The sequence below is a fragment of the Cytobacillus dafuensis genome (assembly GCF_007995155.1).
Taxonomy (GTDB): domain Bacteria; phylum Bacillota; class Bacilli; order Bacillales; family Cytobacillaceae; genus Cytobacillus; species Cytobacillus dafuensis.
In genome coordinates this window covers 1,208,462-1,323,804 of record NZ_CP042593.1, presented here as the reverse complement: position 1 = coordinate 1,323,804, position 115,343 = coordinate 1,208,462, and the positions used below count along the sequence as shown (strand labels likewise).

Sequence of the window (115,343 nt, the reverse complement as noted above, 5' to 3'; positions counted from 1 at the left end):
CCGAGCACCTCATCATTGTAAAAAACCGGCTTCATTGATTCCTGCAATATCATTTCCAATTCATCATCTCTATATGCTGTTTCCAGAACCTTAACAAGCATCATTGATTTTTCTGCCCTACGCACCTGTAATTTAACAACTGTATTCATTTTCAAAATGTCTCTTGATTGTTCCCATTCTTTATCATCAACCAACCATTCAAGTCGCAATTCTTCTTTCATAACAGGTTCATTGCTATGTAAACTTTTCCACGCAATCAAATTAATTGACGCATTCCACATAATGTCTCGGCCTCCTTTTCCCGCACCAGCCCCTGATGCCCCTGTGACAGCCGCTACTTCAATAACATTTTCAGTGAATCTGTTTTCAAATCTACTTCTTTCAGTCGTTTTACTCATTTTTACAGACATCCCTTTCGCCTCGATCAGGCACAATTCGAATTGAAAGTGCTTTGCGAGTATTATTAATAAAATTGAATTCTCTATTTCCTCAATTGCATGCTATTTCTACTATGAAAATATATTCCTATAAAAAATTCGAACTATGCACTTATATAAAATTTACTTATAATGAATATTATACTAAATATTGTAAACAGGAGTATAGATATGATAGTAAGAACGAAGGCCTTGAAGGTCAAACTTAAAGAAACACAAAATCCTCTCGAAGATTTTATGCTCATAAATAAAAATGATCATTATTCTGTTGCGAAAGAAGTCCTTTTTGTCAGATATATTGGTATTCCTAATACAATCGAACTTTACACTGAAAATATTCTTAAAATAGACCAGTATTTTTCTTCAAATACGACTGCTTATTTACGATTGAATGGTCTTGAGAAATTATCAAATATAGATGAGATTAATAGGCTATCAAAGGTTTGGGAGAATTGGGAACCGATCGTTAATAATTCCATAACTGATCCTAAATCACTTAATCAAACTCATCTGTGCACGGGGTTAAATAACGATACCCTTGAATGGACGAAAAAACTCACCTTTCTGCAGATACTATCCATGTATAAAAAAATCAATCCTCATTCCAGTGCAACTTTACTTAAAAATTTTGTTATAAAATTTTTGAATTGGATGGAAATCTATTTGCCAAGACTTTTTAATACCGAAACTACTCCTAAAGTCGTTTTTATCGGAGATATTAAACAGCATGAATTATTATTTTTGTATTTCTTATCAAGACTTGGCTGTGACATATGCTATATGAATCCGAAAGAGGATATTGTCCATTTGGATCCTGAAATCGATACTTACTCAACATCATATAAGTGCAGCACCCTGTATTCAGAATACGTAAAAATACCAGATTTTTCACCTGCAAAAAGAATAGAACATGCATCCTTGCCCACAGCACCAATTACCAATTCTCGACCTAAGGTATCCATTACTGTAAAGCAGAACCAAAATCCTGCAAAAGGTGAAGAATTAAGTTATGAGCAGTTGGCTAGTCTGTCAAATTCTGTTGTCATGATTACAGTGTATGATAATGAAAATAATATTGTATGCGGCGGCTCTGGTGTTGTCATCCATAGTCAGGGATATATTGTAACGAATCTACACGTGGTTGCGGGTGGACACTATTATTCAGTGCTCTACGAAAATGAAACGGAAGAATATATGACAGATAATTTCATTAAATATCATCAGCTATATGACCTGGCTATTATTAAAGTGAATAAAAACTGCGCACCTCTCACTTTGAAAACAGATGGTCAATTAGTTCGAGGACAGAAGATTGTTGCCATCGGAAGTCCTTTAGGGTTATTTAATTCCGTTTCCGATGGTATTGTTTCCGGTTTCAGAGATATTGATAATATTCCGATGATCCAATTCACTGCTCCTATTTCCAATGGAAGCTCAGGTGGTGCACTGCTAGATATGTATGGGAGGCTTGTGGGTCTCATCACTGCAGGGTTTAACAAAGGGCAAAATCTAAATCTGGCAGTTCCTTCGCAAGAAATATATGATTTTGCACGGAATTTTATTGAACATACTTAAATAAAGTGTCTAACCCCAGCTAAGTGCAAAAACAAATAACAAAAGCATTCAGTTCCTTGAACTGAACGCTTTTGTTATTTTATAAATGGTAAAGTAACTTGAAATGTTGCTCCACCCTCATTTTGATTCTCAACCTGGATTTTCCCATTACTACGTTCAATAATAGCTCTTGAAATCGCTAAACCTAAACCATTTTCACCATTTTTACCTTTAATAAATCGGTGAAAGATCAATGGAAAAATGGCTTCATCAATCCCTTCTCCATCATCCTTTATTTTAATCATAATATTACTAGTCAATGTTTCCATCGTAATGGAAACCTTATTGTGTGCATGGCGAATACCATTGCTTACAATATTCAACAAAGCCTGCAAAAGTTTGTCTTCATCAACATACAAAAATGAATCGGTACCTTCTTGATGGACAATTTCAAGTTCCACTTGATGCTGATTAGCTAATAATTGGAGTTTTTCTATAACCTCTTTTAATAAAAAGTTTATATTAACCTTCTGAAGCTTAAAAACATTCTTATCACTTTCTAATTTGGCGAGGAGAAGCATTTCTGTAATCATTCTTTTCATTCGTGAACACTCACCAATCATAATCTCTAATCCCTTTGTCGCTTTTTCTCCTGTAAATACTTCGTCTCTAATTCCTTCAGCATATCCTTGAATATTCATAATAGGCGTTTTTAATTCATGGGAAGCATTTTGAAGAAACTCTTTCTGGGAATGATGATAAATATCTAATTCTTGTGCAAGTTCATATACACAATCGGCTATAGTTCCTACTTCTCCATTTGCTTTAATCAGGCAAACATCCGAAAACCTTCGTTCCTTTACCTTATTTAGTTCTGTTTGCAATAAGTGTAATGGCTTAATAATTTTTCTTGTAATGAAAAAGCTTAAACATAGCGCAAAAATCAAACCAATCACAAAAATAATGAACATTTTTGTCATAAAGTCATACTGAATCTTTTTTAAGGGGCTAATGGATGATGCAATAATAATTGGTTTAGCCGATGAATCATAATTTTCTATCGTTTCAATTAAATATTTATCGTCCTTTCCAATCCATGAAGACTGACCGCTTTCAACAATTTTTTCAGCATTTTCAGCCAATTCAACTTTCAATTGCTCTTGCTCGTGTTTATCTTTTACGGACGGAATTGACATACTCGAAGGAAAAAATACTACCTCACTGCTTTCAACTGGTTTTGTTTCCATTTCTGGTTGTAAGGTAAGCGCAGCTTCTGCTTGCTCTCTCATTTTCCCCCTTTGATTCTCCTCTAATATTGTTTCAAATAAATTATTCATTAATAAAAACATAATAATGAACAAAAAAATAATCAGAAAGGCAAAAGCAATATTAATTTGATTCAGCAGTTTCATGATTTTTCATCTCCCGGAGCCTATATCCATATCCCCAAACAGTCTCTAATGGTAAACCTGTCATCTTTTTCCTTAATCGCTTAACTAAATCATCTACAGCACGATCACTTCCAAAATAATCCTCGCCCCAAACAAAATGTAATATTTCTTCTCTTGAAAATGGATGTCCATACCTTTTTATTAACAAGTAGAGTAAGTCATACTCTTTTATCGTGACCTCCACTTCCTCACTTCCCCAAAACACTTGTCTTTTTTCTATGATTAATTTTATATCTCCCGCTCTTAAAACCTGTTCTTCTTCATTTACACTTTTTTTCTGATAGTTTTGTAGCATCGTCCAGCGATGCAGCAGCCGCTTTACTCTAGCTATCAGCTCTTTAGGACTAAATGGCTTCGTTAAATAATCGTCACTGCCAATCTCTAATCCAAGAATTCTATCTACTTCTTCATCCTTAGCAGAAATCATAATAATAGGAATCTCTTCCTTTTCTCTTATCTTTCTGCAAAACTCATATCCGTCCATCCCTGGCAGCATAATATCTAGAATCCACAAATCAGGTGACATGACCATTTTTATTTCTAATGCCTCCTCAGCTGAGGCAACACTAATTGTTCGGTAACCTTCTTTTTGCAAATATGCTTCAATTATTTGCCTAATATGAAGCTCATCTTCGACAATTCCAATTAGCATTGACATCGAAAGATACATCCCTTCATCCGATAAAATTATGTTAATTTTAACAGATTTTGCTTAAATCTCAGTGTAATCTATTTCGATTACATACTTTTTCCACAATCAGTCCATTTTTTTGCCAGAGTGAGTTTCTATACTTTTTTATGTAAGTTAAATTATTTTATTGAGGAGTGTGTTCACATGAAAATGAAAAAAATCATTATGTCTGGAGCATTAACTTTAGGCTGTGTTTTACCAATTTCAGCATTGGCTGCAGATAATCAGGATGATTCTGTAAAAGATAAGGATGGAACTGAGTTCATTGAAGCTACTTTATCTATCCCTGCATTACAACTTGAAGAAGGTCAATTAGAGAATGCTAAAAATGATATGGAATCTGGTGAATTAGTTGAATCTACACCAGCTACTATAGTTGAAGAAGCTATTTCGACTGCTAAAGACAAAGAATGATAACGCAGCAATAATTGATTCATTCTGTAAAAAAGGTGCCTGATCCCTAGCGAAATTAAACGTGGGGTCAGGCACCTTAGTCAGATATATTCAATTATATTGTTACCTTATTTAGCATTAACATCAGGTTGATGTAACCCGAAAATATTTCCCTCTGTATCTAAATAATATCCCTGCCACGCCATTCCTGGCAAAGCATATTTTGGCATTGCGACTTTTCCGCCATTCTTAATGATTTTAGCTTCCGATGCATCATAATCTTCCACACCAATTGTGCAAACATAGCCATTTAAAGCTTGATTTGCTTCAGGTGCAGCACTTTGACGCTGCATTAAAGCACCATTGATTCCAGGTTCATTTTCTTCTCCTGTCACAACCCCAAAGTAAGGCATTCCAGCATATTCGCTCCAGTCTTGAAACGTCCAGCCAAATACCTCTCCGTAAAATGTTTTTGCCTGTTCCATATTAGTTACATGAATCTCAAAATGAACGACTCTTCCCATGATTAACCTCCTAATATATTCACATAGATATGTACTGCACACTTGAATGGATATTTTTTATGTTTATTTTTACCTGTGTTGATCGACAAGGATTAGATTACCATCAGGATCCTCAATCATAAAGCTCCCTGGGCCTTCAGTTGCCACATTTGCTTCGTTAATAAAGTTAATTCCTTTTTCTCTAAGTTCCTCCTGTAATACCCTAACATCCTTAAAAGGATTTACTTCTTCAGCATTACTGTCCCACCCAGGATTAAAAGTTAATATATTCTTTTCAAACATACCTTGAAACAGGCCAATTATACAGTCTTCATTTTTCATGATTAACCAGTTTTGATCGATATTTCCACCAAAAACGTTAAATCCAAGTTTCTCATAAAATGCTTTTGAAGCATGAATATCTTTTACCGTCAAACTAACAGAAAATGCTCCAATACTCATATTTTTTCTCCTTTCACTAGATCATGAGGATGCTTTCACCTTATATCTAAAAAATAACACTTGATTCATTTAAAAATCAATTTCTAGGGTATTTTTTTTCAAAATAGTTAACCGTTTTTTCAATTAACTGCTTTAATATTTCTAAATCTACGTCATCTAGTTTATTTATATAAATACAAGCTTTACCTGATGTATGCTTCCCGAAACTCTCTAGTAATTGTTCTCGTTCTTTTTCTTCCATTGTAAAATATAGACTGATTTTTGCTTTGCGAGGTGAAAAGCCAACAAGTGGTGCATCTCCTTCGTGCCCAGTTTCGTATACATAGTGGTAAGAACCGAACCCAATAATGCTAGGCCCCCACATCTTAGCCTGAAAACCGGTTACTTCAGTAAAGATATCCAACAAATCATATGCATCTTTCCTCTTTTTGACGTTATCAACTTTTTCGATAAATTCAATGACGCTACTATCAGTTTCTTTCGTCTTAGGTTCATACATTATGGCTTTCCTCCTTTCATACTGATTTTTTAAAATTTATTATTACCGCTTACTAATCACTTCTCCACTAGATTTTCATTATTCAAATAAACTATACCGAGTATTAAATAAACTAGCAAGAAAAGGGATTATAGTACTTTCAACTGATATAATCTTCATCATAAAAAATCTCCTTCTCAAGATAATCTTCTTAACACTAGCAAAAAGATTTCATATTTATGCTATACACTCTCTTATTTTTGTTATAATAAAGTGCCTGAAAAAATAAATAGCATTAGAATTGTAGGGGAACCGGTGTTAACGGTTGAGATTGGATCTGTGAGGTCCTGACCCTTTGAACCTGATCTGGTTAAGACCAGCGGAGGAAACATATTCGAGTAAAGAATAGATATGTTTGTTCATGGACGCGCGGGTTCTCATCCGGGTGTTTTTTATTTTTTCTGGAGTTACCACGAATACACTTTGGAGGAAAATGTCATGAAAAGGTTAATTGCAACTATGCTTACTACATCCTTGCTTCTCGCAGGATGTGCCGGAGGAAAGGAATCCGCAGATCCCGCGAAGGAAAAGAAAGAAAAAAATGAGAAGGTAACGGTTGTTCTTGATTGGACACCGAATACAAATCATACCGGTTTATATGTTGCACAGGATAAAGGATACTTTAAAGAAGAAGGCTTGGACGTTGAGATTATTATGCCTGGTGAAGCAGGAGCTGATCAGCTAGTTGCTTCAGGAAAAGCCGATTTTGGCGTAAGCTATCAGGAAAGTGTTACACAAGCACGTGTTCAAGGGGTACCTTTAGTTTCAATTGCAGCAGTTATCCAGCATAATACGTCAGGATTTGCCTCTCCAGTGGAGAAAAATATTACTTCACCAAAGGATTTTGCTGGAAAAACATATGGAGGCTGGGGAGCTCCAGTTGAAAAATCCGTTATTACTTCCTTGATGCAACAGGAAAATGCCAATGTAGAAGATGTTTCCTTTGTGAATATGGGGGATACAGACTTTTTTACAGCGGTAAAACGAGACATTGATTTTGCTTGGATTTATTATGGCTGGACAGGCATTGAAGCAGAACTTCGCGGCGAAAAGATCAATATGGTTTATTTAACCGATTATAGTAAAAAGCTTGATTACTATACACCAGTACTTGTAACAAATGAAAAGAAGCTTCAATCGAATCCGGAACAAGTGAAGAAATTTTTAAAGGCTGTTTCGAAAGGCTATGAATTTGCGATCGACCATCCATTTGAAGCAGCAGATAGTTTATTGAAAGCAGCTCCTGATCTTGATAAAGATCTTGTTAAGAAAAGTCAAGAGTGGTTAGCAACACGTTATCAAGATGATGCTCCAAGATGGGGTGAACAAAAGCTAGAGGTTTGGGAAAACTATGCAAACTGGATGTATGAAAATAAATTATTAGATAGTGAGCTAGATGCTAAAAAAGCCTATACAAACGACTATTTGCCAAAGTAAGGAGACTAGTAAGATGAATAATTCCCTAGTTAGCATTCAAATTATCCCGAAAACAAAAAATGGAGAAGATGTCATTCCATATGTGGATGAAGCGATTAAAATTATTGAAGAATCAGGTGTCAATTATGAAGTTCATCCATTAGAAACAACAATGGAAGGGGAGCTTTCAGAGCTATTTGACATTATAAAAAAAATGAATGAACGTATGATTGAAATCGGCAGCAAAAACGTGATTTCTCAAGTGAAAGTTTTATATCAGCCATCAGGCATAGCCATGAATCAGTTAACGGAGAAGTATCGCTAATGAAGAAGAATCGATTTAAGGGATGGAGATCGGTTTTCGTTCTCCTTCTCTTCTTTTTTATTTGGGAGCTTGCCGTTAAAATAGCCGATATTCCAGAATGGCTGCTTCCTGCTCCTTCAACCATTATGACCGAAGCAATTACAGGCTTTCCAAGCTTTTCAGAACATTTGCTTTCAACGATAAAACTTGGGGTTACTGGGTTTACGATCGGTGTTGGGATTGGGCTTTTCGTTGCTATTCTGCTCTATCTCCTTCCGTTTGTACGTGAAGTTGTATATCCGCTTCTTATTCTTTCACAAAATATTCCCGTCATCGTTCTAGCCCCATTATTAGTCATCTGGTTTGGTTTTGGGATGTTGCCAAAAATCATTGTCATTACACTTGTTTGTTTTTTCCCCGTTACGGTTGCAGCACTTGATGGGTTTAAACAAACATCTCCTGACTTAAAGCATTACATGAAAATGGCTGGAGCGACGAAGAGCCAATTGTTTTGGAAGCTGGAACTTCCACATGCTCTCCCATCCATTTTTTCAGGAATAAAAATCTCTGCCACTTACAGTATTATGGGTGCTGTAATTTCCGAATGGCTTGGGGCTAAATCAGGCATCGGTGTGTACATGACTTTAGCTTCGTCCTCATTCCGAACAGATCGTGTCTTTGTTGCCATCTTTGCAATCATGGCGTTAAGCCTATTATTCTTTGCGGCAATTGTTTTGATTGAACGACTTCTTATCCGCTGGCAGTCAAAAGGAGTAGACTAAAATGAGTGTCTTAACGATACAAGATATTTCGAAAAAATTTGCAGATGTAGATGTCATTAAGCATCTAAATTTACAAGTGAATGAAGGTGAATTTGTTTCCATTCTTGGTCCTTCAGGCAGTGGAAAAAGTACGCTCTTTTCACTAATTGGCGGCATTCTTGCTCCTGATGAAGGGACGATTATACTGCAAGGTGAAAAAATTAATAGCAAAACAGGTGCAGTCAGCTACATGCCACAGTCCCCTAGTTTATTTCCGTGGAGAACAGTCTTACAAAACGTTCTTCTTGGTCAAGAATTAAAAGGAACAAAGGATACAAGTAAAGCATTAGAAATGATTGAGAAAGCCGGGTTAGCTGAATATACCCATTCTTATCCTAATGAGCTCTCTGGCGGCATGAAACAGCGGGTATCCTTTATTCGCGCTTTACTTAGCCCGCAGCCCATCATCTTACTTGATGAGCCGTTTTCAGCGTTAGATGAACTCACAAAACTGGACATGCAAAAATGGCTATTGTCTATCTGGGAAAACAATCGTCGAACGGTTTTATTTGTCACCCATAATCTTGAGGAAGCTTTGTTTTTATCCGATCGGATTGTGATTCTCTCCAACAAGCCTGCAACAATTGCAGCTGAATTTGTCATTCCTTTTCCTAGACCGCGTAAAGAAGAGCTCTTATTAGAGGACGACTTTTTACAATGGAAACGTAAAATCTATTACGAACTAAAATCATTCATGGAGCAATCATCATGAAAAAAATCATTGATGCCCATATTCATCTTGATAAATACGAAAAACAAGATTTAAGCAATATTATTGAAGGTGACCCATCTATAGAAGCACTTATTGCCGTATCTTTTGACTTGAAATCATGTCAAGCTACGCAGGAAATTGCTTCATGCTATCAACAGGTATATCCTGCTTATGGCTATCACCCAGAGCAGCAGCTTCCTCATGAAAAAGAACTTGTCGAGCTTATCAATTGGATGGACCGTCATCAAGACGAAATGATTGCAGTAGGTGAAGTGGGACTCCCCTATTATTTACGTCAAGAACAGGATCTGGAACGAGCTCCTTATCTTGAATTGTTAGAAGAAATGACCGTCAAGTCGAAAATATGGCAAAAACCGCTTGTACTTCACGCTGTTTACGAAGACGCGAAAATGGTTTGTGACCTTCTTGAAAAGCACTCTATTTCAAAAGCACATTTCCATTGGTTTAAGGGAGATGAGCATACGATTGACCGGATGATTCAGAATGGTTACTTCATATCCATCACTCCTGATGTACTCTATGAAAATGAAATTAAGGAGCTTGTCAAAAAGTATCCACTCGAGCAAATCATGGTTGAAACAGACGGCCCTTGGCCATTCGAAGGTCCTTTTACAGGTAGTCAAACCCACCCATATATGATGCATAAATCACTTGTGGAAATTGCTAGATTAAAGCGTGTACCGATTACAGACATTTATCCTCTTGTCCGAAAAAATACAATTGATTTTTATAATCTAAAAGAAAAAGACAAAAAGTGAAAGAGCGAACTGTGAATAGTCACCGTTCGCTCTTTAAAAAGGTATCTGACCTCTAGCGCATTTAGGAACACCTTCTCCTAAACTGTCATTTTCCAACTTGATAATGCCAGCCATTTTTCCTGCTCCTTGTAATCAGGCATTATTTTTCCAACGAGGCGCCAGAAGGATCGATCGTGATTTAGATGCACCATATGGCACATTTCATGTACGACTACGTAGTCTATTACTTTTTGTGGTGCCATTGCCAGCTTCCAATTGAAGGTTAGCTGCAGTTTTGAGTCACAGGTTCCCCACGTTGTTTTACTATCAGAAATACGGATAGAACGAGGTTTCACAGTAAAATTTTTTTGATAGGAGGAGATACTCTTCGTAACTATAGCTTTACACTGCTGATAATAAAATCTTTTTAAAGCTTGTTGTATCTTTTCATCCTCATGCTGCTTCACATAAATATGTAACTGATCTCCTTCAAACAAAACCGTGATATTAAGATCATGATAGATCTGTATAGGATATGCATTTCCTAAATAAAGAAAGCTCTCACTATGATCATAAACCCTCTCCTTTGGGCCAAGCAGTCTATCCTTCATTTCTTTAGTCTTTTGCAGAATCAAATCCCATTTTTCTTCTATTATTTGAACCACTTTTTCATCGGGTGTCCCTTTCGGTGCCTGAACTTCAATATTTCCATAGTGATCGATATTAATGCCTATGGATGTCCGATTTTTGTATTTTATTTCAAAACGAATTGTCTCACCTAAGTAGGTATGTATCATATCATCACCTGTAGTTAAGAATTTCTTGGCATATTTCTCAGTGATCTTTATTAAAGCCACCTTTTCTGTAGTAACTTCTGATGAAACTAGAGTATATTATACTCTAATTTTCTCAAACTTCCATTTAAAAAAGGCACCTAACCCCCAATGTGTTTCCGAATTAGGGGACAGGTGCCTTAGCCAAAAAGATTACTTTTCTCCATTAAGAATGAGATCCATTCTTTGAAGCTTCTCCTGAATGTCTGGGTGAATTTGATTCTCTTCTTCTATAATCAAATCGTCACTATCATTTTCTTTAAACACATCATTGATATTCCTTAACTGATTCATTTGCCCTTCTGTTGGCGTATTTTTAAACATTTGGTTTAGCCATTCAATAGTGCTTCCTAAAGAAACACTAAGCTGCGGATTCAATTCTCTAGTAGTTTCAAACAATCTCTGGGCGTTCCAAAGGTTAAAAAGGATTGGGTCAAAGATCGCAGCACGATCCTGAATGTCCTGTAGATCGTTCTCACTAGCTTCCAAGGCTTTCACAGCTTTCTCTGTAAAAGCCTGTTCCATTAATTCATAAGCATCCTTGAAAAAAGCATAGGAAGCAGGCGGATTATAATGATCATTTATATTTTCTTTTTTATACAAGGTTTCTTTAACAAATCCCTTTGCATTTTGATCGTATACAAATTTGTAAATGGATTTGTCAGAATGCTGCATCTTAAGCATCACAATTCCGGGCTTTTCATCAAAGGTTGTCGTACTAAAATCGATTGACCCCAATTGAACATACTCATCAAAAAGAGGATAGGTTTTCTCACCGTCTTTTACTACTAACAACCATGTCTGCCCATCGTCCCAAGCAAACACACCATTTTCCCCTTTACCAGCGTTCACATATAATTCAATTATTTCATCCTCTCCATCTTGATCGATATCAAGTTTTGTTTGCTTATATAGGGATTGCGGATATTTCTCAATATCTTTTGCGGGAATAACAGAGTTATCGTTGTTCGTCGTTTCCTCAAGGGTTTTCTTTTGTTCCTCCACTGTATTTTTTAGTGCATCATTTTCAGATGAAAGCTGCTCAATTTGCTTTTTTAATTCAGTTATTTCTTTCGTCGGGTCTGCATTTGTTTGATTGGTGCAGCTAGCAAGGATTCCGGCGGCTAATAAAAATACTACACCAGGTAAAAACCTTTTCACTTTCTGTTCCCCCTTTACATTAAAAATAATACCTTTCACCTTATTAATTGGACGAAAATAAAGGAAAGAAGTGTCAAGAATTTCAAATAATCGTCCATAATAGATTTCTGTATATTTTTAATGTTAACATAATTTGATCAAGAATCATGAATGACAGGTAAAAAAGTTTAGCTACTCATTACCAATCACTTTACTTACCTATTGCTCTTACACTAATCAATATGCATAAAAATTAGTGTCTATCTAAAGATATCACTATCAGCAACTCATTTTTTTAAATACCGTTATTCATAAAAAAACTGCATCCCAATTGGGATACAGTTCAATCACAAATTCTTTATGCAATTTTCTTAATATCGATTTTTTTTCCTTCTTTACGCCACTCTTTATATTCAGCTGCTGCTGTGAAAAGTACGTCTGTGGATGAGTTAAGTGCTGTTTCAAAAGAGTCTTGTAGAACACCAATGATAAAGCCTACTCCAACTACCTGCATAGCAACATCAGCTGGGATTCCAAATAAGCTGCACGCTAGAGGAATCAGTAATAAGGATCCACCAGCAACCCCAGAAGCACCACAAGCACATACAGCTGACAATACGCTAAGAATGATAGCTGTAGGAAGATCGACTTGAATCCCAAGAGTATTAACCGCAGCAAGGGTCAAGACAGAAATAGTAACCGCTGCACCACCCATGTTGATGGTTGCCCCTAAGGGAATAGATACGGAATAACTATCCTTATTCAAACCAAGTTCTTTACATAATCTCATATTTACAGGAATATTTGCAGCAGAGCTGCGTGTAAAGAACGCTGTAATACCGCTTTCCTTTATGCACTTAAACACAAGTGGGAATGGGTTTTGTCTAATATACATATACACAATGATTGGATTGACAACCAGCGCCACGAAGAGCATACAACCAATTAATACGATAAGTAATTTCCCATAGCTTAGTAAGGCATCCAATCCATTAGTCGTAATAGACTCAAATACTAGACCCATAATTCCTAATGGTGCAAGCTTAATTACCCATGTAACCATTTTGGAAATCGCATCAGAAAAATTAGAAATCATCGTTTTTGTCGAATCAGCAGCATTTCTTAAAGCCAAACCAAGGAGAATCGCCCAAGCTAAAATACCGATATAGTTCCCATTAAAAATGGCCTTCACTGGGTTATCTACAATATTCATCAGCAATGTTTTAAGAACCTCCACAACACCGCTAGGAGGCGTCACACCCTCAGCACCCTTTACAAGAGTTAAACTTACAGGGAAAATAAAGCTAACAATAACGGCAATCAATCCAGCTAAAAAAGTTCCTAAAAGATAAAGTATGATAACGGATTTCATATTCGTTTTTTGACCACTCTTGTGCTGAGCGATGGCCGACATTACCAAAAACAGTACGAGTACTGGTGCAATTGCTTTCAATGCACCTACAAATAAAGAGCCAAAAATGACAATCGGTTTTGCTGTTTCTGGGATCGCTAAAGCCAGGGCAATACCAATAATCAAACCTACGATTATCTGTTTTACTAGGCTTATTTGGTTCCACTTTTTCAGTAAGCTTTTCATAGATGTTCCTCCCTAGTTAAAATTGCGATATTGATCATATCGAGTTGTTTATTTCTAATAGAGTTAAGTAACTTTTAGAAATTAGTACATAGATGACTTTTAATTGATATACACTAGCTTGATTCCTAAGGGTCTATCCAAAAATTCATCTAATCGTGTTCGTTCAATTACTATAGTTTTCTTGATCATTCATATCTTCAATTGATGGACACTTCCTTAAAATTCCACCCTATAAAGACATTTGTCTTTCATGAATAGTATTATACTGACTATTTTTATATATTACAATATTATTATTTTAATTAAAATTATTCATAATTAATTTAATATTCAATTAAATAGTAAGTTTCCTCTAGTACCCTAGCAATTTCTTAGTTTGAAAAAACTATTAATATAATAGTTTTTAGTCTCAAAATTTCGTTGTTTTTCCTAATACAAAATATACCGATGATTATTAGAGAACTGATCTCAGATCATTTGTTTCCTGGTTTCTGTGACTAGAGAAAAGATAATGAACGATTTCACCTGCTGCAAGGTCTAATAAGTAGCAGGGTGAAGGAGGCAATGCTGTGGTTGAAATAGATATTGTAAAAAAGCAATGAAAAGGGATGAGCACGCTCTTTTACAAGTGCTAGAAGCATATGAAGATGCAATGTATCGGACCGCGTTTGCTTATTTAAAAAATGAGCATGATGCGATTGAAGCCATTCAAGAAACGACTTACAGATGCTATAAAAAAATTCATACGCTTAAAGAGCCACGTTATGTCGGAACATGGCTCGTTCGAATATTGCTCAATGTGTGCCACGATATGCATAAAAGAAAAAGGCGTATTGAGCTGCGGGAAACGTTGGAGGTTGAAGGACAGTACTATGATTCTCCCAAGCTAGAGATTGTTGAAGCGATTTCGCAATTGCCTCATGAACAGCAGCAATTAATTTATTTAAAATATTTTCAGGATATGAAAAATATTGAGATTGCGAGCGCGCAAAATATTCCTGAAGGAACCGTTAAATCTAGGCTGCACACAGCACTTCGGAAGCTGCGCCATTATTTTAGCGAGAGGAGGGAATTTTAAATGAATGAGAAAGAATACACCACTTTAAAAGATGAGCTTAATTCGATTCCTGTTCCGAAAGAAGCACTCTCCTATGCGAGGACAAACGGGCTAAAGAAAGGACAAAGTGAAAGACGTAATCGCAAAAGATGGACAGGAACGTTTGCAGTTACAGCCGCTCTTATCCTACTCTTTATTACAACAATCCGCGTATCCCCTGCTTTTGCTCAGGCAGTTGCGAAAATACCAGGCTTTGCTCCACTCGTTGAAATGATTGCTTATGATAAAGGGGTGGAGGATATTTTAAAAAATGATTATTATGAAGGGCTTATTATATCGGAAACAAAAAATAATTTAACGTTTACATTACTCGGCATTATTGCGGATGAATCAGGCATGATTATTAACTACGAGCTTGATGCCCCATTCGAGATTCATGACCTTGACACGAAAGGCGTTGAGATTAGACAAAATAATAAAGATCTAGAAGCTGGATTAACATATAGTTGGCCTGATAAAGAGCCGACAAATCATATAGAAGAGATCATAGAGGTAACCTCTAATGAAAATATCAACTACACAAATCCAAATTTCGAATTATCCATTTCCTTTAAAGACGAGCATGAGACAACCTTCAACATTCCTTTTACTTTGCAAAAGAAAATCGCAGAAAGTAAATATTACAAATTGGATCAAACGGTAGAAATCGATGAGCAAAAATTTACGGTAAAATCGCTAAGGATTTCTCCGCTTCGCGCAAAGCTTGATATCGCCATCGATCCTGCAAACACCATGCAAATTTTGCAAATGAAAAGCATGCGTTTATTGGATGAGAAAGGCGAAGTATGGGGTACGATTACAAACGGATTTACAGGCTTTGGAGGTATGCGAGATCCAGAAGCATCACTATTCTTTCAAAGCAACTATTTTAGAGAACCAAAAAGCTTGACGTTGCAAATCAATTATATTCAGGCATTGCCAAAAGGAAAGGATTATATCGAAGTTGATTTTCTAAAGAAGAAAGTTCTCTATATTCCCGACAATGTAGATGTAAATATTAACATTGATAGTTATGATACAATTCGTGCTAACTATAAGACGGAAGAAGAAAATCATTTCTATCAAATGTTTTTCCAAGCGGTCGATGCAAAAGGAGAGGCTGTTGATTCTAATGGTTTTAGCCATAGCAATAGAGATGGGATGGCAGAATCAACCTACACATTTGACATAAGCAATAAAACAAATCCAATTCGGATTTATTTCAATAGCTACGAAAATTATTTAAAGGGATCTGCGACTGTGAGTATTCCCCTAGAGTAGCTCAATATCGTATAAAGTGAAACCTCAATCAGTGGGGGTTTTCCTTCATCCTCCACTGATTGTTAATCACGCTGAGCCTGATTGAATTTTCTAAGGGCTGAAGCCCAAAGAAAATTCTTATTTCACCGATCACGCTCAAAACGCCACGTCCTGTGGCTTTCGCCTGACTAGGACATCCTGTCCGTCGTCGGGCTTTTACGGGCTGTTGATCCCCCACTTATAAATTTATTCTTAACTTCTTGAAGTGGGGGTTTTACAGCCCGTTAATCTGCGATAAAGCTTGCAAATCAATATAGTAAAAAGAGGATAGATGAAGCAATCGCTCTCCCTATCCTCTTTCTTTATGAAACGCTTCTCTGTTATTTGGATTCATTTAGACTGATGCCTCGTATCTGACAATGTCTTTCCGACGATAGACACTGAGAAAAATCCCGACAATAAGCGAATTTAGCATTGTTGGCATTAATCCATAGCTAATAAATGGCAGCGGCATTGCCGTCATTGGCAATAAACCGATTGTCATCGCAATATTGAAAATAAATTGAACTGAAAAAATGGCTGCCCCACCAACAATAAGCGTTTTTCCAAAGGGATCCTTGATTTTTTCTATACTAACAATCATACGGGCGAGTAATAATGCTAATATCAGTACAAGTATGCCCGCTAAAACCCAACCGTAATGATAAGTAAAATTAACAAACACAAAATCCGTATGTGACTCTGGTAAAAAATCAATCTTATTAGAGTTTCTGTTTCCAAACAACCCAGCATTCTGCATTAACTCTTTCACCTGCAAATACATATAGCCCATACCTTGAGGATCTTGATCTGGATTTACGAAAGCTGCAATCCTGCTTAGCCAGTACTCCTTAGTAGAAACGAACGGCACAACGCCTAGTAAGCAAACAAATGTAAATAAACCGATCACTGGTCCGGCTGCCTTTCTTAGCCTCCACACAACCATCGAAAAAACCATAATCACATAAATAAGCAAAAAAGTAGATGAACCTAAAAATTGTAGGAAGAAAAAAGTTACAGTAAATGCCAATCCAACTTTCCAGACATTCACTTTTTTATTATTTAATAAAATTGCCCAAAAAAGATAAAGAAACGGCAATGCCATTGAGCTTTCAATCGTAAGTGAACCGATATCAAGCTTAGGACCCCAATGCATATATGAAGTTGGTACAAAAACTAATAATAGAAAAATAAAGATTGCAAGTCCAAAGAAAACCCATTGAAAGTTTCGCAGCTTCCGATAATCTAAGAACATAATGCCTGTTACTATACTCATTCCTAATAGGATAATAATCACTTTATTGACAAGATAATAGCTGCCAGTATAAATACCACCATTCATTATCGATGGAATTGTTAGCATTGGGAGATAGCTCAAGCCAAATGTCACGATCAGAAGAGTGAGCATCATCCAATCAATTCGCGGACGGTGAAGCAGGTTTAGCTCGATTCCTAATTTCGTGGGATTTCCCATCTGGACAGTCGCTTTCTCGTCCGCTTCCTCTTCAGTTAATCCGTCTTTTATTAAGGTGCACTTCGTCTCTTGTAAATGATGCCTTAACTCGGCTTCGATATTCTCCTTTGCTTCCTTTGATTTAATTTGTTTCAGTACTTCTGTTATGTAGGATTGCTCCTTTTTCAGCATCATAAAATCACCAACCCTTCATCATGCTGTTTAGAGTTGCCCTTCATATTTCTTCCAACCTTCTAACAATACCTTGAATAGAGGCGGCAATTTCACATATTCATCCTCCATTGACTGCAGCAGCTTTCTCCCATTTTTATTTAACTTGTAAAGTTTAACACCAGACTCATCCCAGCGAGTATGTAAGTAGTTTTTTCGTTCTAATTGATGGATTAACGTGTACAAAAAGCCTTCATTATTTTCAAAGCTTTTTATTCCTCTCACTCGTAAAAGCTGAGCTAACTCATAACCCGATTTCTCATGAACGAATAACTGTAAAACAGCAGATAGGATTTCTTCATCCCTTTCTTCATTGTCGATTTTTTTCAGAACTTGTTTTTCATGTGCCTCAGTGAAGCTAAGACTGTGAAAAGTATTATTTTTCATTGCTTGACGTAATCGTTTTAAACGCTCTTCCATCGCTTTATTCCTCCAAACTTTCTTTCAGAAGTGCTTTCGCTTTCCGCAATCGAGTCTTAACCGTATTTTCCTTCACTTCTAAAATCGCAGAAATTTCCTTAATCACAAGTTCTTCGTAATAATAAAGAAGAATCACTTCACGATATTTTATTGGCAATTTCATCACAGCGAAAGCTAGCATCTCATCTTCGTCCTTCTGAATGACTGACTGCTCGACCGTTTCTTTTTTCACTGAGTCTGCCACAGAAAAATCATCAGTGGAAATCACACTTCGGTTGTACCAGCTTTTCAAAAAATCCTTGCAATGATTAATAGCAATTCTCCATAGCCATGTTTTCAACTGTGCTTGCCCTTTAAAAGTATGTAACGAACGATAGCATTTAATAAAAATCTCTTGTGTCAAATCTTCAGCAATCGCTTTATTTTCAACATATGAATAGACGAGCTGCAAGACTTCTTGACCATAACGATTCATAATTTCCTGAATCGTTTCTTCTGGCTTCTCGGCTGCAATCCATTCAACCGTTAATTCATCCACATCCGTTCCTCCCCTCTACTAATTTAGACGACGCTAATTAGAAAAGGTTTGCATTTATTGGGAATTTCCTACTTACACGATCAAAACGGGCAAAGGTTAGCAAGCTGGATTTGTTGCAGAAGTATTTTTGTTTTCGGTATGTTATGTAACGGGGACAATAGTAAGTTTTTGCTGTGACATATGAAAAGCACCTCCTAAATTGATACGTTGATAATACCAGGAGGTGCTGCTCTATTTATATGCGTTGTTTGAATACGGGCTAATTGTTCCACTTTGAACAGCCTTGTTTACTCATCAAAAAAAAAGAATATTAGTCTCTATACTAAAATGACAATTCACTTTTTATGATACACAAATTAGCTTCCTTATACCATTTTTTAACGTATTGTTCCTATGCTCTTAATTTCTGTGTTTACATGGATGTTTATTTTTGCTTTTTCTAAAGTTTCCCCCCATTGATCCTGAACTTTTTTCCATTCTGGATAGGTGTAGGCTCTGGCATACAGACCGAGCCCTAATGGGTCAATTTGAGCCTTTTGGATTTTACGGATCAACTGGCTGAATTCTTTCTTAAGCTCTTTAGAAATGCTTTTTTCAAGCTGGGCAGACTCTTTTTCTAAATCAATTGCGAAAAGTTGTTCTGTGATCGCAATTTTTATTTTTACATCTATATCATATATAAACCGCCCATTATAGACCACCTTTTTCTTCACCTTCATATTTGGTATTGTGAAACTCATATACGGTTTACTAGTTTGCATGGATTTTAAAGAAACAGGTACCAGAATGGAATAATCCTTTTTTTTCTTTCCTTCTAAAATGGTTAACAATTGATTTTCATCTAGTGATATCGATAATTTATTATTGCCTGATTGTGAAAGTAGTGCAGATCCGGTTATTTCAATTCTTTTATCCTTTTTTATTTCGGGGATCCAAGGAGTTCTCCCTTTATCCTTTATTTGTCTGCGGAAATCCTGAAGGTTCGTTCTTTTCACAAGATTCCTCTTGGCAGTAGTATCGATTAAATTCGTAAGATACAACGGAAGGCGGGGTTTATCGTTAGGTTTGGCAAAAATAACATCGGATACGGCCCCGTCTACGGCTACGATTCGGGCGCTTGCTGTATTTTTGGGATCTCTAAAAAAAGGATCGATATAGTTAAACCAATCTTTCGATTCAAGAAGGCGTTTTCCCAATAAAAAAATTTGCGTTTTACTTCCTACGGTTAAGCCCATTACTCTGGAATCAAATTTTTCTCGGGATTGCCGGAGAGAAAATGTTTTAACTTCATACACTTCCTCCTTTTCTTTTGCCTCCTTATTAAATACAGGGCTTGACATATACACTAACAATTGGTCATTTTCATCCAAATCGAGACCTAATATTAAGGAAACGCTCAAATCCTCGATTGGTGCTGCATCACACCCGGATATTACCATGATAAGAATGACAAGGCATAAAATTATTTTTCTGCTCATGAGAATTTCCTCCGTATGTATTTCTCATAAATCGAAGTGTAGATCCATAATAGTAGAGGAAAGATAAAAGCTACCCCTATTCCAGTATATGAAATCCATTTTTGCCACGTTTTAAATTGAAGCCATGTGGGATGGATAAAAAATGTGGCCCCAATAAATAACCCTAACAAAACCGGAACATGTCCACTGTGATCCTGTTTTTTCATTAATTGACTCGAACAATAGACCGCACAATACATGTACATAATCCAGGCTCTTGAGGCAATAAGCAGCAAAACATTCAATATGATCAGATCAATTCGCTCAAGAAAATGAAATTCAATCACTTTAAGCAAATTTAGGACAGGCTGATTAAAATCAGCAATATCATCGGGAGAAAAAAACACGAAACAGCATAAAGTGACGATAAGATAGAATAGCATCACAAAGGTGTTTGCAACCACAATCCCCCGAACAGCATATTGTTTTTTTTGTAAAAAGGGATAAAAGAAAAAGGTAAGCTCAAATCCAAAAAAAGAATAAATGGCCGGCAATTCAGCGGCAGCAATCGACTTCCAGCCAACTTTAAACAAAGGAAGTAAATGCAATAAACTGCCATCCTTTAGTGGCAGCAAAAAAAGAAGCGGAAACCACATCGTAAGATAAAAAACCAATTCCGCATATCGACCAATAATGCGAAGACCATTCCTGACAACTAATAATGTCGGGATTGAAAAGATAAGCACAATAATATAGTCAGGAGTATTGGGAAGAAACCACCCATTAATATAAAGCAACGTGTTGATCATAATCAGCCAACTAAAGCAGATGCAGTATAGCAAAAAAATAAGAATGATTGCTTTTCCTAGTATTTTGCCAAATAGTCGAATTAGAATATCATAAATCGTCTCATTCGGATACTTTTCGGCCGTTTTCACCAAAAAAATACTGGACACAATGCTAAAAAGCCAGCCAATGATGATTGCCATCCATCCATCTGATCCGGCCTTTTGTGCAAGAACACTGGGAAGGCTTAGAAAGCCTGCCCCTATTTGTGTCCCTATTATTAAACAAACATATTGAAAAGTAGTGATTTCATTATAGGTGTACTTTTTCATATTTTCCCCTTACCTTCAGTTTCCTCCCTGACGATTATCTTGTTTGGTCCTTATACTTTTAGGCCGTTTCACCATCTTCCATAGTGGATAACGAATAAATGAGTCCTTCATATCAGCAAATCGGAAGGGAGCTATTGGACTGAAATAGGGAGTACCTAAAGATTCAAGACAAATTAAATGGGCCATCAATGTCATAAAACTGATCATGATTCCGGTTAGTCCAAACAAAGAAGCCATCAGCATCATTGGAAATCGCAGCATTCGAATCGCTGTCCCCATGTCATAACTCGGAATTATGAAAGAAGCAATTGCCGTTATAGCAACGACTATCACCATAATATTACTTACAATTCCTGCCTGAACCGCTGCTTGCCCAATGACAATCCCTCCCACAATACCCACCGTCTGACCCATTGGGGCCGGAAGACGTATACCTGCTTCTCTCATCATTTCAATCGTGACCTCCATCATCAATGCTTCCATGACGGGTGGAAAAGGTACTTTTGCCCGTGTTTCTGCAATAGAAATAAATAGCTTTAAGGGAATGACTTCATAATTATAGGAGATGACTGCTACATAGGTTGCAGGCAGAAACAATGTAATAAAAAAAGCCAAAAAACGCATCAGCCGTATTAATGATGCAGCGATCCAGCGAGTACTGTAATCATCGACACTCTGAAGAAAAGAAGTTAATGTCCCAGGTGCAATTAAAACGGATGGTGAACGATCGACAATTACAGCAAATCGGCCTTGAAGAATTTGCGAAGCCGCAGCGTCCGGTCTTTCGGTTAAAATAAACTGGGGAAACGGGGAATAGGGATTATCTTCAATAAATTCAGAGAGTTCCCCTGTATTGACAATCACATCCATTTGAATTTGTTTGATTCTGTCTTCCAGTTCCTGAAGCAATTCTCCGCTTGCGATATCTTCCAGGTACACAATAAAGGCCTTTGACTTTCCGCGAACGCCGAGTGTAACCTCCTTGAAGGCCAATTCCCGATTCGGAATATACCTTCGTAGCATCGCAATATTCTGACCTGCAGTCTCAACGAATCCCTGGTGTGCCCCTTTCAATGATGTTTCAAGCTGTGGATCTTCAATTGCTCTTTGAGGCCATCCCTTTGTATTCAAAAGATATACTTTTTTTTCACCTTGAATAAATAAGGCACTTTCACCTATAAAAAGGGCATTTTCAACTGCATTCCATGATTGTGCACTTTTGACATCCCCTACAGAAATGGGTAATTCCCTATTCGGATCGAAAGAGACTTGCATCAAGGAACTCAAAACGTTATTACATATTGAATTTTTATCCGTTAACGTATCTAAAAATACTAAAGCTGCCTTGGTTCCATTGCCAGCGAATTCGAAGCGTCGAATGACCAAATCCGGTGCCTGGGGAAACAACTGCTGAAGCTTTTGTATATTCATTGATAAATCTGAATATAAAGGTTGACCATCTACTAAACCATGCTTTACTTGATTATCATATTGGTTTGTTTGCCGGTATTTTGAGTAATGTTTATTTTTCAAAAAACGGAGAAAAAAAATAAGAAACCGCCCCTTTCTCCCTTATTAACCATATTATCCCTCGTATAAGCAGAATTATTCTAAGGTTTTTCTATTCTTTACATCTGCATTTTGAGTATTTTAGGCGGAAAACACGGGGATGGTTCATTTACTTCCTTTGAAGCATGTATGGCTTCTCGATTACCTTTATTTTATATTCCTCAGTTAATTCTAACACCATAAATAAAGGTGCCAGACCCCCACAGTATTAAAGAATTACTGCATTGGGGCCTAACACCTTATTTAAAAGTATTCACTACTTATTTTCACCTGGAAACAAAACCGCAATAATAACGATATTATTATCAAAATCTTAATAACAATTCTTGAAATTCCTTTATATTTTCCAAATTCCTCAGTATACACCTTTCTTAAACGGGTTCTTCAATAAATCTTCGGTTTCCAAGACAAGTTGGGAAATAAAATCAAACGTTTCCTCTGGCGTAAATCTAATACTGGTACCTCGGATTTGACAATGTCTTTCCGGAGATAGACATTGAGAAAAATCCCGACAATAAGCGAATTTAGCATTGTCGGCATTAATCCATACGATTTCAGCTAGTACTATTACCCTCAATTTGCTGCAATTTCATACTTTGCTTCCTTTTTCTTTAACCACGGCTTAGATAACCAGCGTCTTAGTGCAAAGATTCCACGAATCCATTCATCAAACCCTTGAGCTAGCCATATTCCAAGTAACCCTAATCCAAGGACAATCCCGAAAAGGTAGCTAAATACGACTGCTACTCCCCACATGCAAATAATGCCGATAACAACAGGGAAACGAACATCGCCGACAGATTTTAAAGACCCCATCAGAACAATATTCATAGCACGGCCAGGTTCAATAAATACTATTGCCCATAGAACAGGGAGTCCAATCGAAATAATGCTAGATTCGTCTGTAAACACCGCTAATACAGGTTCGCCAGTAAGGGCAATCGCAAGCGACACCGCTAACGTAACAACCATCGAAATTTTTAATGTCTTTAGTCCTCGTTTTAAGGTTCTATCATAGTCCTTCGCTCCAATATAACGCGCAATCAGCAGCTGAGTCCCTTGAGCAATCGCCAGTGTGAATAAATAGCAGAGCATGGAAATATTGATAATATACACACGAGCCGCCAATGCATCGTCCCCGATCGTGGCAACAAAGCTTGTGATCACAATTTGCGAAAGCTGATAGGAAAGGTTTTCTCCAGCTGACGGAATCCCGATGTGAAAGATTTCCTTTATATCTGTTTTATGAATGGAAAAAATATCTTTTATAGAAAACTTTAAATCTAATATTTTATAAACAAAGTAAAGAAGAGCCAGAATGAGAAAAATCCTCGCGATAATGATAGAATACGAAACTCCCACAACCCCTGTTACTGGCAGGCCAAACCAGCCTTTAATCGCAATAAAGTAACCCGTAACACTAATAATATTCATCATAACCGTCATAATCATGGCTTCTTTTGTATGACCATAGCTGCGCAAAACAGCACTTAATGCAAGGGAAATGGCTTCAAGTACGAGCGAGAAACCTGTAATCGTTAGAAATGTATGAGCATAGTCATAAATCTCCCCACTTAGCCCATAGAAGCGTAAAAATACATCACCAAACAATACAACAACGACAGTCATCGCGACGCCAACCCATAAATTTATCCCAAAAGCAGAGCGTGCAAGCTGGCGTGCCCGTTTCAATTGGTTCGCACCTAAATTTTGACCAATTAATATCATTGCCCCAATGACGGTGACATTAAAAATTAAGATAAAGATATTAATAATCTGATTAGCTACCCCAACACCCGCAACGGCCTTATCAGAATATCCACTCAAAATTAATGTCGCAATAATCCCAACACTCATATGCAGGGAAATTTCAATAAAAAGCGGCCATGTAATACTAAACAATGATTGATTTTGATACTTGTTATTTTCGCTTGGCACTAGTCAACCCTTCTTTGCTAAGAACATATGGAATTTAGTTTACCTAAAATTTGAATAAAAGGAAATAGGGGGGACGGTTCTTATTGGGGACAATCGGAAGTTTTGTACGCAAAAAGGCACAACTAGTGGATTTTTAGCTAGTTGTGCCTTTTTCCTATCTAATGAGAAAGGTCTAATCGAAAAATTTTTGATTGCCTGAGAAGATTGAAGTCGCGATCCCTGGCATATTGGATTTCAATCTTTTTGTTCCCAACATATTTATTTCAATCCTAATTGACTGAGGATACTATCCAATGAAGCCCCTTTGTGGGTTTTCTTTGCATTTGGTGCATTTTCTACCGTAGGATTACTTGCTCCATAGTTTTTAATAATGTAATACATATCCTTTTTATCAACCGTTTTATCGAAGTTTAAATCTGAAGCTGCATGATTGGTGCCCCAATTTTTTTGCAGCTCGATGGCATCCAGCACATCGATGACGTTATCTTTATTCACATCACCAGCCAGTGCACGGTCTAATGAATCACGCATGAATTTTCCAATCAATTCACCACGAATGTTATCAGATAAATAATCCATCGTTCTATACATTGTAAAATGGCCAGGAACATCTACCTTAATCGTATATGGGTTTGGATCTACCTTAATGCCATCCAGCGTATATTCTCCGCCTTTTGTAAATTCTGGCGCTTCCATTACCGTTTTGCCATCATACGAAGATAAGGTTACCTTTGTTCCAAGTGTGCGGTGGTCAATGGTTGGAATCGATTGCCCTGTAACAGGATCTTTTGCTCCTTCCACGTTTACAGCACCGACTAATTTGGAAACTTTTGCCTTGACATCAAAAAGTTCGTTAAACGTATAAATATTTTTCGTTTCTACATTGGATTGGTCAAAGAAGGATGCATTTTCCGCATAGTATTGTGACATAGACGTATAACCTTTTTCTAACGACCTCATATCGAAATTAAATAATTTTAAATCCTCAGGTAATTCATTATTACCTGAATACGTAAACGTAAAAGTGTAGGCAGTCTGATAGCTATAGGCTGTTGGTGATGTCGTAACCGTCACTTCTGCATCACCATATTGTTTTACCGCGTCATCGACAGTTACGTTTTCGATTGTCGCTTGGGTATTAATGATTTGCAGCGTCATTTTCGCTGATTTCAAATTCTTCATATTATTGGAACGTACGGAATAGTTGACCGTCTCTCCCGCCGTAATCGCTTCTTTATTAGCCTTCAAATAATAATATGGTGTTGTATTTTTCGTAAAGGCGATCCTTTTTTCTGAAGTGCCATTTTTTGCAGCATCCAACCCAATAAAGCTAACTGGCAGTACCTTGTATTGACTTCTTACTAAAATTTGATCAACATATTCACCATTTTTATCTGTCTTAATCGGAATGCTAGGGTAACCATTGTAAAAAGGCATTACTGAATACTTCGATGGGTCTACAGGGATACCATAGCTGTTCGTTTCTTCCATTTCAGTATCTTCTACATGTACATTAAAGTCATACAAAAATTGTCCCTGTGAATCTAATTGACTATCACTATATTCAATGACCTTTTGATCTAATGAATCAAAGCTGGTCGTTACATTTGGTATTCCAAATTCGTTCACAACATCTTGTGATGCTATGAAGGTATCTCCATTCTCATTAGTCCCAACAAGTTTGACGACATAATGACCAGGTTTTAATACTTTCCAATCATTGCTGACAGGATTTTTCTTATCACCTGTAAATGGATAGTAATAATTACTGATTAATCTAGGAATCTTGTAGAGTGCATTTTCATCCATAACAATAGTATTAAATGATCCTACCACTCCTAAATCTTTACCTGTCTTTGGATCGTGAATGACCACATCCAATGTTTTCATATGTGATTTGATTGCTATTTCAGCATCCAAAAATGGATAATAAGTCAATGAAACTGTTTTGTTCGTTGAATAAATTGGGTTAGCTATCTTAAATGTTTCTATTCCTTCATTAACTACACGACCGCCAAATGGAATTTGGTATTGTTCAGTTGGATTATCATTGTTCGTAAAAACAATAAATCCTTCATACGTTCCTCTTTCAGCTGTTTTTGGAATGTCTAAATCAAATTTGATATCTCTGACACTATTACCCTTAACTTTTACTGTGGTTGGACCTTCTAATGTCACATTGTTTTTAGCCGCATCTTTTGATCCTCTTAATCCCGTTTGGAATTTTACATCTACGCTGAATGTTTTATTTTGATTTGTAAGACTTTTTACTGTAATGTGTCGGGAATCAGTAATATCTTTACCTGTATAACCAAATGTTCCAAAACTGATTCCACCCGTTAAATTATCGATTAATTTCTGTTTTCCACTAAGGTTCATAGGTGTTTTATCCTTCACTACAAACTCCACACTAGAGTGAATCGCTTCATACGCATCCACTCTGCCGCTTCCTGCTTCAAAAACACTATAGTCCTTTGATAGTGGGTCAGCAGTATTCATTAGAATGGACTTGATGTCGGCTGGTTGAAGGTCCTCATTTGCTTGAAGCAATAAGGCGGATATACCTGCAGCATAAGGTGTTGCCATTGATGTTCCTGATAAACGTTCATATGCATATTGATAATCTTCCGGGTTCGACCCATCTGCCGTTTTATTATTCATATAAAATGGAACTGTAGATAATATGGAAACGCCTGGTGCCGTTATTTCAGGTTTTATTTCATAATTTACGCGGGAAGGACCTCTTGAACTAAAACCAGCAAGCTCATCTTCGGCCGTTCTTACCTTTGTATAGTCACCAAAAGTGAAATCAGTTTTACCTGCTTTAATATCTTCTAAAATTACTTCTCCATCTGCATTGGAAACTGAAAATGCTGGAATAGCATCTACCGATTCGCCTAAAAATGCCTGAATCTCGCCCTCTGCGCTGTTTGCTTCATCATTATACATAATGACGCCAACCGCACCACGAGCTTTTGCGTTTTTGATTTTATCTATTAATCCAATTGAACCACGCTTAATGAAAGCAATATTTCCAGTTACATCCTTACCATTAAAATCAGCTGGGTTACCTAACCCGACGTCAACAAGGCTATAGGTTTTTCCTTTTAACTGTGTTAAATCATCACTATAGTTTCTTGCCAACTGTCTTAACGAATAACTCTTTCCATCTTGAGCACCTGCATATTGATAAATATCAAATGCAACAGATGACGCACCAACTGTTAGCGCTAACGATGCTGCACCTGGTGAACCAAGTGTAAACATCTTGTCACCAGTATTCCCTGCAGCTATGACAGCGGTGACTCCATTAATAACAGCATTGTTAACAGCAATAGAAGTTGGGTAGTTTGGGTCATTAATCGAGGCACCCAAAGACAAATTGATGACATCCATACCGTCTTTCACAGCGCGATCTATACCTGCCATTACCGCTTCACTTGAACCACTGCCGTATGGTCCAAGTACACGATAACCATAAACATCTGCCTCAGGTGCAGCCCCTGTCATTTTATACTCACTATCTGCTGCTCCACGGCCCACAATGATCCCTGAAACATGCGTACCATGTTCTGTATAGTATGCACGGCCACTATTTAATTCTGGCTTACCAGACTTTTTCCAATCTTCGTATGTTGTTTCCATTGGATCGCTATCATTATCAACAAAATCAAATCCGCCTTTATATGCATCCTTTAAGTCAGGATGGTTATAATCGATTCCTGTATCGATAACTCCGACCTTGATTCCCTTACCAGTGAAACCTTCAGCATGTAAACGATCTAGTCCATCATATGGTGTATAATTCGTAACACTGATTTGATCTGATTGATCATTTACCTCATCTTGATCAGGAGGATCAATCGTAAATGTTTCGTTGCTCCAAACCGCTTTAACAGCATTTAATTTTAATAGATTTTCAATTTGGTTAGCAGGCAGACTAATGGAAACACCATTAAATGCATGTTTAAAAGAACGATGAATTTTGACATCTGACTTTTTATTTTTTTCGTCCGTTAATTGTTGAACATCTTGACTAAACGTTTCATGATCCTGGTCAACAAGTTTTAATGCTTCCGTTTCAGATAATTGATTCCCTTCTGCGCGTGCCACAATTTGAGCAACCTTTGCAGGCTTATTCTTAAATTCAACTATGACAGTTGTTTCATTTGAAGAGGTTAAATCAACATCGGAAGAAATTTGTAACCCCGTTTCTTCATTCGTTGAGATTTGCTTAAGTGCTGCTCTTTGTTCTGGTGTTAAGCTGGCAAGCACCTCCTCCGCCTTCGAAAAACTTGTCGCTTTTGATACAAGTGGTACTTGACCAATAGAACCTAAAATAAAACTAGCTGATAAAGCCGCTACAGTTAAGCTTTTGGCAATTCTACTTTTATTTGCTTTTTTCCCCATTTTTAGTCCTCCATGTTTCTATATATTACATCTGTAAGTGTTAATGAAGTACGAAAATATGATTCTAAAAGGATACTTGTATTTTTAGCCTTCATCCCTATCGTTTGCTTCTATTAAAATTACTTATGTACTTATTATTATTGAAAATATTTCGTTTATTGTAAATTGGGGGAATTTTTATCTGAACGTATATTCATAAACTCACCTTTCTTTTCAGTGGTTATGTAGTAGATTATCTTTTAATAGGAAAACGTGTAGAATTTGCTCGAAAATACTTTTGTTTTGTCGTATTTTCTGTTTTTTTATAATAAAAATTTGTCTAAAAGTTGGGGTAATATCGTAAAAATCCATTTAATTTTGTGGTTAAGTAAACAAAAAAGGAACCAATAAAATTGGCTCCCCCTTCTTATAGGATTATTTTAAACCTAATTGATTTATAACATCATCCAATGTTACGCCTTTATAGGAAGTCTTTGCTTTAGGTGCATCTGAAACAGAAGGATTTTGTATTCCATAGTTTTTAATGATATAATCCATGTCCTTTTTATCCACAACACCGTCGAAGTTCAAATCCGATCCTGATTTATTTTTGCCCCAATTTGTTTGCATTTCGATGGCGTCTAATACCCTCTTTAATAAAAAAAACCGGGAAGTTGAATTCTCCCCGGTTTTTCTACTATTTTAAAAATCAGCACTAATTTTAGTTGTGTGAGTTAAACACTTTGAATTCGTATAAAGAATAGCCCCAGCTTGTTGACCGTTTCACACCAAGCATTCTTACATATCTTGCGTCTGTTGAAGGAAACTTGATTTCATCTATTCCCCCATTACTGTTTAACTCTGTATAGACATCCGTCCATTGGCTGCCATCTTGTGACACCTGGATTTTGTATTGCTTTCCATAGGCAGATTCCCAGTTTAACACAACTTTATTAATAGAATAAAGCTGACCAAGATCGACACTAATCCATTGATTATCTGTATATAAAGAGGCCCATCTTGTATTGTTGTTTCCATCAACTGCTAAATTAGGCGTTAGCCAGCTGACTTCTGATGAAGAAGCTGTAGCGGTTTTTCCTTCTGCTAAATTTACTCCATAAATAACATTCTCAAGGAAGGTTGGGATGACACCCAAGCTTAGCTTTTGCGGGAATTTCTCCATCTCTTTCATCGTGTTTTGAAGTAATGTTCTTAACTCTTCGGCAGTTTGGGTATCATTTTCCTGTTCCGCTAGGGCCATTTTAATGGCTGCTTCGCCTGCGACTCCATATAGTTCCATCTTATTTAGATATGGATCGATTTCATCTAGGAAGTTCTGATTTTCCATGGTATTTCGCAGTTGAGACGGTGCATTTTTCAGCTTCGTGAATTCTTGTATAAGAGCGTCTGCGGCCGCTTGCCCATTTTTGGCCTCATATTCTGACCAAAACTGCTCCATTAGCGGCTTTAATTTTTCCGAAATCGGTTCTTTATAGTTATTAAGACTGATAGAATAGGATGATTCTACAAACAGTTTTAATGGTTCATAAGCAGCTCCGGCAAATTCATTTAAACTCTTTTCCAAAGAGTCATCCGGATTATAGGCTTCCGGGTTCCAAGTATAATCTGCTACGGTAAACAGCGGAATTTTCGATGCCTCCGCTTCGTTCATTGGATTGGCTGTTAGACCAATCACACCATGTTCAGGAGTAAGACCTGCATCTCTTCCAACTAATGGCGCAAGGAACAAACGATTACGGTCATAATCATTTACCGGATAATTATCCCAGATTAATAAGTCATGCTTGAATATCCCATGGATCTTATCGGCATCAGCAGTGGTAATTGTAGGAGCGACGACGCCAATTCCCGTCCACTGAACGACGATATCAGGTTGAACCAATTCGGCAAATCTTTTTCGATAAGGGGTAGTGCCCGCTTGATAATAATCTGTCGGCACGGTAATTAATCGCTCCGCCCCTTCATGTTTTTTGATAAACTGATCATTAAAACGATTTAGCAAATAGGCTTGTGCAGCTGCAGGAGGGTTTGCATCCTTGCCAAACATGGCACGGTCCTCTGGTGAGCGAAGATTTGGGTCAATATCATCAAGGTACAAGGCAAATGATCTAACTCCGACGTCCCACATTGCTTGGGCCTTGTTGATTAAAGCCTGCAGGTCAGAATCGCTTGAATAAGTGATTGTATTCCCTGGTGAAATGGCGAAGGTGAAGGTGACATGGTTTTTATGTGCAGTCTTTACAAGCTGCTCAATTTCTTTTATTTTTTCTTGAGGATAGGGTTCCTTCCACTTATCACGATGGTATGGATCATCTTTTGGCGCATAAATATAGCTATTCATTTTATGCTCGCCGTAAAAATCCAGTTGACTTAAGCGATCTTCATGTGACCACGGGTCGCCATAAAAACCTTCAATCGCTCCTCGTGTCGGCATCGTTGGCCAGTCGTGGATTTCGACTTCAGGAATCCAATCCGTTCCTTCTCGTTCGATAATCATTTGTTTGAATGTCTTGGTACCATAATATGTACCTGTTTCATCTTTCCCTGAAATCACAATATGCTTTTTACTTTCTTCGCCATGTATAGAAGTGACTACATACTCTTCTTTCTTTGTTACAGTCAAATCATCAACGCCCGTACTGTCCTTAATAACTTTTAACTCAGCTTCATCTGAAAATTCCCCTAGCCAGATAATAACAGGAGCATTAAGAAGGGGAGCATTTATGTCACTCTCAACGATTGTTTTAACACCTGCTTTTTTTAGGGCGGCTTTTACTTCTTCAATTGCCGATTGATCTGTTCCATATTCAGTAACCAATCCAACTTTTGGGCTAAGCGGGAACCCATTCCCTATATTTTCAATCAGTTTCGGGGTAGGAGATACAGTAAACACGTATTTTTCATTTCCTTCTTGCGCGCTTGTCTTTTGCATGTCTAGGGGAATGACTAGTCCGGTTACTAAACAAACTGAAATGATAGCCTTAGAAAACAATTTTCTTTTTGCCAACTTTGCCACCTCTTCTTTCAAATTTTGTTTTCACTCCAAAAATCGTACTAAGATTTTTTATTGTCTTAAAATCCCCCTTCCGCTTCAAATAAAATTTTAATAAATATTGAAAAAGCATAAAGCTTATTCACACTGTGTAACTTGTAGAACTGCAAACATTTAGAAAAACTTGGTGTTCGCCAAGTCCTTTTTGGCGAATGCCTAAGTTTTTATTATGCGATCTTATTAGCAGATATTTAATTGAACAAACTCTTTACTTTAGCACGTTAATGGACTTAAACTTTACTTTTAACCAAAAAAGGCAGGGGAACATTAACAAAAGGGATGCTTCCTTTTGTTAGTGTCGCCCTGCCTGATCGAATCAGTAACATGCGGATATGTTGAAGTGTAACCATTTTCACTGCTATTTACAGAATAGTATAATTTAAAATGAAAGCGGTTTACAGGGTAATAGTACCTGCTTTTTTAGGAAAATGCTCCAAGTTATTATTATCATTCTTTTCCGTAAAATACCATACTTTATCACTAGGTGAAAAATATTAGATTACCTCTCCTTGTTCAAACGATGTCACCCCAAAAGGTAAATTTTCCTCGGCAATTTGGTCTAAATGCCACCACCATTCCTCACGCGGCTTTTCGGATGTATTGAAATCATATGCCTTACTAATATGTTCAACCATTTTTTTAGCATTTTGAATTAATTGCAAATCGTACTTTGCTAGTTCCAATTTTTCTTGAAATGTTAATTGATCATGCACTTTATGAAGTTCACTTCTATCATGCAGTATTCGGATAGTTTCAAAAGGGCTGGCTTCAAAATCATTCACATCGTGACCATAATTTTCGATTTCCTGTTTATGTGGACTCATACAAAAACCTCCCTTACCTTTCCTAAATAAGTGCACCCATCTTCGTATTTAAGATAACTACTTGTAGCGGCCATGTATTACTAAACAATGATTGAGTTTGATACTTGTTATTTTCGCTTGGCACTAGTCAAACCTTCTTTTCTAAGAGCATATTGAATTTAGTTTACGTGAAATAAGTTTAAAAGGAATATACAAGTTTATCGCAGATTAATAGAAGAGTATCTGTTTTGTTCTCTCCATTTAAAAATGCCCTAAAAAGGTAGGTTTCAACAAAAATTTGGGGAAGAACTTAATAAAGACATCGATAAATGGGGAAACGGAAGAACCGTTTCCGAAACCATCTAGTTTACCATCCTGACCTTCGTGTTTTTGTTTCCAGTTACTTTGGTATTAACAATTATGCGTAGCTTCTAATTCATTATTGGCATATATTGTTCCGTAAGTTGCACAAAGTAACATGTCACCACAAACGTCGCTACTCACTTGAAAGTTAATGTGATCTTCATATGTATCTAGACAATCAGGTCTAATTGTATCTACAAGTTTTTTGAAATTAAGAACTGGTAAATATTTTTTTATTATTTCATAGCTTGATAATTGATCTTTATTCGTATATGCATTATATTCGTAAATTTCTTTATAAATTGGATTTGAACTGTACGGGTCATGATTCATATGAAGACTGTTTCATCCTTATGTATCCAGTGAGGATATCCATTTATCGCAAATTAACGGGCTGTAAGACCCCCACTAATTGAAGTTTCTCTTTATTTCGTTTGTTTTCATACTCTATGCTCTAGCTCTCGATAAACTAAAACCTTCTCTCTTGCTCTACCTTATCATTTAAGCTTTGGTTATTGATGCTCAAAAACAATTAGTAATAGAATTTGGGCAAAAAAAAGCTTACTCATAAGTCAATAAAATTATAAAAAAATATTCAATAAACGAAGGTGTTGTTGTTGGCGATAGACTTTCAGATTTTGAAGCAGCTAAAGTAAATAATTTATTATCAGTGGGCTGCAACTTCAACTTTCCAAAAGATGAAGAATTAGTACAAGCAAATTTTAAAGTAGATAGTTTTAAAGAATTATTAGAGATTCTTCCTGATAGGGCCTTGTTTATGTAAGCTGCATGAACATCCTTCCATTGATAATCTTCACCTCATTGAGTAACACCCTCTAATTGCTTAAAAATAGCCGATACCCCGAGCCACCAATTTTCATCTTCAGCATATTTTCGGTTAATCCATTGAATCGGATCAACATCAGCTGGGCGATCTTTACTTAGATTTACAATGGTACGAGCGGCGATTTGACTCGATTCGGTAATGTTTGTATTAAAATCTTTCCAGCTGTAGTAAACATTAAAAGGGTTATTAGCTATTTTTTCGGCATCCTTATGATCTCTAGAGACAAACCCTTGCTCCTGGCCCGTGATGGCAAATAATAAAAGTGGATGGATATTATACTCATTTGCTACTTCGATTATAGTAGAAAAATACGGTTCATCCGCTAACAAAGAATTTCGTCCATGTAACCAATCTCGTAATTTTCGATCATCAATTTCTTCATATTGCAAGGATGGGGGCAATTCGTTTTGCAGTCTTTCTTGAGTAGCAGTTCCTTTAAGGTCATCAGCTTCCCCTTTAGCCAAATCCATATTTTTTTGTGCTGGATATTCTATACTTACGATAATTCCAAATAAGATCAAGATTATGGCTGTTGCTCCAAGAAAATACGGCTTATGCTTCTTCAGCTTGCTTTTGATTATATTTTGAGTTGTGGATAGTACATGATCATCAACCTGAATAGTTGACCGAACCGCTGACTCAGAAGGAAGAGTTTGTTCACTTTCTTCTTTTTTTCGGCTTTTACGAAGATTGTCTACATAACTTTCTGCCATATTTGAGTCTATTTCTACCTTTTCTTGCATCCATTGGGACAGTTCTATTTTTAATTCTGCTTCTGAAGCTAATGCTATGCTAGATTCAATAATATCATTGGCAGAAATAGAAAGATAATTCGTAGAAAGCTTTTTATTCATAAGCTCCATCCGAATGCTTCTTTTTGTTTCCTTTGAAAAGTTCGGAAGTGAACGATCAATCATATCATGTATCGTTCTAGCAAATATTGTAGCCTTTTGTTTAGAGTTTAATGTGTGATATCGAACGTTAATCCGTTCTCTTATCTTATTAATCCCTTCTTCATCTATAACGTCTATTTGGATTAACTGTTCATGAAACGGAGTCAATGGTTACACCCTTTAATCGTTTTTCAAAAATTTTCACTACACCAACTAATTGGAAATAATATAAGCAAAAGTTATATTTCACCATTTATTCTACCATTTTTTCAATGTTAATCTATTTGAAGGAATTTATAATATATCAAAATATAAAAAAGATCAGCCCCCACTTCTTAATATTAAAACATGGGGACGGTTCTCATGTTTCCGAACTTCCAATATCTTAGATAAGCAAGAGTCTGTTTTTCGCAGTAGGGAAACGCAGGAACCGTCCCTGTGTTCCTCCTAAATGGCCTTCTTTTGAGAGATATGGACCTTCACGTTCAAGAAATTATCAGAATTATTAGTGCGGACTATATCTTAATAATCTATACTATAAATAACCCTCACTATTCATCTAGTTTATTCCCCTCGCTACTTTCAAATTTCCTATTTTTACAACTTAACAAGAAAGAAGGATGATTTATTTCATGAGAAGATTAATATTATGTAATTGTGGCAGCGGAAAGGATCAAGTAATTTGCTGTGGACCTATTCCGCAAGTAAAGGTAAGTAGTTTACCCATTAACTCCGAACAGGAACGAAAGGAAATCCTCCAAAATATTCAAATCATCTCACAGTTTAACATGATGTATCGAGGGTTGTTAGAATACTATGGAAAGGATTTTATAGCGTATAAACGCGAAAAGCCTCGAGACCAAAACAGAAATGAATTTCTTCGAATCATCTCTAAATTTATGAGTTTTTACTTAGAAGATACTTGCCCCACCTCTTGGGAAGACTGCCAGCCATCATTTTGGGAAGAACTTATGATTACGATTTTCCCTCTCCATATGCATGTCACACCACAGAAAAAAGAAGTTAAAAAATTCCTCCATGAACTAAAAAAATTTGTTCGCTGGCTTGACAAGAGAGCCCGTACTTCCTGGTCCCTCACTATTGAAAATCACATCAATAAATATCATGCTGAACTAAAAATGTGTGAAGTTTTGCTAAATACTCACTTCTTACTCCATTTTCCTCAAATCCATAAATCCGACGACTGGGATCCCCTACAAAATATTAAAAAAATAGAAGAAGATAGCAGTGAATTTAACGAGACCATTAATGGCATTTTTAAGATTCGCAGCAGGAATGAAAATACAACTGTATTAACAGATATTTCGGATGATCGAGATTTTTATGTAATAGGTCTTGATTGCAATGAGGCTATGGAAGGGATTTTACTAGATTGTTCAATTGGAAAAATAGATAGTGAAATGTATTGGCATTGGCTTTTTACGGAAGGGGTATATCCTGGAAATGCGAGTAAGTATATTTCATTTGATTGATTCTATTGTAGGGCCATCCAAAGGTTTTACGATCAAGATCATCTAAGTAGACTCTCTTTCTAGTAGTAAATGCTAATGCTTTAAGATTAGGGTCGTTATGTACTTCTCCTGCATTAGGCGTTTGAGGTGATAAGGTTAAAAGACCTAGTACTCGATAGGCCCTCACCGAACGCTTTATAATTTTTACTTCCACTAATAAATTTTCGTTATTAGGAGAATTCCATTCTAGTTCTTCGCCACTTTTAATAATGAAATCCTTTAAATAAATTAGGAATGATTGCTCTATCATATCGATACCTCTACTATCATTAGATATTCTTATTTTAACAAACTAATAGGGTAGATGCGTTCGGCATAATTAGGAAAATTTATAGAGAAAAGAATGGTAGGAATGCTTTATTTACTTCCATTGAAGCATGTATGGCTGCTCGATTACCTTTATTTTAGATTTCCTCATTTAATTCTAGCACCATAAATAAAGGTGCCAGACCCCCACAGTAATAAAGAACTACTGTACCGGAGCCTGACACCTTATTTTAAAGTTTTCAATTCTTATTTTCACCTGGAAACAAAACCGCAATAATACGGAACTCCATTACTTAAAATCCTTATCTTTAAGTGATTTTAATAGGTCTGAGGTGGTCATACCGAGACCTTTCCTATATTGTTCCTCACTTTCTTTGAACATCAATTCAAGTTGCGGGTTTTTATTTACATCAGCATATATTGACTGTTCATCTTCCTCTTGAAGAACAATAGTAAATCTCCCCTTACCCGGAATAGAAAATTGCACGACTGAATTTTCGCGATCTATATCATCAATATATTTCACAAGTTCCTCTAAAGATAAAACTTTATTCATTGTCATCACCGCCGATTAAGGTGTATTTATTCATATCATATCATCCAAAATTCAGGAAATAAACTGGGATTAACGTAACAGCTTTACTTCCCTTATATTTCAACATTACTTTATGGTAGCTAATCGGTTTCACCTTCAAAAAACGCAAGAACCTTCCCCATGTTTTTAGAAGAAGCCCGGGCTGCATCATATAGAATAGAAACTAATAGTTTTTTGAAAATTGTAACTCTTTATTGAAACAGAAAATAATATCTGTTAGAATAAAACGAAGAAAATTCTTCATAAATTATCACTAATGAAGAAATGTAAACGTTTTAGCGAATAGGAGGGTTTAAAGGTGGATAACTATAAAATTGGAAAGCTAATGGATGTGGAGCTATTAGCTGAACTACGAGAAAAATTTGCATTCCTTGATTACGATCCAGACTATGGAGAAAGACTATTCTTTGATAATTCAGGTGGCTCTATTAGATTAAAAGAGGCAATACAAGTACGAGAAAAGATTGATTTATTACCTGATTGTCCAGAAAGATATCATCTGCGAGCAGTTGATTTTAACAACATCATGGAAAAAGGGACAAATGATGTTTTAAATGTTATTTTTGGTGCAAAGTCAGGATCCCTTATTACTGAATTGACAGCCTCTCAAGCTATGTTCAATATGGTAGCTACCATTATTGAGAACGTCAAAGGTGAAAACGCTGTCACTACTAATATTGAGCATCCTTCCTCATATGATGCAGTAGAATTCTATTGTAAAAAGAATAATAAAGAACTCCGAGTTGCTGAAGCAAACAAGGATACAGGGTTTGTTGATCCCGAAGCCATTGCTGAAAAAATTGATGAGAATACTATTTTGCTAAGTGTTATAGCTTCAAGTAATATTTCCGGCAATATCATGGATCTCGAAAAAATTATTAAAGCGGCAAGAGCGAAAAAACCTAATTTATATATCATTGTTGATGCGGTACAGCATATGCCACATGGAACACTCGATGTTGAAAAGCTTGGCATTGACGGTGCCAACTTTGCTCCATATAAATTTATGGCATCGAGAGGAATCGGGTTTGCCTATGTGTCTAGCAGGCTATCAAAGCTTCCACATAATAAACTTATCGCTAAGGAAGATAGCGTTTGGGAACTTGGCTCACCAACACCTGCCCTTTTTGCATCCATATCCGCAGTAGTTGATTATGTATGCTGGTTAGGTTCTAAGGATAGTGAAAGCCAAAATGATTCCAGAAGATCTCTATATCTAAAAGGTATGGAAAAGATAATCTTACACGAAAGAGCATTACTACATAGATTACTTGAGGGGAGCGAAAAAATAGAAGGATTAAGACATATGGATAAGGTCAACGTTTTTGCAGATTATCCAGATTTGATTAAGAGAGATCTTATTGTTGCAATTGGTATTGACGGTAAAGATTGCGAGCAGCTTAGAAAAGATTATCAAGAAAAAGGTGTTACCGTTTATGAAAGAGTCAATACCAGTGTTTATTCTAAACGCATATTAGAAGCTATTGGCTTAACTGGGGCTATTAGAGTTTCACCTTTTCATTGTCACACTGTTGATGAAATTGATAAATTTTTATACATCACGAAAGAACTTGCAAATTCATAAATTTAGGAGGGCTAATATAGGTTGGAAAAAATTAGGTCTTGGCACGAAGGTTTTTATTGGATTTGTAGTAGGGATTATACTTGGTTTGATTTTTAAAGAAAAAATATTATTGATAAAGCCAGTCGGAGATATCTTTTTAACGCTAATCAAGATGATTGTTGTTCCACTCATCTTCTTCTCGATAACATCAGGTATTTTTAGTATCGGTGATGTCCAAAAATTAAAGAGAATCGGAACAAAAACATTACTTTATTATGTAATTACAACATTATTAGCTGGTGGAATTGGTATTATTGTTGCAAATATCTTTAAACCTGGTGAAGGGTTAGATATTTCAAGTATTAAGGCATCATCTGATTTTCAAGCATCCGAGATTCCTACTCTTAGTGAAACCATTTTAGGTATATTCCCATCAAATCCAGTTCAAGCTCTTGCAACAGGTAATTTGATGCAAATTATTATCTTCTCTTTATTCTTAGGAATTTCCATAACCTTAATTGGGAACAAAGCTGAAGGCCTTAAGAAGTTATTTAATGAAGGTACTGAAGCAATGTACAAGATGACCGCTATCGTTATGGCATTTTCCCCGATTGGTGTTGCTGCACTAATGGCTTGTACAATTGGTGAGTATGGATTAAAAATATTTGGCCCTCTTGGGAAGTTCATATTAGTTGATTATGTTGGACTAATTTCTGTCATCATCATAATGTACTTATTTATGCTGAAATTTATAGCTAAATTTCCTCTAACAAAATTCTTTAAATCGATCGGTAAAATTTGGGTTGTAACAGCAAGTACAACTAGTAGTTCTGGAACACTACCAGTAACTATTTCTGTTACAAAAAATGATTATAAGGTAAAAGAAGAATTAGCACAGTTTACCCTTCCTATCGGAGCAACAATGAACATGAATGGTGCTGTCGTGTATTATTCAGCTGCCGTCATATTCGTTTCTCAAATTTACGGAGTAGAAATGTCAATAAGCCAACAGTTTCTCGTTATTTTAATGACAACATTAATATCTGTTGGATCCCCGGGTATCCCTGGCGGAGGCATCGTAATGACAATCATGTTGTTAACCACTCTCGGACTTCCAATGGAAATTGTCGGTATGATCGCAGGTATTTATAGAATAATAGATATGGGACATACTACCCTAAATGTTACAGGTGACGTAGTGAGTACATTATGTATTGCCCGCAGTGAAAACATGTATGAAGAAGATTCTACTCCCTTAAAAAAAGTCATTTAAAATAGTAATGATATATGTAACTACTAAAAGGTTGTAAAAATAATTTTTACAACCTTTTTTTATTAATACATCCCAAATTGACTGATATGCTTATTAATTCTTTCTAACTTTTCCTTACTTTTAATAATAGTAGCTTTGCTTACTTGAGAGCATATTAATTCGGCTAAAAATAATACTGGCGTGTAGGAGTTGAAAAAAGCATTACTATCCACTGAAACTAAGAGCAGTACATCAGCATAATGGGCGATAGGTGCTGTGGCTTTATCCGTAATGATGATAACTTTTGCATTAGCCTCTTTTGCCATTTTTGCAGCTCCAAGGTCTAATTCCGAGTATCTTGGAAAGGAAAAAATAAGGACACAATCATCCTTACTACAAGATGCCAACGTATCAAATGGTGTAAACGAATTACTACTGCTAACTACGATATTATCAATAATCTGGTTCAGGAATACTCCCATTATCTCCGTTATTCCAACTCTAGCTCTACTACCTAAAATAAAGACTCTTCTAGCATCAACGATATAATTTGTTGCCTTATTAATCTCCGCTAATGAGTTTTTCTCTGAAATGGAGGATATATTTTTTTCAAGGATTTTCAAATTATCATTGAATAAGTCTGCTTCTATAATTTTATCATAACTCAGCTTTAATCTTTCAGAAGGGATCGTAACATCATCAGAGATAGCCAAACTTCCTTCGTAACACTGCTCCCTAAGATACTTTTGAAAGTCACTATATCCGGTAAAACCAATTTTTCTAGAAAAACGAATAATCGTTGCATTACTTACATTTAATCTATTTGCTAACTCTGTTGATGTAATTAAACATGCATCTGTTAAGTTGTTTAATATATAATCTGCAATTAAATCTTCTTTTTTTGTTAAATCAGAATTTCCAATAATTGACTTTAAGGTCATTGTTGAAGGGTCCATGTTTATACCTCCATTTATTGAGACAGTTATAGTAAGAAGAAAGCACTAATTTTAATCCTTATACTTCCTACAAATTTTAACTCACATATTTCAGAAAGTGCAAATTTATGTATAAGTTTTCCCAGACACTAACTATAAATCCGGAAACTAGGGGACGGTTCCTGTGCGTTTTATTAATGAATTTTACTGACCAATCACTTTTACAGTAATTGCTAATTTCATATACTCTCCTTCTGAGAATTTAAAAAGAGCAACACACAATAATTCTTCTATCAAATTATCTAACAGAAAAATTCCTGACGTTAATACAATTAGTGAAAACAGGAGAACCGTCGTTATGTATTTCCAATGGATATCGATATTTTATACCTTAAAAGGATTACCTGATAAGGTGGCCTCATTCTTATTTCAGTTGTAACAATTGGAAAATAGACCCTTGTAACTTGAGTGAAGGTGTAAATCCTCGGGATATAGCAGGTGTATTAGTAAATAATATGAATGTTAAACAATCAATTGAGGAGGACTTGTATGCAACAGGATCAACAAGCGAAAAAGAATTTGGTTTCTGGTTCTACTATGAATTCAGGATTTGCTGGAACTGATGCACAAAGAGTAAAACAAGAAATTAGAAAAGATGTAAGTGAAGGACAAGGTGCGATGACATCGCGGGAAGCAGGAGCAATGCGGGATTAAAAACCACTCTATTGAGTTGTTTTCAGAACAAAAAATGCCTGTCCCCTAGTATATTAAAGTACTGTACCATGGGGGCAGACACCAAAGATTCTGGTATTTTATTATTTTGCTACGGTTTTAAAATAAGCTTTGTTACGCACATTACGTGTGAAGAGTGTATGTGGCAACACAAAGATGTTGGTGGGTTTACTTTGTTTCTTCCTTTTCATCTACTATTTTGGATATTAAATTTTTCTCTGTCATACATAGAAATCATTAGTAATTTTATTTACCACTTATGAACATCTTAATTAACACATTTATTTAAGCAATGAATGTCTTCCCTGCCATCACCATGTGCGGTGTACAAATGACTATCCAATGACATTCATTTTGTCAAAAGAATTTTTAATCGAAAATAATGTGTTAGTCTAAACAAACTACTTCACTAAACCTGTTGTCCACGAAATTGTCTCATTTTTAACATCGAATTGGAGAACGTTGCATTCACCCTCGGCTTCATCAGAAAGATTTATACAAAATAGTGTTTTTCCTAATTCTCTAGAATAATCTAATTCAAATCTAACCCAATGTGACTCAAGTGAGTTGTCTGTCTTAACAAAAACTATATTTTTGGATTGTTCTATACGTTTTTTAAGTACCACTTTTGTATATTCACTTACAAGTTCCCTTTTTAGAAAATCACTGTCACTTGTCCAATCACAGTAAATACTAATAGAAAGTTTGTTAAAAGCTTTTATTATCTTTTTTATAACACTTGAGTCTTTGTAACTGTGAGAGATGAAAACATCGTAAACCTTTTTATTTTGTACATTGTTACTCTCAATTCTTTTTAACAAGTCAAGAGGAGTCATGAAAAACTCGCTGCTCTCTGTCATATATTCCTTCTTTTTGCCATTAAAATTTTTTCTTAATTTGACGTAGTTACCCGTTACTTGTAAATGCTTAAACGCCATATTCCTTATTTGATTATTACGCTCACTTTCACTCAGTTTATAAAAAAATTCTGCCGTTTTCTTTGATTTGTATTTTTGAAGTTCTTTAAATATTTCCATTTTTTCATCAAAACTAATTCCTCGTTTATGATATGCAGCAATAAAAGTATCAATAAAAAGTGGTTCGACATTTTGAATAAGTTCATTAGCTTTTGCTATTTTTTCATTCCTGCTCCTAATAGCGTTTTCCCTTTTAGCCTTAAACTTAGCAAATCTTTCTTGGTAGGCTAGCTCATCAAAATTTGCATTGTGCTTTGCGATTCTACCTTTTGATAAAATATTTTTCACTATTGGCAACTTAAAAAAGTGCTCTTTCGGTGGATTAGGCTTGTACCTAATCTTCTTTCCCTTCTTTAATAAGAACTCATCTTTCTCTTTATATTGATCAAAACGTTGATTTAATTCCCTCCACTCATGAGGATACAGTTGTTGAAACAGTTCTAAAAGTGTTTCAGCGTTGTAGTTATAAGGTAATACATCAGATAATCGTCTCAATACTTGGCTTAAATTCTTATTGATACGCATCGTCTCTCCAACATACTTTCTTTTAGCTACACCTGGCATACTTTTGATCCTCCAACTTATAACTGACGAACACTCTAGTTTGTTTGTTACTCACACACTTTTGTGCAAGGTATATTCATCTTTGTTTTCATTAATGTTATATGCTACCTGAAGATAGATATCGAAATTATCTATAAAATCAACCCACTTAACAGAACGAACATACGAAGATTCCCCTGTGTAAACCTTGTTACTCTCGCTATGGTTACTGCAATCATTGTAAGTAGGAGACTTTATGTTGAACATATTTTCTCTTAATATTGTAAATAAGGTATTGGTCTTCAGCGTTATGCAATTACAATAAGGGCAAGAATTATCATGTATGAAGTACTCATAGCTATTGTATTGATCTGGTAAAACAACTGCTAGTAAAGCATTAGCACCACTTGTTCTTCCATTTCTAGTAAGTTCTCTCAGTGAATATGAAATTTCCCAAGGTATCCACTGGTCTTCCTCACTTTGAAAAAGAGCCTTCATATTTTTTGAAATAAATATAATGGTAATGCTGCTATCAAAGATCTTATCCTTCAATTTAGTCCATATTGTTTCATCTTTAAACTCACTTAAGTCCTCACCATCAGCTTCACCTTTGTTAATGTGATCGCCTTCTTTAAGCTTACTTTGTAGCTCATCTACGTAATCTCTAACTGTCGTAGAATAGTTACCATTGAGAGGATAAACACCACTGTCAGAATATTTATAAGAAATAAAAATTTTTCTCCCCATTTTTTTCACTCCACTAATGTAATGAAACACATTGTTAGATCATCTTCCAGCCCTTAGAGCAGTAATAATTTTTATTATTCTAGTTATAATTTCATGATGATTATGGCTTGCATCTCCAATAAATTCAAAGTCAGCTTTAAGAGCAGGAAAATCACTATAATATTTATCGTAATTTGTTATTGTTTCTTCCCAAAGTGTTTTGCTCATGTACCCAGTGGCACCAACAGGAATAACTTTAATTCCTTGAGCAACGGCAATATCAAATTCTTTTCTAACACCACCTGCATCTACCACTTTTCCATTCACTTCTTTATTGCCAAAAATAAATACAGCACAACCAACATCAGAAATAAAATCGCGTCTATACTGATCCCATAAATCCATCAATTCCAATCCGTTAGTAGCATATTGAGGAAATGGCCTGAGTATTAAATAATCGCTAATTTTTCGTTTGTTTGTAGAATATACGTAATCTAGCGACCCATTAATAACAGCACTCCCCACTCCGAGTCCAAATCCAGAAGCAATTTTGAAACCAGCCTTTACCATCTCACGACTTAGAGTATGAATGAACATTTGCGCAGTGTTGTGATCAGGCACAAATTGTTTATACTCCACCGCGCTTCCTGAAATAAGTATTTTTGACCTACAATAACGCTGTAAAATAGTTTGTAGTATTTCAGTGATGTCTTCGTACTTATCAACCAACACTGGTTTAATATGATACCTTTCTAAATCAGCACATTTTAGTTCCTGTTTGATAGAATCATACCTGAACTTCTCATCACCTTCTTCTTTTGGAAGATGGTTATACTGATTCCTGTTGACCTTCCTGAAAAAACAGTAATGGTTTCTCCCGTCTTGCCCCATCAAGACTCTAATTCGACTTAATATATACTCTAAATCAGGGTCTTCAAAACTATAACCTATGAATAGAAAGGTTTTTGAAATCAAATCACCTTTAAGTCCTATGGAAAATAGTTGATTATTTTCATGGAACATTTCGTATTCATCTTTTATCAAAACTGTTTCACTTGCCCTTTCAATATCCCCATGCATCTTATAAACGATTGCATCTCTTTTAGGCTTCAGAAGGGCAAAATCAGATTGTTTTATTTTCACATCGGGGTTCTTGCCAACGTCAGTTAATGACTTTTCGATAAGTCTATCGTAATTTGTTGTCCAATAAGTATCTATAGGGAGTTGTGCTAGTATTCTGTGATTTTCATTTAATTGTGCTTCCGCAGAAAAATTATCTATAACTAACTGCGATAGTCTCTGACGGCCATTTTTATTAAAGAAATACTGAGCTAAAGAAATCAAATCAGTTTCTTTTTCTATATCAAGCTCTAGCTCGTCTGCTGCCTCTTTTAGAAGGCCTTTCCAATTTACGAACCCTGACGCAGCGGATAAACCTGCACCTGCAAAGATTGCTGCATTATCCTCATGGAGTGCTTTCAGGAATTCTTTAATTAATACTTCTTTATCCGTTGCCATAGCAATTTCCTCCAAAACAATTTTCATAGAAAATCCATAGGTAAATTATACCATAACACTTTCCCCATAGGTTCTACTATTCTACCAAAATTCAAAATATTTATTCGTTCCAGTGATAAATCAATTAAAAATAACTTTTAAAATATCCCAAACTTTTTATTTAATACATTAACTTAGTAACTCAACTTTTGCGCATAGAAAAATCTAATGAGCCCTTGATATAACTTGGTAAAGACTCAAACCATTGTGCCAATTGACTGTTTAAAGTTTTCGTGCTCAAAGAAACACTGTCTTTCAACAAAAAGTCGCCATGAACGTATCTTAGAACCGTTTTGGGCTTTATTATAGAGCATTAAGAGCCAAATAGGCCCTTACCTCTATTCTCGAGGTAAGGGCCTATCTTATTCCATCAACAATACCCAACCAAACAAGCGAGAAATGGGGACGGTTCTAATGTTTCCGAGATAATATGTGTTGCATATATCATACTTGCTGCTATATAAGATTAAACCAAGAGGATTAGGACTCCTTATCAACTTACAATCTCTTCGATACGCAAGAGCCTGTTTTTCGCAGTAGGGAAACGCAAGAACCGTCCCAACATTTCTCAGTAATAAATTCATTAAACATATGATACTCCTTATCTTTAAATTACTTATTTCAACAAAAGGAGATATTTCCCTCTAAAATAAGAGGATTTACCCATAATTTGTTGAATTTTGTAAATAAGGAGGTGATAGAAATGACAAGAAGATATTCCTTTCCTTTTAACGGAAACCGTTACATTGGGAACACTAACACTAACGAAGTTCATGATTTAGACAACGAGAAAAGCAATTGCAAAATCAATGAAATGAAAACTAATCATGTTAAAACTTTTTCTCCCGATACTCATTATCAAGCCAAAAGCGAAGGATTTGATAACTGCTACTGGTGTATCGGTAATTCTAAGTACTAATTACACCTAAATTTGATTGATAGGGAATGGCGTGTTGGGAATGCCATTCTCTACAATCTTCAATTGTTACGCAACCACTTTTTAAAAACATTTGCCAAACTAACCCATTGTTCAAAGTACCGTTATAAGGGAATGGTTTATAATTGAGTTCTTTGGCTAAACCAACGCTTTCTTTATCAATAAGCACAATGGGTGGACTTTGATACTCTTTCCATTTTCCAACGGAATTTTCGATAACTACAGGATGACCAGCATTACCATGTCCACAGCAGGAATTCAATGTTACAATCCCACTGTCATTTAACCATTGTAATTCATCAGAGATGCAAGCATCTACTTTTATATTTTTATGAAGTTGAATAGGATTAATTACTTTTATGATTTTATAGGTTCCATATAAGCACAAAATAATCACCTCATTCATAAGTATGGCCAAAATTAATCAAAAATTATAAAAATAAAAAACGCCATAGCTGGATCACTTACCGAACATAAATAGAGGAAGCAACTAGTTAACCGCCTCCCCGTCCTGCCTTCAAGTTTAACTTGCCGATTTTTGTTTTAGCAATTTCGTATCTTTTGTGCTATTTGTTTCCTTGGCAAGCTTTTTTTCAATAATTGAATCTCAAAAACGTTTAGTATGTGAAAATGACAGCCCCATATGATCTCCAATCCACCGATAACTCTTACCTTCAAGTAGCCAATGTAAGACTTCCAGTTCCCTATCATCTGTAATTTAATGCTACCTGTCCCTTAATAACCGAAATCTTAGTTTTATATTTATTAATTACAGCATACCGTTCACGACAAACAATCTCTTTTTAGATTAGATCACCTATAACTTCCTTGCTTAGACCTCGATGATTCAATACCATATTGAGCCGTTAGTCCTTCACCGGCATCTTGCATAGAATTATTAAATATTTTTATTGATTTTATCATTCAATGGTAATTTTTAATAATGTTCTCTATGTCTTTACGATTCATTTTTTCTCCTCCTTATCATCTTTAAATCTGTTCCAGCGCACACATCTCACAAGCGGACATAGCTTTTCACTTGTAAGCCACAAGCAACCCTTGCAATGTGATTCCATTCTTTTAATTTTCAGGGACATCATCTACTTTTTGAAAAAATAAAAAAGGACACCGAACCACGCTAACGTCATTCAGTGTCCTCTAGAGGGCTTGTAGAACTACTTCTTTATTTTTTTTAGAATATTTTCTTGATTATTTTTAAATTCATTCAATGTTTCCATAACAGAGTTAAGTCTTCTGTACTTTTCCTTTAGTGTTTCTATTGTCTTTATTTTCTCACTTTGAGGTACAGTCATAAAATAATTTGCACCTGTTTTGAATGTTTTAATCTGATTGAGTAGTACTCTATACGCAAGATGTATTTCTACCATTATTTTTTCATCAGGGAGACTTTTAATCTCAGACAATGATTCGTCAATACTATTTGTTAACATTTGTAGCCTCTGAATGGATTCATAATTATTATTATTTGATTCAACTATTTCAAGTATTTTATCTATACAAAAAATTACATCGTTTAGGTAACCATTCAACATATTATAAACTTTAAGAAACCCTTCAATTTCCAATATTTCACGAGATTTTTTTTGAAAATTTATCTCTCTTTTTAATGCAAAATATGTTACTAATCCAGCTATACTTGTCCCTAATAACGATCCAACAAAATTTGAATTTATTATAGTATGCCAATCCAATAGAAAACTCCTGTCTATATGAGACTTAACTATTCCTATCTTTTTCTAATTCCTCAATTTCCTCAATACAAATATCAATTATTTCGAGAATTAAACTAGTTCTCTTTTTGTTATAATTTAACCTATCTGAAATAATAGCTATTGTGATAAAAATAATTAATAAGACAAAGAAAAAAGAAAGCAAGTCGAACTGTTCAATTTTGGGAATATAATCTCGTATCACAAAAATCATAAAAGGAATTAAAAATGTAATACTTGTCTTTAAATACAATTCTTCAGGTGTTTCTTTTGATTGTTGAGAATAAAAAGCTTTATATAATCTTAATTTTTCTTTATTACGCTTTGTAACTATCATAATACTTTCTTTGATATTTGATAAATTATCCAAAGTGTTCCTTTTTAATATCTGGTTAGTAACAACATACTGTAACCGCTCGTCGTAATCACTAAGATCATCCATCCATTCATAGAGATTAAGTTTTCCACTAAACTTATTTTTTTTAGGTGTTAAATTAAACAATCCAGATATTAAAAACAAGTACATATAACTGATAGCCAATAGCATAATTATATTTAATATAATGCCTTTGGCACCTAAAAGAAAAGATGCTATTAAAACTAACATCGGTAATACAAATCCAACAATAATCAGCCTAACAATCCTTCTAATAGTATTAAAATTCTTCACCTTCATCGAACTTAAGCCTCTTAACTTTGCCTTGATGAGTAACAAACTTTGTTTCCCCATGTTAGTTAACTCAGTTATTCGAGCCCTTCCCTCACACACCAATATAGCAAAGCTTACTTTTTTCCTAATTATATCAATTTCTAGTAGTTTTGTACTAGGATTAATTTCTAAAAAACACGGGGACGGTTCTAATGTTTCCAGGCTCATATGTGTCGCATATTTCACACTTGCTTCAATATAAGATTAAACCAAGAGGATTAGGACTCCTTATCAATTTACAATCTCTTAGAAAAGCGGGAGTCTGTTTTTCGCAGTAGGGAAACGCAGGAACCGTCCCTGTGTTTCCCTCGTGTACCCACCCACTTTTGAAGATTTAACATATAATTAATAATTACCAGCGATATTATTCGATCAACTGAGGCAAAGATATATGGATCCATAATGAGTTAAATCAGTGCTTTGCCGTCAGGATCCCGTTTAGAATACTAGCAGATAACTGGTAATGCAATTTACTTACTTCCTAATTGTTGAAAAAAAAAAGAAAAGAAGAAATCAACATTCCTTTTATAAAAGTTGATTTCTTCTTTTCTATGTTTAATTTAGACACAAAGAAGCCGCACCTCTGAATGTTAGCATGCTTCTAACAAATAGGTGCAGTTCAATAGGGTACCTGCTTCCTTTTTTAATAACTTATTCTATCTGGATTGTACGATAATAAGCTCTTAATGATCCCTATTCACCATATAATTTAAAAGATGCTTCAGAAATGGAGTTTTGCGTGGCATTTCTTGTATCGCTTCCATTGCAAGACAGTAATGTTCCCACATTGCTTTTCTGGCACCTTCCTTACCTAGGATGGCTACAAAAGTCTTATTGTTGTTTTCAGCATCTTTGCCGATTGGTTTTCCAAGTAAGATTTGATCTCCTTCAACATCAAGCAGATCATCCTTAATCTGAAACGCAATGCCGGCATGACGGGCGAATGTTTTCAATGCTCCCATTTCTACCTCATTTGCATGGGCGAGAATGGCAGGCATGATTAAGGAAGCTTCGAATGCAATTCCAGTTTTATTAAAACTCAACGTATTTAATTGTTCCAAAGTCAATCGCTGCCCTCTAGAATCCAAGTCCATTGCTTGCCCCTTACACATCTCCTCTGTCATTTGAGCCGAATATTGTATCAATTTAAGGACCGTTTTCGAATCGAACTGGTCAAGAGATGCTTGTTCCCAGGTTGCCTTCTGAGTCAGAAAGAGACCAGTTAATTCAGCAATTGCACTGTTATATACTTGGTGGAGGGTTGAACGTCCCCGACGGATAGACGCATTATCTTGAGATGGCAAATCATCAAAGATTAGGGATGCAGTGTGCATATATTCCAATGATCTTAGAAGTGGAACGATGGCTGAACGTTCTAATCCATATTCATTCACTCCCATGAACCAAGCAACTATGGGTCTCAATCGCTTTCCATCGCCTTCCAAACTGTAATTTGCAGCATCAATGATTGGCACATCCATTGTAGAAACATCATCGGTGTTATGAATAGGCAGGACGTTGTTGATCTGATTGCGGACCGTTTTGATTGTATCTAAAAAGGCTTCTTGCTCTTTCCGTTCATTTCTCAGATTAGTAATCATGCGGTCTCGAAGTAGTTTATCAAAGAAATCCACATCATCCGCTTTTTTCACCATATTTTGAATCAAACTGTTGAATTCCGGATTTCCAGAAGCAAAAAAATCCATCAATTCGTTGTATTTTTTGGTTCCCAATCGTTCTTTACATCGTTTTAGGCCATTTATCGCACGATCCAACATCACTTCGCAAGTCTTGGCATCTGAATGATACACATGATGGATCAAATGGGAAATGACCGTCCAATATAATTCAAAGGGATTTATTAGATCCGGACGCTTATCATGGTATTTCAAATAATAAGTATAGGGTGTGACCGCCCCTTCCTTCATGTCATCAAACATATCTGCAAAATCATCAGCCAGCTGATTGTAAATTCCATAAAAGAATGTACGTTTGTCAAAGCCCTCATCCTCAGAAGCACTGATGACTGACCGGACAATTAATCGTGATGAAGAGGATTTTAATATGATCGGTATATATAGCTCCTCATTGGTGTAATTTGCATTCGATAGTTCTTTAACTCGGTCCACTTCCTGGGAATTAAAAAATACATAGGATTGCTCGAAAAAATTTTTTATTGTTCCTGGTCTCTGATAGGCCTTAATATACTCAAAGGCCTCACGAAGTTCCGAATGAATATATTGGATTAAATCTGAGTTTTCTCCAGTCCACTCACCCAATTCCGGCACATCTCCGGTGATAAGTGTGGTCCGTATTAATTGGGAATACTGCCTTTTCTCTTTTTCAGATAAGACTTTGGCATCGAGTAAATCGTCAATGAATGGATAGGTCAGACCATAGTAATACCCTAACCTAATCGCTTCATCAAGTTTCTGCTTACGGTCTTCAGCTGATATGTCATCACCCATCACATCGACCACATGCATGATTACCCCGACTATGATTTTGATCAGTTTTCGCTGGGCTTCCTCAGCATCCATCCCCTTTGGAAGATTGGACGATACCGTCTTTAGTTTGTCCATCACCCAGATCATAGACGATTCGACGCCTTCCTTCTGAGCCTTCCTGTACAACCCAGCCATGCTTAACATCTCATCTGTTGAGGTGGAATGAGTCAGGTTATTTTTAATATTTTCAATGACACGGCGAACTCTAGTCTGTGTGTCAGGTGAGTCCAGAGCTTTGCCCAGATCCCTCAAGTAAATATAAGAGATGCTTCGATCCAAGTAATTATCTAGTTTGCCTGTACGATCTAGCCATCGGATATAATTGTGATACTCTTTAGAATCAGGTTTTCTCTTTCCGCGCGAAAAAAAGGATACTAAAGAATGTTGAATATGATTATGTTTCCATGATTGAATATCTTTTGTAAGGATCGGTACAAAAGCCTTTTGCATGACTTGCACATAAAGTGATTGAAAGTACTGGGCAGCTCTCCGCTCCGCCAGTCGGTAGCATGCATCGGCATCTATTATTAACTCTTTATTCATCATCTATTACCTCTACTTAACGATTTCTCTTATAATCTATGCAATATTAATTCAAGTATTTTTCATAATAATCGACAAAAATAATTTTTCTTAAAAATAACATCTTTTTAACCAAATATCTAAATTTAGACTTTTATAGTATATACCAATATAGCGTCACAGTGACGATCCAATCGATACAATGAATGTGATGCGGTGGTGCTTTTTATTTAAATTTTCTGCTACGAATAAAAAGGGCCAGTCCCCAAGCTCGGTAAAACTTTACCGGACTAGCGGATTGGCCCCCAAATTAAATATTGCTGAAATGACGCCTATCTTCCATTAATCGCTCACGATCTTTAGTAAGGAGCAGATCTTGCTTTTCAATCAGCAGATTTGTCGTAATTTCGTGTTGGGCTGATAGCGTGTCCCCACTGTTTCCTCCATAGCAGAGCACATCTTCTTCACGGAATTTAAACGACAAAGCCCCATACGGATTATTATCCATATGGGGCTTCGTTCTTTTTTTAATAACTCACCGGAACAATTCCAGAATCAGTTTGATAGCCAGCTAGCGGGTAAGCAGGAATCTCTTCTTCCCAACGGTTTGGATTAACCTTTTGTACTTCACCTGTGGCTAAGCCGTAAAGTAAGGCTTTTAATCCGAGATAATTTTGTTTGATTAAATGTCCGTTTGATTTTTGTCCTAGATTTCCATCTCTTGTATTTCCTTTCGTTTCAAAGAAGATGGCTGGATTGCTGTGATTAGTTGGATTGATATTGTTGTAGTTTAGGCCCATCATCATAGCAGAAACTACTCCGCCTTTGATATCAATCTCGTATCTCTTATCACCACTGCCGGTTTGGTAACGATCAATATGCATATACCCGTAATCTTTTAATGCATCGTATACATAGACGTTCATTTGGCGTGTAAGGTCATTGTATAAGCCGTCTTTAATACTTGGTAAAGTCGGTCCATTTGGTGCTAATGATACTCCAAGCGACATGGATGTTGAGTCATTTGTTCCGTAAACTGTTTTAAATCCTTGATGGTGAAGATCCACAGCGAAAACTGGTTTCACTTCTGCCCAGTATTTGTAGAAGACAAGTGATTCTTTTGCTTGAAACCCGTTTTCTCCCCAATCACGATTTAAATCAATCGTCATGGCACGACCGCTGTTGTCTACTCTAGGTTGTCCATTTTCATCATGAAGCACAGTTGTTCGTGTGTTCATGATGCTTCCATCCGGATTATACATTGGGATTGCATAAATAGTTGTTTCTTTTAAGATCTTTTCAATATCTTTGGATCCGCTGCTGCCAAAAGTCATCAATAATTCTAATACGGCATCCGTTGTTAATTTTTCATCTCCGTGAATTTGAGCTTGTACCCAAATTTTAATTGGGCCTGTACCAACTTTAGCTACGTAGAAGCTTCGGTTCTGCTCACTCTTTCCGTATTCATCTAACGTGAATACTTCTACTTTCCCTTTACTCGTGTGTTCGATTTTCTTCAGTTCTTTAATCATGTCATCGTATGTGATCATACTGTCCATACTTGTGTTTCCATTTGTCGATGGACCACCAGGAATGGTGTTAGCTGCATTTGCTTGAGATGAAAACAGTGCTGACACAAAGAACATTACTACGATAAAAGACATCCATAATCTTTTCAACACATAACCTCCCAAACTATCATTATTTTCAAATACAAGACTAGTATAATTGAATGATTATTTAAATAGAATGGTGATTTCGGATTATTCTGACTAATTAAGAGTAGGGATTTTGTCTGTTTTATTGGATGGTAACGTAGGAGGAAAGGATACCGTAAAAAGGGTGCCTGTCCCCACGTGTTTTAAAGCATTACTTTAGTGGGGGGCTGGCAACTTATCCTAAATTTAGACCCTTAGCGAGCCACGGAAACCCCTTGCAGCATAGTAGGATTCTGCTCCATTGTGGTACACAAAGACAGTGTCATATCTACGATCACAAAAGATGGCCCCACCAAGTTTTCTAATATTAGCAGATGTTTGCACCCAGCTCGATGTTTTCATATCGAAATTTTCAAGTTTTTGCAGCTCCCGGTATTGTTCTTCCGTTAAAAGTTCAATGCCCATGGCAGTTGCCATATCAATAGCGTTATTTTCTGGTTTGTGTTGTTTCCTTGACTCCAGCGCTTCACGGTCGTAACAAACACTTCTGCGACCTTTAGGACTTTCCGCTGAACAATCATAAAAAATATATTCGCCTGTCACTTTATCATGGCCAACAACATCCGGTTCACCACCAGTTCCTTCCATTTCATAGAGCGACCACAGTTTTTCAGTATTAGCTTCGAGCTTAGCTTGTACTTTAGCCCATTCAAGACCTTTATGGCGGTGCATGTTTTTCTCAAAACGGGCTTTTAATGTTCTGAGTAATTCTTCATGTTGTTCAGGTGAATACTTCCTTTTTTCATTTTTCATACTAAATCTCCTCGTATCATATGTTTAGAACTGCTTCAGCTCTTCAGGTGCTTTGTCAGTTTTTTGATAGTGCTGTTTTATAGTATTCAAAGCCAATTGATTCCCAAAATCTTCGGGCATTATGGTTTTCTTTTAAAACGCCGATACCACCTTTTTAAAAGTAGAAAATCAATCTCCGTTTTAATTTTCCAAATCAAGAAAGGATACTCTTCGCTTCTAATAGGCGTTGGATCCCTGTTATTAATTCAACTGCGATAAAGACAATAGATAAGCGTTCAAAAGCTTTATCCAACATTTTAGAAACGAGTGGGTACACAGGATGGCTCCCCATGTTGTACTCTATGATTTCTCCGTTATATAAAGTGAAACTTCCATCAGTGGGGGTTTTCTTTCATCCCCCACTGATAGTTAGTTGAACCAATCGTGCCTTTACGGGCAGTTGATCCCCCACTTAGGTTTCTTTAATTCTCTCGCAACCTTAAAGTGGGGGTCTTACTGCCCGTTAATCTGCGATAAATCTAGAACTGGTGATAAATACAACTTTTCACGCTAAAAGCATTTACCTATACGCGTAACTAAAATGATATCATAATTACCCTCATGGTACGTATTAGTTAGACCACCCTAACAAAAATCCCCCAAACTCTTAGTCTGAGGGAACATAAAACACACTTCAATATTTATCTAAAATCCGCTAAAAATATTTATTCCTGCAAGCAGTTCCAATCAGATACTTAGTAAATTCCCACCGCATCAAATCCAGATTTAACTGCAGCATCTTCAGCACTGCCTTCGCCATATATATCGATTGCAGACTGGACGACCGCCTGACGAGCGTCGCTAAAATCGGAATTTGGTGTTAAATAAACCGTTAAGGCACGATAGTAAATTTGCCCTAATTTTTCTCTTCCAATTTCTTGACCAATCAAGTATGCAGCATGGTTTGTAATCGAAGAGTTAACATGAACACCACCGCCATCAACAGAAGTTGGCATGTTATAAAACTCGTCCATATGATCCGGATAGACGCCGCCATTTGTACTATACGACCTTCTTTCCTCATTTGCGACCACCACACCGTTTGGATTGCTTAAGCTACGCAATACTGCTGTACCTTTAGCTTTAGCTTCTGGTGCCATAATATCCTCGCCCATTTCCCAATCACTATCGTCAACGAGTGCACCAAAGACGTCAGCAAACGATTCATTTAATGCTCCAGATTGATTGCGGTATACTAAATTTGCTGAGTGAGTGATAACACCATGTGTCATTTCGTGGGCAGCAACGTCAAGACCTGCTGACAGAGAGATCATGAACTTGCCGTCACCATCACCATAGGTCATCCAACGCCCATTCCAGGAAGCATTGTTGTAATTGTTACCATAGTGAACTCTAGAAATGATTGCCATTCCTTCCCCATCAAGGGAATTACGGCCATGTTCATTTAGATAATACTCATATACCTTTTCGGAATTATAGTGTGCATCGACAAGCGCTCGATCATAGTCGCCGATAAATGCAGCAGAATTCCCTACATAGAGTGTATCATTACTGGAAATGTTATCATTATGAGCATCATACGTTACGATTCCTCCAAGGTTCTCATGAGAGTAATCTGCTAACGCAAATTTAGTTCCAGCATTCGGTTCCTTCACTTGGGTAATATGTAATTCCCTGTGCTCACCATGTACACCTATTCCAACACCTTTTTGTGTTTTCATTTCATCTGCATGCATTAAGCCATTATACTTATCAATAACTTTTCCTGTTTTTGCATCTACAAAGACAAACCAGTTTCCAGGTTCATCCCCCATGAAGTTAACATTTACCTTATAAGTGGTATAATTTTCCCCTTCAAAAGGATAGACAACAAGCTCAGCTGTCGGCTCATATGTCAGCTCTTCAGGCGCTTTGACAGAGGACAATGCCGTCTTTAGTGCAGCATCACTGCTTAATGTTGCGGTCGTGTCCACTGCATCATCGGCAATCGTCTGATTTATTCTTCCGTTGACAGATACGACTTCATTATTCTTATTAAAATGAACAATAATTTCTGCCCCTTCTACGTTAACTCCATTTATTGACTGATTAAAGCGGACATGAGTCATACCCAGTTTATCTGTTTGTGTATCTTTTACTTTTAGATTTTCACCCGGATTTTTAATTCCGATTTTAACTTCGTTTTTCTTCAAATAATTTAATGCATTGGATGGGGTGCTAGAAGAGAATTTCTCTGCAAATCGCTCTTTCACGAATACAGGAACGCTTGCTTTCCTATTCCACTCCTTAGTAGCTTGTACACTACTAACCTCACTCGAATTAACCGGTTTGGCAAAAACACTACTTACAGGGATAGAACCTACCAACAATGCTGATGATAGCGCTACAGGAACAATAAACTTTTTCTTCACCATAAATCCCCCCTATTATTTTCAATTGACTTTATTATAAATTAATAAAAATAATATTACATGAATAATTAGAATTATTAAAATATTATAATAAATAGCAGGATAAACCTAGTTTTTATGTTGTCATAGATATAATTTACCATCAGATAAGGCGATGAAATTTAGTGAAAATCTAGAGGGTATTTGATAAACTGCTAGATTCATAGCAAAATCATGAGAAATCATAAAAACCTCCGAAATAATGTGATATTTAGTAGTTCACATTATTTCAGAGGTTTTTTATATGTATCTGAAGTATTTTGACGCATTCTTTTGAATTTTGGCCGGTATAGAGAGGATCTTTACATTATTTCATTAACTTTTTTTCAAAACAGTCTACTTCAATTGAGTTTTTTGATAGTGCTGTTTTAAAGTATTCAAAACCAATTAATTCCCAAAATCTTCGGGCATTATAGTTTTCTTTTAAAACGCCAATACGGATAACGCTCAATCCTTTTTCAAGCATTTCTTTTTCAAATCGTAAATATGCCTGTGTTCCGAAGCCGAACCCCTGATAATCACCGTGAATCATCATTAATCCCAGCCATGGGCATTGATCTGTCTCATTCATTAGTAAGTAATCCATTATGCCAATATAAGTATCATCAAGTTTTATAAATTGGCTCTTTGTTTTATCATTTATGAACTCTTCTTTTACATCCTCGAGTGTTCTTCTTTCCTTACCATGTTCAAGCTGATTATATGCTTGATTAGAATTGACGATTTCAAAGGCTATATATAATGTTTTTTCTGTTATTTCTTCAAAACTAATTAAATTCACCTTTCATCACTCCGTACCAACTTTGATTTATTGTGAAAGTGACAATAACACTATCTAAATATGGAACAAGGTAAATGATATAGCTTTTCCTTCCTCCTTAGTGTTATAAACCGCTCTTTTAAAAATAAACCTTTTTAAAAGTAGAAAATCAATCTCCGTTTTAATTTTCCAAGTCAAGAAAGGATTCTCTTCGCTTCTAATAGGCGTTGGATCCCTAATTGATGCAGACGGTGCAATTTACAATTCAAATAGTACTTGGATTTCAGAATCCGAGAACCATATGTTAATTGGGCAGATATTTGATATGGAAGATGTAGAAAAGCTTCCGGTTAATCCTGTAAAGCTCGAGGTAGCACGCTATGAGCAATATTTAAATGGAACTGGGCGTATCCAAGTAGAGCTTAAATAAGGCGGATAACTTTTATAACAATTTTGGCTAAGATAGCTTTTTGTTTATAATTGGGGTTTCAACATCTTTAAAAAACTAAGTTTAATGTATGAGCAACCCTAAAGAAAAGCCAATTCATCCGTTATATCTAAATAAGGGTATGTGATTCATCCTTAAAATAAAGTATAGTTAATATCGAATAAAATAATCCTCTGTTTAAGGATGTGTCAACATGCGTCTTAATAAATATATAAGTGAATCTGGAAAAGCATCTAGACGAGGTGCCGATAAATTAATTACCGATGGGAGAGTTACTATTAATGGTAAACGTGCAACTATAGGTAGCCAAGTTGAACCTGGGGATGACGTTAAAGTAGATGGAAATCCAATCCGAGTAGCAAGGAATAATGTCTATATTGCCTTAAATAAACCTGTAGGCATTACAAGTACAACAGAAAAAGGTGTAAAGGGTAATATTGTTGATTTGGTCAACCATCCATTAAGAATATTTAATATTGGGCGCCTGGATAAAGATTCAGAGGGCTTAATACTTCTTACGAACGATGGCGACATTGTTAACGAAATTCTGCGTTCTGAAAATAAGCATGAAAAGGAATATATCGTTTCAGTAGACAAGCCAATTACTCCTGAATTCTTGAAGAAGATGTCAGAGGGTGTCAAAATATTAGGTACAAAAACACTTCCTTGTAAAATAGTTCAATTATCAAAATTTGATTTTCAAATCATTTTAACACAGGGGCTAAATCGTCAAATTCGCCGCATGTGTGCTGAATTTGGATACGACGTTTACCGATTGCAAAGAATCCGAATCATGAATATTCATTTAGGCAATCTTCCCCCTGGACAATGGAGAGATTTATCCAAGAAAGAGCGAACTCAGTTATTTAGAGAATTAAACTATGAGCCAAAAGAATGGTAAAAACTATGGAACATCAAGTTTAGGTAGAATTATCATTGGATAAATGCCCAACTAAAAGAACAATCTCATTATTATTAAATCTTAGTGCTTCTTTCCAAGAAAGAAGCACTAAGGAAGTTATGATACGGTTCACCGTAACGCATCTAAATGAGGTTTTTATTAAACTGGTTATTATCCCACTAATAACCTACTCCTATTATTAAGTTATGGATATTTTTTGTTTTAAATTTTATATGATTCCAGTCTACTTGTAATCATTTTTTGGTCCTTCATCCATTAAAACTTCTACCATATTTGAAGGCCCCATCCTAAGTTTAGGTCTCCGCTCTGAGTTCGGTGTACTATAAAGCTCCAATGGACTTATAATAACTCCATCTTGCGTATTATGAAGTATTCCTGGCACACATGTATAAATTCTATCATTATTATTTGCATTCTTGGAGGATATGGTAACGGAGGTTCCGCTATGATTATCTATACTCATGGACACTTTGTATCGGTAGAACGATCCTGTTCCATTTGACTGAGCAGAATAAACCACAGGAACAACTGCGAGAATATCATTATTCAGCCTTAATTTAATGACTTCTGTCTTCGTTGATAGATTATTTCTCCCAACATCCCCCATATGTTCCACTGCTCCGTTGCCAAAACTCTTGAGGGGAGGTGTTCCTTTCGCCCCAAACATAGCTACATCTATCTGCTTTCCATTCTTTGTATAGACTAAAGCATATATATCATAATCTGTCCCAGTCTTCCAAGATACCGTAGCAGTAATTTCTGGTGTTTTATCAATGATAACTGGCTTTTGACCTTTTTCAAGACTTATCTTACCCTTTACCTTTTCAAGGCTTATCGGTGACAACATGTTTTGTCTATTTTTATTTTCAGGAACAGTTAGAGTCTTAACAGGCTCTTTTAGGGTTTGTTTTTGAATAGTTTTAGGTTCAGAAGGCTTGTTTTGCTCATCAGATTCAACCTCAACACCGTAATTTTTACATAACCCTTCAAGCCCAGAATTAAATCCACGCCAGATTGATTTTGCCTTTGTCTGACCATTCCTTAGATATAATTCTAATACTACAATTCCATTCTCATTTGTGAAACTAGATGGGGTTAACTGGATAATAGTATGATCGGTACATATCTCGGCCTTTAAATTCTTTACATTTGAAAATCCCGTGCTATTATCCTCTGTAAGAGTTATAGCTATTTTAGTAATACCTTCAGGGACTTTACTCATATCAAAATTAATTTTAAGTATTTTTGTATTACCTAATTTCTCAGAAGGTATTAGGGTAGCTACACCAGAAGAGCTCTTTGGTTGATTATAAAAAATAATCCCGCTATCTCCTTGTACCTTGTCTGAATCAGTTAAAAGGAAAGCTGTTAAAGAAATATCTATCGAATTAGAAATTTCGTAGCTTACAGTAACATTACCTTTTGGGGAACTTAAAACTGTATTTGCTCCCATCTGAAGAAATTGATTCATTTAAACCACTCCCTACTCCTCTATCCATTTATCACCTAACAATTTTTTATAATTCACTACAAAATTCTCTTGTAGTAATTTCGACATTTTTATTGTAGTTACCTTCTATTTACTTTTTCTTAGACATAAATTGCTCATACTTTAAGACCCTTGGAGAAAAAAAACTCCAAATAGTCCTCACCTTTCAGAAGTCAGGACTTGGATTATTGTTTATTTAACTTGTTAAAGGCTATTCAAGTTGCAGGAAGTGTTATTGACCAAGACAGTAATTTGAAAATGATTATAGCGATAAGTTGGAAGTTTGGAAAAGTTAAATAGTAAGTGTAATAGTATAATTTAACATTGTAATGAAAGATTTCTATAAAAAAACCTTACTTACTAATAATACGGTTCACCGTGATGGATTTAAATGGGTTTTCATTTTGAAGTCTGGACTAAAGATTTTCACATTAACTTAGTCGACTTTTTTCTCGTCCATTTTTTTATCGTTTAATATTAGCAATATTATTGCAATATAATTGCCATGGACGTAAACGAATTAACACCTCCTTGTTCTTTTTCTCAGAAAAATCTATGTTACGATTATTTTAAATTAGCAACCAAGAACATGGAGGATAAATGAATGCTTAAAAAAATTATATCAATTGTACCAGTTGCTGTACTCTCAGTAACTTTAAGTGCTAATGTACAAGCTGCAATGATTACCGTACAAGAAGGAGATACCCTTTGGGATCTATCACGTGCAAATAATACATCTGTAGAAAATATACAAACGTTGAATCATCTTTCTACCGACCTTATTCACCCCGGGGATGTCCTAACCATTGCACCGCAAAAACAATATACCGTTAAGCAAGGTGACACTTTATGGGACATAGCCCTAGATAATCAAGTAACAGTTTCGCAAATTAAAGAATGGAACCAATTACATACTGATCTCATTCTTCCTGGTTTAAATCTATTAATCTTTGATGGTTTGAAAACTAGTAATACGGATGTAACTGAAAAACCAATATTGCCTGCAGCTCAAGAATCAAAGGAAAGTGCACCTGAAGCAACCGCTCCATCAACAAGTAATACAGGTTCAAAGGAAAGTACACCTGAAGCAACCGCTCCATCAACAAATAATACAACTTCAATGGAAAGTACACCTGAAGTAACTGCTCCATCAACAAGTAATACAGCTTCAAAGGAAATTACAGTGGAAGCTTCAGCCTATACGGCTTCATGTGAGGGATGTTCCGGTATTACCTCTACTGGAATAAACCTGAAAGCAAACCCAAATGCAAAGGTCATCTCAGTTGATCCAACTGTTATTCCACTTGGCAGTAAAGTTTATGTAGAAGGCTATGGTGAAGCGATCGCAGGGGATACTGGCGGAGCCATTAAAGGAAATCGAATCGATGTCTTTATTCCTTCTCAACAGGATGCAATCGATTTTGGGGTAAAACAATTAAAGGTAACAATATTAAACTAATATATCTATTACCAGCCTATCCTTAGGATTTCTATATATGGATAGCAGAAAACTCAGATGGTGAAAACTCCTTAGAAGAAGCAAGTGAGACGATAACAAACCTATTGGAAGAGCTGAAAAAATAAGCAAAAAAGGACCAAATCTGGTTCTTTTTTGCTTATTATAAGGATTCAAATCACCTTTTTGTACATGATGCAGTTCACCATTGATGTATCTTAATGAGGTTTTTATTTACAGGCATTGAGAATTCAACATTTCCTATTATTTTGGTTATTAATCCTCATCAATCTTATCTTCAAATTCAGAATTCAATACAATAAATTCTTTTTTAGAAGCTAATTCTTTACATTTACTGTTTCAAGGACGCTAATCTCCGCGGCCGATGCCCAGCCGTTTACACCTACCGTTGCTTCGAGCTTAACATATGATGCATCTGTCGGATCAAAAGTTGCTACTTTCTCCGCATTGTCGTTTGCCCAAGTTCCGCTTGCAACTTTAGTAAAGGTCACTCCATCTGTACTTACATAAACGTTATATCCTGTAATAATTCCGTTGCTGCCTGATGGCCTTGGTAAATACGCGACCTTATCGATTGGGTAAGTTCCTCCAAGATTTAAGGTGATCGATTGAGGGAGAACATCAGATTTATCCCATTTTGTATGCCAAATCGTTTGTGAATTTCCGTCAATCGCCATGGATGCTGAATTATTTCCACCAATCGTTTCCTGACTTGTCGCCGTTGCCGTCATTTGAGACTGAGGGATCTTATTAACCGTTACTCTAATGCTTGTTGTCAAAGGCACGTTATTGGGATTTTCCACCCCATTTGGCAAAGTTACAGATCCATTTACAGTAAAGGTCTGTACAGTCTTTACCGTAGGATCATAATCTGAAGCATCTACATTCCATGTCACCTTGGCCACCCCATTCAAGCTGCCTGAATCGGTAACCAAGTCTACTGTCGTTGGCAATCCTAGGGCGTCCGCTGTCTTCGCCGTTCCGATTGCCCCCCCTGTTTTGTCAGCAGGTGCAGTGATGCTGTTTAATTTTACAACGACCTCTTTTGTGAAATCCGTAGCAGGAGGAGTTTTACTTGGGTCAGCTCCCCATTCTTTGTTCGGGGTTGAGCCCATTTGGAATTCTAGTTTTCCGCCTTTCATAATATCCTCGTAGCTGATCCATGCCTGATCAAAGCTTTTCCCGTTCAGCTTCGCCTCTTGAATATAGCGATTTTTACTAGATACATCGTTTGCCTTAATCGTAAATGACTTCCCTTTCTCAAGATGCAATGTCATTTCAGAGAAGATAGGCGAACCGATCATATAGTAAGGGTCTCCGGGATTTCCAGGGAATAACCCCATTGCGCTATACACGAACCAGGAAGACATTGCCCCGGCATCATCATCCATCGAAGGCAAATACCCCTCTGGATCAGCACGGTATACACGTGATTTGATCGGCAAAGCATACAATCCATGGTTATGGTACTTTTGTGTAACTACTTCTGTCGTGTATTCTCTCACATATTTCTGGGTTAAATAAGGCTTGCCCAAATAATTAAACATATACGGCGCTTGAATATCCGGTTCGTTGATTGCCATATATTCATCAATTTCAAAGAAATACTCTAGGTCATCAGCTAATTTTCCAGAGCTCCCCCTTAGTTTAGCCAGACCTTGGACATCATGCGGAACGAACCATCGGTAATGCCACAGATTTCCTTGATAAGCAAATTCATTGATCTTTGAAACGCTTGCAACTGTTTCTGCATTCGGCGTAAAAAATCCTCGTACATTTTGTTGGTCATCCTTCTGTGTTGGGTTCCAGAGATCCTGATAAGACAACGCAATTTCCCGGTATTTCACATAGGTTAGCTTGTCTCCAAGAAGAGAAGCTAGCTTCATCGGGTAATAAGCACTGTATGCTTTCTCTAGTGCTCCGGATACTTTATTAGGAGCATAATGATCTGTATCGACAGCCATCCCTTGAAGCGCCGTATACGCGTCGAAATCATCAAATCCTTTTGTATAAGCATCAAGGATTACCGCACCGTTAAATTCATTCCGTACAGTCGGACTTGGCCAGTACCCTTCCCCCCACTGGACATAGGAGCCTCTAGTCTTATATACATCCACCATAGATTTTACAATATTATCAAACTCCTGAGGAGCAAGTATTGAATACAAGGAGTATTTCCTAAAATCATCCCATGTCGTCCAGCCTGAGTAATATTCAAAGTCCTTGCCAAACTCTGAGGTCTTACGAATCGTATTCTCATCCCTTGCCGCTCGGAACTCGCCTTTTGAGCTTGTTACATTATTTGGATGAAGGAAGGAGTGATACAGCTGCGTATAGAAAATCGTCTTGTTTTCCTCATCGTTGTCGGTTATTTCTACCTTGTTTAGAAGATTACTCCAAATTTTTCTCGTCTTTTTTCGTTGCTGGTCAAAATTCCAATTCGGAATATCATGATCTCTTTCATATTTTGCCTCTTCTACACTAATTGGAGAAAGACCAACTTTTGCTTTTATCTCCTGATTTTTGTTTGTGTCAAATTTTGCAAATACCCCAATTTTTGTGCCGCTGCGACTCTCATCGTCTCCGACAGCATCGCCAGACCAAGACTGATAGGAGTCGAAATCTTGATCAAATTGAATAGAATAATACATTTTATAGTAGCCATGACCACATACATTTTGCCCCTTAATATAGCCTGATATTTCATTGTTATTTTCAACCTTAAGACTAGCATCTAGCATCCCTGCATATGAGTTTGCTAGATCAATTAGCACATACCCATCTTGTGATTTAGGAAACATATATTTATGGAATCCTACACGCTTCGAAGAAGTCAGTTCCACTTCAATGTCGGATTCAAGTTTCACTTTATAATAGCCAGGTGATGCTTCCTCACTGTTTTTGTCGTACTTCTCTTTATACTTTTTGCTGTCATTCGTAAACGAACCGATCCCAGGCTTCATCAAGATATTTCCACCTGCACCGCTGCAGCCGACACCGCTGAATCGAAGGTGTGAAAACCCTTTCAAATATTTATCTTGATAATAATATCCACTAAATGCCCCACCATCGGAATCCGGTCCCAATGACACTAGACCGAAAGGCGTTGTTGGACCAGGATTCGTCTGACCATTATCGCCCAATGTGTTGATAAATGGATCGACATAATCTACAGGTTCTTTGTTAATCTCCGGATAAGCAGGCGTTTGTTCTACATCTGTGCCATACAATTCTAACTCGTAAATCCTAGCGTTTGAGTCTTGAGTGGAAGGTTTATCTATATAGAGCCTAATATAACGAGCTTTAAACGTAGGGACATATCTGTCAACGATTGTCTGATAGTTATCCTTTACAACATCGATATCTTCCCATGTCTTTCCGTCTTCACTCATCTGCAAACGAAATGAATTGGTATTCCAGTAAGGACAATTTTTTGATTCACCAATACAAGCATTTTGTACAACCCATTGGTTAATGTTGTATTCTTTGCCCAAATCCAACTCTAGCCATTTCTGAGCAGTACCGGAATTGTCACACCACTTCGTATCGGTTCTGCCATCCACGGCAAAACTAGGGTTTTCATATTCATTACATTGACCGCTGGCTGTCGCCTTCGCATTCAAAGCCACATTCGTGGTCTTTGATTCCTGCGGATGGGATTCGGATACCGCCATAACGGAGTCCGACGATAATGGTTCCATCATAGTCAATAGAATCAATACGATCATAAACATGGATAAAAGCTTTTTTCCCATTTTAATCTGTCCTCCCAATTTCATTAATTATGAATCTTTTATTCACCTATAGTTCTATCTTTTACTTAAGCACGAGTGTTCTGCTAAATGGACAGGAATGTCACTGTTGGAACACAAATACTTTAACCTTGTATTAAGATCCTCTTATATTAAGATACTGAGTGACTTCCATCGTGCTTTAATGAATAGGGATTGCATTGATCATCATTGACATTGGATTTTACCCGAGCCTGCACTGCACCAGCTCGGATTTCGCCTTCCCCTACAGGCTGTGGATTGGCCGTTACTTGCTTCCATGTCTGCCCATTGTTGACACTGTCTTCATAATCTATTGGTTCCGAATATCTAGGGACATCCGTCCAGCCATATGTATTAAATCCATCGTCAACCGTAGGATTGGTTGGTGCCATAGGTTTAATAGACTCTGTGTTTACGAAGCTAGGAGTTGAATTGTCGCGCTCATCAACCGCTTGGACTACAAAATCTAGGCTTGACCTGCTTTGACATTCTTCACAGTATATTGAAGTTGTTCTTCTCTGCTTCTACTGGAACATAGACACTCCAATTTGACCTTAAGCGACCGTTTTTCTCAATAATTCGGAAGCCGCGTGTAAGGTCCTTATCGTCGAATTCCATTGGCTTTCTCCAAGAAAGTGCAATATCTCAATTACCATTTTAGTTAGCCACTAAATCTTCAACCGCATTAGGTTTGCTATCATTTCTGGATAATAGTGTAAGTGGCAAAAGCTGCAGCTTCTCCGGATCTGTATGTATCAATCGTTAAGCTGTTTTCCGTCATCCGGATCCCCGCGTAAATCGGCTATACGTGGCTGCTCATACTTCAGTGCGACGTATAGCCGACTTACACCTTTTTATAGATGAATCCTGTAAAACAGATTAAATCATCTTTACTCCGTGGCGCTCAAATGCTGCAGCTTCTAGAATGGACATCCCTTGACTCTCGGCAACTTGAGCCAGTTTGTCCGAAACTTGCGGTGCAAAATGCTTCGAAGGAACAGCATAGGACATTTCCCTTGCGCGTGCAGAGTTTCTGCGTTGGAACGGTCCCCAAATGGCAAAGGTTTGACCTGGGGTTTGAATATTGACAAAAAGCGTGTTTCCATCAGCCGAGAAGACAGGTCCTGCCAATTCAGATCCACTTTGACGATTGGCGGCAAAAGGATAGACTTTTCCTTCTGGAGTAATTCCCATAAGTCGATCTTGTCCTGAACCATCTTCTGCATACCAAAGGTCGCCCCAAGGAGTCATGCAGATATTATCTGGATATTCCATGTCATGTGCATCCGTTCCCTCATAGAAAAGCTCCAAGGTATTGGTTGCTGGGAAATAGCGGTAAATACGCCCAAGATTTTTTTCTCCGGCAGAGGTATCATCGAACCAGAAGACACCCGCCTGGAAGAACGCTCCCTCTAGTCTACTGAACTTAATGCAATTATGTTTAGCGGCATCCTCACGGCAGAGATGAGGATCTAGTTCCTTCCAAACAATCTGAAATTTTTGTCCTGTTTTAAATGTGCTTGCTGATGGATCAGTTACTGCTTCAATCGCCGCCGCATAAAGCTTACCGCCTTTTTGTAACGCGCCCGGTTTTTGGCTTAAGTCATTTGGGATAAAACGGTAAAGGTAACTTGGGCTTGAATCCTCTGTTAAGTACACATATCCTGTCGCTGGGTCAATTGCACAGGCTTCGTGTGAGAAGCGCCCCATATCCTTGATTGGAGTTCTAGACATGTCGTTCTCTGGCTGTGTTGGATCCACTTCAAACACATATCCATGTGTCGCAGAACGTGTTTCTTCACAAGTCAGCCAAGTGCCCCAAGGAGTCGCTCCACCAGCACAATTTCGGATTGTACCTGAAGAGGTGACATATTCTTCGATAACTTCGCGATTTGGACCTACAACTACAGCCGTTGTACCACCTTGAGCAGCAACATCATAAGGATTGCTTCCAAATGCTGTGCCTCCCCCCAATTCATGATTACGAACAAGGATGGTCGTATTGTTAGGACCTTCAAAAGCTGCCATTCCATCAAAGGCTCCAGGAATTTTTCGCCCATCAGTCATTAGACCGCCTTCTTTAGAAATAATTTTGTAATGAAAGCCTTCTGGAAGATCAATAATGCCATTTGGATCCGGAACTAATGGACCATATCCGCCAAAGCCGCTGGTTGGATTATTAGTTGTATCCGCCAATACTTTGGAGCCAAGTGCTAATACTCCAGTTGATCCTAGGGTAAGAGCAAGTGTGCTCATTCCTCCCGCTTTTAAGAAATCTCTTCTGTTCAAGCCATTTTTAGATGTTTGATTTTCCATAATAAATATTCCTCCCTATCTATATTTTTCTATCATTGGTAGATTAACTGGGGAACTTTAAGAATTAATTGTTTTTTTTTAATAGTTAGGTAAATAAATTTAAAGAATTGTAAAAATACTTCAGAAAGACCGAATAAACGGATTTCAAAATTTTGTGTCCTAATGTTCAATCGTCTTATGTGAAGGTCTAGATAGTAACATTACATGATCCCAATGAGTACTTTCTCCCACACCCAACTTTATCTCCTTTTAATACATTTCCATTATCTAAACCATAAATTGAAAACTCATTCTCCATCCTTCAGACAAACATAAATAGAGTGGATTATAGGTAGCTGCTTCTACAGCAACTCCTATAATCCACTCGTACTCATCGTTTATTGAATAAAAATGGTTTATAAACCTCATTTACTTATGGTACGGTTCACCGTAATTAATCTAAATGAAGTTTTCTGTTTCGTTTTACTTCTTTTTAGCTTCATATACTTTCAACAACTTACCTTTTATTGTCGTGTTTTTCATCCTTTTCAACACAATCGGACCTTTAGAACAGTGCCTGTCACTCCTCGAAAAGTGTCGAATTAACCAAGTTTTTCGACGAAATCCGAGTGGTTACAGGCACTATTTCAGGCCCTATTTCATAAGAGCGTAAGAAATACGGTCTTAAGGGTGCGCGTCGTGCTCCTCAATTCTCAAAGCGTTAATTTTCAAACACTCCAAAGGCTCTCAACTATTTTGGTTGGGGGTCTTTGAAGTGTTTAAATATTGCTATGGTCCATATCTTTTAGAGAATTAACTCCATTCTGCTAATTACTGAAATATAATTCCGCTCTACTTATCAGAAATTTCAAAAAATAATACCAATGGTGTAATCCTTTTGACATGTAGAAACGACTGTTATGAGACTTATGTTGTATAGACTACTGTACACCATTACCTATATGCTTTTACTGTAAGCGTTACCAGAATCTTGGTATACATCTGGGAGATCCGCCTACAATTTTGTCAATTATATAAAGGAGGGTATATGAAAAGAAATACATTTATGATTACTGCAGTTTGCACTATGCTACTAGGCACATCAACAGTATTTGCCAACAATGACCACCCTAATGATCCAACGATTGAAAAGGAAGAAAAACTCACATTCCCCTCTAAGAAACCACACCCTGTCTTTACATGGAATTCGACTGTCATCCCTGTTTCGAGCGTTCTTCACCCAAGCTCTGCACGAGGAGCCGGGATGGTGGAAGCTCCACTCCAGCAAATCGATCAAATTATGAACCAAGCAATTTCACAAAAATTAATGCCAGGCGCTGTCACATTTGTAGCAAGAGCTGGGAAAATTGTAAAACATGACGCTTATGGCTATTCAGCTCAATACACCGATGATAAGTTTATCGAAATGGAAAATCCAATTCCTATGGAAAACGACACGATTTTTGACTTAGCATCTATCAGTAAGATATTCACTGCTACGGCCGTGATGGTACTTTTTGAAAAAGGATTATTCAATCTCGATGATCCGGTGGCAAAACATATTCCAGAATTCGCTACCAATGGTAAGAATAACGTGACCATTCGCCAGTTGTTAACCCACACTTCTGGGTTCACTGCTTGGATTCCTTTATATTCAAAAGGTAATTCAAGAGAAGATCGGCTGAAGTTGGTATTAAACCAACCGTTGAAAAATGCACCCGGTACGACTTACGAATACAGTGATTTAAATATGATTACATTAGGAATGTTAATTGAGCACCTGTCCGGACAGCGCCAGGATGAATTCGTTCGGGAGCATATCACAGAACCTTTAGGGATGATGGATACAATGTACAATCCACCAGCTTCTTTGAAACACCGCATTGCGGCAACTGAATACCAGGCCACACCAAATCGTGGTCTCGTGTGGGGAGAAGTTCATGATGAGAACGCATGGTCATTGGATGGGGTTGCTGGACATGCCGGTGTGTTCTCGACCGCAAATGACCTGGCTAAGCTTGCACATATTTTTATTAATGAAGGCAAGTATGGCGGTAAAAGAATCCTGAAGCCGGAAACAGTACAATTGCTGCTACAAAACCAGAATACTGCATTCCCTGGGAATGACCATGGACTTGGCTGGGAGCTAGGGCAGGGCTGGTATATGGATGCTTTATCAGAAGGTACATTCTCTTTTGGCCATACAGGGTATACTGGAACTTCAATTGTAGTAAGCCCAAACAATAAAACAGTAGCGATTTTACTGACCAACCGTGTCCATCCGTCTAGAAATATGGGGTCCATGAATCAAACCCGTCGCTTATTTGCTAGAAATGTAGCTGATTCGATTCCTGTCTCGATTCCTGGTAAGAGTGATGCTTGGTTTGCAGGGTATGGCGACAAGCTAAATCGAGTAATGGAAACTGACCTTCAATTATCTAAGGATGCCAAACTTACATTCTCAACATGGCATATGATTGAGAATGTATGGGATTCCGGAACCGTAGAGATTTTTAGAGATGGCAGTTGGCACCAGCTTGCACTATTTACAGGCACAAGCAATGGCTGGGAAAAGAAAGAATTGGCTATACCTAGTGATGCGACGAAATTACGGTTTGTCTATGGAACCGATAGTTCAACAAATTCCCGCGGCTGGTATATCCAGAATCCAAAACTGGATTCTGGAGATGATCTTTCTTTTTCAAAAAATGAATGGGTATTAAGAGACTATTAAATCATAAAGAAAACTCGCCGATTGGCGAGCCTTGGAAAGGCGAAGACAGAGGCGTAGTTGCACTTATCGCGCTCATACAAGCCACGTCCTGTGGCATTCGCCCGACTAGGACATCCTGTCCGTCGTACTTAATTCCTAAAATTGGCAACTACGTCGGATCATCTTCTGCGCTGGCAATTTATACTTTCTTAACGTGTGAAATACTAGAGGAGGAGAAACATGCGAAAATATTTAAAGACATTTTTCACCTCGTTTTTGGCATTTGTACTAGTGTTAACAGGGATTCCAATTGCTGGGGCAACCGCTGCTTCGGAAATTGAGGATTTAGTGATTGACCTCAATGTTCCCCAGGTCACAAGGGAAGTTAAAGATAACAAGCTTGATTTAAACGCTCTGCATGTTTATGAGGATGGCCACTTTATGCTGGCGTCTAAGAATATAAAATGGAAGTCATCTAATAAAAATGTTGCCTCTGTATCTAAAGATGGAGAAGTAACTTTATCTGGTCACAATGGTACAACGTTTATCTCTGTCAGCGATAGCAGCAATAGCGATAGAATTTCGATTCAATTCAAGGGAAATCAAGACAAAATCCTTATTGAAAAAGAAAAAGGCACTCGCTATGACCTTATCGGCAAAGCCATCGAGCATATGACGATGGAAGAAAAGGTCGGGCAAATGCTGATGCCTGATTTTAGAAATTGGAATGGCAAAAATGTAACAGAAATGAATGCGGAAATTGCCCAGCTTGTTAAGGATTATCATCTTGGTGGTGTGATTTTATTCCGCGAAAATACGGTGACAGCTGCTCAAACAACTAAGCTCGTTAGTGCCTATCAAGAAGCTGCGGAAAAGTACGGCCTAATAATTTCGATTGACCAGGAAGGCGGAATTGTTACACGTCTGCAAACTGGTACCGATATGCCAGGGAATATGGCGTTAGGTGCGACTAGATCTGAAGAGCTAGCTGAAAAAGTCGGCAGGACAATTGGTGAAGAGCTAAACGCACTTGGGATTAACATGAATTTTGGACCAGTGTTGGATGTAAACAATAATCCTGATAATCCGGTGATAGGTGTTCGATCATTTGGTGAGGATCCTGAGTTAGTGGCTAATCTAGGAAATGCCTATATTAAAGGGCTCCATGAAACGGGCACTGCGGCAACCGCTAAGCATTTTCCAGGTCATGGAGATACTGCGGTTGATTCCCATGTAGGACTTCCAGCGGTACCACATGATCTTGATCGATTGAAGAAAGTAGAACTATATCCATTCCAGCAGGCAATGGATTCTGGTATTGATGCGATTATGTCAGCACACGTGACGTTCCCGAAAATTGATGATACAAAAGCAATTTCTAAAAAGGACGGAACAGAAGTCTCTGTACCAGGTACGCTTTCACACAAGATATTAACGGGTCTAATGCGCGAAGAAATGGGCTTTAAAGGTGTTATCGTAACTGATGCCATGAATATGGGTGCAATTGCAGATCATTTTGGTTCTGTTGATGCAGCGATTCGTGCAGTTAAAGCCGGAGCGGACGTTCTGTTAATGCCTGTTGGAATAGTAGAAGTAGCCAATGGAATCTATGATTCAGTGAAATCTGGCGATATCTCAATCGAAAGAATTGAGCAGTCAGTAGAGCGGATTTTAACCTTGAAATTAAATCGCGGCATCGTTATGGCAGAAGTAGAGCAGAGCCTTGATGAGAAGGTAGCAAATGCGATACAGGTGGTAGGCTCAGCAGATCATAAAGCAATAGAAAAAGAAGCTGCAGCTAAATCCATTACGCTTGTAAAAAATAACACTGTACTGCCACTTAATGTAGCAAAAGAGGATAAGATTGTGGTGGTGGGTGGCTCAAGCTTGTCCGCTAATCTCCTCGCAGATGAGGTCAAAAAGCACCATGAGAACGTTACCTATATTAATACATCGACTACACTTACTGACTCACAGATGGCACAAGTACGGGGCGCAAAATCCATCATTGTGAGCACCTATACATCTAGTGTTTCAGCTAGAATGCCAAGCGGCAGTCAAATGTTAATGACCAACCAGCTTATTGGTACAGGTATTCCTGTAATTGCAGTGGGGGCTAGAAATCCGTATGACATTATGTCCTATACAGATGTGGATGCCTATCTCGTTCAATATGGATTCAGACCAGCTAGCTTTGAAGCAGCAGCAAACACCATTTTTGGTAAAAACAATCCAACTGGAAAACTTCCAGTCACGATTTACAACCATGATGGTAGTGTTTTATACGGTTTTGACCACGGTTTAGGATACTAAGTAGGGAATTTAGTTTTAACTCTGAGAGTTCTGCTATTTTCCCTAAGCTGGATAGATAAAGTGAAACTTCCATCAGTGGGGGTTTTTCGACGCACAGGATGTGCTAGTGCAGACGTTGCGACAGGACGTCGCGTTCTTAGTCTGCTTATCCCCCACTGATGGTTAGTTGCGGCCCACACGAAGTGGGGCACGCAGACGTTGCCACACGATGTGGCGCTTTTAGTCTGTGTTCATCATACGGGCTGTTGATCCCCCACTTAGAAATTTATTCTTAACTCAACTTCTTGAAGTGGGGGTCTTACAGCCCGTTAATCTGCGATAAAGGTGAGGAGGGGTACTTTTGAAAAAGTTGTTAACTGGTTTATTGGTTCTTGTTCTACTACTGTCTACCGTTTCTGCGACGATGGCCAAGAACGATAAAGAGAAAAACAATAAAAAGTTCCGTTTGGGCATAGAGGTTTTGTTACAGGATCAAATTGATTTGATTAAAGATAAACGCGTAGGTTTGATCACCAATCCAACCGGAGTTGATCAGAACGTTGCGAGTATCGTAGACTTACTCTTCAACAACCCCAAAGTGAACCTGACTGCTCTTTACGGGCCTGAGCACGGTGTTCGTGGAAGTGCACAAGCGGGTCAATATGTTGAACAATATACGGACGAAAAAACAGGACTTCCTGTTTACAGCCTATATGGAAAGACAAAAAAGCCTACACCTGAAATGCTAAGCAATGTCGATGTATTGTTATTTGATATCCAAGATGTGGGGGCACGATTTTACACCTATATTTACACCATGGCACTAGCGATGGAAGCAGCAAAAGAGAACAATATTCCAATTATTGTTCTAGACCGTCCGAATCCAATCAGTGGGACAAAAGTCGAAGGACCTGTGCTCGAGGATAAGTACTCTTCGTTCATCGGAGAATATCCGATTCCTGTCCGCCACGGGATGACAGTTGGGGAACTAGCCAAGCTTTTCAATAGCGAATTTGAAATTGGTGCCGATTTAACAGTTGTGGAAATGGAAGGCTGGAAGCGGAACATGTATTACGATGAAACGCCATTAGAATGGGTCCTTCCGTCACCAAACATGCCAACATTAGAAACTGCGGTTGTCTACCCAGGGGCTGCCCTCATTGAAGGAACCAATGTTTCCGAGGGACGAGGAACAACAAAACCATTTGAATTGATTGGAGCACCGTTCATCAATAGCGACAACTTAGCTGCAAAGTTAAACTCGTACAAATTACCTGGTGTCACCTTCCGAGCGGCTTCGTTTATACCGACCTTCTCAAAGCATGCGAATGTGTTAAGCCATGGAATTCAAATTCATGTTACGAACCGAAACTCCTATAAGCCGTTTGAAACAGGTTTGTATATCGTAAAAACAATCCATGATATGTATCCAAACGAATTCCAATTTAGAGCACCGAGTGCAGCAGGAATCTCCTTCTTTGATAACCTTGTCGGCAATGGCTCCATCCGTGCTGATATTGAAGCTGGCAAAAGTGTTGAAGAAATGAAAGCATCATGGCAGGCTGGTTTAGATCAATTTAACGAGGTTCGTGAGAAGTATTTATTATATTAATAGGTGTGAAGGGGCCTTCTTTTCAGGAGGCACCTTTTTAGTACGAGATTAAAGTAGAAAAATCAGAAATCTAGTCGAAGTTTGTATTTCCAGGGAAATAATAGGCGGTTTTTGCTGAATAATTCAACGATATAAATATATTGGATTACGATTGTGGAAAAGATTGATTTCTTTTTTTGGCATTGCTAGATTTCAAATCTAAAGACATAAATTTGTATAATACTTAAAATAAGAAAAAGAACATCTCAATTTGAGAAGTTCTTTTCCATTTAGATTATTTTTTAACTTCCACCGTAGTCTTACCAACTACTAAAAATTTATTATCTAAATATCCACGGAGTTCAAGATTTACTTCACTTGGCTTCCAAACAAATTCTTCACGGTTAAATTTGAAATGCCCTTTTTCAGCCTGCTTTTGTAGACCATTATTATCTAATACAGGCGATACTCCATTTAACCTTACAGAAGAAATATCAAATGAGAAAGATTGATACTCTTTTGGTAAAGTTGCTTTCACAGTAAAGATTCCTTTATTTCCGTTCATTACTTTTGGCAATACTTCAAGAGTAATTGGGATGTAGATAGCAAATGTCTTTTCTACCACAGTTGACAGTCCAACAGCATCTGTCACTTTAATACGAAGATTATACTCACCTGGTTGATCTAATGTAATTTGATCACCTTTTTTATATTCTTTACCATTTAATGTAACTTCTTCTGTCATTATTCCTGACAGATGGTCTTCAGCATAATAGTCCAATGTAAAAGTCGCACCAAGCTTATATTCTTCTTCTAGTGCAAGAGAAACAGTTGGAGCAGTTTTATCAATTTTTACTTCTAATGTTTTTACTTCTTCTTTATTGCCTGCTGCATCAACTGAATAATAAGAAATTTTTGTGATTCCTTCTTTCTTTACTATAAAGGAACTTCCTTCTACATACTCTGAACCATTAATAGAATAATACGTTTTTGCTACTCCGCTTAACTCATCTTCTGCCTTTAGAGTTACTGTTACATCTTCTTTTACCCATGTTTCTGGGGCATTAGATGAAGTGTTAGGTGCAATTTTATCAATTTTCACCTCTGCCGTTTTCACTTCTTCTTTATTACCTACTTTATCAACTGAGTAATAAGAAATCTTGTTAACTCCTTCTTTCTCTACTGTGAAAGAATTGCCTTCTACATACTCAGATCCATTAATTGAGTAATACGTTTTTTCTACTCCTACTTCATTATCTATTGCTTCTAGCGTAATGAACTGATTTTGATTAACCCATTCTGTTGGAGCATTGATTTTTGTTTCTGGTGCCTCAGTATCAACTATTAATTTAGCAATAACAATCTGTGATGGTTTAGACTCTCCAAATGAGTTACTGTACGATGTCACATAATATTCATGATCTGCATATGAAAGATTGTGGATATCATATGATAAATTATTCACGCCTTTGACTAAAAGAACTGGTTTTCCTTCAATAATTTCATAGATATTATAATTATTTGCATACGTAACAAAATCCCATGAAATTCGTGCACTTGTTCCATTTAATAACTTCAGAGAAGCATTTGGCGATTCCATAATAGGATATACGATCTTTTGATCAAAACTTTCGGATGGAACCGACTCACCAAAACGGTTACTATATGCCGTTACTTCAAATGAATGAACATCCTCTGTCAAATTATAAACTTTATAGTTTAACGCAGTGCCCTTATAAATTAATTCTTTATTTTCCCCATTCACTTTATAAACTCTGTATTCATTTGCCCATGGTACGGTTTTCCAAGAAAGGGTAATATTATTAGCATTAAAGACGCTTCCAGTTAAAGTTGGAGCCCCTACAATTGGCCAAGTTAAATTAAATTCCTGCGTACTTCCCACCGGAGATTCACCAAAGCGATCACTGTAGGAATATACGACATATTCATAATCACCTTCTGGCATATTTGTAAATGTAGTTGTCGTTCCTGGTACTTTTCTTTTTAATACTTTCTCTCCTTCGACAACCTCATACACTCTGTACTCCTGTGCATAAGTAGATGCATTCCATCTTAAGACAATATCATTTCCATTTGTAATCGTTTTTGTAAAATTATCTGGAGCCTGCATGATTGGCCAAGTTAGATTAAATTCCTGTGTACTACTTCCCTCTGGAGATTCACCAAAGCGGTCACTGTAAGAATACACGACATACTCATAATCACCTTCTGGCATATTTGTAAATGTAGTTGTCGTTCCTGGTACTTTTCTTTTTAATACTTTCTCTCCTTCGACAACCTCATACACTCTGTACTCTTGTGCATAAGTAGATGCATTCCACCTTAAAACGATATCATTTCCATTTGCGATCGTTTTTGTAAAATTACTTGGTGCCTCCATAATCTTTGAAGCCAGTTTAAATTCCAGCGCACTTCCTTCTAGAGATTCACCAAAGCGATCACTGTAGGAATGTACGACATACTCATAATCACCTTCTGGCATATTCGCAAATGCAGCTGATATACTAGTCACAGTTCTTTTAAAAACCTTTTCTCCATCAATAATTTGATAGATCTTATAAGATGTAGCATAAGGCACTGTGCTCCATTTTAAAGTTATATCATTTCCATTTGTAACGCTATAAGTTAAATTTTTCGGCCTCTCCATAATAGGGAATTCCATATTCCCCTTCAATTCCGCTCCAATAGAAGACTCACCAAAGATTAATGAATTAGCTTTAATTACAAAGTTGAACTCTCCTGCTGGGAAATTTACCAAGGTTGTATTCGTACTAGTAACTGTACGCTTTAATGTTGCTTCTCCGTTAACTATTTGATAAATGTTATAGCTTGTTGCATATTGAACAGCATTCCATTTCAATGTAAGATCATTCCCATTGGAAATACTATAAGATACATTTTCAGGTGCTGGTAAATCCTGACCATTTACAACGATGTCTATAGAAGTACCTTCCTCTGACTCTCCAAAACGAGTAGAATAGGAGTAAACTTCATATTTATAAGAACCTGTCTGCATATTGCTATAAGAAATACTTGTACCGGTTACATTATTTTTCAAGATTTTTTGTCCATCTACAATCTGGTATACCTTGTAATTTGTTGCATATTCAGCAGAATCCCATTTTAAAGTGAAAGACGTTGCATTTATAGTAGTTTGATTAACATTTTCTGGAGGAAGCATTTTCGGATAAACGACCGAAATCTTAATACTTGTTCCCTCATTTGATTCTCCAAAACGACTATTATAAGAATAAATTTCGTAAGCAATATCCCCTTCTGGCAAATTACTAAATGGAACAGTAAGATTAGATACTGTTGTTTTTAACACTTTTTTGCCATCAATTACTTGATAGATTCTATAGTGTGTTGCATTCTCCGCAGCATCCCAGCTAAGGGTAATATCATTTCCATTCTTAATCTCGTATTTCACATTTTTCGGTGCACTCATATTGATTTGATCAAGAGTAAAAGAAACTTGAGCTCCATCTTCTGATTCTCCAAAACGAGTACTATTCGTACGAACTTCAAATTGATAACTTCCTGATGACATATTCGTAAAAGTTATAGATGTTCCTGTCACAGTATTTTTCAAGATTTTTTGTCCATCAATGATTTGATAGACTTTATAATTAGTAGCATTCTCTGCACTACTCCAACTTAAGACAATATCATTACCATTTTGAATTTTATAAGAAAGCTCTTTAGGAGGATAAACCTCGACAGTATCAATACTGAAGGAAACTTTAGTTCCTGCTTCAGACTCTCCAAAGCGATCACTATAGGAATGAACGATATATTCATGTTCACCGCCTTTAAGAGTTGAATATGTAATTGTTGTTCCTTTCACTGTACTTTTTAAAGTTTTTTCTCCATTATTTAATTCATAAACTTTATAACTATCCGCATATGGAACAGTCCCCCAAGTCAACACTACATCATTTGTATTTTGAATTTTATAAGTTACGTTGTTTGGTGCTGTCATAACAATTGAACCTACCGTTAAGGAAATTTGGCTGCCTTCTGTAGACTCTCCAAAACGATCACTATAAGAATAAACCTTATACGTATAGTCTCCTGCCGGTTGATTACTGAATGTCACACTTGTCCCAGTCACAGTTTTTTGTAATTCAAGCTTTCCATCAATATCTTGATAAATCTTATAGCTAGTTGCATAATCTGCACCTTGCCATTTTATATTCACATCTGTGCCATTTGTAATTGTAAAGGAAAGATTTGAAGGCTGCTTCATCTCTGGATAGCCCACTTCTACCTTGATAGGTTCAGCATCAGGAGATTCTCCGTAAAGAGCATTATAAGCAGAGACGGAGTAAGTATGTAGACCTTCTTCTGCTTTTGCGATAGTATAAGTTGTTGCTGTAGTTGATGTTAAAAGTGTTCTTTCCCCTGATTCTGAAATTTGATAAATATTATACTTTTGAGCATATTGAGATGAGCCCCAACTAAGAACGATATCGTTACCATTTCGGATAACTGAGCTTAATGTGGCCGGCGCCAGCATATTAGGGTAAACAATTTCTGCATTTACCGGAGCAGAAGGACCAGATTCTCCTTCACTAGTTAAAGTTGAAACAACATATCTGTATGATCCTTCTGGAAGATCGTTTAAGCTGTAACTTATTGTGTTAGTTTTTCCTAACAGAATAAGTTGTCCATCTTTAATTTCATAAACATTATATCCAGTTGCTCCGTATACTGCACTCCATGTCAGTTTTCCATCATCTGGTGTTATCGATTGGAAAGTTAGGTTACTAGGAGGTAAAATATTAGTGTTTGCGGATACCTTTAATTCTCCAAATAGAAAATTAAATTGATACATAAGTATCATTACTACTAAAAAAGTCTTAATACTAAATAATTTTTTAATCATACAATATACCTACCTTTCGTGTAAAAAAAAGCAAATAAAAAAGAACCCAAAGAAGGTTCATAGAAACATTTGCTATGACTTCTTGTGGTAACCGGCTGCCATCTACATTTAATTAATGTAGTTCAGGCCCATGGCTTTGCGTCCCATAGTTTCCTATGATTTGCCTTTTTCACTTTTCGCCTATAATTATTTGCAATTCCAACCTATTTACCATTCCATAGCCTATTTAACATCACCTCATTATAAATACAATCTATATAAAATATCGGCTGTAATTAAAAATAATTTAATGTTAAGACTAGCTAGAAGATAGAAATCCGAAAAAAATATTTTCATTGAATAAAGTGAAACTTCCATCAGTGGGGGTTTTTCGACGCACAGGACGTGCTAGTGCCGACGTTGCCACAGGACTCGGCATTCTTAGTCGGCTTTCATCCCCCACTTAGGTTTCTTTGATTCTCTCGTAACCTTGAAGTGGGGGTCTTACTGCCAGTTAATCTGCGATAAATTTGTTTACGTCCTCAGGCGATCTACCTGATACGATTTAAAATTAAATTAGGTAGAGATACAAAGCTCAAATGCAAACAAAAAAGAGAAGTTATCCCTTACTTCTCATCTCAGCTAAATTCTCGCTCTAATTATTATGTGGTCATATTAGAAAACCTCACGTACTTATGATGCGGTTCACCGTTAAACCTGCAACGGAGGTTTTTCAATATATAATTATTTATTTAATACTAACTACTTTTTAACTTCTTTTAAATATTCCCATGTTTCTCCATTATCTTTTGATCGATAAAGTGCACTACTATTACCATTGTAATCTCCGTCTGCTCCTTGCCCGACTAACATATTAAAAACTCCATCTTTCTCATAAGGCATACCTGGAGAATCGAAAGGACTTATAGACTGTCCACTATCTAATTTTACTTCACGGGGTGTATAATTTACCTTTGTAAATGATATTCCCCCATCATCTGTACGATATAACTCGCCCTCAGTACCAGAAGGTCTGGTTGCTCCTAAAAATCCAAGTTGATTATTAATAAAAGTTATTCCTGATGGCCCACCAATTGTTCCATTGAATGGATCCTCATTTATAACTTCCCAATTTTCACCCCCATCAACAGTCATGCTTAGTGAATAAAAACTACTTCCTAATGCTTTGTCTACAAAATTTAGTCTATAACCAACTTCTTTTGATAAGAAAAACTGTTCATTGTTATTCGTTAACTCTTGTTGCTTCTCTTTAGAACTATCTTGATTTGGCGTAGTCTTTGGTTTACTCCAACTTGGGTCACCTATTAAGTGATATCTAGCTGGTATGATCTCTTTCTCTTTTCCAGGGACAAATATAGATACCGTATACCCAATTATTTCAGAACTTTCTTCTTCAAGATGATGCTCCTTACCTTCCTCATTAATATTAATAATTCCCTCTGTGTTATATCCCCAATTTCGTTTTCCATAATAAACTAATCCATATTTACTTTCCTTCCACTTACTAACGGTTTGCTGAACTGGAATAGCGTTAACCGTTTTAATTAGAGGTTCTAATAGTTTATCCTCATCATAATCGGCACCTGCATATCCATTTAGCCATACAGTAATATCCTGTGATTTATTTACATCATAAGATATTAAGTAAGTTTCCTCTTTCCCATCCTCATTTTTCCCATAAACAAATGTATCAAAAGATGTGATTGTTCCATCTGAATTAAATGTAAGCTTAAAATCACTTGCCATATATAATTTCTTTGGCAAAGTATATTCCTTATTTATATCTTCAAATATACCTTCTACTCCATATTCATATATATTATTATGTTCAAATTTAACTGATCTTTCATTTTTTATTCTTTCTATAGTCCACGCAAGTTTGCCACCATAATTTGTTGCACTTTTATAAATCTCTACTCCATAAAATAATGTTATTGCCACCATAATTATTATAGAAATATATTGCCATGTATTTGATTTTTTAGAGTCATATTCTCTATCTTTTATAATTCTAATTGTAGTAAATACAATGATAGATATTAAAAGTACGATACATAATAATAAAAAATAAATATTATTATTAATTCTTCCATACATACATAATGAAGCTAACTCAAAGCAAAAAATCCAGTATCCAATAATTAATATTGGATTTGTTAATAATGTTCTAAGTATCCTTTTTGTGTTTTTCCTAAATATGAAAATCACCCCTAATCAATCATTCATTATTAAGTTTACTCCTGTTTTACGAACAGTATAAGACCCTTTATTAATTGTTACTGGCTGCTGGCCAAGCTCAAAATTATTGGGGTTTTAACCAGCACTGCTTATGGGCAGAATAAACATAATCTCTCTCGTAAACCTTCTAAGACTTCTTCAGGCACTTCCCTGACCTTAATATCCCCACCTAGGAAAAGCAGCCAATTTGTTATTTCGGTCAACTCTTCGGGATTATTAACATTAATAAAAGTCTTTAGAATGGCTGTGGTTTGGTAAGGATTCGTATAGGAAATTGAAACTTTTAAAGGATGGTATTTTTTGAACTGGGCAATCGCCTTTGGACCAAGTTCAAGGACAAGATTGATTACTTCTTCCTGCTTACTTAGTTTTTCTAAAATCTTTTTCTTACTTAATCTTTTTTTCATCGGGTAGGTTTCGACATTGGTGAGATGGTCGACAGAGAAAATCTGCCTCTTTTCTTCCTTTAAGTCAAAGCCTTCAATCAGCCAAAGGCTTTTTTCACGGTAAAGGTGCAAGAGATAAATAGGAAAAGACTTTATTACCTTCTCTTCTTTGATGGTAATCTGTAAATAGCGATCCAAAAGAAGGATTTGGATGAGTTTTTCTAACATAGGATGGGGAAGGTCTGACAAATCAAGTAGGTCGGGATTATGGGGGTTGGTCCCTTCAAAAAGCAAGATTTGATTTAATAGAACAAGGTCATCTTGCTGGTTTTCTGATGTGAGGCCTAGTAATTTTTCAGCTAAAGACTGACGACTCTTTAAATATGGGAGTTGTTGATTTCTTGTGGCCATAAAGGCAATAAAAAGAGCTTTAATCTCATTATCGGTAAAGCGAACAGTGGGCAGGACAGAGTTGTTCATGACAAAATAACCCCCATCCCTTCCAACTTCAGCGACAAGCGGCATCCCCATGGCTTCAATTTCTCTGATATCTCTAATAGCGGTCGAACGCGAGATGTTAAATTCTTGCATGATCTCGGAAAATGTAAAGTGGGAGCGGTTGTTGATATACCGCATGATGGTATTAATTCGTTCAACTTTTTTCATCGGATCTCCTAAACAGTATCATTTTTTGACATGATTAAAGACTATTATAAACTCATCAAGTGAAAAGACAAATCATTTGAAAAATTTTAAAAAGAGGATGGTCTGAATATGGCAAATTATACCCTAGAAGAGAAAGAAAGCTTTACTGTTTTAGGTATTGGAACTGAGCTTAAAAGCGATTACACCGACTATGCTGGCATAAACAAGGAAAAGGCAGATTTTTGGTCGGCCGTCAAACAAGATGGAAGGCTTGACAAGCTAAAAGCCGTTGCTACAAATGACTACATTTTTGTCGTGAATGAAGCGGTGAATAACAAAATGATGCATTATGCCGGCGTCATGACAGAGGCATCATTACCAGAAGCATCCAGAGTGATTCAATTTCCAAAAGGAGAATACCTAGTTGTAAAAGGGGCAGCAGAAACAGCTGAAGAGCTGAGTAATATGGTTACTGGCATTGCATTTGGCCAAGTATTGCCGGAAGCAAAGAATTTTGCCTATGTTGGAGGGCCAAATACAGCGGTTATAATGGGGCAACGAAACGGCTCAGTATTTGGTGAAATGTGGATTCCTGTTGTTAGGAAATAAAAGGAGAGATGGAATTGTCCTATATCGTTGACTTTAAAAATGTGTCTACAGTTGGTTTAGAGTCTTCACCCGTAGCAGAAGCGCTTGCTGGGTTACGTGCTAATGAAGCTCGATACTTTATGAACAAATACAAGCATGAATTTATGGTTGTACCTGCTAGCGAGTCCTACGAGACCCTTGATTATGTGAACCAAATTTTGAAAGAACGTGATATTGAGTTTGCGGCCAAACCTTTAGAAACGTCGCGTTTTCAAGTGGAAAATATCAAATTTGCCTACGTCATTTATGAGGATGGTCTTAGCGTCAACGTCATGTATACGGTGGATGATCCTAAGAAGCGGGCTGTTGGTTTTAAGCTTTCTGATGGGATGGAAGTACCAAAAGAGTTAGAAGGGAAGTTTAAGTTTGCTAGGCAAAAGTCTAAACTAGCTGGAACCATTCGGGGCTCGTATTTTGTCATTAAAGGAGAATATTAAAGTAAGCAAATGTTACATGCATCAAATGTACATCAAAGCGGTGAACAAGAAAGTGCCATCGTCCATTTTTTGGCAACCTAATATATACGCTTTCTTGAAGTTACTCATTAGAAAACTTGCCGTTATTTGTGAAATGGTTCTCCTCTCTTCACTCACTTCTTCTAGTCCCGACTTGAACGAGCGAGTTACCAACCAATGGGCGGTAGCAAAAAGACTGTTGTCCTCATAGTCAGAATTTGTTGACAATTTAATCATAATGTATTATTGTTTCTCTAATTATATCCACATATTGTAAAGTGCAATGAAGAGGAAGAGTAATTAATCACTCGAATCTTAGAGAGCCCATGCTGGTGAAATTGGGTATTCGAGCTTAATGAAAGAAGTCTTGGAGCAGTTGACTGAAAAATTGGAGTAAGTCAACCGGGAATTTCCCGTTAAAGAAGTGTGCAGCAAGATAGTGAATGGCTGCATTATGAGCGGGTTTTTAACCAATTTAGGTGGTAACGCGGAAGCAAGTCTTTCGTCCTTTTATAGGATGAAGGGCTTTTTTTATTTTGAACATATAGGAGGATTCGATAATGTCAAATGAGAACATGGCAGAACTGTTATTTCCGGATGTCAGGCAGGTACCGGCTGATATTTATTCACTATATCCGCCAAGAAATTTGTCTTCATCTGCTTTGATTACACGTTTTGCACAGAGCCCAACTGGTTCATTGAATATTGGTGGGCTTTACGCAACTTTAATATCGGAAAGATTAGCCCACCAAAGTAATGGAGTCTTTTTCTTGCGTATTGAAGACACAGATAAAAAACGCGAAATAAAAGGCAGTCTCGAAAACATTATAAATTCATTGTCATACTTCGGGATTCATTTCGATGAAGGACCTCAGCTTTCAGGTGACGATAAGGGGGCTTATGGACCGTATAAACAAAGCTCACGAATACAAATCTATAAGGTATTTATGAAGCATTTAGTCCGAAATGGATTAGCCTATCCTTGCTTCTGTGATACGGACGATTTACAAAAGATAAGAATAAATCAGCAGAACTTAAAAATAACAACAGGTTATTATGGCAGGTGGGCTAATCATCGAGATATTTCTTTTCAACAAGCCAAGGAAGAAATTTTAAATGGTAAACCGTTTGTTATTAGACTTAAATCTTCGGGGTCATCAGATAGTAGAATAACGTACCATGATTTGGTTAAAGGTCCGATTGAGTTACCTGAAAATGACCAAGATATTGTTATCATGAAAACGGATGGTTTACCAACATATCACTTTGCTCATGCCATAGATGATTATCTGATGGGTACAACCTTTTGTCTTAGGGGCGATGAATGGCTTTCTTCAGTGCCTATCCATATTCAGTTGTTTGAAACCTTAGGGTTTAGAATACCGGAATACGGACATATTGCTCCAATAATGAAGCAAGTGGGAGCTTCTAAACGGAAATTTAGTAAACGTAAGGATCTTGATGGTACCGCTGATTATTACAAAGAACAAGGATACCCAGGAATCGCTCTAAGTGAATACTTCATGAATCTCATCAATTCTGACTTTGAAGAATGGAGGATGACAAACCCTCATAAATCATTTAGAGACTTTTTTATCAATACTGATAAAATGAATGCCAGTGGTGCTTTATTAGACATGAATAAACTGGGTGATATCAGCAAGGATGTTATCTCTAGGCTCACTGGTAAACAAGTATTTGACCATTTATACACTTGGTCAAAGGAATTTGATTCTGAGCTTTATACTTTAATTGACAAGAATAAGGAATACACTGTAAACATTCTAAATATAGGTCGAACAATTGAGAAACCAAGAAAAGATTATTCAAAGTGGTCAGATGTGAAGCCAATGATTGCTTTCTTTTATGACGAATTGTTTGAAAAGGATGTATTGAGTGGCTATAAGTTACCTACAAATGTAAGTTTTGATGTTGCGAAAGAAATTGTACTAGGTTTTAGCAAAACTTATAGGTTTAATAATGAAAAAGAGGCTTGGTTCCATGAAATGAAAGAACTTGCTGGGGAACTCGGATTTGCAAAGGATATGAAGCAATATAAAGCCAATCCTAACAATTACAAAGGGCATGTTGGTGATGTAGCGATGGTAATTAGGGTCGCTCTAACTAACAGAACCAATACACCTGATTTGTTTGATATTATGAAAGTAATGGGCGAAAAAAGGGTTCTTTCAAGAATGCAGACATTTTTCGGTGATTCCATTTAACCAACTAAAAAGCATGTCAAAAAAATGACCGGGCATCACTTTCCCGGTCATTATAACTTTATTTATATAGCCACATCTTTCAGTTAACTACTACCTCCACCCTACGCTTTACCACTATTTATGATACGGTTCTCCGTGAAAGTTCTAAGTGAGGTTTGAAAGGTTCCGTTCAGCTATTAACGGACTAAAGTTGGACCAACTAATGCTTCTGGGTTTTCCCCCAATGCCAACTTGCTAATATTAGCATAGCTGAGTTGGTTATGCGTTTTTAGTAATTGCTTTAAATCAAGGAATTTTTTGTCTGTTTTTAAATTTTCGATTTCCCGATAATAGACAGACAACACATAATCATCTTGAGACATCGGATTGAATTTACCTGGGTCTTCATCCATAATTAATGAGCCCATATATTGATATCCAAACTGCAATTGACGAGTCAGTTTAATGATATTGATAAATTTTCTGTAAATAGATGGTTTTGTGGAATTTAATTTTCCGATAGCTATTTGCGCACTTTTCAATTGGTCGTAACTTGATGTTGTTAGCATAATCTCTCTCCCTTTTTGCTCGGTATTAATCCCATGGTTTATCCACTGAAAGTTTGGAGACGAGTTCGTTATTTTGTTGTCTTTTTAGCTTGCGAATTTTTTCACGTTCTTTCCCCGTATCATAGAGAAATTTTTCTTCCTCTGTTTCTGGTATAACACCTGGAACTTCTATCGGCCTTTTATTTTCATCTAGAGGGACAAAAGTTAAGAATGCTGTAGCTGCAATTCTACGTTTTCCAGTTTCAAGATCTTCGGCCACCACTTTACAGAAAATCTCCATGGACCTTTTACCTGTATAGCTAACAAATGATTCGACACAAACCGAATCACTTACTCTGATTGGTTCAATGAAGTTAACTGAGTCAGTAGATGCCGTAACACATTCCTTTACCCTTGAGTGCCTGCGAGCGGAAAGTGTCGCACAAGCATCCATCTTCTTCATTAGTACTCCACCAAATAATGTATGATAATTGTTCAAATCATTAATGAGAACTTGATCGGTTTGAACAACACGCGTTTCTTTAACCTTTTTTGCTTGCATAAAATACCACCTTATATAAAAATACATTGAAGCGCTCGCCTCAAATGTATTAAAATTTCCACAAAGAGAATTATAATATGACTATAGTGGAAAGATACAATGCCAATCCCATATGCAATTCATAACAAATTAGTATGTAAGCGCTCTTTAGCCTACACAATAAAAAAGCCTCCCCTTAACAAGAGAAAGCCTTTTACTATTTGACTCAATTTTAGATTATGAATCATGGTTATGATTAGATGTCGACAGCTTTACTTTGGCAAATCGGATAAATTCTTTCGCAACCTGTGATAAGTATGCATCTTTTTTCCAGACCATAGCTAAATTCCATTCGATTGTAGGATTGATTACGGTTATAGTCCGAAAATCATTTGATAGTTCCAAACATGTATTCTCAGGCAGCAAAGTAATACCTATATTGTAAGCAACCAATTCTTGAATAAAATCTAATTGTGATGTTTCCGAAATAATTATCGGTTGAAAACCAGCTTCTCTGCAAGCAGTCATGACAAGGTTTCTTAACTCAAAATCTCGATTGAACATAATAAAGCTCTCTTCTTTAAGCTCTTTCAATGACACTTCCTGTCTCCCCGCAAGACGATGAAACGAGGGTACCACTAGTTTTAATTTCTCATTAACAAACCTAAAATGGTCTAGATTATCATTTTTCTCCGTAAGAACGAGAACCCCAAAATCTAACAACCCATTGACAACCTTCTCCTCAATCGGCTTAGATCCATCCTCTTCCAATTGGAATGTCACCTCTGGATATTTTTCATGAAACGAGGCAATCAGTTGTGAGAAGAAAATAGAATTAGTTATCGCTGGGAGTCCAATTCGGACATGGCTTTTTTTTAGCATGAACATCTGACCAAGTTCCGTATCCAAAAGATGCAACTGTTTTTCAATTATTAATGCATGTTTTTCTAGAATACGTCCTGCATCCGTTAAAATCAGCCCTTTTCTTGTGCGAATAAATAGCTGTGTACCAAGTTCACCCTCCAAGGATTTGATAATTCTACTGAGGGCAGGCTGCGTAATAAACAGATTTTCAGCTGCATTGGTGAAATTGCCAGTACGTGTAACTTCAATAAAACACTCCAAATGTTTAATTTCCAAACCTATCAAACACCTTATAAACTTTTTTAAAGATATTTTAGTTTACCACACTTTTTTCTTTAGTAACCTCACTTGTGATTTATCAAAAAGGCAAACCAATATTTTTGAAAAAACCTCATTTACTTATGATACAGTTCACCGTAATTGATATAAATGAGGTTTTCTGTTTCGCTTTACTTCTTTTTAGCTTCATATACTTTCAACAACTTACCTTTTATTGTCGTGTTTTTCATCTTTTTCAACACAATCGGACCTTTATCATTTAATATTTCAACATAAGAAACAGTATCTAGAATTGTAATGATGCCAATATCCTCCACTGTAACTCCTTCGAGTTTAGCAATCGTTCCAACAAAATCTACTGCCCTAAGCTTCTTTTTCTTCCCGCCATTAAAATATAACTTCATGATTTGTTTGTTTAGTTGTTCATTTTTTGCCTTTTTAATCGTTGGTTCAACACTCATTTTTGCTTCAAAGGCAGTTTTCTTTTTTGAAACCTCTTCTATTGAAGGAGGGGTTATGCTCGGGATCTCAAAACCAATATATTCTTCAATTTCACTTAAAAATCGATCCTCAAATGGGGTAACAAACGTGATGGCTTTCCCCTTCTGACCCGCACGTCCCGTTCTTCCCGTGCGATGGACGTAACTTTCTTTCTCTAATGGAAGATCATAGTTGATGACATGTGTGATATTTTCAATATCAATTCCTCTAGCGGCTACATCTGTAGCAATTAAATAGCGGAATTCTCCCCTTCGAAAATCATTCATCACATCAAGCCGATCTTCTTGTACCATCCCACCGTGAATTTTATCGCAGCTATAACCTAAATCCGTTAACTGATCACACACATCATCTACTCGATCTTTTGTTCGACAAAAAATGATGCAACTATCTGGATTTTCAACAATCGTTACATCTTTAAGTATAGAAAACTTATTGTCTTCTTCTACTTTAAAAAGAGAATGATCTATTTTAACTGTGGTGAGTCCAGTTGCTTTTATTTCAATATCGATAGGTGCTTTCATATATTTAAGGGATAGGTTTTTGACTTGCTCTGGTAAAGTAGCCGAAAATAGCATCGTCACTCGATTTGTGGGTAGCTTTGTTATAATTGCCTCTACTTGTTCAATAAAACCCATGTTTAACATTTCATCTGCTTCATCAATAACTAGATAGCTAATCCGTTCTAACGCTAGAGTACCTCTTTCAATATGATCTAACACACGGCCCGGAGTTCCGACGACTACATGTGTTTTTTGCTTTAATTCAGTTTTTTGAATGGCAAAAGGTTGTTTTCCATAAACCGCAGATGCTTTAATTCGTTTAAATCTGCCTATGTTCGTGATATCCTCTTTCACTTGAACAGCAAGTTCTCTCGTCGGTGTCAAAATTAACGCCTGAGGTTTGTTTTCCTTCCAATCGATCATGTCACAAATAGGAATCCCGAATGATGCTGTCTTTCCACTTCCTGTTTGCGATTTCACAACAAGATCGATCTTCTCTAACACAAGAGGTATGACCTTACTCTGTACTTCTGTTGGATTTTCATATTTTAAACTGTCCAGTGCGTTTGCTATTTCTTCACTTAAATTAAAATCTTTAAAACTTCTTTTACACATAACTAAGCCTCTTTTATTTAGATTATTTTTCTTATTATTTCCGTAAAGATCATTACCTTATACAAACTACTATTATACGCGAATATACACCTAGCAAATGAATAAATGCTCCTATTAAAAGACTTTTCGTTAAGATTTATTCCCCCACATAGATCTACGGTTGAGAGGGAGATAAAATTATTTCTCACCTTACTACTATAGTGTTATATCCATTCACCATATTTATCCGATTTAGTTTAGGTGTAAAATAAGCTACAGCTATTTTATAGATTACTTTATGTTTCCTGATATAACAAATTCCTCATTAATTGATTATTAAATGTAAATAATATACAATTACAATAGCTAAATTAGCTATTTTAACTAATACCATAAGGAGGCTGTCATTGTGATCATTAATTCAACCGAATTACAAAATAATTTTGGAAAGTATTTAATGCTAGCAGCCCATGAGGATATTATTATTACACGAAACGGTACGGAAATTGCTAAACTAACCGCAGTAAGAGACGCATCTACAGAAAATACAACTATGATGGAACAAGTACGTGAAAAGGCTCAAGAATATAGCTCTGACGGTAAAAAAGCAACGTTTGAAGAGTTTCTAGAATTACAGAAGGAATCCGAAGAAAGATACGAATATATTGACGGAGAAATCTATTTGCTCGCTTCTCCAAAAACAGCTCATCAAATAGCTATAACCGAGCTATTTGGCATTTTCTATAACTTCTTTCAAGGGAAAAAGTGCACACCAATGGTTGCCCCATATGACATTGAACTTAGAAGATCACAAGAGAGCATTAATATGGTTCAGCCCGATATAATGATTATTTGTGACCTAGAGGAAAAAATAAATGAACAAGATTATTATAAAGGTGTACCATCACTTGTCGTAGAGGTACTATCTAATAGTACTCGAAGAAAAGACATGATTAAAAAACTCGATCTTTATATGTCTTGTGGAGTAAACGAATACTGGATCGTTAATCCAGAAAACAAGGAAGTCACTGTCTTTCTTTTTGAAGAAAAAAATATAACCAACAATACCACATATAAAAATAATGAGACTGTACAATCCTATATTTTTGAGGGACTTAGCGCGGAGATTAGAAGGATTTTTAGAGTGTAACAGAATATGACTATAAGATGCGAAAAAGATGGCTGCTATATGCCATCTTTTTCTTTTACGAGTCCTTAAACATTGAGACGTTCTACTTACACATTTATACACAGCCACCTACTAGTAAAATGATAAAAAACTTAAAAAATAGTTGTATAGACTACCTGATAATTATCTCTTACATTTGGTCTCGAGGCTGAACGGGTGGTTCAAGTTGAATTTGTTTGTCAAGATAGATTTTAGAGATAACAGGAGATGCCGTTAATCGTTTTATTTCATTTGCTGGCAGTTCAATGGTTACTCCGTTGAAGGCGGTCTTATAAGTGTACTTGATCCTATACGGAACATTATTTTCATCTAATAATGTTAGAAGTTTCCGAAACGTGTGATGACTTTGTTCAACTTGCCTCTTAGCTTCCTCTAGTGTCAGGGTGATACCATTTGCTTTCGCTACTAAGACGGCTATTCTCGCTGGCTTCGTTTTGAATTCAATGATAACGGAGATGATCTGATTGCTTGAAAGGTCAATGGATGGATCTACCTTGGCTGACCAATACATAGTTTTTTTCACCACCTTGTCTTCCTTTTGATAGGAAACCTCTCCTTTACTGGTATGACATCCACCTATGAACATGAATAAGACTATTAAAAGGACTCTACAGTAGCACTTCTTCCTAACATTCTAACTCCCCCCTTTAAAGAGCGAAAAAAAAGCTATACTAAATTGGACTCCTACCCTAGCTAACTTATTTCTGGCATAACGTGGATATCACAACATTTGGCAAGAGAGTTATGATATTATATGTAATCTCCAAAATCTTCGTCCATGTCAAAAGTATATGCTCTATTCCCTAAATATGTCGGACTTAAATCTAATGGAACCGGTAAGATAATGAATAAAACCTTGCATATTTTGGACCACTTCAGATCGTTAATTATGGAAAAATCGCTCACTGTTTAGTTTTAAAACTCATTAATATCAGAAATTACATTTTTAAACAGTTCAATAAATTTTATTAGTTTTTTATCAAGCTATTAACTGTGATTTCCACCATTAACCACTTTAATTTAAGATTTTCTTTAACACAGCCATAAAAAAAAGACGTTGTAGCAAACACTTTTTATTTGTTTACTCTAAAAAATAGGACAAAAATAAGTTTTCACCTACTTTTGCCCATCCTATTAATATTAGGAAAAATATACGCGTGGACGTGAAAAACGTCTAAATTCCAACCCTAAAAAAAATACTTATTATTTATTATCAAACTCAATATATGTTGTTGAATCTACATTAATTGTAACGTCTCCATACCCTTCCAAATAATAAGTTCCTACAGGAACAGTTTGCGTAACTGTATCGCCGTAATGGAAGGTGAATGTGGTAGGTGTTATGTCATTAACAAGATCTAGCTTGACGTCTTTTGTTGGATCGGCAGGAATGATAGTGCTTGCAGTACCTGCTGCATTGTTGCTCTTAAGGAAAATGTAGATGGTATCGCTTGTTACATTGTTTACAGTAAATGTGCCCGTTGCAGAGCCTAATGCTTGTGTTTGCAGCGAATTCTTGTAATCTTTTATTAATTGTCCATAGTTCTTAGATGTAAACTGTGTCGGAGAATAGATAAAGGTTATCGAGTCAGTTGTCTTTAAGCCATTATAGAGCTTATACGTGACTGATAGTTTATTATCGGAATCAAGTTTAGCCACAAATGTACCTAAAACCTTGCCACTATTTGGAGCAATTAGATTACCTCTGTATCCACGTGCTGTTCTTGCTTCTTTAGCACTTATTTTGGTGTATTCAAAAGGGTTGCCAATTTCGAATGCTTTCTGTCCTGCAGTTGTAAACGTACCTGCTTCGATATATTCGTCTTGGAACTTGTAGTAATCAAGTACCAAAGTACCTGTTAATGCCTTGGTGTGGAAGGTATAGCTCTTCTCAGCACCTTTATAATCCAAATATACCGTTATATCTTGATCGTATGGTTGTGATGGAATTGGTGTGAAATCAAGATGTGCTGTTGAATTTGTACTATCATAGCTGAATGTTGTGTCTATAGGCTTTCTTTCGCCGTTGTTTACCGAATACTCGATCTTAAAGTCACCTGCAACAGGTGAAACAAGTCGTGGGTTAAATGCCAAGGTTGCCGACACCGAACCATTTTTGGCAGAAACAGATGACAGTGCTGGTGATTGTGTGTATCTTAGTGTAATATTCCCATCCGCTCTGTTGTTACCTGTTTCTGCATAGGTATAACCCGGAAGTGTGCTTTTGTAATAGGTTCCACTATAGCCATCCGTCGCACTGGCTAGAACAGATTTGATTGTTGTTGCACCATCAAAACCTGAGAATTGTGTTACAAAATCGCCATTTGCGTTGCAATTTAGATAATAATTGTAGGTCAATCCATTATTTTTTGAAATCATTAGCGCATTATTTCTTTGACTCACTACAGGGCTTCCTGCATAATACTGGTTTTGCACACCGTTCAGCTGCGCTACCTCTGCAGCATGGCTATAGATATTCCCCTTTACAGATAAAACGTTGGTTGTGCTAGGGAATTCAAAATCAAGTGGTGTACTGAAGGATAATACTGGTCTTGTACTATCAACAACAAGCCCCCCACCAAACGCGGTGACACTTTTAACGCCATCAACGGTTAAACCAAGACCGAGCTTATAAACACCTTCAGGAACAATTGATGAATTATTTGCTACATTTCCTGATTCATCAATCGGATAATAGTTTTTCTGTACAGCGAAAAACATAGTAGCCGATCTGCCGTCACCTGCCGGGAGTGAAGATGTGAGATAGTCACCATAACTTCCGACTATTTTGTAACCGCTAGGTGTACTGCTATCTTTTTTAAGCAGATAAACGCTCATCTTGTCTCCAGGAATTTGACCGGTATATGTCATTACAAATGGTGCTGTGCCGGAATGCTGACTATCTGCTATACCACCGTTTTTAACAGGATCGCTCGTAGTTAAAATCGGTTTAACTTGCCAAAGGTTTTGGATCGCAAACGGAAGCGTACTTGCATCAACACCCGTGACGTAAACCATGAATGGTAAAACATAGTTTCCAGACGGACCTGTTATGTTCAAATAGCCTTCGTATCTTCCTGTTTTACAGTTTTTCGGTATGTTCATATTGGTGTTAAAAGTTGCCGATTGCCCTGGCTGAATAGTCAGAGAAGTTTGCTCCATAGAAAATGAGACATTATTTTGGGCAGCCGAGTTTGAGAAATTTGTGTCATTATTGTACGTAACAGACATTGTATATCTAGAAGCATTATCTCCAGAATTTGTAATGGTAACAGGCAATTTCTTCGTGCTAACTGTACCTGTTGCACTGTATAAAACTGTGCCAAAGCTCAATGAAGCTAATGACTGATTTGTGATTAATTCTCCTGGTTGCCCACTAGGAACATTGTCGGTTACAGAAATGATAGTGTCTTTGTCTGTAACAAGTGCGCGCATCGGATCGACAAAGCCTGAGCCAATTTCAAGCACACTTGCTGTCGGAGCGGAAGTAACACCAGAATTAATTAGCGTTGGATTTGCTGTATTCATTAAACGAGCTTTTATTTCTGCAACTGGGGCATTCGGAAAGTTTTGTCTCATAAGTGCAGCAATTCCAGCAATATGTGGTGTTGCCATAGAAGTACCACTCATCCGTGCATAAGCGTTAGAATAATCCGTTGCATTATGATCCGGGTTAATTAGGAACGCAGGTTGTGTAGACATAATGTCAACACCCGGTGCAGTAATATCGGGCTTAATGGCCGCTGTTTCAGAAACAGGTCCAATTGAACTAAAACTAGCAGGGGTCTTCGGCTGGTCATCAAGACTAAGTGTTCCGAAGTCAATATAGGATGCATTCCCTTGTCCAACAGTTGTTGTGTATACCGATGCAAGCGAGTCACCTGACTGATGAGTAATCGAAAAGATAGGTAAACTGTTCAATTTTTCACCGCTAATTGTGTTATTAGGAAGAAAACCTTCCTCGGTATCCTTATTAATAATTAAAATAGCACCTGCGCCGAGACGCGCAGCTTGGGGAGGTATGTCGGTAAATGTTAGCTCACCGCGTTTCACCACAAGGATTTGTCCAGCTAGACTGTTGTCCGGTAGGGCATTGAGTTGATCAAGTGAAGTAGCTGTGTTGCCGCTACCTGTCACAAGAGTATATTGATAGCCTTTGCCGTCCACATAATTTAAGTTGTTGGCCGTTATTTTGTTATCGGCAAAAACGTTGCTCATATCGCTTCCTGTTACTTTGATTGCCATCGTTGCGCTATTGTCTACATTTGCCGCATTATACATTTTTGTTGCGCCACCGCCATAGTTGGATGCAGCTACAGTTATTGGAAGAGAAGCAGTTCCAGGAGTGCCAAGTGATTGTGCCCGGCGGGTTCCACTTGGAGACAGTCCGTTATTACCTGCAGCAATACAAACAATTGCTCCAGCAATACTAGCGTTGTTAACGGCAATATTCATTGGATCATAAGCAGTATCTGTTGGAGCTCCTAATGAAAGATTTAGTACTTGCATTCCGTCCTTAACTGCTTGATCAATAGCTTTAATAATACCAGCTGAAGGACCTGATCCATAAGGACCTAAGACTCTGTATGCGTACAAATCAGCTTTAGGGGCGATTCCCAGCGTATCAAAAATTGATGATGGGTTGTTGCCTGTTGCCGCGATGGTTCCGGCAACATGTGTACCGTGACTTGTGTAAAAAGTCTCTCCTCCAGAATTACGTTCAGGTGTACCATTATTGGCGTTCGCATTTACCCAATCTTGGAAAGTAGTTTCCATTGGGTCATTATCTTCATTAAGGTTGGACATTGAAAGCTGGCCACTTGGAAGAACAGTAACAGTAGGATTTCCTATGTAATCATGTCCACCTTTGTAAACACCAGTCAAATCCGGATGATTGTAATCAATCCCAGTATCAAGTACGGCTACTTTCACGCCTGTTCCGTCAAAGCCCATATGGTTTAATTCTTCGGTTTTTAAAACGGAGCGGCTTTCTTTCATACCACCCATTGATGTCGTGCTATCGTCAGTAACATATACTCCGACATCCTGCCCATTGTCTGTTGGGTCTGTATTGACCATAAAATCAGGGCTAACTGAGTATACACCAGGCAGCTCGGCAATCGCGTTAATTAGATTGGCAGGCACAGTCATGCCAACTCCATTTACTATATCGTGGAAATCGTATCCTAACTTAACTTCGTTACCATATTTTTCAATCGCTGATTTAAATTTTGATAACGCGGAAGCAGCAAGTTTTTCCTCGTTACCAACAGCTTTTTGATGAAGTTTGTTGTAAGCTTTTTGAATTTTGGTTGGCAGTACATCGAACTGTACAATAATATCTGTCATCTGTGTAGATGATAGGTCGCTAAATCCTTGTGCACCTATTGGGTTATTCATAGACTCGTAGAGATCGTTAACATAGTCAATCTCATCGGGGCTCAATTGAATTGATTCATCTTTGATAACAGCATCTATGCGTGATTTGTCAAAAGTAAGCTTGCTATTGTCAATTGGTATTACGTTACCTAAGTCTCTTGGTGTGTATCCATTAAGTCCAATCCCGTCATCAAAATTGCTAGAAACGGTTGAATCCTGACTGGTATTTTCATATGTGTTTTGGTTTACGCTTTTGGCAAGGACAGTATCTGTTTTAGTGTTCTGAGGTGTTAATACAAACCCACTTACGACCATACCCATACTTAAAATTATACTTAGTATCTTTTTCGAATTCTTCTTGACCATCTTTCTCTCCCCTTTTTAAATTGAAAGTCTTACATAAAAAACTTTGGCCTCACCTCCTGTACTGAAAATGCCAGTTTATAAGGCGAAGCCTGGTCTGTGGTCTTTACATAAATCCTTTTTTTGTTTCTCTTTTTACCCATAAAATCTAAACCTCTTCTTTCCTAAAGTAAATTAATATATTGGTAAAATTGAGAGGGCATCGTACTGATAACTTAACTTCACATTTAATACCCATATCGGTCTTTCTACATCAGGCAAATAAAATTTATCAACTAATATTTTTGCGAATTAGGAATTTATTTTGAGGGTTATTAAATATTCTGAAAAATACTTTTTTTATATTATATTCTTGTCTCTAATTCGGGTAAATTGGGGGAATTCTAAAAAAAATTTAAAACATGAATCAACAAGAAAATATATTTTAATGTTGTTTTTTTGTGTAAAGTGTAGAAAAATGTTGAGGAATTGGTAATATAGGAAATTTTGTAATCTGGCAATCTGAAAGATATTGTCACTTAATTGGGGGAATTTTTAAGAAAAAGTATTTTTTTACTTTTAGAGAACTAACAAACGATATAAATTTTAGAAAAAAATCATGATTTATAGGTTAATGTATTTTTTTATGATTGTAAAAAACAAAATGGCTCCAGTTTTTCTTTCCATATAAAGTATATCTTTTGTGGCACTAGTGGATAGTTAAGTAGTGAGGCTGTTGTAGTAAAAACACAAAAGTAATCATAGTTTTAGAGTAAGAATTATATCTATCTAAACATTCTTTGTATTTACGGTCGTAGTCTACGTTAATTATTATAATAATGTTTGAAATGGTACGAGGAAAATGCAAAATTGGAGATTCCCAAAAATCCAATAATATCAACTGTATTTATTACAGTGCCTATTATTAATTACTATAATAAAGCATAAAATTTCCTAAAATAAAGTCCGCTACCCTACCACATAGGCGATGGAGGGGCGAACAGCTATGCAGTATTAAGCTGCGAAAGCTAAGTTGTTGTTTTGTTTGCCAGTTATAGGCTTTGACGTTTTAACGAGGCCGATCCCCTCGACTCGCAACCTAAGCTCGAACTACCCCTGTCGAATCCGTAGCTTCCCCATTGTAAAGGCTCAGCAGCTAATTAAAGCTTGCTTGACATCGGAAGCTCATTGATTGTTTGAGCTAAGTATCATCGGTGAAACACGGGGACGGTTCTGCTGTTCCCTTAAATTCCGATATCACTTTATGACAGCTAATCGGTTTTCCCTTCAAAAAACGAAAGAACCGTCCCCATGTTTTTGGCGAAGCTGCAATTTGTAAAGAAACTAACCTTCCAGTGGAACACGATTTCAAGTTTCATATAAACAACTCATACCAATGCAAGTGAATTTTTGGAAAAGTCCTTTTTATAAATCGATTAGAATAGAAAAAAGGGGAGAGAACTTATCAGCAATGGATGAATCCTCTCCCCTTTAATGGTGAAGTATTTCGCTATTTCTTTATTGAGTTGTATTTGTTTACTATCTATCTAAACAAATACCGTCACAAAATTAATTTAAAAACTTCACAAAGTTAGAATAAGCAGTAACTATATCTTTATAGTAACCAACCAATTTATCCATAATAGAGGAATGATTGGACCTTTCATTTTCTATTGCTTCTTTTTGATCATTTTCTTGTTCATCTTGACTTACTTCAACATCTGAAACTGTTTCTTCATCTAGAACCTGTACTGGTTCTACACGATCTTCTTCCGTATTTCCTACTAAATCTTGGTTATCCGCTGTATTATCAATCCCTAAATTATCTTTGCTGTCTGTTACATTATCCTCAGAAGGCATCGTTACATCTGTAGCGATGCTTGCCTCAGTCGTTTCTATTGCTGTTTCTGCACTTACAGATACTTCCTCCTCAGTCGTACCTTCTAAACCAGTATCAACTGGTAACTCTGATAATTCATCTGCAACGTTTTCTTCAGATTCTTCTTCAACGATTCCTTCAGAATCTGATTGATTAAAATGCTTATCAATGAGAGTTTGATAATAACCAATAAGACTTTGATAATTATCACCGATTAATTGATACGTTCCAATTACCCATTGATCAAAAAATCCATCATCTGCGTTTGATACATTTTCGTCAGTTACAGAATTGTCAGTTTCTGCTTCATCAGTAGGTTCTGATGCTTCATCATCTACTGTCTCTTCCCCTTCTACTACATCTTCTGCGTTTTCTTCTGAATCTGCATTTTCTGTACCTTCTACAGTTTCTGCTTCATCAGTAGGTTCTGATGCTTCATCATCTACTGCTTCTTCCCCTTCTACTACATCTTCTGCGTTTTCTTCTGAATCTGCATTTTCTGTTCCTTCTACAGCTTCTGCTTCATCAGTAGGTTCTGATGCTTCATCATCTACTGCTCCTTCTCCTACTACATCATCTGCGTTTTCTTCTGAATCTGCATTTTCTGTTCCTTCTACGACTTCTTCTTCATCAGTAGGTTCTGATGCTTCCTCGTCTACTGCTTCTTCCCCTTCTACTACATCTTCTGCGTTTTCTTCTGAATCTCCATTTTCTGTTCCTTCTACGACTTCTGCTTCATCAGTAGGTTCTGATGCTTCATCGTTTACTGCTTCTTCCCCTTCTACTACATCTTCTGCGTTTTCTTCTGAATCTGCATTTTCTGTTCCTTCTACAGCTTCTGCTTCATCAATAGGTTCTGCTGCTTCCTCGTCTACTGCTTCTTCCCCTTCTACTACATCTTCTGCGTTTTCTTCTGAATCTGCATTTTCTGTTCCTTCTACAGCTTCTGCTTCATCAGTAGGTTCTACTGCTTCATCGTCTACTGCTCCTTCTTCCAGTGCTGGTTCAGCTGTATCAACATCATCTGTTTTGAACGATTTATTTTTTGCTAATTCGCTAATTATTTTTCCTTTCTCAGGAGATCCTGGTAGACTTCTGGCTAAATCAGATACTTCCTGGCCGTGATTTTGTACTTTTTCTTGAATTTCCGGATTAACTTCTTTATTATCAAGTTCTGCAGCAGAAATTGGTGCACCGGCAGCTAAAAATGTAGCAGCCATCATAGTTGTTGACATCACAAATGGGGCCACTTTCTTCGATAATTTTTTACTCTCTTTTTTAGAATTCATTTGTTTTTTATTCATCTTTTCATCTCCCTATTCGTTATTTATCCTTTTATTGGCTGATAGATGTTTCTCTACAAAAATGTATGTATACGATAACACCTCCCTTATAGCCCACTGAGAAAGATTCAGATTTCTCAGTAATTCAGATTCTTAGCAGCACTACAACTGCTTGTCTCTTACTATAAAATAGAGATATTACCAGATTATGTTGCCTGGATTAAAAAAAATAACGATTATCTTACTATTTTGTAGAATTTTGTAATAAATAAAATATTTTGTTTTTCAAGTTTCCCCTTCCAAAGTAATTATGAATGGCGTCTTTTAGATATTCCACCAGCGTTTTTATCTGTCCTCTTCTTTACTAAGTATCTGGATAATCCTGCCAATTCCCTTTACATATAAGACAGGAACGAAAAGATTATTTCTTTTATTAAAGAAAAGTTAACAGTTCATTTAGGAGAGATGAATATTTTTTTACTTGCTTTTGATTTGCGGAAACATCCCATGATTTGTTGATGTAATTTTCCTCATTAGGTTTTCTCATACCTGAAAGTTTGGACAGGGATGCACATTTTTCAAAGTATATTTTTTCAAAAAAATGCAATTTCATGGGTGTTTTCAGCAATTGTACTAAGATGACATCGGGGTGATCCAGATTGCTAAAGTTGATCAAACCACCTTTCCATTAAAGAGGACGCCATTCTCCTTCTGCGAGCGATTGGTAGTAAATTTTTATGAAAGTGAGAAGGCCGACGCTCATCGTAAAAGTTGTTGGGTGATGGAAAAGCATTTTTCCTCTACAGCTATTCGGATACGACTTAATAACGTTTTCCAAGCACTGTACACAACACAACTTAATTGTTTATCATTGCATAAAAAAACTCGCCGATTGGCGAGCTTTGAAAAGGCGAAGACAGAGGCGTAGTTGCACATATCGCGCTCATACATGCCACGTCCTCCTAAAAGCTTCTCATTTGGTCGTGCGATGTATCGCTTACAAAGATTTCCATATCCTGTGGTATTCGCCCGACTAGTCTAATTATCGAATAGCCCTCTTCCTCTCAGATTTGCGGAAACAGGCTCCTTTCCTAATTCACGTGCCCATGTAGATAACTGGCCGATATGGTGGATTTCGTGGACAATGACATGACGTATGATCTCTCCGTGTGTACATTCAATGACTCGGCGCCTGATTGCTGCGTCTCTAGAGCTAATCGGTTCTTCATTGAAATCAGTTTCTGAAAGTTTCCGAGAATCCATTTCATTTGTCCAAGATGTCACAAATGGCTTCACTTTCTCATGGTATTGAGCTGAAAGATTTTTGACTTTTTGTAAGCTAGCATAATCCTCAAACAATGGCTCCTCAGGCACTGGTTCACCTCGCAAACCTAAGATCCACATATATTCCACATCTACAATGTGAAATAAGGTATGTAGGATACTGCCGAACCCACCGACCCGTTTCTTTAATAGTTCTTCATCCGATATGTCTTCGCACCATGTAAACCAATCATCACGAACTTGCCAGTTATATTGAAACAGTTTCAACATCACAGCAGCCTCCATCTTTTATAGATTAACATTTAATATTCACCAAAAGACTTCAAAATTCCTATTTAAATAATAACTCTAAAAAAACTTGTTAATATCCTCCACAAACTGGCCTTAAAATGAAAAATGAGAGCCAATCCTTGTTCCAGGATACTCCCCTTTAATGGAATAAGGATTAGCTTCTATTAGCTAGTTAGCTCAATAAGAAAGGAGTTTAACAAAAAGGTGCTTAATCATCCGTGATCAAAGCACCTCTTTAGTTCATAAAAACTTTTCTCCCTTATATCCTGCCTTTTGAATTAATTGGTCTGTTTTCTCGATTTCCTCCCGATTATGACTCCTTCTCAACTTACAATCTCTTAGATAAGCAAGAGTCTGTTTTTCGCATTAGGGAAACGCAGGAAACGTCCCAATGTTTCCATAATGAACCATCCTAGTTGTTCATTCGTATTAATAGTAAATACACTGAAGAGGTGATTTTAATGAGTGATCAAAGATTAACTTGTAAGGCTTGTGGGAGTAATTCCTTTGCTGTTGGGGAAATAGGACATGGCTATGCAAATATCAGGCCAGTGAACAAACGAATGACACAAGGCTCGCCTTTACTACTTACATATTGCCAAGATTCTGGGGAGATTGCCTCCATGAAAGTAAAAGAAATCAGTAAATTAAAGAAATAGTAACTCAGAAATTACTTTAAAACACGTGGACGGTTCTCACTCTTGCTGCTATATAAAATTAAACTAAATTCGTTATTAAAAGGGGACTAGGACTCCTTTTAATCAACTTACATTCTCTTAAATAGGAGAGAGACAGTTTTTCGCAATAGGGAAACGCAAGAATCGTCCATACGTTTCCCAGAAAAGAAAAATACTACACACAAAAGTGCTGTATGGAGTGACACCTGCTATCCAAAAAGTAGTTGAATGAACACAAGGTGAGGGCATATCCTAAAGTTTGATTCATTTATTTTCTTATCGAATGTTCTTGTGCGAGCCGTCACAGTTGGGCTGTTAAGGATGCATCCACTTAAATTCTTCGGTCAGGTCGCAGTCAAGAACGATTTTTCTCAACTTCTCATATTCTTCCTTCCACTTTTAGCTTTACCTAAAAATTCATCAACCTTAGGATTCGTTCTACTATTGGCCATCAAGGAATTGTAGATGGTCCTTAAAGCATCCCTAAACAGTGATTCAAGCTCTTTTTTCCACCATAATTTCATTCATATGAATTTTTAAAAAATACAACCGTATTATTGATGCAGGATGGTTGTGTTTTTATAAAGATACCGTTAAAATTACAATGAAAGTTCTTTATTAAGAACGATAGAGACAGACTTTCAACTCTCAATCCTTTATTTAAGCTGAATAATTGAATTCCAAATTAGAAAAGCTGATGTAGGAGGTGATGGTGATTTTCAAAAAAGGATCACTAATTAAATCTTTTCCAATTGCCTTGAATACAGATAATGATATACGGTTGTGTTTTTCACTAGGCTTTCCCTATTCTACATAGATTTAAGACAGTAGAAAAGGACTTAATAATATTTGGAGGATGATACAATGAACAAAAAGAAGTTAATTGGTTATGTCATGACAGGGGTATTATCAGTTGGGATAGTTGGCGGGTTGGGAGCATCGGCATTTGCGACGTCTACTCAGGAAAACGATAAAGTGAAGCAGTCTACAAATTCTTTAACGGATACAGAAACGCAAGAAAGGATTCAAAAGATTAAGGATGAACTAAAAGCACTCGGAATTACTCTCCCTGGCCAAGTGGATAAAGATGAATATCTTGCTAATTTGGATGCAGCTACAAAGAAAAAATTAGAAGCGATTGCAGGAAAAATAAAAACGAATAAGTTGACATCAGAGGAAGCTCTAGAGATAAGGAAACAAAGAATTAACCTTCCTAAACAAGAAAAAAGGGCCGAAAAATTCGCGAATATAGATGCGGAAACAAGGGCAAAAGCAAAGGAAGTTTTGGAAAAAGTAATGGCCGGCACCATGACAAAAGATGAAGCTAAAGCAGAGCTGGAAAAACTAGGAGTTCCCCTTCCCAATCTAGGAGAAATACGCAAACCGCTTGCTCATTTAGATAGCGATACAAAAGCTAAGGCCGAAGCTATTAATAAAAAACTAAAGGAAGGTACGATGACAAAAGAAGAAGCTGCGATAGAAATAAGAAAACTAAGAATTAACCTTCCAGGTCAAGGTGAAAAAGACCAAAACCTTATCGATAAGGCAAATACAGAAAAAGAGAATCATGATGTTAAACCTCCAAGGTTCTAATAGAAAGCTAAAAATTGAAGAAGAGCCAGCAATAGAAATGCTGGCTCTTCTTCAATTTTTTTATTCATTTTGTCAACGTTGTGATTATAACAAGACCTTGGCGCTACTTATTTGGTAAAGGTCTAGGCGGTCTTACCTCGTCAGTTTTAGCAATCGCAACCGTTACCTTCACTGTGTTCTCACCATATGTGACGGTTATCTCTGTGATCCCAGCTGTCTTACCCAAGATAACGCCATCCTTAACCGTTGCAATTTTTTCGTTTGCTACTTTATAGGTAGCTTTGGCTGTTACATCTTCTTCTGTTGTTTTATCACCAATTGTTGTAACTTCTGTGATTTTCACACTATCTGTCGCGCCTTCGTTAATGAGAATGTAGTCTTTTTCTGCCTTCAAGCTAACTGTTTTTTCTGGCTCAGGCTCTCCTTCAACTACTGTTACGGCTACCGTTACTTCATTTTCGCCGTAAGAAATTGTGACCGTTGTTTCACCAACAGCTTTTGCCGTAATGACACCAGCTTGAACTGATGCGATCGTTTCGTCTGCCACTGTGTAAGTAGCTTTTGCTGTCACATCTTCATCCGTTGAGTTATCGCCATCTTTCGTTGTTTGTGTTACTTTTACTGTTGCGGTTTTGCCTTTTTCAATTTTTATGTCTGATTGGTCTACAGATAAGCTGATTTCAACTGCATTTTCTACAGCAAAATCTGCCTTACCTTTATTTCCAGCAGCGTCTTCTACATGTACTGTGACTGAATCTGCCGCTTGAGTTAAGTCGATTTCAAATGAACCGTCTTGGTTTAGTGTTAATGGTACTGCACTGCCCGCCTTACCATCGCTTGTGATAACATAAGAAGCCTTAAGTTTTGTATTGAGGTCGTAATGAAGTCCGTAATCCTTTAGAACATCATTGTAATCGATGTACTTATCTGTTACTTGGCCTGACAATTTATTCTTTGCCACTTCACCCTCAATTTTAGGCTTTGTTGTTTTTACAATTACTGGGCCAACATAATCACTGATTACGTTTCCTGCTACTGTTTGTGCAGTATAGTCAATCGTATAAAGTCCATCAGGAATTTTAGTTAATTGTGCTGGATTTTCCCATGGTCTGTATTGCCCATTGATTGCTAATTGGTAGGAGCCTGCACCTAATGAGGTACCTGCATGTAAGTAACCAATATAACCATCGCCATATTTTCCACCCTCAGGATCTTGGATATCCCAAATTTCAATATAGTTATCTAGGACATTTCCTGTAATTGTGAAGTAAAGCATAGCAGAGTCTTTAACTCCGTCCGCATTAAAGGATAGGTCTGTTTCTGTAATCCGCATATCCTTTATTTGAACAGATGGCACTCCGCCGAAGTCGGCAGCAAATGGCAAGGAAATGTGATTTTGGCCACCGTTAATATGGATATAGCCTAAATATTCGTCTCCTGCTTTGGCTGCAGGGTTTTTCGAAGCTGTTAATGTTACGTTTAATAGCTGCTCGCCATTTGGAGCTAACGTAAAGGAAGGAGTGTCAATTGTGATTTTTGCATCAGCAAATGACTTGGTTACGTTCACTTCTACATTGAAGTTCCCACCCGCTCCTTTTAGGTCTTTGACACGAATTTGCTTTGTAACTGAAATGTTCTTATCCAGTTTTTGTGGACCAAATGTAACGGTTCCTTTCAGGTTTGGCACAATCTTGCCGCTTGCATCAAGTACTGCTTCATCTTCTGCATAAGCAAGTACACTTGGGAATGCTGCAGCATAAGCGTCTACACGACCTGCTCCTTGAGCAAAGACATCATATTTACTTGTGTTAAGGATTTTTGCAGTATTGGAAAGGGCTACTTTTACATCAAACGCATCCCAAGTTGGGTTAGCTTGTTTGATTAGTGCGGCAATTCCAGCAATATGTGGTGTTGCCATTGACGTTCCTGAAGAACGATCGTAAGATTCTTCATAGCTTGCTTCAGGGAAATCCCATTTGTAAGCAGGTACAGAAGACATAATATTTGTCCCAGGTGCTGTAACATCTGGTTTAATATCAAAGTTCGGTGTGGACGGGCCACGCGAACTAGAATCACTGACTTCATCGCCTTCAGACCGTGTTGAGCCGAATTTTCCGAATGTGACAGTGCCTGTTCCCGTCTTAAGCGCATCACGAATAGCTGTTCCATCTGTTACAGACATATCGATTGAAGGAATAAAGGCAAATGAATCGCCTATAAATACATTTGATACGTCAGGTGCATTCGTTCCACCTGAGAAGTTATGGATAATCGTTGCGACTGCACCGTTTGCCTTTGCATTGGCAATTTTATCAACAAATGCAATTTCTCCACGGGAGATGAGAGCAACCTTTCCTTCTACATTAATGCCATTAAAGTCTGCCTTATTACCGACTCCTGGGATGGCTACAAGCTCGTATTCACCTGTTAATTGATTCTGTAAATCCTGTCCAAATGTTGTACCCATGAATTTTAATTGTTTAGCATAGCTGTATTTCTCACCGACTTTAACTGTTACTTCTCCGTTATATTGCGTTTCTGGATTTGTCGTGTTTCCAACCGCAATTCCAAGACGAGCCGTTGCTGGAGTTCCCATTGTTCCACGCTTTGGTCCATCGTTACCTGTTGCAATGACCGAGATCACTCCAACCATCATGGCGTTGTTAATCGCAAATGAGCCCGCATCAGTCTCTGTGTTAGCTCCTCCGCCAAGTGAAAGGTTGATAACATCCATTTTTTCCTTAACTGCATGCTCGATGCCCGCGATAATTCCTGATGACGATCCGCTTCCATATGCACCAAGTACACGGTAAGCATATAGGTCAATTTCCGGGGCAATCCCCTTAATTCCGTATTCATTCGCACCGATGGCAGCAATTGTTCCTGCAACGTGCGTTCCGTGACTCGTGTAGAAGGCACGACCGTTTGCATTGAATTCTGGCTGGTTAGCCGGTCGCTCTTTCGGTGATGTTTCACGTGCATCATCATCTGCCCGTTGGCGAGTATAGGTAGAGCTGTTTGGAATGAAGTTTTTTCCACCCTTATAGATTCCTTGGAACTCTGGGTGGTCTGGATCAATCCCTGTATCAAGTACAGCTACCTTGATTCCCTTTCCTTTGTAGCCCTTATCCCAAAGCTTCTCAATCCCTAGGAAGGGGATGCTTGTGTTCATCTTTGCCTCGTAATCTACTACTTTTTCAAGATCAGATGACGGATCCACTGGCTTCTTAACATCTGATGCATGAACGATTGCATCTGGTTCTACTAATGTGATGCCTGTAATGTCTAGAAGTTTTTTGAGGTCATCCGCTTTTACTTTGGCAGCAAAGCCGTTAAGAACGGTATCATAGGCAAAGCCTTTTTCAAATGTAACGCCCTTAACTCTCATTTCTCTATCGACCGTTGCTTGCTGTCTTGTTACTTTACTGCGAATTTGTGAAAGCTGGGAGTTTGATAGTGTTTTTCCTTTTAGCTTTTCAATCCCTTTTTCTAACGCTACCGGTTTTTCCGATAGATGGATAATGACTGGAATCTTTTCATTACCTGATTTATCCTGTAAATCTTTATGCAGCCTTGGTAAACCTTCGGAAGCCTCCAACTGATCTGCGATTGCTGTCTTTAGCAGCATGTTTCTTTCGCTCTGTTGATGTTGCTTGAATGCTTTCTGTTCAACTGTTTCTGTTGCTGTCGCCGATACAGGCAATCCTAGCGAAAGCACCATAATAAAAGCTAGGATACTACTAAATAGTTTTGTAAACTTTCTTTTCCTCAATTCACTTCCCCCTTCTCCTCTTTTTCCGTCATGCACCTGAATGGACGGAAACTATTAATCTATTCACGTACCTAAGTATTAGAATCTATTTCATTCTCTATAGTAAAGAATGAATGAACGATAGTTTCGTTGCTGTTCTCTGTCTTAGCGATGAGATTTGTATAAGATTTCAACCCCCTTCGTTTTTGATCTGCCAGATACAACAATTCTCACCCCTCCTTCATTCGTTCTTTAAAAAGAACAAAATAAACAAAAAATGAAATGAAATTAAATTCCTTTCATTTAATTGAATTATATAATAATATTTTGAATATTAAAACTATAAAACGAATATTTTTTTTCTTAATTGAGAACAATGATGTAGTATAGAGTCGGAAAGACTTATTTGTTTCATGTCAATATTACTCTCTAAGGGACTATCCCTTTTGAGTATTCTGGATGACTTCATCCACTTATTTAAAAAATATCAGCTTAATAGAATTGAATTGAATTAGGATTAGTTGAAAAAGCAATCCTTCATATTTTTAGTATCAAGTAGACCTGCAAGAAAAAAAATCAGAGCCGAAGCCCTGATTCGTTTTTTGTAGGAAGTGATAATCATTTGAATGTAAGTCTTCTGTTTAGTTTTTCCCTTTAACTTCTCTTGTTTTATGTTCGGAATGAAAAATGAAGTATTCGCGTGAAGGATCTTCAAGTGAGGGAATATCCTAAAGTTTGATTTATTTTTTTTCTTATCGAATGTGCTTGTGCGAGCCGTCACAGTTGGGTTGCTTTTGAGATAGACCACAAGTGCAATCATTTAATCCCTTTCCATCGAGAATTTTCTGGATATATTTTTCAACCCTTGACTCTCGGGTTTTGGATTGTTTAGGTTGAGAAAAATAAAGAATGTATGCTCTTTGCCTTCCCGGTGTCAATGATTCAAAAGCAGTTTTAAAAGTAGGCATTTCATCGAATTTATTTTGAAGTTCTTCAGGAATGATGAATTCTTTATGCTCTTTCATTTTCACTTCCAAACCTGCTTTTTCAACTTCAATGGCTTCATGAATATAGGCTTTTAAGATGGTTTCCATTTCAACTATTTCTTGAACATTGGTGAACCGAATCTGGCGCGCTGCCTGTACATTCTCCGTTTGTTGGATTAAAATCCCATGGGCATCCTTTAGCAAGGCACCTTTCTGAAACAGAAGCGCAATATATTCTTTAAAACTATGTATTAAAACGATGTTTTTTTTCTCAAATGTGTAACAAGGGTGCATCCACTTAAATTCTTCAGTCAGGTCACAGTCAAGAACGATCTTTCTCAACGTCTCGTATTCTTCTTTCCACTTTTTAGCTTTACTTAAAAATTCATCAACCTTAGGATTCGTTCTGCTATTTGTCATCATGGAACACCCCTCTTCAATTTTTCGATTTATAATAGGACATTAATTGGTGTCGTGTCAAGCAGTCAAAAGGTGCCTGGCCCCCACCGTATTAAAGTATTACTGCAATGGGGATCAGGCACCATAGCCATCAGGTCTATCCTATTTTTATTTCCGCCAAAAAGTGGAACAGTCTTCCTTATCCAAAATATTATACTTGATCATTTTCTCAAGTAATGAGAAATCAACCGGACGATCCCACGGGAAACGTATCAGCTGCTGGGTGTGCTCATAGCCTGCCTGTACAATTTCATCAGAAAAATGAATAATCCCTGCTTTTTCAGGGGCAACAGCCAAATGATGTTTGGCTACGCTAAATCCAATAATATATGTACCGTGATCGGTAAACATAGGCTGATTCCACTTAATTACCGGCATTAAATTTGGAAATTCCTTCGTTACCCAACCCAAAACTTCCTCCGTTCGAGCCCGATGTTGAGGGTTATCAATACCCGCTAAAAATTCTGCAAAAACCTCCATGTTGTTCCCTCCTAAAAAAATTATGTCATTCGGAGAAGTACCTTAAACCCATTCGTCTTTAAAACTCCTCACGAAACCGCTAAGACACTTGCCCCCATTATTTGAAAAGTACTATTGCCTTGAAGCATAATCAAGTATATCTTGGTATATTTTGTTCCAATCATGATGATATCCTGTTACTTCACTTGGATTTATAAGTATTCTTTCTCCTGACCGAAATATCTAATATACTTGCTGAACTACCTCTGTTATTCCAAAGAAATCTTCACAACATTATCTAAATATTTCGTTGTAGTATACCCATGAATGACCAATTCTTTAGGAACCACTTTACTCTCTTGGATCTGAAGGCTTTGGACTGTATAGAAATAACGAGGCTGCTCGAGTTCTTCATATGAAAAAGGCATTTCATTCACATCGTATTTTACCCCGTTTTTATCAATGAGCACTCCTTCAGAATTCATCTCCATTGAATTAGATTCCTTTCCATCCTCACTTACAATATTGAATTGAAGCCACTCATATGCTCGATTCTCAAATTCATGATTGCTTATGACAATATTGGTAGACTGTCCAACTTCCAGCTTGTCTATGGAGATTGTACTGCCGGCATATTCAAAGGTTTGAGGATATTCTCGAATGCCGTCCAATTCGAAGATATATGTGTCTTCAAATTCTAAATGAGCCACCCCAAATTGAACGTTAATCTCTTTTGGTTTTTCTCCAAAAAGAGGATCAAAGTGTGTTTGAAAAGTAGTCCAATTTATGTCTTGCTGGTAATCCAAATAAGAGCTGCCATACATATCAGGCTTCATTTCTTTATTGTTCACTTCTAGATTATTAAAATTAAGATAGTTTATCCGCTTCTCTGGCTGCTCATTATTAATACCAAATTGCAGAATCGTCGCTGTTGGAGCAATGGTTAGTTTATCAAATCGAACCGGAATCCCTTCTACTTCTGTTTTTCCATTCAATGCATATTCGAAGGAAGGATGTTTTGTTACAGGTATCTCGAATCTCCACTGCCCTGTTTTAAACTCCAAGTTCCCGTAAGGCCAAAAACCATTACGCTCAGAGGAATCACGAGACAATTTCTGAAGTTTTGTGATCTTGAGTTTGATTGTCTCTTTATCCGCTGTCAGTGGCGGCAGACTCAGCTTCCCTTGATACACGTTCTTTTCCTTGTTATTTACATCTGATTCAAGGTCAGGTGGATAGTACCTTGGATATGTTACATGGTTCATAATTCCTTGTTGGTTCTCCACAAAAAACCCATTATCATAATTCATCATATATTGGTTGTCTTCATCTGTATCTTCTATTTCATAAAAAACAAGTGTCTGCACATCATCAGCTATTGCGCTCTTAATCTTAATTTTCACCCCATCGCTTTCCGCTTCGAGGTTCAGTATTTGACCAAGGTCCTCTTGTAGAAAGGCACGTAATTCCGGATCTTCTTCTGTCCATGTATAGTAAAGATTGGTAAACGTCCCTGTAAAGAAGCCTATACCCATTAATAATGCGAATACACTTATAAAAATAAGTCCTCTTCTTTTACGTTTCTTGTACTTCTGTTGTCTGTGCTTCTCCTTTTCTATCAGCCTATTTTTGACGTTCTCCATGAAACCAGATGGCACATGCAAATCTTCCATACTATTCGTAAGATCCAACATGGCTAACATGACATCCTGAAAGGCAGCCAGATCCTCCTGACATTCTTGACAATGATAAATATGTACTTCAAAATCAATCTTTTTCGACCGCTCCATGGCTCTTTCTAAATAATCGAGGTAATCCTTTTGGTACTCCTTACAGCCATTATAGGTTAATCCGTTCCTCATTTCATTTCTAAGTGACTGGATTCCGGAAAACAAAAGCTCTTTAATCTTTTCCGCTGAAACTTGAAGAAGTTGTGCCGCTTCCTCCTGAGAGAATCCTTGTACATAGGTAAGGACCATCGCTTCTTTCTCGTACTCTTTCAATTGATCAAGTGCTTTAAATAAACCCTGACGTGGTTCACTTTCCTCTGAAGCTTGTAAACTTCTATTACCAGAAAGCTCCCGGCAGTTATGTATGAAAATGGATGTAACCCACGTTTCGAATCGTGTTTTACCTTTAAATCGAGGCAACTCCTTTTGAACTTGTATTATGGACTGGTAAAAAAGCTCTTCCATTTGCTGCTGATTATTAAGATAGGACCAACCAAGCGTATACAACGATTGTTTATGCTGATCGTACCAATCGACGATGGAGTCCCAGCCTGTTTCTCTTTTTGTAGTGATAGAAATGGGTTCTATTTTTGCTGGAATCATAAACGTGTCCCCCCCTTTTTTAGCGTAATTCACTGTCACTCCCGATTTTTCTTGGGCTGAAAGCTAATAATTATTATCAATAAATTACAATTATTATAAATAATGGGTTATATATAGAATATCAAACTTCTTATAAGTTCGTAAGTCTATGTGTCTATTATCTAACTGATAACAGCTGCTTCGTTCTATTTAATCCTCGATATGGAGGAAAAAATTAAAAGAATCCATTTTGAAAAAGCTCGATCAAAGTGGATTCTACAGTTTTGAAAATAGATAAAGTGAAACTTCCATCAGTGGGGGTTTTTCGACGCACACGACGTGCTAGTGCCGACGTTGCCACAGGACGTGGCGTTCTTAGTCGGCCTTCATCCCCCACTGATGGTTAGTTGCGGCCCACAGGAAGTGGGTCACTCAGACGTTGCCACACGATGTGGCGCTTTTAGTCTGTGTTCATTTTACGGGCAGTTGATCCCCCACTTACTCTTCTTTGTATACGCGAATCCTTGAAGTGGGGGTCTTACTGCCCGTTAATCTGCGATAAATTTTTATAAAAAAGTTTGATCACTTTAAGAGCGTTTGTTTAACATTCGCATCGGTTAGCTTACTATCATACTTGCCGTTTATTCCAGCAAGTACGAAATAATATCTTGATTCGTATTTTGTAGAGTGCTTGGGATATCATCACGATTTGAAATTAACCTAAAATAACAAGTGTCGACTTTATCCTGATATAAACGATATTGTATAAGGTTCTTTTTACTCGTGAGTTTACTTATAATTTGTTCATAGAATTGACCTTGAGTCATTTCATCTGCTGAACCTAAATGAATTGTTCCCTTTAAATCATTTTCAATAATAAATCGTAATTGTTTTGCTAACATTACATCCAAAAGATTGTTACATACGAGATTACTGTACACATCGATCACTTTATTATTTTTTATGCTTTCATTGATTAATTTCCATCTTGGTGAATCCTTCCCCCATATTGCCGGGATTCGGATAATGACCACTCGCTCATCCAAAATTTCTTTTAGCATGTTTTCACATTTAATTTTGAACTTCCCATAATCTGATTCAGCATTAGGTATATCTGTTTCTGTGTGGGATCTTGAGAAGTCCCCATCAAATACATTTGTCGTAGAAAAGTAATAAACTCGACTACCATTATTTTGTAATACTTTAGCCAATTCTTTATGAAACGTAAGCTGTTGATCAAACTCTCCTCTTAGGCAAGAAATCACAATGTCGGGCTTAATTGTGCTTGTAATTTCCTTCAGTTTATCTATTTGCTGAACTTCTAATTGGAATTGCTTATCATCAGGGAGGCTAGTTAACGAAGAAAAATACGTTCCATATACGTCATATTCATCAGTAAATTCATCTAATAAAGCTCTTCCTACAAGACCACTTACTCCAAGAATGAGTATCTTTTGCATCGCCATTTCCCTCCACAAACTTTTTTAAACAAATAACATTTCTTTCACTTATGATGTAATCACTTCTTCCACCTAAAAATTCTCTTTCCTATTCAACATTCCTGCCTCGTGTGCTTAACAAGAAAAGAAATTTTCACTACATGATTTTAATCAAACTTTTTTACAAATTATCAAGACCTAAATCTTAAAAAGTCATAAAAAATAAAGGGAGATACATATTAGTCATGTATAATATGCATCACCCTATTAATTATTGTTAAACAATCGTTGCCCTTTAAATAATGATTTTTTGTTTATTAGTATAGTGATAAGAAATTATCATTTCATTTGTGATTAAGACTAAGTACTTATTTACTCTAAAAAATAGAATTTGATCCGATCACGACAGTAGCGTCCAGTTCCTCGTCTCTAGCCACTTTTGTGGTAAGCCCAGCACCTGAAAAGATGTCAAAGGTCTGAGGTGCCTGCATTTCGCTCGTCTCTATCAAAAGATGTCCTCCCGGTGCTAGCCAGAGAATTGCTTCTTCTGCAACTCTTCGCTGAATGTCAAGTCCATCCTCTCCTCCGTCAAGTGCCACCTTCGGTTCATGTAGGCGAGCCTCCTGCGGCAGCAGCTTGATTGCCTCGGTAGGAACGTAAGGTACGTTCGCAACTAGGATATTCACATGGCCTTTAAGTGAGTAGGGCAGAGCTTTATACAAGTCACCTTTAAAAACATGGCCACTGAAATCCGTTACGTTGCGGCCAGCGCATCGTACTGCGACAGGGTCAATGTCAACAGAATACAATTCAACTCGTCCTAAAGATGCAGCGAGTGCTACGCCCACAGCACCTGACCCGCAACATAGGTCAACGACGATATCACCAGAAAATGACAGGGCTTTTGCCTGGTGAACAAGAAACTCGGTACGTTTTCGAGGCACGAAAACGCCTCGGTCCAATTCTATCCGCAAACCACAGAACTCTGCGTATCCAACAATATATTCAAGAGGTAAACCAACGGCTCGCATTTCCACCATTTTCTTGAGATCCTCTAGAGTTCGTGCCTCTGAGATAAGTAACCGGGTCTCATCTTCTGCGAAAACACACCCCGCGCTCCGAAGCCTGTTAATTATACATTTTTCCGTTTCATTGTCCAAAAAGAAATTAATTTTTTTTCCTATTTATCTCACCACTTTTGATAAGCTTATTTATAGCACTGTATTCGTTAAAAATTGGAGATATCCTTCTTCAACAAAATGGCTCTAAAATGAAAAATGAGTGCTTATCCATGTTTCAGGATTACGCCCTATAATGGGGGACTGCCAACATTTCGGAAATTTTGTATACTAAGCAAATTTCGACATAAATATAGCCAAATACCTATATGCTAAGGGATTTGGCTTATGTTACTGAATTGAGAAATTGGACTTTTTTCTTTCTCCAGAAAAGCGCCCTCCGTATTATGAGCAAAAAAAAATACTCTAGAGACTAACAAGTCCAGAGTATTTTAAAAAAACAAATATTTATTTAACCGCTTCTTTTAATTCCTTACCCGGTTTAAAAGCTGGAACTTTAGAAGCTGCAATTTCTATTTCTTCACCTGTTTGTGGATTACGACCTTTTCTTGCAGATCGTTCACGAACTTCAAACGTTCCAAATCCAATAAATTGGATTTTCTCTTCTTTAGCAAGTGTGCTAGTAATTGTTTCAAATATTGCATCAACTACATTCCCAGCATCTTTTATTGTTAACTCTGCCTTTGTTGATACAGCTTTCACTAATTCTGTTTTATTCATTTTTAGACACCTCAAATATTTTATTTATGTAGAAATAAAAAAC

The 115,343-nt window shown here is 36.9% G+C and carries 82 protein-coding genes, 1 other RNA gene, 4 pseudogenes, 2 riboswitches and 1 other annotated feature (1 of these 90 cut by a window edge); of the genes and pseudogenes, 26 read left to right on the top strand and 61 right to left on the bottom strand.

Annotated features, from left to right (window positions below):
- Positions 1-398 carry the beginning of a DUF2262 domain-containing protein gene (locus tag FSZ17_RS06355; RefSeq protein WP_057775012.1) on the bottom strand. Its footprint begins 415 nt before the window's first position, so only the first 398 of its 813 coding nucleotides appear in the window; it begins with the start codon at positions 396-398; the stop codon falls past the left edge of the window.
- Positions 399-608: 210 nt separating this feature from the next.
- Between FSZ17_RS06355 and FSZ17_RS06350 the strand changes: the two genes are divergently transcribed.
- A complete protein-coding gene (locus FSZ17_RS06350; protein WP_057775016.1) occupies positions 609-2,012 on the top strand; it encodes a trypsin-like peptidase domain-containing protein in 1,404 nt (467 codons plus the stop codon).
- A 74-nt stretch (positions 2,013-2,086) separates the two neighbouring features.
- On the opposite strand, the gene FSZ17_RS06345 is transcribed toward FSZ17_RS06350, so the two are convergent.
- Both FSZ17_RS06345 and FSZ17_RS06340 read right to left on the bottom strand, forming a co-directional pair.
- Positions 2,087-3,403, bottom strand: coding sequence for a sensor histidine kinase (locus FSZ17_RS06345; protein WP_057775019.1), 1,317 nt, complete (start codon positions 3,401-3,403; stop codon positions 2,087-2,089).
- Positions 3,381-4,100: a response regulator transcription factor gene (locus FSZ17_RS06340; RefSeq protein WP_057775022.1), complete on the bottom strand. Its 720-nt coding sequence runs from the start codon at positions 4,098-4,100 to the stop codon at positions 3,381-3,383. Before FSZ17_RS06340 ends, FSZ17_RS06345 begins: the two co-directional genes overlap by 23 nt.
- A gap of 177 nt (positions 4,101-4,277) precedes the next feature.
- Here FSZ17_RS06340 and FSZ17_RS06335 point away from each other — a divergent pair, with 177 nt between their 5' ends.
- Positions 4,278-4,547 carry a hypothetical protein gene (locus FSZ17_RS06335; protein ID WP_057775025.1) on the top strand — a complete coding sequence of 90 codons (270 nt, stop codon included), beginning with the start codon at positions 4,278-4,280 and terminating at the stop codon, positions 4,545-4,547.
- A gap of 107 nt (positions 4,548-4,654) precedes the next feature.
- Here FSZ17_RS06335 and FSZ17_RS06330 read toward each other — a convergent pair whose 3' ends face one another.
- From FSZ17_RS06330 to FSZ17_RS06320, 3 genes are all read right to left on the bottom strand, one after another.
- Positions 4,655-5,050 (bottom strand): VOC family protein, encoded by a 396-nt coding sequence (locus FSZ17_RS06330; RefSeq protein ID WP_057775028.1) that lies wholly within the window; start codon positions 5,048-5,050, stop codon positions 4,655-4,657.
- Between the two features lie 69 nt (positions 5,051-5,119).
- Positions 5,120-5,491, bottom strand: coding sequence for a VOC family protein (locus FSZ17_RS06325; protein WP_057775031.1), 372 nt, complete (start codon positions 5,489-5,491; stop codon positions 5,120-5,122).
- Positions 5,492-5,567: 76 nt separating this feature from the next.
- Positions 5,568-5,990, bottom strand: coding sequence for a DUF1801 domain-containing protein (locus FSZ17_RS06320; RefSeq protein ID WP_057775034.1), 423 nt, complete (start codon positions 5,988-5,990; stop codon positions 5,568-5,570).
- 274 nt (positions 5,991-6,264) lie between these two features.
- Positions 6,265-6,374: riboswitch (TPP riboswitch) on the top strand.
- Positions 6,375-6,467: 93 nt separating this feature from the next.
- On the opposite strand from FSZ17_RS06320, the gene FSZ17_RS06315 reads away from it, so the two are divergent.
- From FSZ17_RS06315 to FSZ17_RS06295, 5 genes are read left to right on the top strand one after another with little or no spacing between them, the layout of a single operon-like run.
- Positions 6,468-7,466, top strand: coding sequence for an ABC transporter substrate-binding protein (locus FSZ17_RS06315; protein WP_057775037.1), 999 nt, complete (start codon positions 6,468-6,470; stop codon positions 7,464-7,466).
- Positions 7,467-7,479: 13 nt separating this feature from the next.
- Complete coding sequence (locus tag FSZ17_RS06310) at positions 7,480-7,770, top strand: MTH1187 family thiamine-binding protein (RefSeq protein ID WP_057775040.1); 291 nt, start codon at positions 7,480-7,482, stop codon at positions 7,768-7,770.
- On the top strand, positions 7,770-8,531 hold the full coding sequence (locus tag FSZ17_RS06305) for an ABC transporter permease (RefSeq protein ID WP_057775044.1): 762 nt from the start codon (positions 7,770-7,772) through the stop codon (positions 8,529-8,531). The genes FSZ17_RS06310 and FSZ17_RS06305 overlap by 1 nt, the downstream gene beginning before the upstream one ends.
- 1 nt (position 8,532) lies before the next feature.
- Entirely contained in the window at positions 8,533-9,282 is a 750-nt protein-coding gene (locus tag FSZ17_RS06300) for an ABC transporter ATP-binding protein (protein WP_057775047.1), read from the top strand.
- Complete coding sequence (locus FSZ17_RS06295) at positions 9,279-10,061, top strand: TatD family hydrolase (RefSeq protein WP_057775050.1); 783 nt, start codon at positions 9,279-9,281, stop codon at positions 10,059-10,061. The genes FSZ17_RS06300 and FSZ17_RS06295 overlap by 4 nt, the downstream gene beginning before the upstream one ends.
- Before the next feature lie 77 nt (positions 10,062-10,138).
- Here the strand turns inward: FSZ17_RS06295 and FSZ17_RS06290 are convergent, their stop codons facing one another.
- The 3 genes from FSZ17_RS06290 to sstT all read right to left on the bottom strand — a co-directional run bounded on the left by FSZ17_RS06290 (position 10,139) and on the right by sstT (position 13,610).
- Positions 10,139-10,837: a M48 family metallopeptidase gene (locus FSZ17_RS06290; RefSeq protein ID WP_057775052.1), complete on the bottom strand. Its 699-nt coding sequence runs from the start codon at positions 10,835-10,837 to the stop codon at positions 10,139-10,141.
- 189 nt (positions 10,838-11,026) lie between these two features.
- Entirely contained in the window at positions 11,027-12,034 is a 1,008-nt protein-coding gene (locus tag FSZ17_RS06285; RefSeq protein ID WP_057775054.1) for a hypothetical protein, read from the bottom strand.
- Between the two features lie 337 nt (positions 12,035-12,371).
- Complete coding sequence (gene sstT / locus FSZ17_RS06280) at positions 12,372-13,610, bottom strand: serine/threonine transporter SstT (RefSeq protein WP_057775057.1); 1,239 nt, start codon at positions 13,608-13,610, stop codon at positions 12,372-12,374.
- A gap of 598 nt (positions 13,611-14,208) precedes the next feature.
- Between sstT and FSZ17_RS06275 the strand changes: the two genes are divergently transcribed.
- Positions 14,209-14,688 (top strand): sigma-70 family RNA polymerase sigma factor, encoded by a 480-nt coding sequence (locus tag FSZ17_RS06275; protein ID WP_057775059.1) that lies wholly within the window; start codon positions 14,209-14,211, stop codon positions 14,686-14,688.
- Positions 14,689-15,987 carry a DUF4179 domain-containing protein gene (locus tag FSZ17_RS06270; RefSeq protein WP_057775063.1) on the top strand — a complete coding sequence of 433 codons (1,299 nt, stop codon included), beginning with the start codon at positions 14,689-14,691 and terminating at the stop codon, positions 15,985-15,987. It begins immediately after the preceding gene.
- Positions 15,988-16,360: 373 nt separating this feature from the next.
- Here FSZ17_RS06270 and FSZ17_RS06265 read toward each other — a convergent pair whose 3' ends face one another.
- The 13 genes and pseudogenes from FSZ17_RS06265 to FSZ17_RS06200 all read right to left on the bottom strand — a co-directional run bounded on the left by FSZ17_RS06265 (position 16,361) and on the right by FSZ17_RS06200 (position 35,265).
- Positions 16,361-17,653 (bottom strand): FtsW/RodA/SpoVE family cell cycle protein, encoded by a 1,293-nt coding sequence (locus FSZ17_RS06265; protein ID WP_082625343.1) that lies wholly within the window; start codon positions 17,651-17,653, stop codon positions 16,361-16,363.
- Between the two features lie 27 nt (positions 17,654-17,680).
- Positions 17,681-18,109 carry a PadR family transcriptional regulator gene (locus FSZ17_RS06260; RefSeq protein WP_057775069.1) on the bottom strand — a complete coding sequence of 143 codons (429 nt, stop codon included), beginning with the start codon at positions 18,107-18,109 and terminating at the stop codon, positions 17,681-17,683.
- A 4-nt stretch (positions 18,110-18,113) separates the two neighbouring features.
- Positions 18,114-18,647, bottom strand: coding sequence for a sigma-70 family RNA polymerase sigma factor (locus FSZ17_RS06255; RefSeq protein ID WP_057775072.1), 534 nt, complete (start codon positions 18,645-18,647; stop codon positions 18,114-18,116).
- 377 nt (positions 18,648-19,024) lie between these two features.
- Positions 19,025-20,125, bottom strand: coding sequence for a Ger(x)C family spore germination protein (locus tag FSZ17_RS06250; RefSeq protein WP_057775075.1), 1,101 nt, complete (start codon positions 20,123-20,125; stop codon positions 19,025-19,027).
- Entirely contained in the window at positions 20,122-21,222 is a 1,101-nt protein-coding gene (locus FSZ17_RS06245) for a GerAB/ArcD/ProY family transporter (RefSeq protein WP_057775076.1), read from the bottom strand. The genes FSZ17_RS06250 and FSZ17_RS06245 overlap by 4 nt, the downstream gene beginning before the upstream one ends.
- 15 nt (positions 21,223-21,237) lie before the next feature.
- Positions 21,238-22,755 (bottom strand): spore germination protein, encoded by a 1,518-nt coding sequence (locus tag FSZ17_RS06240; RefSeq protein ID WP_228460292.1) that lies wholly within the window; start codon positions 22,753-22,755, stop codon positions 21,238-21,240.
- A gap of 609 nt (positions 22,756-23,364) precedes the next feature.
- Positions 23,365-24,729 (bottom strand): MATE family efflux transporter, encoded by a 1,365-nt coding sequence (locus FSZ17_RS06230; protein WP_057775086.1) that lies wholly within the window; start codon positions 24,727-24,729, stop codon positions 23,365-23,367.
- Between the two features lie 258 nt (positions 24,730-24,987).
- Positions 24,988-29,139 (bottom strand): S8 family serine peptidase, encoded by a 4,152-nt coding sequence (locus FSZ17_RS06225; RefSeq protein ID WP_057775089.1) that lies wholly within the window; start codon positions 29,137-29,139, stop codon positions 24,988-24,990.
- A gap of 414 nt (positions 29,140-29,553) precedes the next feature.
- A complete protein-coding gene (locus tag FSZ17_RS06220; protein WP_057775093.1) occupies positions 29,554-29,748 on the bottom strand; it encodes a hypothetical protein in 195 nt (64 codons plus the stop codon).
- A gap of 91 nt (positions 29,749-29,839) precedes the next feature.
- A complete protein-coding gene (locus tag FSZ17_RS06215; RefSeq protein WP_057775096.1) occupies positions 29,840-32,146 on the bottom strand; it encodes a glycoside hydrolase family 84 protein in 2,307 nt (768 codons plus the stop codon).
- 539 nt (positions 32,147-32,685) lie between these two features.
- Entirely contained in the window at positions 32,686-33,015 is a 330-nt protein-coding gene (locus FSZ17_RS06210; protein WP_057775098.1) for a hypothetical protein, read from the bottom strand.
- A 390-nt stretch (positions 33,016-33,405) separates the two neighbouring features.
- Positions 33,406-33,690: pseudogene (locus FSZ17_RS23645) on the bottom strand (hypothetical protein); the annotation flags it as partial.
- Positions 33,691-34,176: 486 nt separating this feature from the next.
- Positions 34,177-35,265 carry a hypothetical protein gene (locus FSZ17_RS06200; protein ID WP_057775101.1) on the bottom strand — a complete coding sequence of 363 codons (1,089 nt, stop codon included), beginning with the start codon at positions 35,263-35,265 and terminating at the stop codon, positions 34,177-34,179.
- A 464-nt stretch (positions 35,266-35,729) separates the two neighbouring features.
- On the opposite strand from FSZ17_RS06200, the gene FSZ17_RS06195 reads away from it, so the two are divergent.
- Positions 35,730-36,590, top strand: coding sequence for a hypothetical protein (locus tag FSZ17_RS06195; RefSeq protein ID WP_057775104.1), 861 nt, complete (start codon positions 35,730-35,732; stop codon positions 36,588-36,590).
- A gap of 595 nt (positions 36,591-37,185) precedes the next feature.
- Here the strand turns inward: FSZ17_RS06195 and FSZ17_RS06190 are convergent.
- Positions 37,186-37,452 carry a hypothetical protein gene (locus tag FSZ17_RS06190; RefSeq protein ID WP_057775108.1) on the bottom strand — a complete coding sequence of 89 codons (267 nt, stop codon included), beginning with the start codon at positions 37,450-37,452 and terminating at the stop codon, positions 37,186-37,188.
- A gap of 337 nt (positions 37,453-37,789) precedes the next feature.
- On the opposite strand from FSZ17_RS06190, the gene FSZ17_RS06185 reads away from it, so the two are divergent.
- Together FSZ17_RS06185 and FSZ17_RS06180 are read left to right on the top strand one after the other, a co-directional pair.
- Positions 37,790-39,076, top strand: coding sequence for an aminotransferase class V-fold PLP-dependent enzyme (locus FSZ17_RS06185; protein WP_228460291.1), 1,287 nt, complete (start codon positions 37,790-37,792; stop codon positions 39,074-39,076).
- A complete protein-coding gene (locus tag FSZ17_RS06180) occupies positions 39,063-40,328 on the top strand; it encodes a dicarboxylate/amino acid:cation symporter (protein ID WP_228460290.1) in 1,266 nt (421 codons plus the stop codon). The genes FSZ17_RS06185 and FSZ17_RS06180 overlap by 14 nt, the downstream gene beginning before the upstream one ends.
- Positions 40,329-40,390: 62 nt before the next feature.
- Here the strand turns inward: FSZ17_RS06180 and FSZ17_RS06175 are convergent, their stop codons facing one another.
- A complete protein-coding gene (locus FSZ17_RS06175; RefSeq protein WP_057775111.1) occupies positions 40,391-41,263 on the bottom strand; it encodes a MurR/RpiR family transcriptional regulator in 873 nt (290 codons plus the stop codon).
- Between the two features lie 528 nt (positions 41,264-41,791).
- Between FSZ17_RS06175 and FSZ17_RS23305 the strand changes: the two genes are divergently transcribed.
- Positions 41,792-41,956 carry a hypothetical protein gene (locus FSZ17_RS23305; protein ID WP_185150671.1) on the top strand — a complete coding sequence of 55 codons (165 nt, stop codon included), beginning with the start codon at positions 41,792-41,794 and terminating at the stop codon, positions 41,954-41,956.
- Between the two features lie 419 nt (positions 41,957-42,375).
- Here FSZ17_RS23305 and FSZ17_RS06170 read toward each other — a convergent pair whose 3' ends face one another.
- The 3 genes from FSZ17_RS06170 to FSZ17_RS06160 are packed head-to-tail and all read right to left on the bottom strand — an operon-like array spanning position 42,376 to position 45,738.
- The gene (locus tag FSZ17_RS06170) at positions 42,376-43,515 is read right to left on the bottom strand and encodes a toll/interleukin-1 receptor domain-containing protein (protein WP_057775113.1); all 1,140 of its coding nucleotides are present in this window, start codon (positions 43,513-43,515) and stop codon (positions 42,376-42,378) included.
- Between the two features lie 51 nt (positions 43,516-43,566).
- Positions 43,567-44,241, bottom strand: a complete 675-nt coding sequence (locus FSZ17_RS06165) for a TIR domain-containing protein (RefSeq protein ID WP_057775115.1) — start codon at positions 44,239-44,241, stop codon at positions 43,567-43,569.
- A gap of 39 nt (positions 44,242-44,280) precedes the next feature.
- Positions 44,281-45,738, bottom strand: a complete 1,458-nt coding sequence (locus FSZ17_RS06160) for an SIR2 family protein (RefSeq protein ID WP_057775117.1) — start codon at positions 45,736-45,738, stop codon at positions 44,281-44,283.
- A 742-nt stretch (positions 45,739-46,480) separates the two neighbouring features.
- Here FSZ17_RS06160 and FSZ17_RS06155 point away from each other — a divergent pair.
- Positions 46,481-46,696: a hypothetical protein gene (locus FSZ17_RS06155; RefSeq protein WP_057775120.1), complete on the top strand. Its 216-nt coding sequence runs from the start codon at positions 46,481-46,483 to the stop codon at positions 46,694-46,696.
- Here FSZ17_RS06155 and FSZ17_RS06150 read toward each other — a convergent pair.
- The 9 genes and pseudogenes from FSZ17_RS06150 to FSZ17_RS06100 form a co-directional block, all read right to left on the bottom strand.
- Positions 46,686-47,102, bottom strand: coding sequence for a hypothetical protein (locus tag FSZ17_RS06150; protein WP_057775123.1), 417 nt, complete (start codon positions 47,100-47,102; stop codon positions 46,686-46,688). The genes FSZ17_RS06155 and FSZ17_RS06150 overlap by 11 nt on opposite strands.
- Before the next feature lie 787 nt (positions 47,103-47,889).
- Positions 47,890-48,426, bottom strand: a complete 537-nt coding sequence (locus FSZ17_RS06140) for a hypothetical protein (RefSeq protein WP_057775126.1) — start codon at positions 48,424-48,426, stop codon at positions 47,890-47,892.
- A gap of 25 nt (positions 48,427-48,451) precedes the next feature.
- Positions 48,452-49,120, bottom strand: coding sequence for a hypothetical protein (locus tag FSZ17_RS06135; RefSeq protein ID WP_082625346.1), 669 nt, complete (start codon positions 49,118-49,120; stop codon positions 48,452-48,454).
- Positions 49,101-49,321: pseudogene (locus FSZ17_RS24090) on the bottom strand (XtrA/YqaO family protein). Before FSZ17_RS24090 ends, FSZ17_RS06135 begins: the two are co-directional and overlap by 20 nt.
- A gap of 515 nt (positions 49,322-49,836) precedes the next feature.
- Positions 49,837-52,203 carry a polyprenyl synthetase family protein gene (locus FSZ17_RS06125; protein ID WP_146846614.1) on the bottom strand — a complete coding sequence of 789 codons (2,367 nt, stop codon included), beginning with the start codon at positions 52,201-52,203 and terminating at the stop codon, positions 49,837-49,839.
- Between the two features lie 506 nt (positions 52,204-52,709).
- Entirely contained in the window at positions 52,710-53,861 is a 1,152-nt protein-coding gene (locus FSZ17_RS06120) for a M14 family zinc carboxypeptidase (RefSeq protein WP_228460289.1), read from the bottom strand.
- 225 nt (positions 53,862-54,086) lie between these two features.
- Positions 54,087-54,653, bottom strand: a complete 567-nt coding sequence (locus FSZ17_RS06115; protein WP_057775137.1) for a DUF4256 domain-containing protein — start codon at positions 54,651-54,653, stop codon at positions 54,087-54,089.
- Positions 54,654-55,387: 734 nt separating this feature from the next.
- Positions 55,388-57,067 (bottom strand): M4 family metallopeptidase, encoded by a 1,680-nt coding sequence (locus FSZ17_RS06105; protein ID WP_228460288.1) that lies wholly within the window; start codon positions 57,065-57,067, stop codon positions 55,388-55,390.
- A 343-nt stretch (positions 57,068-57,410) separates the two neighbouring features.
- Positions 57,411-57,884, bottom strand: a complete 474-nt coding sequence (locus FSZ17_RS06100; protein WP_057775140.1) for a GNAT family N-acetyltransferase — start codon at positions 57,882-57,884, stop codon at positions 57,411-57,413.
- A 620-nt stretch (positions 57,885-58,504) separates the two neighbouring features.
- On the opposite strand from FSZ17_RS06100, the gene rluF reads away from it, so the two are divergent.
- The gene (gene rluF / locus FSZ17_RS06095) at positions 58,505-59,212 is read left to right on the top strand and encodes a 23S rRNA pseudouridine(2604) synthase RluF (RefSeq protein ID WP_057775143.1); all 708 of its coding nucleotides are present in this window, start codon (positions 58,505-58,507) and stop codon (positions 59,210-59,212) included.
- A 244-nt stretch (positions 59,213-59,456) separates the two neighbouring features.
- Here rluF and FSZ17_RS06090 read toward each other — a convergent pair whose 3' ends face one another.
- On the bottom strand, positions 59,457-60,704 hold the full coding sequence (locus tag FSZ17_RS06090) for a TerD family protein (protein WP_057775145.1): 1,248 nt from the start codon (positions 60,702-60,704) through the stop codon (positions 59,457-59,459).
- A 622-nt stretch (positions 60,705-61,326) separates the two neighbouring features.
- On the opposite strand from FSZ17_RS06090, the gene FSZ17_RS06085 reads away from it, so the two are divergent.
- On the top strand, positions 61,327-62,181 hold the full coding sequence (locus FSZ17_RS06085) for a 3D domain-containing protein (protein WP_057775148.1): 855 nt from the start codon (positions 61,327-61,329) through the stop codon (positions 62,179-62,181).
- A gap of 335 nt (positions 62,182-62,516) precedes the next feature.
- On the opposite strand, the gene FSZ17_RS06080 is transcribed toward FSZ17_RS06085, so the two are convergent.
- From FSZ17_RS06080 to FSZ17_RS06070, 4 genes are all read right to left on the bottom strand, one after another.
- Positions 62,517-65,954 (bottom strand): GH92 family glycosyl hydrolase, encoded by a 3,438-nt coding sequence (locus FSZ17_RS06080; RefSeq protein ID WP_057775151.1) that lies wholly within the window; start codon positions 65,952-65,954, stop codon positions 62,517-62,519.
- Between the two features lie 149 nt (positions 65,955-66,103).
- Positions 66,104-66,364 carry a hypothetical protein gene (locus FSZ17_RS06075; RefSeq protein ID WP_057775154.1) on the bottom strand — a complete coding sequence of 87 codons (261 nt, stop codon included), beginning with the start codon at positions 66,362-66,364 and terminating at the stop codon, positions 66,104-66,106.
- Positions 66,365-66,464: 100 nt separating this feature from the next.
- Entirely contained in the window at positions 66,465-66,590 is a 126-nt protein-coding gene (locus tag FSZ17_RS23890) for a hypothetical protein (RefSeq protein WP_267128898.1), read from the bottom strand.
- Between the two features lie 261 nt (positions 66,591-66,851).
- Complete coding sequence (locus FSZ17_RS06070) at positions 66,852-68,288, bottom strand: alkaline phosphatase PhoX (protein WP_057775155.1); 1,437 nt, start codon at positions 68,286-68,288, stop codon at positions 66,852-66,854.
- A 644-nt stretch (positions 68,289-68,932) separates the two neighbouring features.
- Between FSZ17_RS06070 and rpsI the strand changes: the two are divergent.
- The 4 genes and pseudogenes from rpsI to FSZ17_RS06055 form a co-directional block, all read left to right on the top strand.
- Positions 68,933-68,992: pseudogene (gene rpsI / locus FSZ17_RS24085) on the top strand (30S ribosomal protein S9); the annotation flags it as partial.
- Positions 68,993-69,315: 323 nt separating this feature from the next.
- Positions 69,316-71,001: a serine hydrolase domain-containing protein gene (locus tag FSZ17_RS06065; protein ID WP_057775158.1), complete on the top strand. Its 1,686-nt coding sequence runs from the start codon at positions 69,316-69,318 to the stop codon at positions 70,999-71,001.
- Positions 71,002-71,220: 219 nt separating this feature from the next.
- Positions 71,221-73,293, top strand: coding sequence for a beta-N-acetylhexosaminidase (nagZ, locus tag FSZ17_RS06060; protein WP_057775160.1), 2,073 nt, complete (start codon positions 71,221-71,223; stop codon positions 73,291-73,293).
- Positions 73,294-73,633: 340 nt separating this feature from the next.
- Positions 73,634-74,884, top strand: coding sequence for an exo-beta-N-acetylmuramidase NamZ family protein (locus FSZ17_RS06055; RefSeq protein ID WP_057775163.1), 1,251 nt, complete (start codon positions 73,634-73,636; stop codon positions 74,882-74,884).
- Between the two features lie 274 nt (positions 74,885-75,158).
- Here FSZ17_RS06055 and FSZ17_RS23300 read toward each other — a convergent pair whose 3' ends face one another.
- The 3 genes from FSZ17_RS23300 to FSZ17_RS06040 form a co-directional block, all read right to left on the bottom strand.
- Positions 75,159-79,772 carry an OmpL47-type beta-barrel domain-containing protein gene (locus FSZ17_RS23300; protein WP_185150670.1) on the bottom strand — a complete coding sequence of 1,538 codons (4,614 nt, stop codon included), beginning with the start codon at positions 79,770-79,772 and terminating at the stop codon, positions 75,159-75,161.
- An 83-nt stretch (positions 79,773-79,855) separates the two neighbouring features.
- Positions 79,856-79,947, bottom strand: a riboswitch (cyclic di-GMP riboswitch).
- Between the two features lie 566 nt (positions 79,948-80,513).
- Positions 80,514-81,980 carry a WD40/YVTN/BNR-like repeat-containing protein gene (locus FSZ17_RS06045; RefSeq protein WP_057775173.1) on the bottom strand — a complete coding sequence of 489 codons (1,467 nt, stop codon included), beginning with the start codon at positions 81,978-81,980 and terminating at the stop codon, positions 80,514-80,516.
- A 119-nt stretch (positions 81,981-82,099) separates the two neighbouring features.
- Positions 82,100-83,062, bottom strand: coding sequence for a helix-turn-helix transcriptional regulator (locus tag FSZ17_RS06040; protein WP_057775176.1), 963 nt, complete (start codon positions 83,060-83,062; stop codon positions 82,100-82,102).
- Between the two features lie 108 nt (positions 83,063-83,170).
- On the opposite strand from FSZ17_RS06040, the gene FSZ17_RS06035 reads away from it, so the two are divergent.
- The 3 genes from FSZ17_RS06035 to gltX all read left to right on the top strand — a co-directional run bounded on the left by FSZ17_RS06035 (position 83,171) and on the right by gltX (position 86,369).
- Entirely contained in the window at positions 83,171-83,650 is a 480-nt protein-coding gene (locus FSZ17_RS06035) for a GyrI-like domain-containing protein (protein ID WP_057775178.1), read from the top strand.
- Positions 83,651-83,664: 14 nt separating this feature from the next.
- A complete protein-coding gene (locus FSZ17_RS06030) occupies positions 83,665-84,126 on the top strand; it encodes a DUF8821 family protein (RefSeq protein ID WP_057775182.1) in 462 nt (153 codons plus the stop codon).
- A 292-nt stretch (positions 84,127-84,418) separates the two neighbouring features.
- Positions 84,419-84,657 (top strand) — a binding site (T-box leader).
- Positions 84,658-84,704: 47 nt separating this feature from the next.
- Entirely contained in the window at positions 84,705-86,369 is a 1,665-nt protein-coding gene (gltX, locus tag FSZ17_RS06025) for a glutamate--tRNA ligase (protein WP_057775185.1), read from the top strand.
- Positions 86,370-86,545: 176 nt separating this feature from the next.
- On the opposite strand, the gene FSZ17_RS06020 is transcribed toward gltX, so the two are convergent.
- The 4 genes from FSZ17_RS06020 to FSZ17_RS06005 form a co-directional block, all read right to left on the bottom strand.
- Positions 86,546-86,917: a hypothetical protein gene (locus FSZ17_RS06020; RefSeq protein WP_057775188.1), complete on the bottom strand. Its 372-nt coding sequence runs from the start codon at positions 86,915-86,917 to the stop codon at positions 86,546-86,548.
- A 25-nt stretch (positions 86,918-86,942) separates the two neighbouring features.
- Complete coding sequence (locus FSZ17_RS06015; RefSeq protein ID WP_057775192.1) at positions 86,943-87,458, bottom strand: acyl-CoA thioesterase; 516 nt, start codon at positions 87,456-87,458, stop codon at positions 86,943-86,945.
- Positions 87,459-87,674: 216 nt separating this feature from the next.
- Positions 87,675-88,577, bottom strand: coding sequence for a LysR family transcriptional regulator (locus FSZ17_RS06010; protein ID WP_057775195.1), 903 nt, complete (start codon positions 88,575-88,577; stop codon positions 87,675-87,677).
- 173 nt (positions 88,578-88,750) lie between these two features.
- Positions 88,751-90,199, bottom strand: coding sequence for a DEAD/DEAH box helicase (locus FSZ17_RS06005; RefSeq protein WP_057775198.1), 1,449 nt, complete (start codon positions 90,197-90,199; stop codon positions 88,751-88,753).
- Between the two features lie 388 nt (positions 90,200-90,587).
- On the opposite strand from FSZ17_RS06005, the gene FSZ17_RS06000 reads away from it, so the two are divergent.
- The gene (locus tag FSZ17_RS06000; protein ID WP_057775201.1) at positions 90,588-91,328 is read left to right on the top strand and encodes a type II toxin-antitoxin system Phd/YefM family antitoxin; all 741 of its coding nucleotides are present in this window, start codon (positions 90,588-90,590) and stop codon (positions 91,326-91,328) included.
- A gap of 169 nt (positions 91,329-91,497) precedes the next feature.
- Here the strand turns inward: FSZ17_RS06000 and FSZ17_RS05995 are convergent, their stop codons facing one another.
- The 5 genes from FSZ17_RS05995 to FSZ17_RS05975 all read right to left on the bottom strand — a co-directional run bounded on the left by FSZ17_RS05995 (position 91,498) and on the right by FSZ17_RS05975 (position 101,804).
- Complete coding sequence (locus FSZ17_RS05995; protein ID WP_228460287.1) at positions 91,498-91,890, bottom strand: protease inhibitor I9 family protein; 393 nt, start codon at positions 91,888-91,890, stop codon at positions 91,498-91,500.
- Positions 91,891-92,570: 680 nt separating this feature from the next.
- Entirely contained in the window at positions 92,571-96,518 is a 3,948-nt protein-coding gene (locus FSZ17_RS05990) for a S8 family serine peptidase (protein WP_185150669.1), read from the bottom strand.
- Positions 96,519-97,956: 1,438 nt separating this feature from the next.
- Positions 97,957-98,226, bottom strand: a transfer-messenger RNA (tmRNA) gene (ssrA, locus tag FSZ17_RS05985).
- A gap of 431 nt (positions 98,227-98,657) precedes the next feature.
- Entirely contained in the window at positions 98,658-100,271 is a 1,614-nt protein-coding gene (locus tag FSZ17_RS05980) for a midas domain-containing protein (RefSeq protein ID WP_146846397.1), read from the bottom strand.
- A gap of 1,017 nt (positions 100,272-101,288) precedes the next feature.
- Complete coding sequence (locus FSZ17_RS05975; protein ID WP_057775223.1) at positions 101,289-101,804, bottom strand: DinB family protein; 516 nt, start codon at positions 101,802-101,804, stop codon at positions 101,289-101,291.
- 482 nt (positions 101,805-102,286) lie between these two features.
- Between FSZ17_RS05975 and FSZ17_RS05970 the strand changes: the two genes are divergently transcribed.
- Positions 102,287-102,484, top strand: a complete 198-nt coding sequence (locus tag FSZ17_RS05970; protein ID WP_057775226.1) for a hypothetical protein — start codon at positions 102,287-102,289, stop codon at positions 102,482-102,484.
- A 336-nt stretch (positions 102,485-102,820) separates the two neighbouring features.
- On the opposite strand, the pseudogene FSZ17_RS23640 reads toward FSZ17_RS05970, so the two are convergent.
- Positions 102,821-102,954, bottom strand: a pseudogene (locus tag FSZ17_RS23640) (hypothetical protein); the annotation flags it as partial.
- 412 nt (positions 102,955-103,366) lie between these two features.
- Here FSZ17_RS23640 and FSZ17_RS05965 point away from each other — a divergent pair.
- On the top strand, positions 103,367-104,095 hold the full coding sequence (locus FSZ17_RS05965; protein WP_057775230.1) for a hypothetical protein: 729 nt from the start codon (positions 103,367-103,369) through the stop codon (positions 104,093-104,095).
- Positions 104,096-104,198: 103 nt separating this feature from the next.
- Here the strand turns inward: FSZ17_RS05965 and FSZ17_RS05960 are convergent, their stop codons facing one another.
- The 7 genes from FSZ17_RS05960 to FSZ17_RS05925 all read right to left on the bottom strand — a co-directional run bounded on the left by FSZ17_RS05960 (position 104,199) and on the right by FSZ17_RS05925 (position 115,300).
- Positions 104,199-107,867, bottom strand: a complete 3,669-nt coding sequence (locus FSZ17_RS05960) for a S8 family serine peptidase (protein ID WP_082625348.1) — start codon at positions 107,865-107,867, stop codon at positions 104,199-104,201.
- A gap of 731 nt (positions 107,868-108,598) precedes the next feature.
- A complete protein-coding gene (locus tag FSZ17_RS05955; RefSeq protein WP_082625354.1) occupies positions 108,599-109,252 on the bottom strand; it encodes a DUF1801 domain-containing protein in 654 nt (217 codons plus the stop codon).
- A 147-nt stretch (positions 109,253-109,399) separates the two neighbouring features.
- Positions 109,400-109,771 (bottom strand): iron chaperone, encoded by a 372-nt coding sequence (locus FSZ17_RS05950; RefSeq protein ID WP_057775235.1) that lies wholly within the window; start codon positions 109,769-109,771, stop codon positions 109,400-109,402.
- 248 nt (positions 109,772-110,019) lie between these two features.
- Positions 110,020-112,083 carry a sigma-70 family RNA polymerase sigma factor gene (locus FSZ17_RS05940; RefSeq protein WP_057775240.1) on the bottom strand — a complete coding sequence of 688 codons (2,064 nt, stop codon included), beginning with the start codon at positions 112,081-112,083 and terminating at the stop codon, positions 110,020-110,022.
- A 620-nt stretch (positions 112,084-112,703) separates the two neighbouring features.
- Positions 112,704-113,522 (bottom strand): sugar nucleotide-binding protein, encoded by an 819-nt coding sequence (locus FSZ17_RS05935; protein ID WP_057775243.1) that lies wholly within the window; start codon positions 113,520-113,522, stop codon positions 112,704-112,706.
- 356 nt (positions 113,523-113,878) lie between these two features.
- Positions 113,879-114,661, bottom strand: a complete 783-nt coding sequence (locus tag FSZ17_RS05930; protein WP_057775246.1) for a putative protein N(5)-glutamine methyltransferase — start codon at positions 114,659-114,661, stop codon at positions 113,879-113,881.
- Positions 114,662-115,027: 366 nt separating this feature from the next.
- The gene (locus FSZ17_RS05925) at positions 115,028-115,300 is read right to left on the bottom strand and encodes an HU family DNA-binding protein (RefSeq protein WP_057775249.1); all 273 of its coding nucleotides are present in this window, start codon (positions 115,298-115,300) and stop codon (positions 115,028-115,030) included.
- Between the last annotated feature and the right edge of the window lie 43 nt (positions 115,301-115,343).

Excerpts from the sequence above, each read along its gene's own strand:
- FSZ17_RS06350 (WP_057775016.1), top strand. The coding sequence starts at position 609 with ATGATAGTAAGAACGAAGGCCTTGAAGGTCAAACTTAAAGAAACACAA.
- FSZ17_RS06345 (WP_057775019.1), bottom strand. The coding sequence starts at position 3,403 with ATGAAACTGCTGAATCAAATTAATATTGCTTTTGCCTTTCTGATTATT.
- FSZ17_RS06340 (WP_057775022.1), bottom strand. The coding sequence starts at position 4,100 with ATGTCAATGCTAATTGGAATTGTCGAAGATGAGCTTCATATTAGGCAA.
- FSZ17_RS06335 (WP_057775025.1), top strand. The coding sequence starts at position 4,278 with ATGAAAATGAAAAAAATCATTATGTCTGGAGCATTAACTTTAGGCTGT.
- FSZ17_RS06330 (WP_057775028.1), bottom strand. The coding sequence starts at position 5,050 with ATGGGAAGAGTCGTTCATTTTGAGATTCATGTAACTAATATGGAACAG.
- FSZ17_RS06325 (WP_057775031.1), bottom strand. The coding sequence starts at position 5,491 with ATGAGTATTGGAGCATTTTCTGTTAGTTTGACGGTAAAAGATATTCAT.
- FSZ17_RS06320 (WP_057775034.1), bottom strand. The coding sequence starts at position 5,990 with ATGTATGAACCTAAGACGAAAGAAACTGATAGTAGCGTCATTGAATTT.
- FSZ17_RS06315 (WP_057775037.1), top strand. The coding sequence starts at position 6,468 with ATGAAAAGGTTAATTGCAACTATGCTTACTACATCCTTGCTTCTCGCA.
- FSZ17_RS06310 (WP_057775040.1), top strand. The coding sequence starts at position 7,480 with ATGAATAATTCCCTAGTTAGCATTCAAATTATCCCGAAAACAAAAAAT.
- FSZ17_RS06305 (WP_057775044.1), top strand. The coding sequence starts at position 7,770 with ATGAAGAAGAATCGATTTAAGGGATGGAGATCGGTTTTCGTTCTCCTT.
- FSZ17_RS06300 (WP_057775047.1), top strand. The coding sequence starts at position 8,533 with ATGAGTGTCTTAACGATACAAGATATTTCGAAAAAATTTGCAGATGTA.
- FSZ17_RS06295 (WP_057775050.1), top strand. The coding sequence starts at position 9,279 with ATGAAAAAAATCATTGATGCCCATATTCATCTTGATAAATACGAAAAA.
- FSZ17_RS06290 (WP_057775052.1), bottom strand. The coding sequence starts at position 10,837 with ATGATACATACCTACTTAGGTGAGACAATTCGTTTTGAAATAAAATAC.
- sstT (WP_057775057.1), bottom strand. The coding sequence starts at position 13,610 with ATGAAAAGCTTACTGAAAAAGTGGAACCAAATAAGCCTAGTAAAACAG.
- FSZ17_RS06275 (WP_057775059.1), top strand. The coding sequence starts at position 14,209 with ATGAAAAGGGATGAGCACGCTCTTTTACAAGTGCTAGAAGCATATGAA.
- FSZ17_RS06270 (WP_057775063.1), top strand. The coding sequence starts at position 14,689 with ATGAATGAGAAAGAATACACCACTTTAAAAGATGAGCTTAATTCGATT.
- FSZ17_RS06265 (WP_082625343.1), bottom strand. The coding sequence starts at position 17,653 with ATGATGCTGAAAAAGGAGCAATCCTACATAACAGAAGTACTGAAACAA.
- FSZ17_RS06260 (WP_057775069.1), bottom strand. The coding sequence starts at position 18,109 with ATGGAAGAGCGTTTAAAACGATTACGTCAAGCAATGAAAAATAATACT.
- FSZ17_RS06250 (WP_057775075.1), bottom strand. The coding sequence starts at position 20,125 with ATGAGCAGAAAAATAATTTTATGCCTTGTCATTCTTATCATGGTAATA.
- FSZ17_RS06245 (WP_057775076.1), bottom strand. The coding sequence starts at position 21,222 with ATGAAAAAGTACACCTATAATGAAATCACTACTTTTCAATATGTTTGT.
- FSZ17_RS06225 (WP_057775089.1), bottom strand. The coding sequence starts at position 29,139 with ATGGGGAAAAAAGCAAATAAAAGTAGAATTGCCAAAAGCTTAACTGTA.
- FSZ17_RS06220 (WP_057775093.1), bottom strand. The coding sequence starts at position 29,748 with ATGCAAACAAATTGGGGCAAAAATAAATCAGGATCGGATTTGAACTTC.
- FSZ17_RS06210 (WP_057775098.1), bottom strand. The coding sequence starts at position 33,015 with ATGAGTCCACATAAACAGGAAATCGAAAATTATGGTCACGATGTGAAT.
- FSZ17_RS06195 (WP_057775104.1), top strand. The coding sequence starts at position 35,730 with ATGAGAAGATTAATATTATGTAATTGTGGCAGCGGAAAGGATCAAGTA.
- FSZ17_RS06190 (WP_057775108.1), bottom strand. The coding sequence starts at position 37,452 with ATGAATAAAGTTTTATCTTTAGAGGAACTTGTGAAATATATTGATGAT.
- FSZ17_RS06175 (WP_057775111.1), bottom strand. The coding sequence starts at position 41,263 with ATGGACCCTTCAACAATGACCTTAAAGTCAATTATTGGAAATTCTGAT.
- FSZ17_RS23305 (WP_185150671.1), top strand. The coding sequence starts at position 41,792 with ATGCAACAGGATCAACAAGCGAAAAAGAATTTGGTTTCTGGTTCTACT.
- FSZ17_RS06170 (WP_057775113.1), bottom strand. The coding sequence starts at position 43,515 with ATGCCAGGTGTAGCTAAAAGAAAGTATGTTGGAGAGACGATGCGTATC.
- FSZ17_RS06165 (WP_057775115.1), bottom strand. The coding sequence starts at position 44,241 with ATGGGGAGAAAAATTTTTATTTCTTATAAATATTCTGACAGTGGTGTT.
- FSZ17_RS06160 (WP_057775117.1), bottom strand. The coding sequence starts at position 45,738 with ATGGCAACGGATAAAGAAGTATTAATTAAAGAATTCCTGAAAGCACTC.
- FSZ17_RS06155 (WP_057775120.1), top strand. The coding sequence starts at position 46,481 with ATGACAAGAAGATATTCCTTTCCTTTTAACGGAAACCGTTACATTGGG.
- FSZ17_RS06135 (WP_082625346.1), bottom strand. The coding sequence starts at position 49,120 with ATGAAGGTGAAGAATTTTAATACTATTAGAAGGATTGTTAGGCTGATT.
- FSZ17_RS06125 (WP_146846614.1), bottom strand. The coding sequence starts at position 52,203 with ATGAATAAAGAGTTAATAATAGATGCCGATGCATGCTACCGACTGGCG.
- FSZ17_RS06115 (WP_057775137.1), bottom strand. The coding sequence starts at position 54,653 with ATGAAAAATGAAAAAAGGAAGTATTCACCTGAACAACATGAAGAATTA.
- FSZ17_RS06105 (WP_228460288.1), bottom strand. The coding sequence starts at position 57,067 with ATGGTGAAGAAAAAGTTTATTGTTCCTGTAGCGCTATCATCAGCATTG.
- rluF (WP_057775143.1), top strand. The coding sequence starts at position 58,505 with ATGCGTCTTAATAAATATATAAGTGAATCTGGAAAAGCATCTAGACGA.
- FSZ17_RS06090 (WP_057775145.1), bottom strand. The coding sequence starts at position 60,704 with ATGAATCAATTTCTTCAGATGGGAGCAAATACAGTTTTAAGTTCCCCA.
- FSZ17_RS06085 (WP_057775148.1), top strand. The coding sequence starts at position 61,327 with ATGCTTAAAAAAATTATATCAATTGTACCAGTTGCTGTACTCTCAGTA.
- FSZ17_RS06080 (WP_057775151.1), bottom strand. The coding sequence starts at position 65,954 with ATGGGAAAAAAGCTTTTATCCATGTTTATGATCGTATTGATTCTATTG.
- FSZ17_RS06075 (WP_057775154.1), bottom strand. The coding sequence starts at position 66,364 with ATGGCACCAACCAATCCTACGGTTGACGATGGATTTAATACATATGGC.
- FSZ17_RS23890 (WP_267128898.1), bottom strand. The coding sequence starts at position 66,590 with ATGGAATTCGACGATAAGGACCTTACACGCGGCTTCCGAATTATTGAG.
- FSZ17_RS06070 (WP_057775155.1), bottom strand. The coding sequence starts at position 68,288 with ATGGAAAATCAAACATCTAAAAATGGCTTGAACAGAAGAGATTTCTTA.
- FSZ17_RS06065 (WP_057775158.1), top strand. The coding sequence starts at position 69,316 with ATGAAAAGAAATACATTTATGATTACTGCAGTTTGCACTATGCTACTA.
- nagZ (WP_057775160.1), top strand. The coding sequence starts at position 71,221 with ATGCGAAAATATTTAAAGACATTTTTCACCTCGTTTTTGGCATTTGTA.
- FSZ17_RS23300 (WP_185150670.1), bottom strand. The coding sequence starts at position 79,772 with ATGATTAAAAAATTATTTAGTATTAAGACTTTTTTAGTAGTAATGATA.
- FSZ17_RS06040 (WP_057775176.1), bottom strand. The coding sequence starts at position 83,062 with ATGAAAAAAGTTGAACGAATTAATACCATCATGCGGTATATCAACAAC.
- FSZ17_RS06035 (WP_057775178.1), top strand. The coding sequence starts at position 83,171 with ATGGCAAATTATACCCTAGAAGAGAAAGAAAGCTTTACTGTTTTAGGT.
- gltX (WP_057775185.1), top strand. The coding sequence starts at position 84,705 with ATGTCAAATGAGAACATGGCAGAACTGTTATTTCCGGATGTCAGGCAG.
- FSZ17_RS06020 (WP_057775188.1), bottom strand. The coding sequence starts at position 86,917 with ATGCTAACAACATCAAGTTACGACCAATTGAAAAGTGCGCAAATAGCT.
- FSZ17_RS06015 (WP_057775192.1), bottom strand. The coding sequence starts at position 87,458 with ATGCAAGCAAAAAAGGTTAAAGAAACGCGTGTTGTTCAAACCGATCAA.
- FSZ17_RS06005 (WP_057775198.1), bottom strand. The coding sequence starts at position 90,199 with ATGTGTAAAAGAAGTTTTAAAGATTTTAATTTAAGTGAAGAAATAGCA.
- FSZ17_RS05990 (WP_185150669.1), bottom strand. The coding sequence starts at position 96,518 with ATGACTGTGCCTGCCAATCTAATTAACGCGATTGCCGAGCTGCCTGGT.
- FSZ17_RS05980 (WP_146846397.1), bottom strand. The coding sequence starts at position 100,271 with ATGAATAAAAAACAAATGAATTCTAAAAAAGAGAGTAAAAAATTATCG.
- FSZ17_RS05975 (WP_057775223.1), bottom strand. The coding sequence starts at position 101,804 with ATGTTGAAACTGTTTCAATATAACTGGCAAGTTCGTGATGATTGGTTT.
- FSZ17_RS05970 (WP_057775226.1), top strand. The coding sequence starts at position 102,287 with ATGAGTGATCAAAGATTAACTTGTAAGGCTTGTGGGAGTAATTCCTTT.
- FSZ17_RS05965 (WP_057775230.1), top strand. The coding sequence starts at position 103,367 with ATGAACAAAAAGAAGTTAATTGGTTATGTCATGACAGGGGTATTATCA.
- FSZ17_RS05955 (WP_082625354.1), bottom strand. The coding sequence starts at position 109,252 with ATGACAAATAGCAGAACGAATCCTAAGGTTGATGAATTTTTAAGTAAA.
- FSZ17_RS05950 (WP_057775235.1), bottom strand. The coding sequence starts at position 109,771 with ATGGAGGTTTTTGCAGAATTTTTAGCGGGTATTGATAACCCTCAACAT.
- FSZ17_RS05940 (WP_057775240.1), bottom strand. The coding sequence starts at position 112,083 with ATGATTCCAGCAAAAATAGAACCCATTTCTATCACTACAAAAAGAGAA.
- FSZ17_RS05935 (WP_057775243.1), bottom strand. The coding sequence starts at position 113,522 with ATGCAAAAGATACTCATTCTTGGAGTAAGTGGTCTTGTAGGAAGAGCT.
- FSZ17_RS05925 (WP_057775249.1), bottom strand. The coding sequence starts at position 115,300 with ATGAATAAAACAGAATTAGTGAAAGCTGTATCAACAAAGGCAGAGTTA.